The organism is Pseudomonas sp. NFACC41-3 (assembly GCF_900109505.1).
Taxonomy (GTDB): Bacteria; Pseudomonadota; Gammaproteobacteria; order Pseudomonadales; family Pseudomonadaceae; genus Aquipseudomonas; species Aquipseudomonas chlororaphis.
Window position 1 is genome coordinate 509,412 of record NZ_FOAE01000002.1, and the last position, 110,402, is coordinate 619,813.

Annotated in this window: 108 protein-coding genes and 1 pseudogene (2 of these 109 cut by a window edge); 52 read left to right on the forward strand and 57 right to left on the reverse strand. The window is 63.7% G+C overall.

Going from position 1 to position 110,402, the window contains the following annotated elements; all coding sequences use genetic code 11:
- The 3 genes in view from BMY68_RS11725 to BMY68_RS11735 are tightly spaced (at most 27 nt apart) and all read left to right on the forward strand, a layout consistent with a single transcriptional unit that may run on beyond the window.
- A protein-coding gene (locus BMY68_RS11725; RefSeq protein ID WP_009045261.1) for a TadA family conjugal transfer-associated ATPase crosses the window boundary here: on the forward strand, positions 1–615 show its final stretch. 819 nt of this gene lie to the left of the window's left edge; the window shows 615 of its 1,434 coding nt (coding positions 820–1,434); its start codon lies off the left edge, out of view; its stop codon occupies positions 613–615.
- A 2-nt stretch (positions 616–617) separates the two neighbouring features.
- Positions 618–1,604 (forward strand): type II secretion system F family protein, encoded by a 987-nt coding sequence (locus BMY68_RS11730; RefSeq protein ID WP_009045260.1) that lies wholly within the window; start codon positions 618–620, stop codon positions 1,602–1,604.
- A 27-nt stretch (positions 1,605–1,631) separates the two neighbouring features.
- Complete coding sequence (locus BMY68_RS11735) at positions 1,632–2,603, forward strand: type II secretion system F family protein (RefSeq protein WP_009045259.1); 972 nt, start codon at positions 1,632–1,634, stop codon at positions 2,601–2,603.
- A 74-nt stretch (positions 2,604–2,677) separates the two neighbouring features.
- Here BMY68_RS11735 and BMY68_RS11740 read toward each other — a convergent pair whose 3' ends face one another.
- From BMY68_RS11740 to BMY68_RS11750, 3 genes are all read right to left on the reverse strand, one after another.
- A complete protein-coding gene (locus BMY68_RS11740; protein WP_009045258.1) occupies positions 2,678–2,950 on the reverse strand; it encodes a DUF3613 domain-containing protein in 273 nt (90 codons plus the stop codon).
- A 2-nt stretch (positions 2,951–2,952) separates the two neighbouring features.
- A complete protein-coding gene (locus tag BMY68_RS11745) occupies positions 2,953–3,675 on the reverse strand; it encodes a tetratricopeptide repeat protein (protein WP_085532064.1) in 723 nt (240 codons plus the stop codon).
- 107 nt (positions 3,676–3,782) lie between these two features.
- The gene (locus BMY68_RS11750; protein ID WP_009045256.1) at positions 3,783–5,030 is read right to left on the reverse strand and encodes a type II and III secretion system protein family protein; all 1,248 of its coding nucleotides are present in this window, start codon (positions 5,028–5,030) and stop codon (positions 3,783–3,785) included.
- 514 nt (positions 5,031–5,544) lie between these two features.
- Between BMY68_RS11750 and nadA the strand changes: the two genes are divergently transcribed.
- Positions 5,545–6,603 (forward strand): quinolinate synthase NadA, encoded by a 1,059-nt coding sequence (gene nadA / locus BMY68_RS11755; protein WP_007931079.1) that lies wholly within the window; start codon positions 5,545–5,547, stop codon positions 6,601–6,603.
- 62 nt (positions 6,604–6,665) lie between these two features.
- On the opposite strand, the gene BMY68_RS11760 is transcribed toward nadA, so the two are convergent.
- From BMY68_RS11760 to arcD (BMY68_RS11815), 13 genes and pseudogenes are all read right to left on the reverse strand, one after another.
- Positions 6,666–7,154: an RDD family protein gene (locus tag BMY68_RS11760; RefSeq protein WP_009045255.1), complete on the reverse strand. Its 489-nt coding sequence runs from the start codon at positions 7,152–7,154 to the stop codon at positions 6,666–6,668.
- Between the two features lie 97 nt (positions 7,155–7,251).
- The gene (locus BMY68_RS11765; protein ID WP_007931076.1) at positions 7,252–7,464 is read right to left on the reverse strand and encodes a cold-shock protein; all 213 of its coding nucleotides are present in this window, start codon (positions 7,462–7,464) and stop codon (positions 7,252–7,254) included.
- Between the two features lie 393 nt (positions 7,465–7,857).
- Entirely contained in the window at positions 7,858–8,982 is a 1,125-nt protein-coding gene (gene gcvT, locus BMY68_RS11770; protein WP_009045254.1) for a glycine cleavage system aminomethyltransferase GcvT, read from the reverse strand.
- 39 nt (positions 8,983–9,021) lie between these two features.
- Positions 9,022–10,398, reverse strand: coding sequence for an L-serine ammonia-lyase (locus BMY68_RS11775; RefSeq protein WP_085532062.1), 1,377 nt, complete (start codon positions 10,396–10,398; stop codon positions 9,022–9,024).
- Positions 10,399–10,597: 199 nt separating this feature from the next.
- Positions 10,598–13,456 (reverse strand): aminomethyl-transferring glycine dehydrogenase, encoded by a 2,859-nt coding sequence (gcvP, locus tag BMY68_RS11780; protein WP_085532060.1) that lies wholly within the window; start codon positions 13,454–13,456, stop codon positions 10,598–10,600.
- Positions 13,457–13,465: 9 nt separating this feature from the next.
- Positions 13,466–13,849 (reverse strand): glycine cleavage system protein GcvH, encoded by a 384-nt coding sequence (gene gcvH / locus BMY68_RS11785; RefSeq protein ID WP_009045251.1) that lies wholly within the window; start codon positions 13,847–13,849, stop codon positions 13,466–13,468.
- Positions 13,850–14,282: 433 nt separating this feature from the next.
- Positions 14,283–15,791 carry a sigma-54-dependent transcriptional regulator gene (locus BMY68_RS11790; RefSeq protein ID WP_009045250.1) on the reverse strand — a complete coding sequence of 503 codons (1,509 nt, stop codon included), beginning with the start codon at positions 15,789–15,791 and terminating at the stop codon, positions 14,283–14,285.
- Positions 15,792–15,868: 77 nt separating this feature from the next.
- Positions 15,869–15,958: pseudogene (locus BMY68_RS30110) on the reverse strand (outer membrane lipoprotein carrier protein LolA); the annotation flags it as partial.
- Between the two features lie 31 nt (positions 15,959–15,989).
- Positions 15,990–16,352: a DUF5064 family protein gene (locus tag BMY68_RS11795; protein ID WP_009045249.1), complete on the reverse strand. Its 363-nt coding sequence runs from the start codon at positions 16,350–16,352 to the stop codon at positions 15,990–15,992.
- A gap of 62 nt (positions 16,353–16,414) precedes the next feature.
- Positions 16,415–17,344, reverse strand: a complete 930-nt coding sequence (gene arcC / locus BMY68_RS11800) for a carbamate kinase (protein WP_085532058.1) — start codon at positions 17,342–17,344, stop codon at positions 16,415–16,417.
- A gap of 64 nt (positions 17,345–17,408) precedes the next feature.
- A complete protein-coding gene (locus tag BMY68_RS11805) occupies positions 17,409–18,419 on the reverse strand; it encodes an ornithine carbamoyltransferase (RefSeq protein ID WP_085532056.1) in 1,011 nt (336 codons plus the stop codon).
- A gap of 68 nt (positions 18,420–18,487) precedes the next feature.
- Positions 18,488–19,744 carry an arginine deiminase gene (arcA, locus tag BMY68_RS11810; RefSeq protein ID WP_062824888.1) on the reverse strand — a complete coding sequence of 419 codons (1,257 nt, stop codon included), beginning with the start codon at positions 19,742–19,744 and terminating at the stop codon, positions 18,488–18,490.
- 36 nt (positions 19,745–19,780) lie between these two features.
- Positions 19,781–21,208 (reverse strand): arginine-ornithine antiporter, encoded by a 1,428-nt coding sequence (arcD, locus tag BMY68_RS11815; protein WP_009045245.1) that lies wholly within the window; start codon positions 21,206–21,208, stop codon positions 19,781–19,783.
- 447 nt (positions 21,209–21,655) lie between these two features.
- Between arcD (BMY68_RS11815) and arcD (BMY68_RS11820) the strand changes: the two genes are divergently transcribed.
- Both arcD (BMY68_RS11820) and BMY68_RS11825 read left to right on the forward strand, forming a co-directional pair.
- Complete coding sequence (arcD, locus tag BMY68_RS11820; RefSeq protein WP_062824890.1) at positions 21,656–23,083, forward strand: arginine-ornithine antiporter; 1,428 nt, start codon at positions 21,656–21,658, stop codon at positions 23,081–23,083.
- Positions 23,080–23,937 (forward strand): DNA-3-methyladenine glycosylase family protein, encoded by an 858-nt coding sequence (locus BMY68_RS11825; protein WP_085532054.1) that lies wholly within the window; start codon positions 23,080–23,082, stop codon positions 23,935–23,937. The genes arcD (BMY68_RS11820) and BMY68_RS11825 overlap by 4 nt, the downstream gene beginning before the upstream one ends.
- 183 nt (positions 23,938–24,120) lie before the next feature.
- Here the strand turns inward: BMY68_RS11825 and BMY68_RS11830 are convergent, their stop codons facing one another.
- The 9 genes from BMY68_RS11830 to gap all read right to left on the reverse strand — a co-directional run bounded on the left by BMY68_RS11830 (position 24,121) and on the right by gap (position 35,311).
- Positions 24,121–25,470, reverse strand: a complete 1,350-nt coding sequence (locus BMY68_RS11830) for a CoA transferase (protein WP_085532052.1) — start codon at positions 25,468–25,470, stop codon at positions 24,121–24,123.
- 189 nt (positions 25,471–25,659) lie between these two features.
- The gene (locus BMY68_RS11835) at positions 25,660–27,798 is read right to left on the reverse strand and encodes a methyl-accepting chemotaxis protein (protein WP_085532050.1); all 2,139 of its coding nucleotides are present in this window, start codon (positions 27,796–27,798) and stop codon (positions 25,660–25,662) included.
- A 218-nt stretch (positions 27,799–28,016) separates the two neighbouring features.
- A complete protein-coding gene (locus BMY68_RS11840; protein WP_007926296.1) occupies positions 28,017–28,418 on the reverse strand; it encodes a YbaN family protein in 402 nt (133 codons plus the stop codon).
- A 136-nt stretch (positions 28,419–28,554) separates the two neighbouring features.
- Positions 28,555–29,163, reverse strand: a complete 609-nt coding sequence (locus BMY68_RS11845; RefSeq protein WP_085532048.1) for a biliverdin-producing heme oxygenase — start codon at positions 29,161–29,163, stop codon at positions 28,555–28,557.
- A gap of 151 nt (positions 29,164–29,314) precedes the next feature.
- Positions 29,315–31,912 (reverse strand): TonB-dependent receptor, encoded by a 2,598-nt coding sequence (locus tag BMY68_RS11850; RefSeq protein ID WP_085532046.1) that lies wholly within the window; start codon positions 31,910–31,912, stop codon positions 29,315–29,317.
- 121 nt (positions 31,913–32,033) lie between these two features.
- Complete coding sequence (locus BMY68_RS11855) at positions 32,034–32,942, reverse strand: FecR family protein (protein WP_175534836.1); 909 nt, start codon at positions 32,940–32,942, stop codon at positions 32,034–32,036.
- A 178-nt stretch (positions 32,943–33,120) separates the two neighbouring features.
- Positions 33,121–33,639 carry an RNA polymerase sigma factor gene (locus BMY68_RS11860; RefSeq protein WP_085532042.1) on the reverse strand — a complete coding sequence of 173 codons (519 nt, stop codon included), beginning with the start codon at positions 33,637–33,639 and terminating at the stop codon, positions 33,121–33,123.
- Positions 33,640–33,712: 73 nt separating this feature from the next.
- The gene (locus BMY68_RS11865) at positions 33,713–34,177 is read right to left on the reverse strand and encodes a methylglyoxal synthase (RefSeq protein WP_009045236.1); all 465 of its coding nucleotides are present in this window, start codon (positions 34,175–34,177) and stop codon (positions 33,713–33,715) included.
- Positions 34,178–34,306: 129 nt separating this feature from the next.
- A complete protein-coding gene (gene gap / locus BMY68_RS11870; RefSeq protein ID WP_009050409.1) occupies positions 34,307–35,311 on the reverse strand; it encodes a type I glyceraldehyde-3-phosphate dehydrogenase in 1,005 nt (334 codons plus the stop codon).
- Between the two features lie 223 nt (positions 35,312–35,534).
- On the opposite strand from gap, the gene edd reads away from it, so the two are divergent.
- From edd to BMY68_RS11925, 11 genes are all read left to right on the forward strand, one after another.
- Positions 35,535–37,361 carry a phosphogluconate dehydratase gene (edd, locus tag BMY68_RS11875; RefSeq protein ID WP_009045235.1) on the forward strand — a complete coding sequence of 609 codons (1,827 nt, stop codon included), beginning with the start codon at positions 35,535–35,537 and terminating at the stop codon, positions 37,359–37,361.
- Positions 37,358–38,314 (forward strand): glucokinase, encoded by a 957-nt coding sequence (locus BMY68_RS11880; protein WP_009045234.1) that lies wholly within the window; start codon positions 37,358–37,360, stop codon positions 38,312–38,314. Before edd ends, BMY68_RS11880 begins: the two co-directional genes overlap by 4 nt.
- Before the next feature lie 219 nt (positions 38,315–38,533).
- Positions 38,534–39,265 (forward strand): response regulator, encoded by a 732-nt coding sequence (locus BMY68_RS11885; RefSeq protein ID WP_085532040.1) that lies wholly within the window; start codon positions 38,534–38,536, stop codon positions 39,263–39,265.
- Positions 39,255–40,724 carry an ATP-binding protein gene (locus tag BMY68_RS11890; protein WP_009045233.1) on the forward strand — a complete coding sequence of 490 codons (1,470 nt, stop codon included), beginning with the start codon at positions 39,255–39,257 and terminating at the stop codon, positions 40,722–40,724. Before BMY68_RS11885 ends, BMY68_RS11890 begins: the two co-directional genes overlap by 11 nt.
- A gap of 243 nt (positions 40,725–40,967) precedes the next feature.
- Positions 40,968–42,227, forward strand: coding sequence for a D-mannose isomerase (locus BMY68_RS11895; protein ID WP_085532038.1), 1,260 nt, complete (start codon positions 40,968–40,970; stop codon positions 42,225–42,227).
- A 118-nt stretch (positions 42,228–42,345) separates the two neighbouring features.
- Positions 42,346–43,653, forward strand: a complete 1,308-nt coding sequence (locus BMY68_RS11900; RefSeq protein ID WP_007926323.1) for an ABC transporter substrate-binding protein — start codon at positions 42,346–42,348, stop codon at positions 43,651–43,653.
- A 183-nt stretch (positions 43,654–43,836) separates the two neighbouring features.
- The gene (locus BMY68_RS11905) at positions 43,837–44,745 is read left to right on the forward strand and encodes a carbohydrate ABC transporter permease (RefSeq protein WP_085532036.1); all 909 of its coding nucleotides are present in this window, start codon (positions 43,837–43,839) and stop codon (positions 44,743–44,745) included.
- Positions 44,738–45,583: a carbohydrate ABC transporter permease gene (locus BMY68_RS11910; RefSeq protein ID WP_007926331.1), complete on the forward strand. Its 846-nt coding sequence runs from the start codon at positions 44,738–44,740 to the stop codon at positions 45,581–45,583. The genes BMY68_RS11905 and BMY68_RS11910 overlap by 8 nt, the downstream gene beginning before the upstream one ends.
- Before the next feature lie 3 nt (positions 45,584–45,586).
- Positions 45,587–46,747 (forward strand): ABC transporter ATP-binding protein, encoded by a 1,161-nt coding sequence (locus BMY68_RS11915; RefSeq protein WP_085532034.1) that lies wholly within the window; start codon positions 45,587–45,589, stop codon positions 46,745–46,747.
- A 121-nt stretch (positions 46,748–46,868) separates the two neighbouring features.
- The gene (locus BMY68_RS11920) at positions 46,869–48,218 is read left to right on the forward strand and encodes a carbohydrate porin (RefSeq protein WP_062824898.1); all 1,350 of its coding nucleotides are present in this window, start codon (positions 46,869–46,871) and stop codon (positions 48,216–48,218) included.
- Between the two features lie 244 nt (positions 48,219–48,462).
- Complete coding sequence (locus tag BMY68_RS11925) at positions 48,463–49,335, forward strand: D-hexose-6-phosphate mutarotase (protein WP_085532032.1); 873 nt, start codon at positions 48,463–48,465, stop codon at positions 49,333–49,335.
- 86 nt (positions 49,336–49,421) lie between these two features.
- On the opposite strand, the gene BMY68_RS11930 is transcribed toward BMY68_RS11925, so the two are convergent.
- Positions 49,422–50,282 carry a MurR/RpiR family transcriptional regulator gene (locus BMY68_RS11930; RefSeq protein WP_173613361.1) on the reverse strand — a complete coding sequence of 287 codons (861 nt, stop codon included), beginning with the start codon at positions 50,280–50,282 and terminating at the stop codon, positions 49,422–49,424.
- A gap of 209 nt (positions 50,283–50,491) precedes the next feature.
- On the opposite strand from BMY68_RS11930, the gene zwf reads away from it, so the two are divergent.
- Genes zwf through BMY68_RS11945 form a run of 3 tightly spaced genes read left to right on the forward strand, consistent with a single transcriptional unit; the run spans position 50,492 to position 53,344 of the window.
- A complete protein-coding gene (zwf, locus tag BMY68_RS11935) occupies positions 50,492–51,961 on the forward strand; it encodes a glucose-6-phosphate dehydrogenase (RefSeq protein ID WP_062824901.1) in 1,470 nt (489 codons plus the stop codon).
- Entirely contained in the window at positions 51,948–52,661 is a 714-nt protein-coding gene (gene pgl / locus BMY68_RS11940; protein WP_085532030.1) for a 6-phosphogluconolactonase, read from the forward strand. Before zwf ends, pgl begins: the two co-directional genes overlap by 14 nt.
- A gap of 17 nt (positions 52,662–52,678) precedes the next feature.
- Positions 52,679–53,344, forward strand: coding sequence for a bifunctional 4-hydroxy-2-oxoglutarate aldolase/2-dehydro-3-deoxy-phosphogluconate aldolase (locus BMY68_RS11945; protein WP_007921959.1), 666 nt, complete (start codon positions 52,679–52,681; stop codon positions 53,342–53,344).
- Between the two features lie 285 nt (positions 53,345–53,629).
- On the opposite strand, the gene BMY68_RS11950 is transcribed toward BMY68_RS11945, so the two are convergent.
- Entirely contained in the window at positions 53,630–54,817 is a 1,188-nt protein-coding gene (locus BMY68_RS11950; protein WP_085532028.1) for an aminotransferase class V-fold PLP-dependent enzyme, read from the reverse strand.
- Positions 54,818–54,829: 12 nt separating this feature from the next.
- Positions 54,830–55,066, reverse strand: a complete 237-nt coding sequence (locus BMY68_RS11955) for a DUF3820 family protein (RefSeq protein WP_007925076.1) — start codon at positions 55,064–55,066, stop codon at positions 54,830–54,832.
- A 204-nt stretch (positions 55,067–55,270) separates the two neighbouring features.
- Between BMY68_RS11955 and BMY68_RS11960 the strand changes: the two genes are divergently transcribed.
- The 4 genes from BMY68_RS11960 to BMY68_RS11975 all read left to right on the forward strand — a co-directional run bounded on the left by BMY68_RS11960 (position 55,271) and on the right by BMY68_RS11975 (position 58,950).
- Positions 55,271–55,738: a PA2169 family four-helix-bundle protein gene (locus tag BMY68_RS11960; protein WP_062824905.1), complete on the forward strand. Its 468-nt coding sequence runs from the start codon at positions 55,271–55,273 to the stop codon at positions 55,736–55,738.
- Positions 55,739–55,894: 156 nt separating this feature from the next.
- Positions 55,895–57,883: an FUSC family protein gene (locus tag BMY68_RS11965; protein WP_085532026.1), complete on the forward strand. Its 1,989-nt coding sequence runs from the start codon at positions 55,895–55,897 to the stop codon at positions 57,881–57,883.
- Positions 57,870–58,076 carry a DUF1656 domain-containing protein gene (locus tag BMY68_RS11970; RefSeq protein WP_007925079.1) on the forward strand — a complete coding sequence of 69 codons (207 nt, stop codon included), beginning with the start codon at positions 57,870–57,872 and terminating at the stop codon, positions 58,074–58,076. The genes BMY68_RS11965 and BMY68_RS11970 overlap by 14 nt, the downstream gene beginning before the upstream one ends.
- A 10-nt stretch (positions 58,077–58,086) precedes the next feature.
- Positions 58,087–58,950: an efflux RND transporter periplasmic adaptor subunit gene (locus BMY68_RS11975; RefSeq protein ID WP_085532024.1), complete on the forward strand. Its 864-nt coding sequence runs from the start codon at positions 58,087–58,089 to the stop codon at positions 58,948–58,950.
- 56 nt (positions 58,951–59,006) lie between these two features.
- Here the strand turns inward: BMY68_RS11975 and BMY68_RS11980 are convergent, their stop codons facing one another.
- Both BMY68_RS11980 and BMY68_RS11985 read right to left on the reverse strand, forming a co-directional pair.
- On the reverse strand, positions 59,007–59,477 hold the full coding sequence (locus BMY68_RS11980; RefSeq protein ID WP_007925083.1) for a MaoC family dehydratase: 471 nt from the start codon (positions 59,475–59,477) through the stop codon (positions 59,007–59,009).
- 52 nt (positions 59,478–59,529) lie between these two features.
- Positions 59,530–60,474 (reverse strand): alpha/beta hydrolase, encoded by a 945-nt coding sequence (locus BMY68_RS11985; protein ID WP_085532022.1) that lies wholly within the window; start codon positions 60,472–60,474, stop codon positions 59,530–59,532.
- Positions 60,475–60,685: 211 nt separating this feature from the next.
- On the opposite strand from BMY68_RS11985, the gene fadD2 reads away from it, so the two are divergent.
- Positions 60,686–62,374, forward strand: a complete 1,689-nt coding sequence (gene fadD2, locus BMY68_RS11990) for a long-chain-fatty-acid--CoA ligase FadD2 (protein WP_085532020.1) — start codon at positions 60,686–60,688, stop codon at positions 62,372–62,374.
- Between the two features lie 389 nt (positions 62,375–62,763).
- On the forward strand, positions 62,764–64,452 hold the full coding sequence (gene fadD1, locus BMY68_RS11995; RefSeq protein ID WP_009045218.1) for a long-chain-fatty-acid--CoA ligase FadD1: 1,689 nt from the start codon (positions 62,764–62,766) through the stop codon (positions 64,450–64,452).
- Between the two features lie 161 nt (positions 64,453–64,613).
- Here the strand turns inward: fadD1 and BMY68_RS12000 are convergent, their stop codons facing one another.
- A complete protein-coding gene (locus tag BMY68_RS12000; RefSeq protein WP_062824911.1) occupies positions 64,614–64,991 on the reverse strand; it encodes a hypothetical protein in 378 nt (125 codons plus the stop codon).
- A gap of 227 nt (positions 64,992–65,218) precedes the next feature.
- Here BMY68_RS12000 and BMY68_RS12005 point away from each other — a divergent pair, with 227 nt between their 5' ends.
- From BMY68_RS12005 to def, 3 genes are all read left to right on the forward strand, one after another.
- On the forward strand, positions 65,219–65,410 hold the full coding sequence (locus BMY68_RS12005; protein WP_009045217.1) for a CsbD family protein: 192 nt from the start codon (positions 65,219–65,221) through the stop codon (positions 65,408–65,410).
- A gap of 173 nt (positions 65,411–65,583) precedes the next feature.
- Complete coding sequence (locus tag BMY68_RS12010; protein WP_007925094.1) at positions 65,584–66,531, forward strand: YihY/virulence factor BrkB family protein; 948 nt, start codon at positions 65,584–65,586, stop codon at positions 66,529–66,531.
- Between the two features lie 2 nt (positions 66,532–66,533).
- The gene (gene def / locus BMY68_RS12015) at positions 66,534–67,073 is read left to right on the forward strand and encodes a peptide deformylase (RefSeq protein WP_009045216.1); all 540 of its coding nucleotides are present in this window, start codon (positions 66,534–66,536) and stop codon (positions 67,071–67,073) included.
- A gap of 84 nt (positions 67,074–67,157) precedes the next feature.
- Here the strand turns inward: def and BMY68_RS12020 are convergent, their stop codons facing one another.
- Together BMY68_RS12020 and gstA are read right to left on the reverse strand one after the other, a co-directional pair.
- Entirely contained in the window at positions 67,158–67,595 is a 438-nt protein-coding gene (locus BMY68_RS12020; RefSeq protein WP_085532018.1) for a GNAT family N-acetyltransferase, read from the reverse strand.
- A gap of 305 nt (positions 67,596–67,900) precedes the next feature.
- Positions 67,901–68,503: a glutathione transferase GstA gene (gene gstA, locus BMY68_RS12025; protein ID WP_085532016.1), complete on the reverse strand. Its 603-nt coding sequence runs from the start codon at positions 68,501–68,503 to the stop codon at positions 67,901–67,903.
- A gap of 95 nt (positions 68,504–68,598) precedes the next feature.
- Here gstA and BMY68_RS12030 point away from each other — a divergent pair, with 95 nt between their 5' ends.
- Entirely contained in the window at positions 68,599–69,471 is an 873-nt protein-coding gene (locus BMY68_RS12030; protein ID WP_085532014.1) for a LysR family transcriptional regulator, read from the forward strand.
- A 65-nt stretch (positions 69,472–69,536) separates the two neighbouring features.
- Here BMY68_RS12030 and BMY68_RS12035 read toward each other — a convergent pair whose 3' ends face one another.
- The 4 genes from BMY68_RS12035 to BMY68_RS12050 all read right to left on the reverse strand — a co-directional run bounded on the left by BMY68_RS12035 (position 69,537) and on the right by BMY68_RS12050 (position 72,963).
- Entirely contained in the window at positions 69,537–70,046 is a 510-nt protein-coding gene (locus BMY68_RS12035) for a hypothetical protein (RefSeq protein ID WP_085532012.1), read from the reverse strand.
- A gap of 170 nt (positions 70,047–70,216) precedes the next feature.
- A complete protein-coding gene (locus BMY68_RS12040) occupies positions 70,217–71,638 on the reverse strand; it encodes an MFS transporter (protein ID WP_085532010.1) in 1,422 nt (473 codons plus the stop codon).
- A 181-nt stretch (positions 71,639–71,819) separates the two neighbouring features.
- Complete coding sequence (locus BMY68_RS12045; protein ID WP_085532008.1) at positions 71,820–72,449, reverse strand: glutathione S-transferase family protein; 630 nt, start codon at positions 72,447–72,449, stop codon at positions 71,820–71,822.
- Positions 72,450–72,531: 82 nt separating this feature from the next.
- Positions 72,532–72,963, reverse strand: coding sequence for a PACE efflux transporter (locus BMY68_RS12050; RefSeq protein WP_009045208.1), 432 nt, complete (start codon positions 72,961–72,963; stop codon positions 72,532–72,534).
- A gap of 148 nt (positions 72,964–73,111) precedes the next feature.
- On the opposite strand from BMY68_RS12050, the gene BMY68_RS12055 reads away from it, so the two are divergent.
- Positions 73,112–74,035 (forward strand): LysR family transcriptional regulator, encoded by a 924-nt coding sequence (locus BMY68_RS12055; RefSeq protein ID WP_085532006.1) that lies wholly within the window; start codon positions 73,112–73,114, stop codon positions 74,033–74,035.
- 10 nt (positions 74,036–74,045) lie between these two features.
- Here the strand turns inward: BMY68_RS12055 and BMY68_RS12060 are convergent, their stop codons facing one another.
- A complete protein-coding gene (locus BMY68_RS12060; RefSeq protein ID WP_085532004.1) occupies positions 74,046–75,005 on the reverse strand; it encodes a LysR substrate-binding domain-containing protein in 960 nt (319 codons plus the stop codon).
- Between the two features lie 66 nt (positions 75,006–75,071).
- Here BMY68_RS12060 and BMY68_RS12065 point away from each other — a divergent pair, with 66 nt between their 5' ends.
- Positions 75,072–75,689 (forward strand): LysE family transporter, encoded by a 618-nt coding sequence (locus BMY68_RS12065; RefSeq protein ID WP_085532002.1) that lies wholly within the window; start codon positions 75,072–75,074, stop codon positions 75,687–75,689.
- A gap of 7 nt (positions 75,690–75,696) precedes the next feature.
- On the opposite strand, the gene BMY68_RS12070 is transcribed toward BMY68_RS12065, so the two are convergent.
- Entirely contained in the window at positions 75,697–76,728 is a 1,032-nt protein-coding gene (locus tag BMY68_RS12070) for an HTH-type transcriptional regulator GntR (protein ID WP_007925129.1), read from the reverse strand.
- A 215-nt stretch (positions 76,729–76,943) separates the two neighbouring features.
- On the opposite strand from BMY68_RS12070, the gene BMY68_RS12075 reads away from it, so the two are divergent.
- Positions 76,944–77,477, forward strand: coding sequence for a gluconokinase (locus tag BMY68_RS12075; protein ID WP_009045204.1), 534 nt, complete (start codon positions 76,944–76,946; stop codon positions 77,475–77,477).
- A gap of 83 nt (positions 77,478–77,560) precedes the next feature.
- Positions 77,561–78,913, forward strand: coding sequence for a GntP family permease (locus BMY68_RS12080; protein ID WP_085532000.1), 1,353 nt, complete (start codon positions 77,561–77,563; stop codon positions 78,911–78,913).
- Between the two features lie 162 nt (positions 78,914–79,075).
- Here BMY68_RS12080 and alaC read toward each other — a convergent pair whose 3' ends face one another.
- Positions 79,076–80,287 (reverse strand): alanine transaminase, encoded by a 1,212-nt coding sequence (gene alaC / locus BMY68_RS12085; RefSeq protein ID WP_085531998.1) that lies wholly within the window; start codon positions 80,285–80,287, stop codon positions 79,076–79,078.
- 256 nt (positions 80,288–80,543) lie between these two features.
- On the opposite strand from alaC, the gene BMY68_RS12090 reads away from it, so the two are divergent.
- The 3 genes from BMY68_RS12090 to BMY68_RS12100 all read left to right on the forward strand — a co-directional run bounded on the left by BMY68_RS12090 (position 80,544) and on the right by BMY68_RS12100 (position 82,578).
- Positions 80,544–81,206: a LysE family translocator gene (locus tag BMY68_RS12090; RefSeq protein ID WP_007925134.1), complete on the forward strand. Its 663-nt coding sequence runs from the start codon at positions 80,544–80,546 to the stop codon at positions 81,204–81,206.
- A 65-nt stretch (positions 81,207–81,271) separates the two neighbouring features.
- Positions 81,272–81,760, forward strand: a complete 489-nt coding sequence (locus tag BMY68_RS12095; RefSeq protein WP_085531996.1) for a GyrI-like domain-containing protein — start codon at positions 81,272–81,274, stop codon at positions 81,758–81,760.
- A 320-nt stretch (positions 81,761–82,080) separates the two neighbouring features.
- The gene (locus BMY68_RS12100; protein WP_009045201.1) at positions 82,081–82,578 is read left to right on the forward strand and encodes a GNAT family N-acetyltransferase; all 498 of its coding nucleotides are present in this window, start codon (positions 82,081–82,083) and stop codon (positions 82,576–82,578) included.
- A 79-nt stretch (positions 82,579–82,657) separates the two neighbouring features.
- Here BMY68_RS12100 and BMY68_RS12105 read toward each other — a convergent pair whose 3' ends face one another.
- Positions 82,658–83,263: a pyridoxamine 5'-phosphate oxidase family protein gene (locus BMY68_RS12105; protein WP_037004957.1), complete on the reverse strand. Its 606-nt coding sequence runs from the start codon at positions 83,261–83,263 to the stop codon at positions 82,658–82,660.
- A 20-nt stretch (positions 83,264–83,283) separates the two neighbouring features.
- On the reverse strand, positions 83,284–83,769 hold the full coding sequence (locus BMY68_RS12110; protein WP_175534832.1) for a GNAT family N-acetyltransferase: 486 nt from the start codon (positions 83,767–83,769) through the stop codon (positions 83,284–83,286).
- Positions 83,770–83,963: 194 nt separating this feature from the next.
- Between BMY68_RS12110 and BMY68_RS12115 the strand changes: the two genes are divergently transcribed.
- The 4 genes from BMY68_RS12115 (at position 83,964) to BMY68_RS12130 (ending at position 86,607) form a co-directional block, all read left to right on the forward strand.
- Positions 83,964–84,398: a YybH family protein gene (locus BMY68_RS12115; RefSeq protein WP_085531992.1), complete on the forward strand. Its 435-nt coding sequence runs from the start codon at positions 83,964–83,966 to the stop codon at positions 84,396–84,398.
- Positions 84,399–84,465: 67 nt separating this feature from the next.
- Complete coding sequence (locus tag BMY68_RS12120) at positions 84,466–84,810, forward strand: YciI family protein (protein WP_007925146.1); 345 nt, start codon at positions 84,466–84,468, stop codon at positions 84,808–84,810.
- A gap of 55 nt (positions 84,811–84,865) precedes the next feature.
- Entirely contained in the window at positions 84,866–85,357 is a 492-nt protein-coding gene (locus BMY68_RS12125; protein WP_085531990.1) for an SRPBCC family protein, read from the forward strand.
- Positions 85,357–86,607: an RNA polymerase sigma factor gene (locus BMY68_RS12130; protein ID WP_085531988.1), complete on the forward strand. Its 1,251-nt coding sequence runs from the start codon at positions 85,357–85,359 to the stop codon at positions 86,605–86,607. Before BMY68_RS12125 ends, BMY68_RS12130 begins: the two co-directional genes overlap by 1 nt.
- 142 nt (positions 86,608–86,749) lie before the next feature.
- Here BMY68_RS12130 and BMY68_RS12135 read toward each other — a convergent pair whose 3' ends face one another.
- A complete protein-coding gene (locus BMY68_RS12135) occupies positions 86,750–87,604 on the reverse strand; it encodes a LysR family transcriptional regulator (RefSeq protein ID WP_053262327.1) in 855 nt (284 codons plus the stop codon).
- Positions 87,605–87,694: 90 nt separating this feature from the next.
- Between BMY68_RS12135 and BMY68_RS12140 the strand changes: the two genes are divergently transcribed.
- On the forward strand, positions 87,695–88,138 hold the full coding sequence (locus BMY68_RS12140; RefSeq protein ID WP_009045193.1) for a multidrug/biocide efflux PACE transporter: 444 nt from the start codon (positions 87,695–87,697) through the stop codon (positions 88,136–88,138).
- 12 nt (positions 88,139–88,150) lie between these two features.
- Here the strand turns inward: BMY68_RS12140 and BMY68_RS12145 are convergent, their stop codons facing one another.
- Complete coding sequence (locus tag BMY68_RS12145) at positions 88,151–88,798, reverse strand: TetR/AcrR family transcriptional regulator (RefSeq protein ID WP_009045192.1); 648 nt, start codon at positions 88,796–88,798, stop codon at positions 88,151–88,153.
- A 144-nt stretch (positions 88,799–88,942) separates the two neighbouring features.
- Between BMY68_RS12145 and BMY68_RS12150 the strand changes: the two genes are divergently transcribed.
- The 4 genes from BMY68_RS12150 to BMY68_RS12165 are packed head-to-tail and all read left to right on the forward strand — an operon-like array spanning position 88,943 to position 92,448.
- A complete protein-coding gene (locus BMY68_RS12150; protein WP_007925154.1) occupies positions 88,943–89,551 on the forward strand; it encodes a paraquat-inducible protein A in 609 nt (202 codons plus the stop codon).
- On the forward strand, positions 89,551–90,165 hold the full coding sequence (locus tag BMY68_RS12155) for a paraquat-inducible protein A (protein ID WP_009045191.1): 615 nt from the start codon (positions 89,551–89,553) through the stop codon (positions 90,163–90,165). Before BMY68_RS12150 ends, BMY68_RS12155 begins: the two co-directional genes overlap by 1 nt.
- Positions 90,158–91,846: a PqiB family protein gene (locus BMY68_RS12160; RefSeq protein ID WP_085531986.1), complete on the forward strand. Its 1,689-nt coding sequence runs from the start codon at positions 90,158–90,160 to the stop codon at positions 91,844–91,846. The genes BMY68_RS12155 and BMY68_RS12160 overlap by 8 nt, the downstream gene beginning before the upstream one ends.
- A complete protein-coding gene (locus BMY68_RS12165; RefSeq protein WP_085531984.1) occupies positions 91,843–92,448 on the forward strand; it encodes a PqiC family protein in 606 nt (201 codons plus the stop codon). The genes BMY68_RS12160 and BMY68_RS12165 overlap by 4 nt, the downstream gene beginning before the upstream one ends.
- 207 nt (positions 92,449–92,655) lie before the next feature.
- On the opposite strand, the gene BMY68_RS12170 is transcribed toward BMY68_RS12165, so the two are convergent.
- The gene (locus tag BMY68_RS12170; protein WP_085531982.1) at positions 92,656–94,272 is read right to left on the reverse strand and encodes an inorganic phosphate transporter; all 1,617 of its coding nucleotides are present in this window, start codon (positions 94,270–94,272) and stop codon (positions 92,656–92,658) included.
- Between the two features lie 285 nt (positions 94,273–94,557).
- Entirely contained in the window at positions 94,558–95,580 is a 1,023-nt protein-coding gene (locus BMY68_RS12175) for a transporter (RefSeq protein WP_085531980.1), read from the reverse strand.
- 274 nt (positions 95,581–95,854) lie between these two features.
- Here BMY68_RS12175 and BMY68_RS12180 point away from each other — a divergent pair, with 274 nt between their 5' ends.
- Entirely contained in the window at positions 95,855–97,480 is a 1,626-nt protein-coding gene (locus BMY68_RS12180; RefSeq protein WP_009045185.1) for a methyl-accepting chemotaxis protein, read from the forward strand.
- Between the two features lie 63 nt (positions 97,481–97,543).
- Here the strand turns inward: BMY68_RS12180 and BMY68_RS12185 are convergent, their stop codons facing one another.
- Positions 97,544–97,861, reverse strand: a complete 318-nt coding sequence (locus BMY68_RS12185; RefSeq protein WP_007925169.1) for a PepSY domain-containing protein — start codon at positions 97,859–97,861, stop codon at positions 97,544–97,546.
- Positions 97,862–98,013: 152 nt separating this feature from the next.
- Here BMY68_RS12185 and BMY68_RS12190 point away from each other — a divergent pair, with 152 nt between their 5' ends.
- Complete coding sequence (locus BMY68_RS12190; RefSeq protein ID WP_085531978.1) at positions 98,014–98,901, forward strand: sterol desaturase family protein; 888 nt, start codon at positions 98,014–98,016, stop codon at positions 98,899–98,901.
- 1 nt (position 98,902) lies between these two features.
- Here BMY68_RS12190 and BMY68_RS12195 read toward each other — a convergent pair whose 3' ends face one another.
- Complete coding sequence (locus tag BMY68_RS12195; protein ID WP_085531976.1) at positions 98,903–99,583, reverse strand: helix-turn-helix domain-containing protein; 681 nt, start codon at positions 99,581–99,583, stop codon at positions 98,903–98,905.
- Positions 99,584–99,593: 10 nt separating this feature from the next.
- The gene (locus tag BMY68_RS12200) at positions 99,594–100,718 is read right to left on the reverse strand and encodes a glycerophosphodiester phosphodiesterase (protein WP_085531974.1); all 1,125 of its coding nucleotides are present in this window, start codon (positions 100,716–100,718) and stop codon (positions 99,594–99,596) included.
- Between the two features lie 250 nt (positions 100,719–100,968).
- Between BMY68_RS12200 and BMY68_RS12205 the strand changes: the two genes are divergently transcribed.
- Positions 100,969–101,301: a DUF2025 family protein gene (locus BMY68_RS12205; protein ID WP_009045181.1), complete on the forward strand. Its 333-nt coding sequence runs from the start codon at positions 100,969–100,971 to the stop codon at positions 101,299–101,301.
- A 35-nt stretch (positions 101,302–101,336) separates the two neighbouring features.
- Here BMY68_RS12205 and BMY68_RS12210 read toward each other — a convergent pair whose 3' ends face one another.
- Both BMY68_RS12210 and BMY68_RS12215 read right to left on the reverse strand, forming a co-directional pair.
- Positions 101,337–101,660, reverse strand: a complete 324-nt coding sequence (locus BMY68_RS12210) for an antibiotic biosynthesis monooxygenase family protein (protein WP_062824934.1) — start codon at positions 101,658–101,660, stop codon at positions 101,337–101,339.
- Complete coding sequence (locus tag BMY68_RS12215; protein WP_085531973.1) at positions 101,657–102,376, reverse strand: CTP synthase C-terminal region-related (seleno)protein; 720 nt, start codon at positions 102,374–102,376, stop codon at positions 101,657–101,659. The genes BMY68_RS12210 and BMY68_RS12215 overlap by 4 nt, the downstream gene beginning before the upstream one ends.
- A gap of 25 nt (positions 102,377–102,401) precedes the next feature.
- Between BMY68_RS12215 and BMY68_RS12220 the strand changes: the two genes are divergently transcribed.
- Complete coding sequence (locus BMY68_RS12220) at positions 102,402–103,352, forward strand: LysR family transcriptional regulator (protein ID WP_175534833.1); 951 nt, start codon at positions 102,402–102,404, stop codon at positions 103,350–103,352.
- 1 nt (position 103,353) lies between these two features.
- Here BMY68_RS12220 and BMY68_RS12225 read toward each other — a convergent pair whose 3' ends face one another.
- The 4 genes from BMY68_RS12225 to BMY68_RS12240 form a co-directional block, all read right to left on the reverse strand.
- Complete coding sequence (locus BMY68_RS12225) at positions 103,354–103,893, reverse strand: DUF1003 domain-containing protein (protein WP_009045177.1); 540 nt, start codon at positions 103,891–103,893, stop codon at positions 103,354–103,356.
- 91 nt (positions 103,894–103,984) lie between these two features.
- Complete coding sequence (locus tag BMY68_RS12230; RefSeq protein ID WP_085531971.1) at positions 103,985–105,304, reverse strand: methyl-accepting chemotaxis protein; 1,320 nt, start codon at positions 105,302–105,304, stop codon at positions 103,985–103,987.
- Between the two features lie 343 nt (positions 105,305–105,647).
- Entirely contained in the window at positions 105,648–106,724 is a 1,077-nt protein-coding gene (locus BMY68_RS12235; RefSeq protein ID WP_085531969.1) for a diguanylate cyclase, read from the reverse strand.
- 227 nt (positions 106,725–106,951) lie between these two features.
- Positions 106,952–107,560 carry a TetR/AcrR family transcriptional regulator gene (locus BMY68_RS12240; RefSeq protein WP_009045174.1) on the reverse strand — a complete coding sequence of 203 codons (609 nt, stop codon included), beginning with the start codon at positions 107,558–107,560 and terminating at the stop codon, positions 106,952–106,954.
- A 202-nt stretch (positions 107,561–107,762) separates the two neighbouring features.
- On the opposite strand from BMY68_RS12240, the gene BMY68_RS12245 reads away from it, so the two are divergent.
- Together BMY68_RS12245 and BMY68_RS12250 are read left to right on the forward strand one after the other, a co-directional pair.
- Positions 107,763–108,821, forward strand: coding sequence for an MBL fold metallo-hydrolase (locus BMY68_RS12245; protein WP_085531967.1), 1,059 nt, complete (start codon positions 107,763–107,765; stop codon positions 108,819–108,821).
- A 103-nt stretch (positions 108,822–108,924) separates the two neighbouring features.
- Positions 108,925–109,482 carry an AAA family ATPase gene (locus BMY68_RS12250; RefSeq protein WP_085531965.1) on the forward strand — a complete coding sequence of 186 codons (558 nt, stop codon included), beginning with the start codon at positions 108,925–108,927 and terminating at the stop codon, positions 109,480–109,482.
- On the opposite strand, the gene BMY68_RS12255 is transcribed toward BMY68_RS12250, so the two are convergent.
- Positions 109,464–109,781 carry a helix-turn-helix transcriptional regulator gene (locus BMY68_RS12255; protein ID WP_009045171.1) on the reverse strand — a complete coding sequence of 106 codons (318 nt, stop codon included), beginning with the start codon at positions 109,779–109,781 and terminating at the stop codon, positions 109,464–109,466. The genes BMY68_RS12250 and BMY68_RS12255 overlap by 19 nt on opposite strands.
- A 128-nt stretch (positions 109,782–109,909) precedes the next feature.
- Positions 109,910–110,402 carry the 3' portion of an AraC family transcriptional regulator gene (locus tag BMY68_RS12260; RefSeq protein WP_085531963.1) on the reverse strand. The gene runs 278 nt beyond the window's last position, so 493 of the gene's 771 nt are visible here — the last part of the coding sequence; the start codon falls outside the window, past its right edge; it ends in the stop codon at positions 109,910–109,912.

The window sequence follows — 110,402 nt, forward strand, 5'->3', positions numbered from 1 at the left end:
CCGCACAACGAGCGGATCGTGACCATCGAAGACTCGGCCGAGCTGCAACTGCAGCAGCCCCATGTGGTACGCCTGGAAACCCGTCCGTCGAACATCGAGGGCCGTGGCGAGGTGGGCCAGCGGGAGCTGGTGCGCAACAGCCTGCGTATGCGCCCGGACCGCATCGTCATCGGTGAGGTGCGTGGCGCCGAGGCGCTGGACATGTTGACGGCGATGAATACCGGCCACGACGGCTCGCTGACCACCATCCACGCCAACACCGCCCGCGATGCCCTGGGACGGATCGAGAACATGGTGTCGATGACCGGGGCGACCTTTCCGATCAAGGCCTTGCGTCAGCAGATCGCTTCGGCCATCGGTGTGGTCATCCAGCTGGAGCGGCAGGAGGACGGCACGCGGCGGCTGGTCAGCGTGCAGGAAATCAACGGCATGGAAGGGGAAATCATCACCATGACCGAGATCTTCTCTTTCGTGCGCAGTGGTCTGGGCGAGAAAGGCGAGGTCCTGGGCGAATTCCGCCCCACCGGCATGGTTCCGGCGTTTCGCGATGTGCTGGCCAAACGGGGCATCGAGCTGCCGCTCAGCCTGTTCCGGCCAGACTGGATGGAGGGCTAGTCATGCATCAGATCCCCAGCGAGTTCATCCTGGCGTTTCTCGGCATGGTATTCACCGCCATATTCCTGCTCAGCCAGAGCGTGGCGGTGCCGGTGTTCGGCGAGGCCGGCAAGGTGCGCAAGCGTATCCGCAGTCGCCTCGACCTGCTGGAACGGGCCAGTAACCTGGAGAACATGCAGTCGGTACTGCGCCAGAAATACCTGCGTCGCCTGTCCCCGCTGGAGGCGCGCCTGGAGCAGTTGCCGTCGATGGAGGCCCTGGCGCAGATGATCGAGCAGGCTGGGCATGAGTACCGCGCCTATCGGGTGCTGATGCTCAGCCTGGTCCTGATGATGGTGGCAGGCATGGGGACGTGGCTGTTCACGCAGTTGTGGTGGGCGGCGCTCCCGGCTGCTGCTATGGCCTTCTGGCTACCGGTGTTGAAAATCTCCCGGGACCGCAACAAACGCTTTGCCCTGTTCGAGGAGCAGTTGCCGGATGCCCTGGATGCCATGTGCCGGGCGCTGCGTGCCGGACATCCGTTCAACGAAACCCTGCAGTTGGTGGCCGAGGAGCACAAAGGGCCGGTTGCCCACGAATTCGGCCTGACCTTTGCCGACATCAACTACGGCAACGATGTGCGTCGGGCCATGCTTGGCCTGCTGGAACGCATGCCGAGCATGACCGTGATGATGCTGGTGACCACTGTGCTGATCCATCGCGAGACGGGCGGCAACCTGACCGAGGTACTGGATCGTTTGAGCAGCCTGATTCGCGGCCGCTTCCGCTTTCAGCGCAAGGTCAAGACGCTCTCGGCCGAAGGGCGCATGTCGGGCTGGATCCTGGTGGCGATGCCTTTTGTACTGGCGGCGGGGATTGTGCTTTCGAGCCCGACCTATCTGCCTCTGCTCATCAATGAGCCTCTGGGACAGAAGATGGTGCTTGGCGCGTTTGTGGCAATGCTGGTGGGAATCTTCTGGATACGCAAGATCATCCGGATCCAGGTGTGAGCACAATCACTCGTAGGGGGTGAGGTCATGGAGTATCTGCTGAGTCTGATCAAAAGTGTGGTCGGTAGCGAGCAACTGGCGCGCCTGCTGTTCGCCGGGGCCATCGGCCTGAGCGTGGTGCTGGCCGTGGCGACCCTGGTATTGCTGGTGCAGGGGCTGCAGGACCCGGTGCACCGCCGTCTTCTGCTGATCAAGCGCGGTCATGGTGGCGATGGTCACCGGCAGCAGGGCGCGCCGAGCAACCTGCAATTGATGCTGGAGCAGGTCGGCCAGCGTTTTGCCTCCGGTGAACGGGAGCAGGCCTCGGCGACCCGGACCTTGCTGATCCACGCGGGCTTTCGCTCCCCGGCCGCTGTCCAGATGTACTGGGCGGTGCGCCTGCTGACACCGTTGGCATTGGTGGCGCTGGCAGTCCTGGCGCTGCCGCTGATACCGAAGGTATCGCTGCTTCTGGGGATGGGGCTGGTGATCCTGGCGTTGGGGGTAGGCTGGCTGGTACCGGCCATCTATGTCGACAGCCGCAGGAACGCGCGGATGACCCGTTTGCTCGTCGCCTTTCCGGATGCGCTGGACTTGATGGTGGTCTGCGTGGAGTCAGGCCTTGCCTTGCCCCAGGCGATCGAGCGGGTATCGGAGGAGATAGCGGTCAGCCAGCCTGAGCTGGCCATGGAGCTGGCACTGGTCAACTCCGAGGTCCGGGCCGGGATTCCCAGTACCGAAGCGCTCAAGCATCTGGCCGAGCGTACCGGGCTGGAGGACATTCGCGGGTTGGTGAGTCTGCTGGCGCAGAGCATTCGCTTCGGGACCAGTGTGGGGACGACCCTGCGTGTCTATGCCGAGGAGTTTCGTGACCGGCGCACCCAGCAGGCCGAAGAGAAAGCCGCGAAAATCGGCACCAAGCTGGTGTTTCCGCTGATCTTCTGCCTGTGGCCAAGCTTCTTTCTGGTAGCCATAGGGCCGGCGATCATCGGCGTCTTCAAAGTATTCGGGAAGTTATGAAAGAGGGGAGGGGCAAGGGCCATCGGCATGGATGGCATTGCCCCCTCTGAACTGAACGCCATCGCGACTTGCTGTCACTTCGAACCACCTGACCCACCCGAACCCACGTACTCCTTGTAGTACTCGGGGATCGGGTGTTTGTAGTTGTCCAGCCAACGCTGCAGGGCCAGTTCCCGTTCGCTGGGCGAGGCGTTCTGTGGGATGGGCGACTTGACCTGGTTACGACTCTGCAGCAGCAGCCAGGTTTCGGTCGACTGCTGTGACCGGGAGGCCGGGCCGGGTTCGATAGCCTGGGTCACCAGCGGAAGAAGCAAGAGTCCCAGGCAGCTAAGCGTTTGGTATTTCATCACTACCTCTGCGTTATTGGTTGATTGACACTCGATGGCGACGAATCCGTAGCAGTGACTGCCTGATCCTTAGCTGACTTCTTCGTCGCGTTCCTGAGTTTTTCGGCCCGCTCCTTGGCACTGGTGACTTGTTCGGGTTTCAGGCCGGCACGATTGACCAGGTCCGAGGCCTGTTTCCAGTTGCCTTGATAAATCAGCAAGGTCACCAGGTTGAGGGTTGCCAGCTGGTTGTCCTGTTTCAGCTCCATGGCCGTGAGGAACTCAAAGCGGGCCTGGTTGGTATTCCCCTGGTTGAGGTAGACCACCCCCAGATCGTTGCGGATTTTCTCGTCGGTCGGAGACAGGCGTGCCGCTCGCGTCAGATGTTCCAGGGCCAGCTTGTTATCGTTGCGTGACGCTGCCAGTTGGCCCAGGCCATGCTCGCCTTCGGCGGCCAAGCAGGTGCTGAGCAGGCTGCGGTACAGCGGCTCGGCCTCGCTTTGACCGAGCTGGCGATAGATCTTGGCCTTGCGCATGCGAACCTGTGCCAGGTCATCCGGCAGGCGTTGCAGATTGGCCAGACCGGCATGCAGCTTGCCTTCGCCGATCATGTCGTCGGCCAGGCTCAGCGACAGTTCCTGATCCGAATCCAGCTTGCTGCAGGCCTGCTTCGACCAGCTACCGCCGCCATTCGTGGCGCAGCCGCTGAGCATGAGCAGCCCTAACGCCGCAATGACTACTTTCATTTTTCCCTCCTGGAACAATCCGATTGTCGAGGAATGGCTAACACCGGACTTGCCGAGTCCGGTGTCATTGAGCCTGAGTGTGGCGAGCAACGAACCAGGTCCCTGGTTCATTGCGAAAGCCCGCTGGCGGCCTGGTCAAAATTGCCGTTTTCCAGGAAGTACAGACGGAACCAGTTCGGGTCGTAGTTGCGCAGTGGCTCGCCAGGCAGTACTGGCAGCTTGGCATTGACCGCCAGCGGTTGCACCAGATGCGGAGTGACGATCATCAGCAGTTCTTTCTCTTCGCGCCTGATCGAAGAATCACGGAAAAATGCCCCCAGGATCGGGATCTCTCCCAGGCCGGGGAACTTGCTCACGGCCGTGCTATTGGTGGTGCTGATCAGGCCGCTGATCACGAAACTCTCGCCGTCGGCCAGGGAGATGCTGGTGTCGGTGCGACGCACAACCAGGGCTGGCACCGAGATATCGTTGACGGTAATCCCGTTGGTGAAGTCCAACTCGCTGACTTCCGGGGCGACCTTCAAGGCGATGCGGTTATTTCCGACGATTGTGGGGGTCAGGGTCAGGCGAATACCGAATTCCTTGTACTGGATGGTAATACTGTCGCTGCCGCTGCTGGGGACCGGGATCGGCACTTCACCACCGGCCAGGAAGCTTGCGCTCTGTCCGCTCAGTGCCACCAGGCTCGGACGCGCCAGGGTATAGGCAAACCCACTGCCTTCCAGGGCGTTGATCAGCCCAAGGACGTTACCGCCGCCAATGCCGATATTAAACATGCCGTTGTTGAGCGGTATGTTCGGTCTGAGGCCACCGATATTGCCGGGCGTCACCGTCGTCCCCAACGGGGCGGTGCCCGGGGAGCTGAACAGGAAGTTACCGCTCTTGCCGAAGATCGAGGTGCCGGCCTCTTTCAGCTTGGTGCGGCTGACTTCGACAAAGCGGATATCGGTTTGCACCTGGCTGGGCAGAGACGGATCTTCGGAGGGGGGCAATAGCGAACTCACCATTGAATGCGGGCCTTTGCCCTGGACGAACACCATGCTCTGGCGAGGTTCCTTGTCGCATGCCGTCCAGACCATCAGGCTGGTTGCACCGGGCGCGATGCCGGTCAGCAGGTATGAATCTCGCCCATTGAGATACACATCGGCAATTTTCGGGTCGCCCACGGCCAGTCGGGTAATGGCGACGGGGGAGTGCATTATCGTCTGCTGACCCTCTCCCACTTCCACCGTCGACGGCAGTGGCTGCAATCCAGCGCAGTTATTTGACGCCGCCATGGCCATTCCTGTGGGAAGACCAGCGACAATCAATGTCCACGCCACTCTCCTGAGCACCTGTACACAATCACTGTTCATGCACTGCATCCTTGTTTGGGCTGGGGGAAACCGCCAGGGCCGGTCAGCAGGGATCATTTCTCCGTCATCTGAACCAGAGCCCACCAAGTGTTGCTGCAACCAACCAGCAGTTAGCTGTTTCTGTAACTGACGTTAGCGCAGAAAGGTAAAATTGCTATGAAGTGTAAAAAAACGCTTGGTCGATCGAGGGGATTCACCGCCAGGCCGAGACTCGCCTGCATGCAATGCGCATAAATGGTGCAAGTGCGCGTTGCGCGTCACTGAACCGTTTGCGCTGTTGAGGCTGCAATTGGCAGGCTTTCATGACCTTGACCGATGCCTGCTCCATGCCGGGGCGAGCCGTGTGACACAGGTCAGAATCATCTTTTACATCAAGGGGATATTCTGTAGCCTTGCGCAGTTTCAACGCTGCACCTACCTGATGAATACTCACTCTCCCGGCGGTACCCTCAATGGGTCCGGAGCCGGGTGTATACTCGACTTTCGCGCATAAGCGCCCGCAGGTCTTGCGATCATGACGCACATTTCCGAACGCCTTCTGGTTCAGGCCCACCTTGACGCCAAACAGCCCAAGCCGCTGACGGCCGCCGAGGAAGCCCATTACCGTGCCGCGATTGCTGCCGAGCTCAAGGCTCAGGACGCCGTGCTGGTGGCTCACTTCTACTGTGATCCGGTGATTCAGGCCCTGGCCGAAGAGACCGGCGGCTGTGTGTCCGACTCCCTGGAAATGGCCCGTTTCGGCAACGCTCACCCGGCCAAGACCGTGGTGGTTGCCGGTGTCAGGTTCATGGGCGAGACGGCGAAGATCCTCAACCCCGAAAAGCGGGTGCTGATGCCTACCCTGGAAGCCACCTGCTCCCTCGACCTGGGGTGCCCGGTGGAAGAGTTCTCGGCGTTCTGCGACCAGCATCCGGAACGCACCGTGGTGGTCTATGCCAACACGTCGGCGGCGGTCAAAGCCCGCGCCGACTGGGTGGTGACCTCCAGTTGCGCCCTGGAAATCGTCGAAAGCCTGATGGATAACGGCGAAACCATCATCTGGGGGCCGGACAAGCATCTGGGCACCTACATCCAGCGCCAGACCGGTGCCGATATGCTGCTGTGGGACGGTGCCTGCATCGTCCACGAAGAGTTCAAGTCCAAGCAGTTGGAGGATATGAAGGCGCTGTATCCCGATGCGGCCATTCTGGTGCACCCTGAGTCGCCGACGTCGGTGATCGAGCTGGCCGATGCGGTGGGTTCCACCAGCCAGCTGATTGCCGCCGCGCAACGCTTGCCGAACAAGACGCTGATCGTGGCGACCGACCGCGGCATCTTCTACAAGATGCAGCAGCTGTGCCCGGACAAGGTGTTCATCGAGGCGCCAACGGCCGGCAACGGCGCGGCTTGCCGCAGCTGCGCCCACTGCCCGTGGATGGCCATGAACACTCTGGAGCGCACCTTGCAGAGCCTGCGTGAGGGCAGCAACGAGATATTCGTCGACCCGGCGTTGATTCCCCAGGCCATTCGTCCGCTCAAGCGCATGCTGGATTTCACTCAGGCGGCGCGGATGAAGCTGGCGGGCAATGCCTGATCGCCTTCGATAAGCGCACAGAAAAACGCCCCGAGATTCGGGGCGTTTTTCTGTGCGGCGGATTATTTTTTCTGCTTGGGAATGCGCACGATCTGGCTGGAAGAGTAGATGTCGTGCCAACTGCGCTTCTGCTTGTCTACCAGGATCCAGATGAAACCCAGCCCGGCGCACAGCCAGGAAGCGATCGAGACCATGAAGCGCAGGAGGGCCTGCCACAGGCTGATGCGGCTGCCGTCGGCGTTCTGCACGCGAATGCCCCAGACCTGCATGCCCAGGGTCTGGCCGGAATGGGTCCAGAACTTGGCGAAGAAGGCGAACAGCACGAACAGCAGGACGGTGGAGTAGAGGGGATCGCCGTCCAGGGCGCCGGATTCGGTCAGGGTGCGCATCCGGGTTTCACCGAGGATCTGCAGCTGGATGAACTTGTAGATACCGCCCGTGACGATCAGCAGTGCGGTGCACAGCAGGAAATCGTAGAACATCGCTGCCAGACGACGGCCCAGGCCAGCGGCGGGGAAATCGCCCTGGGGGGTTAGCAGGTGCTTTGGCATCACAGGCCTCTCGATCGAAGAAAGAAGCCATTTTACGGAATTGCGCGTACAAAAAAGCCCCTGATGTCAGCATCAGGGGCTTTTTCGTTACAGACGATCAGCCTTCGGCTTGAACTTCGTCAGCCTGCATGCCTTTTTGGCCCTGCACAGCGATGAAGGTCACTTTCTGGCCTTCTTTCAGGCTCTTGAAGCCGTTGCCCTGAATAGCGCGGAAATGCACGAACAGATCCGGACCGCTTTCTGGAGTGATAAAACCAAAACCTTTCTCGTCGTTAAACCACTTGACGGTACCGCTCTGACGTTGGGACATTTCTTATTTCCTTTGACGCTAAAAAATTAATGACAGTCTCTTTCTCATGAAGGAGTACTGGGCTGGGTTGCAGGAAAGTAAGAGACGTCGAACGGGTTGTAGCAAACTTGTTAGCTACTGCCCAGGTCACGATTCCAAGCGACCCATGCAAACACAGTGGGGAAACTCTACGCCAACTATGGGAGAAAAAACAAGCCCTGCGAAACCCCGGTTTTCCTCAGCTTGGTGGCTGTTTGCCGGAACTAGGCATCTGGGCTTATTCGATAGGGTCGTTCAATTGTTTTCAACTGTTATAAGGCAAGTTCAATATCGAAAATATGCACTATTTTATGGCGGTTGCGTTACAGATTAGTGCACTTTTAACGCAACCGCGTTACTTATAGAAACAGTTGATCAACCGCGATAGTAGCGTTGTGCAACGAATGGCATTTTGCTTACAAGCATTGGCACCTTTTTCCCACGAACAATTGCCCAAACTGGCGTATCGAGTGCGACATAAGCGCTATCGATGTAACCCATGGCCAACGGACCACCCAGGGTCGGGCCAAAACCGCCGCTGCAGACACTACCGATCACCTCGCCCGCTTCGTTGACGATCTCCGCACCTTCGCGCACCGGTGTGCGTTCCTGGGGCAGCAGGCCGACGCGTTTGCGGCTCACGCCATTGAGCTGTTGGGCGAATACCTGTTCCGCGCCAGGGAAGCCGCCAGCCCGCGCGCCATCGGCGCGCCGTGGCTTGGAGATGGCCCACAGCAGGCTGGCTTCGATCGGCGTGGTCTGGCTGTTCATGTCATGGCCATACAGGCACAGGCCGGCTTCCAGGCGCAGCGAATCCCGGGCACCGAGGCCGATGGCGGCCACTTCCGGTTCGGCCAGCAGGGCACGGGCCAGGGTTTCGGCGTCGGCCGCCGGTACCGAGATTTCGAAACCGTCTTCGCCGGTGTAGCCCGAACGGCTGACAAAGCAGTCCACGCCCAGCAGCTTCACGCGGGTGAACTGCATGAAGGTCATCTTCGCCACTTCCGGCGCCAGGCGCGCCAGCACGGTGACGGCCGCCGGGCCTTGCAGGGCGAGCAGGGCGCGCTCCTCGAACAGCGGCTCGATGCTGCACAAATGGCCGATGTGCTGGCGCAGATGGGCCAGGTCCTGGTCCTTGCAGGCGGCGTTGACCACCAGGAACAGTTCGTCGTTGCCCAGGTTGGCGACCATCAGGTCGTCGAGGATGCCGCCGTTTTCATTGGTGAACATGGCGTAGCGCTGCATGCCCACGGGCAGGTCGATGATGTCCACCGGCACCAGGGTTTCCAGGGCCTGGGCGGCATTGGCGCCGGTCAGGCGGATCTGGCCCATGTGCGAGACGTCGAACAGGCCGGCCTGCTCGCGGGTGTGCTGGTGTTCTTTCATCACGCCCAGCGGGTATTGCACGGGCATGTCGTAACCGGCGAACGGCACCATGCGCGCGCCGAGTTCGAGGTGCAGCGAATGCAGCGGGGTCTTCAACAGTGTTTCGGTGGACATGTTCAGCTCCTGGGTAAACGTGAGACGTATGTGCCTGCATCAGCACTCGATGATGTTGACGGCCAAACCGCCGCGGGCGGTTTCCTTGTATTTGCTTTTCATGTCGGCGCCGGTCTGGCGCATGGTGCGGATCACCTTGTCGAGGGAGACGAAATGTTGCCCGTCGCCACGCAAGGCCATGCGCACGGCGTTGATCGCCTTGACCGAACCCATGGCGTTGCGCTCGATGCAGGGCACCTGCACCAGGCCGCCGATCGGGTCGCAGGTCAGGCCGAGGTTATGTTCCATGCCGATCTCGGCGGCGTTTTCCACTTGTTGCACCGTACCGCCGAGCACTTCGCACAAAGCCCCGGCCGCCATCGAGCAGGCCACGCCGACCTCGCCCTGGCAGCCGACTTCGGCGCCGGAGATGGAGGCGTTTTCCTTGTAGAGAATGCCGATGGCGGCGGCGGTCAGCAGGAAACGCACCACCCCGTCTTCATTGGCGCCGGGGATGAAGCGCATGTAGTAGTGCAGCACCGCCGGGATGATGCCGGCGGCGCCATTGGTGGGGGCGGTGACGACGCGCCCGCCGTTGGCGTTTTCTTCGTTGACCGCCAGGGCGTACAGGTTGACCCAGTCCAGTACCGACAAGGCGTCGCGCAGGGCCGCCTCGGGGTGCTTGCACAGCTGGCGGTGGAGGGCGGCGGCGCGGCGCTTGACCTTCAGGCCACCCGGCAGGATCCCTTCGTTGCGGCAGCCGGCATCCACGCAGTCCTGCATCACTTGCCAGATCTTCAGCAGGCCGGCACGGGTTTCCGCTTCCGGTCGCCAGGCACTTTCGTTGGTCAGCATCACCTGGCTGATCGACAGGCCATAGGTGGTGCAATGGCCGAGCAAGTCCTTGGCGCTCTTGAAGGGGAAGGTCAGCTTGGTGGTGTCTTCGACGATGCGGTCGGCACCGGCGGCGTCCTCGTCGACCACGAAGCCGCCGCCCACCGAGTAGTACTCGCGGCTGCGGATCTGCAATCCGGCGGCATCGAAGGCGCGGAAGATCATGCCGTTGGGGTGGTAGGCCAGGGGCTTGCGGATCATGGCCAGGTGTTCTTTCTCGTTGAACGCGATGAGGTGTTCGCCGAGCAGGTTCAAGCGTCCGCTGCTGCGTATTTCCTGCAGGCGAGCGGCGATGTTTTCGGTATTCACGGTATCCGGGTGTTCACCTTCCAGGCCCAGGAGTACGGCCTTGTCGCTGCCGTGGCCCTTGCCGGTGGCGCCGAGCGAGCCGTACAGCTCGACCTTGACGCAGGTGGTGGCGTCCAGCAGTCCGTCGCGCCGCAGGCCTTCGACGAAGCGCGCGGCCGCGCGCATCGGGCCAACGGTGTGGGAGCTGGAGGGGCCGATGCCAATCTTGAACAGGTCGAACACGCTCAAGGACATGTTGGTTCTCCGGTTTCTTATTGTGTTGATCGGCACGCATTTTTTGTAGGAGCGAGCTTGCTCGCGATGAACCTGAGGGCACCGGGTTGTTCCGGTGCTCCGCGTTATCGTTCACGAGCATCGCGAGCAAGCTCGCTCCTACAGGTATACGCAGTATCTGTAGGAGCGAGGCTTGCCCGCGATGGACGGCGATGCCGTCTTAGGCGTCCTGATAACTTTCGATCGACGGGCAGGCGCACACCAGGTTGCGGTCGCCGAACACGTTGTCGACGCGGCCGACCGGAGGCCAGTACTTGCCTTCGATCAGCGAGGCCACCGGGTACACCGCCTGTTCACGGCTGTAGGGGTGCGACCACTCGCCAACGATTTCCGCTGCGGTGTGCGGGGCGTTTTTCAGCGGGTTGTCGTCCTTGTCCAGGCTGCCGTTTTCCACCGCGCGGATTTCTTCGCGGATGCGGATCATGGCGTCGCAGAAGCGGTCCAGTTCTTCCTTGGATTCGCTTTCGGTCGGCTCGATCATCAGGGTGCCAGCCACCGGGAACGACATGGTCGGGGCGTGGAAGCCGAAGTCGATCAGGCGCTTGGCAACGTCGTCGACGCTGATGCCGCTGCTGTCCTTGAGCGGACGCAGGTCAAGGATGCACTCGTGGGCCACCAGGCCGTTGCTGCCGGTGTAGAGCACTGGATAGTGCTCTTCCAGGCGACGGGAGATGTAGTTGGCATTGAGGATCGCCAGCTGCGAGGCACGCTTGAGGCCTTCGCCGCCCATCATGCGGATGTACATCCAGGTGATCGGCAGAATGCTCGCGCTGCCGAACGGCGCGGCGCAGACCGCGCCTTCCTTGCGTTCCATGGCCGCGTGGCCAGGCAGGAACGGCGCCAGGTGCGACTTGACGCCGATCGGGCCGACGCCCGGGCCGCCACCGCCGTGGGGAATGCAGAAGGTCTTGTGCAGGTTCAGGTGCGACACGTCGCCGCCGAACTTGCCCGGGGCGCAGAGGCCGACCATGGCGTTCATGTTGGCGCCGTCGATGTACACCTGGCCGCCGTTGTCATGGATGATGCCGCAGATTTCGCGGATGCCTTCCTCGAACACGCCATGGGTCGACGGGTAGGTGATCATCAGCGCGGCGAGGTGCTCGCGGTGCTCGATGGCCTTGGCCCGCAGGTCTTCGATATCGACGTTGCCACGGGCGTCGCAGGCGGTGACCACCACGCGCATGCCGGCCATGTTGGCGGTGGCCGGGTTGGTGCCGTGGGCGGACGAAGGGATCAGGCAGATGTCGCGACGGTCGTCGCCACGGCTCTGGTGATAGGCACGAATGGCCAAGAGGCCTGCGTATTCGCCCTGGGAGCCGGCGTTCGGCTGCAGGGACACCGCGTCGTAGCCGGTGGCGGCGCAGAGCATGGCTTCCAGTTCGGACGTCAGTTGCTGGTAGCCGGCGCTTTGCTCGGCCGGGGCGAACGGGTGCAGGGCACCGAATTCGGCCCAGGTGATCGGGATCATTTCGCTGGCGGCGTTGAGCTTCATGGTGCACGAACCCAGCGGGATCATGGTGCGGTCCAGGGCCAGATCCTTGTCCGCCAGCTTGCGCAGGTAGCGCATCAGCTCGGTTTCCGAGTGATAGCGGTTGAACACCGGGTGGCTGAGGATCGCCGACTGACGCACCAGCGCCGCCGGGATACGGCTCTGTACCGTACTGGCCAGCGCGGCGAAGTCCGGCAGCGCCTGGCCGTCGGCCAGCAGGCTCCACAGGGCTTGTACATCGGCCTGGCCGGTGGTTTCGTCCAGCGACAGACCCAGGCGCTCGGCGTCGATCACCCGCAGGTTGATGCGCTGGGCGCGGGCCTTGTCGTGCAGCGCCGCGGTGCGTGCGCCGGTGTGCAGGGTCAGGGTGTCGAAGAAGTTTTCCTGCTCGACCTTGATCCCCAGCTTGCTCAGGCCCTGGGCCAGGATCGCGGTCAGCTGGTGGATGCGCCGGGCAATCCGGCTCAGGCCTTGGGGGCCGTGGTACACGGCGTACATGCTGGCGATATTGGCCAGCAGCACCTGGGCGGTGCAGATGTTGCTGGTGGCTTTCTCGCGACGGATATGTTGCTCGCGGGTCTGCATGGCCAGGCGCAGCGCCGGCTTGCCGAAACGGTCCACGGACACCCCGACCAGACGGCCCGGCATGTCGCGCTTGAACGCGTCCTTGGTGGAGAAGTAGGCCGCATGCGGGCCACCGAAGCCCAGCGGCACACCGAAGCGCTGGGCGCTGCCGATGGCCACGTCGGCGCCGAATTCACCCGGCGGGGTCAGCACGGTCAGCGCCAGCAGGTCGGCGGCGACCGCCACCAGGGCGTTGGCGGCGTGGAAGCGCTCGGTCAGCTCGCGGTAGTCGAACAGGTCGCCGTTGCTCGCCGGGTATTGCAGCAGGGCGCCGAAGAACGGGCTGACGTCGGTCAGCTTGCGCTCGTCGCCGACCACCACGTCGATGCCCAGCGGCTCGGCACGGGTGCGCAGTACGTCAAGGGTCTGCGGGTGGCAGTGGCTGGAGGCGAAGAAGGCGTGGCTGCCCTTGTTCTTGCTCAGGCGCTTGCAGAAGGTCATGGCTTCGGCGGCGGCGGTGGCTTCGTCGAGCAGGGAGGCGTTGGCGATCGGCAGGCCGGTGAGGTCGCTGATCAGGGTCTGGAAGTTCAGCAGCGCTTCCAGGCGGCCCTGGGAGATTTCCGGCTGGTACGGGGTGTAGGCGGTGTACCAGGCCGGGTTTTCCAGGAGGTTGCGCAGGATCGGCGACGGCGTGTGGCAGTTGTAGTAGCCCTGGCCGATGTAGGTCTTGAACAGCTGGTTCTTGGCGGCGATGGCCTTGATCGAGGCCAGTGCGTCGGCTTCGCTCTGTCCGGCGGGCAGGTCGAGGACGCTGGTGCCCTTGATGCTGTCGGGGATCACGCTGGCGCTCAGGGCTTCCAGGGAGTCGAAGCCCAGGCTGTTGAGCATGGCTTGCTCGTCGCCTTGGCGCGGGCCGATGTGGCGCGCGATGAATTCGTTGGCGGTGCTCAGGTTGACTTGAGTCATGGCGGTTCCTCAGGCGTCGGCGTTGGCTTTGATCAGGCGGTCGTAGGCGTCCTGATCCAGCAGTTGGCCGACAGCGGCGGCGTTCGCGGGAATGAAGCGGAAGAACCAGCCTTCGCCCAGCGGGTCTTCGTTGACCAGCTCGGGGCTGGTTTCCAGGGCCGGGTTGGTTTCCACCACTTCCCCGTCCAGGGGCATGTACACGCCGCTGGCGGCTTTTACCGATTCCACGGTGGCGGCTTCGGCGCCCTTGTCGTAGGCCTGCAGTTCCGGCAATTGCACGAACACCACATCGCCCAGGGCGTTTTGCGCGAAAGCCGTGATGCCGACGGTAACGCTGCCATCGGCTTCGGTACGCAGCCATTCGTGATCTTCAGTAAAACGCAACTCGCTCATGGAAACTCCTCAAGGGGCCAGATTCGTCTGGTGGACGCGATTGAATGCTCGTGCAGGGCCGAGCGGAATGGATAAGCCCTTAGCAAAAATGCGGCCAATGTTTTTTAGTTGTTATTAATCAATGAGTTATATGTTCTTGGTGGTGGTCGGAAGCTAACGGCTGTAGCGAAAACGCTACAGCTGGAGGGCCAGGAAAAAGCCTATGGGGATCAAAGCCTTGCGTAGCGCCGATTACAACTGGTTGTAGCGATATCGTTCCGCTGTAGCGCTTTCAGTACAGGTGGAGGTCGCTTTCAGATGCGGCTACGCCACCTGTAGCCACTGCCGCGGGCTGCGATAAGGCCGAAGGCCTCGGCGATCTTGAGATCTTGCGCTCCCTGCGGGAGCGATCGCAGCCTGCGGCAGCGGCTACAACATCAAGAGCCGCGGCGGCTCAGGGCTTGTTGGGGATGCCGTATTTGCGCAGGCGATGGGCGATGGCGGTGTGGGAGGTCTGCAGGCGGCTGGCCAGTTGGCGGGTCGAGGGGTAGTTGACGTACAGGCCTTCGAGCAGCGCCTTCTCGAACTCCTCGACGGCCTGTTCCAGGCTTTCGACTTCGGTGTCGTTCTGGCGCGCCACCGAGGTGCCGGCGATATCCAGGTCGCCGATGTCCACCAGGCTGCTTTCGCAGATCGCCGCCGCGCGGAAGATCACGTTCTGCAACTGGCGCACGTTGCCGGGCCAGCGGTTGCCCAGCAGCGCCGGATAGGTGCCGGGCGCCAGGCGGCAGACCGGGCGCTGGATCTGCGCGCAGGCTTGCTGCATGAAGTAGCGTGCCAGCAACAGGATGTCCTGGCCGCGCTCGCGCAGGGGCGGCACTTCCACATTCAGCACGTTGAGGCGATAGAACAGGTCTTCGCGAAAGCTGCCCTCGGCGACCATCTTTTCCAGGTCGCGATGGGTGGCGCTGAGGATCCGCACATTGACCTTGACCTCACGGTCGCCGCCCACCCGGCGAAAGCTGCCGTCGTTGAGAAAGCGCAGCAGCTTGGCCTGCAAGTAGGGCGACATTTCGCCGATCTCGTCGAGAAACACCGTGCCCTGGTTGGCCAGCTCCATCAGCCCCGGCTTGCCGCCGCGCTGGGCGCCGGTGAAGGCGCCGGGGGCGTAGCCGAACAGCTCGCTTTCGGCGAGGTTCTCCGGCAGGGCGGCGCAGTTCAGCGCCAGAAACGGCGCGCCGTGCCGCGCACTGATGGCGTGACAGGCCCGCGCCACCAGCTCCTTGCCGGTACCGGTTTCGCCCTGGATCAGCAGCGGCGCATCCAGCGCGGCGACGCGCTGGGCGCGGGCCTTGAGGGTGCGGATGGCCGGGGAGTCGCCGAGCAGGGCATCGAAGCCTTCGGCATGGTCGTGGTGCAGGGCCGACAGGCGTTCGCCGATGCGATTGGGCTGATACAGGGTCAGTAGCGCGCCGGCGTCGGTGATCGGCGTGGCATCCAGCAGCAGGGTCTGGCCATTGAGGGTGATTTCCCGCAGGGGCAGGCGAAAGCCCTGTTCCAGCAGGGTTTCCAGCAGCGCCGGGTCGTCGAACAGCTCGGCCACGCTTTCCCCGGCCGGCTCGCGGCCATAGAGGGCAATCAGCGCCGGGTTGGCCAGCAGCACCTTGCCGGCGCTGTCCAGGGCCAGCACCGGGTCGGTCATCGCCGCCAGCAGGGCGTCGAGCTGCAGGTGGCGGCGCTGGCCGGGCAGGATGTCGACCACCGTCACCGCCTGCACGCCGCGCACGCTGAACAGCGCATCGCGCAGCTCTTCCAGCACTTGCGGGCTGAGGGTCGGGGCGTCGATGTAGACATTGGGCGGCACCATCTCCACCGCATCCAGGTTGAGGTTGCGCCCACCGAGCAGGGCCAGGACTTCCTGGGTGATACCGACGCGGTCGATAAAGCTGACGTGGATGCGCATGGGGCGGTCAAGGATTCTGGAAAACGGAGGGTGGCAAGTATGCCTTGGCGGACAGGGTTTGGCGAAATGCGCCGTGGCACGCATGACCTTGTAGGAGCGAGCTTGCTCGCGATGAGCCTGAGAGCGCCGCAGAGTGTCAGACACACTGCATTACCGTTGACGACCATCGCGAGCAAGCTCGCTCCTACAGGAAGAGCATCACTCTAGATGTTCGGGTTTGACTGGATCCCCGGATTTCATATTCAGCTGCACCCGCACATCCTCAAACATCGCGTCGTAATATTTATGCAGCGAGCCGATGCCGCTCAGTGCCTTGGGAATCCCATACTTCTCGGCGATTTTCGTCACGTTGCTGGCGAAGTTGTAGGCCTGATCCTTGGGCAGAAAGAACGGTTCATCGAGCTCTTTGCCCTGAATCGTTCCATGCATCTTGAACTGCATCCCTTTGCCTTCCTTGGGGTCCTGCGCGACTTCATAGTCGATACAGATGTTGTAGCTGACATCGTCCTTGGTCAGTGCGTGTCGCTCGATGTGTAAATGACCGGGTTCGAACTGGGCCATGGCTCTCTCCTTTCAAGGCATGGGGAGCGGTGCAGGCCAGCGGCCCGCACCCTGAGTTGCTCTTATCGGTAAGTGATGCCCGGCTGGGCGGTGCTGATGCGCGTACCGGCCTTGCCCTGGACGATCGCTTCGATGTCCGAGAGTGAACCGATCACCGCGACTTTTCCAGTATGGTGGGCGAACTCGCAGGCCGCCTGGACCTTCGGTCCCATGGAGCCGGCGGCGAAGCCGAGTTTTTCCATTTCGTCCGGGTGCGCCTGGGCAATGGCTTTCTGCGACGGCTTGCCCCAGTCGATAAAGGCCGCGTTGACGTCGGTGGCGATCACCAGCAGATCGGCTTCCAGCTGTTCGGCCAGCAGCGCCGAGCACAAGTCCTTGTCGATCACCGCCTCGATGCCCCGGAGCTTGCCGTCCTCGCCGTACAGGGTGGGGATGCCGCCACCACCGGCGCAGATCACGATGCTGCTCTTTTCCAGCAGCCATTTGATCGGGCGGATTTCAAAGATGCGCTTGGGTTTCGGGCTGGCCACCACGCGGCGGTATTTGTCGCCATCGGGGGCGATGGCCCAGCCTTTTTCCTTGGCCAGTTTTTCTGCTTCGTCCTTGCTGTAGACCGGGCCGATGGGCTTGCTCGGGTTCTGGAACGCCGGGTCCTTGGCGTCGACCTCGACCTGGGTCAGCAGGGTGGCGAAGGGCACTTCGAAATCCAGCAGGTTGCCCAGTTCCTGTTCGATGATGTAGCCGATCATGCCTTCGGTTTCGGCGCCGAGCACATCCAGCGGGTAAGGCGACACCGAGGTGTAGGCCGCCGCCTGCAGCGACAGCAGGCCGACCTGCGGACCATTGCCGTGGGCGATCACCAGCTGGTTGCCGGGATGGATCTTGGCGATCTGTTCGGTGGCGATGCGGATATTGGCGCGTTGATTGTCCGCGGTCATGGGTTCGCCCCGGCGGAGCAGGGCGTTGCCGCCCAGTGCGACGACGATACGCATAATGCATTCCTTCCAGAATTCGGTGATCCCGTGGGAGCAAGTCGCGCCCCCACGGACGTCGGTGTTACAGGTCGGCCAGGGTCGAGACCAGGATCGCCTTGATGGTGTGCATGCGGTTTTCCGCTTGCTCGAAGGCGATGCAGGCCGGCGACTCGAACACGTCGTCGGTCACTTCGATGCCGTTGGCCAGGTGCGGATACTGCTCGGCGATCTGCTTGCCGATCTTGGTATCGCTGTTGTGGAACGCCGGCAGGCAGTGCATGAACTTGGTCCGTGGGTTGCCGGTGGCCTTCATCAGCTCGGCGTTGACCTGGTACGGCAGCAGGTGCTGGATACGTTCGGCCCAGGCTTCCACCGGCTCGCCCATCGATACCCAGACGTCGGTGTGAATGAAGTCGACGCCCTTGACCGCGGCTTTCGGGTCTTCGGTCAGGGTGATGCGGGCACCGCTTTCTTGCGCGTACTGCTTGCAGCGGCTGACCAGGTCGTCATGGGGCCACAGGGCCTTTGGCGCGCAGATGCGCACGTCCATGCCGAGCTTGGCGCCCACCAGCAGCAGGGAGTTGCCCATGTTGTTGCGGGCATCGCCCAGGTAGGCGTAGCTGATGTCGTGGATCGGCTTGTCGGCGTGCTCACGCATGGTCAGCACGTCGGCGATCATCTGGGTCGGGTGGTATTCGTCGGTCAGGCCGTTGAACACCGGCACGCCGGCGAACTTCGCCAGTTCCTCGACGATTTCCTGCTTGAAGCCGCGGTACTCGATGGCGTCGTACATGCGCCCGAGCACGCGGGCGGTGTCCTTCATGCTTTCCTTGTGGCCGATCTGCGACGAGTTCGGGTCGATGTAGGTGACGTTGGCGCCCTGGTCATAGGCGGCGACCTCGAAGGCGCAGCGGGTACGGGTCGAGGTTTTCTCGAAGATCAGGGCGATGTTGTTGCCCTTGAGGTGCTGCTGCTCGGTGCCGGTGTATTTGGCGCGCTTGAGGTCGCGGGACAGGTCGAGCAGGTAGCGCAGCTCGCGCTCGGTGTGGTGTTCGAGGCTGAGCAGGTTACGGTTGTGGATGTTGAACGCCATGATGATTCTCCAGGGATTCTGTAATCGGCCCGGCCAGCACCGCAGAGGTGCGGCCGGGGGAAAGTCGTTTAGTAATCGATCGGGTCGCGCACGATCGGGCAGGTCATGCAGTGGCCGCCGCCACGGCCGCGGCCGAGTTCGCCGGCGCTGATGGTGATCACTTCCACGCCGGCCTTGCGCAGCAGGGTGTTGGTGTAGGTGTTGCGGTCATAGCCGATGACCACGCCCGGCTCCAGGGCCACCACGTTATTGCCGTCGTCCCACTGTTCGCGTTCGGCGGCGAAGCTGTTGCCGCCGGTTTCCACCACGCGCAGTTGCTTGAGGTTCAGGGACTCGGCCACCACCTCGAGGAACGATTTGTTCTCCCGTCGCACGTCCATGCCATAGGGCTTGCTGGTGTCGGGGCGGATGACGAACGGCACGATTTCCTTGACCACTTCCGGGAATACCGTGACCAGGTCGCGGTCGCAGAAGCTGAATACGGTGTCCAGGTGCATCGCCGCGCGGGATTTCGGCAGGCCGGCGACCACGACTTTTTCCACCGCGCCCTTGGCGAACAGGGATTGCGCAAGCTGGCCGATGGCCTGGCGCGAGGTCCGCTCGCCCATACCGATCAACACCACGCCATTGCCGATCGGCATGACGTCACCGCCCTCGAGGGTGGCCTGGCCGTGATCCTTGTCCGGGTCGCCGTACCAGACTTCGAAATCGGCGTTGGCGAACTCGGGGTGGAATTTGTAGATGGCGCTGGCCAGCAGGGTTTCCTGGCGCCGGGCCGGCCAGTACATCGGGTTGAGCGTCACGCCGCCGTAGATCCAGCAGGTGGTGTCGCGGGTGAACTGGGTGTTGGGCAGCGGCGGCAGCAGGAAGCTGGAGTGGCCCAGGTAATCGCGGTACATCTTGATCACGCTGGCGCCTTCGCTTTCCGGCAGGTCCTCGCCGGCCACGCCGCCGATCAGGAACTCGGCCAGCTTGCGTGGCTCCAGGCTTTCGAGCCAGCTGCGCACTTCGTTGGTCAGGCCGACGCCGACGGTGTCGGGGGTGATCTTGCGATCCAGAATCCACTTCAGGGCTTCGGGGTTCTGCACCGTATCGGTCAGCAGGTTGTGCATCTCCAGGACTTCGATCCCACGCTCGCGCATTTTGGTAACGAAGTCGAAATGGTCGCGCTTGGCCTGGTTGACCCAGATCACATCATCGAACAGCAGTTCATCGCAGTTGTTCGGGGTCAGCCGCTGATGGGCCAGGCCTGGGGAGCAAACCATGACTTTGCGCAGTTTGCCGGCTTCGGAATGGACGCCGTACTTAACTTTTTCCGTGGTCATTACCGTGATCCTCCAGAGGTAGAAACAATCGTGCGGTTACAGGGTCAGGAAGCCGTCGTAGAGCCCGTAGGCGGCCAACAGGGCGCCTATGACCACTGCGGCGAAAATCAGCTTCTCGACGTTGGTGAAAATCGGTTTGCCCAACTCCCGCTTGGCCTTGGCGAACAGGATCGCGCCGGGGGCGTAGAGCAGGGCGGAGAGCAGCAGGTACTTGACCCCGCCGGCGTACAGCAGCCAGATCGCGTAGAGCAGGGCGATGGAGCCGATCAGCAGGTCTTTCTTGCGTTCGGCCAGGGCCGCTTCGTAGGTTTCGCCACGCACCGCCAGCAGCACGGCATAGGCCGCCGACCACAGGTAGGGCACCAGGATCATCGAGGTGGCGAGGTAGATCAGCGACAGGTAGGTACTGGCCGAGAACAGGGTTATGACCAGGAAGATCTGCACCATGGCGTTGGTCAGCCACAGGGCATTGACCGGTACGTGGTTGGCGTTCTCGCGGCGCAAAAACTCCGGCATGGTGTGGTCCTTGGCCGCGGCGAACATGATCTCCGCGCACAGCAGCACCCACGACAGCAGTGCCCCCAGCAGCGAGATGATCAGGCCGACGCTGATCAGCACCGCGCCCCAGTGGCCGACCACATGCTCGAGCACCGCCGCCATCGACGGGTTCTGCAGTTTCGCCAGCTCCGGCTGGGTCATGATGCCCAGCGACAGCACGTTCACCAGCACCAGGAACAGCAGCACGGTGATGAAGCCGATCACGGTGGCCTTGCCCACGTCCGAGCGTTTTTCCGCGCGGGCGGAGAAGATGCTCGCGCCTTCGATGCCGATGAATACCCACACGGTGACCAGCATCATGTTGCGCACCTGGTTCATCACGCTGCCCAGGTCAGGGTTCTTCACGCCCCAGATGTCCGCGGTGAAGATGTCCAGCTTGAAGGCGAACAGGGCGATCAGCACGAACAGCAGCAGCGGCACCACCTTGGCGACCGTGGTCACCAGGTTGATGAAGGCCGCTTCCTTGATCCCGCGCAGCACCAGGAAATGCACGGCCCACAGCAGCAGCGAGGCGCCGATCACCGCGGCCGGAGTATTCCCCTCCCCAAATAGCGGGAAGAAGTAGCCCAGGGTGCTGAACAAGAGTACGAAGTACCCCACGTTGCCCAGCCAGGCGCTGATCCAGTAGCCCCAGGCCGAAGAAAAGCCCATGTAGTCGCCGAAACCGGCCTTGGCATAGGCGTAGACACCACCGTCCAGATCAGGCTTGCGGTTGGCCAGGGTCTGGAACACGAAAGCCAGTGTCAACATACCGACAGCGGTAATAGCCCAGCCAATAAGAACAGCGCCTACATCGGCACTTGCCGCCATGTTTTGTGGCAAGGAAAAGATCCCGCCGCCAATCATCGAGCCGACTACCAAGGCGACTAACGCACCAAGCCGTAGTTTTCCGGGAGTGTCAGACATTGCGTGACTCCATTGCAGGAGAAGAGAGACGTCAGAGTAAATCTGCGAGAAATCCGAACAGCTGATTTAGATCAGGTCATTGCTACATTCCATTGTGAATGAACGACTTAAGCTGTCTTTGCGGAAACCGGTGGGAAGCCTGAAAGCGCCATTCCATAAGGCCTCGGGTTCCAGATGAAAGGTCTTCTCATTGGCGCCAGATTGAAACTAGTCCGCTTTCCAGAATGCGCAACTCATTAAAAAGTTATAAGGCTGACCGGCGCGCTGATGGCATTTGGGTTTTATCCATAATAAAAACCCAACTATTCAATATGTTCTGATCCTCGTCATGTCGATGGCTCCACAAAAGATCAATAATTGACTCTTTTAGTCCGTTTCCAATCTGTGGAAGTTAACTAATTTCATATAGGTTGTTGTCGGACAATTGGACCGGACGCAGAGGTAGGCATGCCACAAACCACACAAAAACTGCGACTCGGCGCCCTGATCGCCCTGGTGGTGGGGTCGATGATTGGCGGCGGGATCTTTTCCTTGCCGCAGAACATGGCGGCCCGGGCCGACGCCGGGGCGATCCTTATCGGTTGGGCGATCACCGCCGTGGGCATGCTGACCCTGGCCTTCGTGTTCCAGACCCTGGCCAACCGCAAGCCTGAACTCGACTCCGGGGTGTACGCCTACGCCAAGGCCGGGTTTGGCGACTACATGGGCTTTTCTTCGGCCTGGGGCTACTGGATCAGTGCCTGGCTGGGCAACGTCGGCTACTTCGTACTGCTGTTCAGCACCCTGGGTTATTTCTTCCCGGTGTTTGGCCAGGGCAACACCCCGGTGGCCATCGCCTGCGCCTCGGTCCTGCTGTGGGCGGTGCATTTCCTGGTGCTGCGCGGGATCAAGGAAGCGGCGTTCATCAACCTGCTGACCACCGTGGCCAAGATCGTGCCGCTGGTGATGTTCATCGTGATTGCCGCGGTGGCGTTCAAGGCGGACATCTTCACCCGCGACATTTGGGGCCGTGCCAACCCGAACTTCGGCGGGGTGATGGACCAGGTGCGCAACATGATGCTGGTCACGGTCTTCGTGTTCATCGGCATCGAAGGCGCCAGCGTCTATTCGGCCCGGGCCGAGAAGCGTGCGGACGTCGGCCGGGCCACGGTGATCGGCTTTATCGGCGTGCTGGCCCTGCTGGTGCTGGTCAACGTGCTGTCCCTGGGGATCATGAGCCAGCCGGAACTGGCGACCTTGCAGAACCCGTCGCTGGCGGCGGTGCTGGAACACATCGTCGGTCCCTGGGGCGCCTTGCTGATCAGCATCGGCCTGGCGGTTTCCCTGCTCGGTGCCTTGCTGTCGTGGGCGCTGCTGTGTGCCGAGATCCTGTTCGCCACGGCCCGCGACCGGACCATGCCGGCCTTCCTGAAAAAGGAAAACGCCAACCATGTGCCGGTCAACGCCCTGTGGCTGACCAACAGCATGATCCAGGTGTTCCTGCTGATCACCCTGTTCTCCGCGGGGACCTACACCAGCCTGATCTACCTCGCCTCGTCGATGATCCTGGTGCCTTACCTGTGGTCGGCGGCCTATGCGGTGTTGCTCAGCGGCCGCGGCGAAACCTACGAGCAGGCCTCGGCCGAGCGCATGAAAGACCTGTGCATCGGTGGCGTGGCCCTGTGTTACGCGGTCTGGCTGTTGTACGCCGGCGGGGTCAAGTACCTGCTGCTGTCGGCCCTGCTGTATGCCCCCGGGGTGATCCTGTTCGCCAAGGCCAAGCGCGAGCAGGGCGAGCCGTTGTTCACCGGCATCGAGAAGGGCATTTTCGCTTGCGTGGTCGCCGGGGCCACCCTGGCCGCCTATGGCCTGTACAGCGGAGTACTGTCGCTGTGAGGCTGGTTTACCAGCCGCCCTATGACTGGCCGGCGATGCTGGCCTTTCTCCGGGTGCGGGCCATCGAGGGGCTGGAGACCGTCAGTGGCGACCGCTACTCGCGCAGCATCAGCCTCGATGGCGTACACGGCTGGTTCAGTGTGAGCCCGGGCGACAGCGATGCGCTGGCGCTGACCCTGCACTTTCCCGACCCGCAGGCCCACGCGCGGATCGTTGCGCGCATCCGCCGCCTGCTGGACCTGGACACCGATCTGGCGCCGATCCACCGGCAACTGTCCGCCGACCCGTTGATGGCCCGTTTGATCGCCTCGCGGCCGGGGCTGCGCGTACCCGGTGCCTGGGACGGTTTCGAGCTGGCGGTGCGCGCGGTGCTGGGGCAGCAGATCACGGTGGTGGCGGCCATCCGCCTGGCGGGCAAGCTGGTGGCGCAGTATGGCCAGCCATTGAGCTGCGAGGAGGCGCCAGCGGGGTTGAGCCATGTGTTCCCCGAACCGGGGCGGATGGCGGGCGCCGATCTGGCGAGCCTGGGCATGCCGCGCAGTCGGGGCCGAACCCTGTCCGGCGTGGCGCAGGCGCTGCTCGACGATCCGCAGCTGTTTGCCCCCAAGGCCAGCCTCGAACACAGCCTGTCGGCCTTGCGGGCGCTGTGGGGTGTCGGCGACTGGACCGCGCATTACGTGGCCCTGCGCCAGTTCCGCGAAGCGGACGCCTTTCCCGCGGCGGACGTGGGCCTGCTCAACGCCCTGGCGGCGCTCGAAGGCGGACCGGTCAGCGCCAGCCAGTTGCTGGCCCGCGCCGAGGCCTGGCGGCCATGGCGCGGCTACGCGGCGCAGCACCTGTGGACGGCGTTGTAGCCCCCTGATTCCCGTTTCTGTAGCCGCTGCCGAGCCTGCGAGGCTGCGATCGAGGACGCAGTCCTCGCCAACCCTGCGCACGCGATATGAATGACGTAACGCGCGGCCTGATTGACGTCCGCTTTGCGGCCGATCGCAGCCTCGCGTTGCTCGGCAGCGGCTACAGGGTTACGCGTTACGGGCTTACCATCTCGGGCGATGGGCGCCCAGGTCGCTGGCGGGGTGCGTCCATTGCAGGGGTGTGCCGCTGATCTGCAAGGGCACTTGCAGGCGATGGGCCGGGCCCCAGGGTGTCTGCTCTACCAGCAGGCCCTGATCGTCCTGGTCTTCGCCGCGCAAGGCGGGCTCGGCGCTGCCATTGGAGTGCTCGATCAACAGCTTGGCGGTCCGCGCCAGTGACAGTCGTGCGCTGCCGGCGGCCCCGGTTTGCAGTCGTTCGGTCAGGGCGCGGATCGCGGCGGCGGCCATCAGGTAGCCGGTGGCATGGTCCAGGGCCTGCACCGGCAGCGGTACGGGGTTATCGGCCTGCTGCCAGCGCTGGCCGGCCTCGGCAATGCCGCTGCTCATCTGCACCAGGCTGTCGAAGCCACGGCGGTTCTGCCAGGGGCCGCTCCAGCCATAGGCGTTCAGGCACACATCGATCAGCCCCGGGGCGAGGCGCTGGCGCTCGGTGGCCCCGTAGCCGAGGCGTTCCAGGGCATCGGCGCGGTAGCCGTGCAGCAGCAGATCGGCTTCCCCCAACAGGCCTTCGAAGACCTGGCGATCGGCGGCATCGTGCAGGTTCAGCCGGGCGCAGCGTTTGCCCAGGGTGACTTCCGGGACCACGCCGGGTTCATTCCAGTCCGGCGGGTCGATGCGCAGTACCTCGGCGCCCAGCCCGGCGAGAAAACGGCTGGCGATGGGCCCGGCCAGCACCCGGGTCAGGTCCAGCACCTTGATCCCGGCCAGGGGCCGGGCCAGCGATCCGCGCCAGGGCTGGGCGGCGCTGGCGTTGCGGGTCTGGTAATGCACCAGGGGCTCGGCATTCACGGCCTGCCCCTGGGGGTGGGCTTGCCACTCGGCCCAGCTGCGCATTTCGGCGGCGCAGCCACCTGCCTCGACCACCGCCTGCTCCAGGTCGCTCTTGTTCCACTGCGCGACCTTGGCGGCCATGGCCGGACGATCCGCGACCCGGCCGAGCACCTGTTCGGCCGCCCGCCGATGATGCGGCGCGTTGGTGTGCAGGCGAATCCAGCCGTCCTGGGTGGCGTAGTCGCCGGCGACCGGGTCCCACAGCGGCGGCACGCTCCAGCCGAGCGGACGCAGGGAGGTGGCGAACCAGAAGGAGGCGAGGCGCCGGTCGACGCTCAGGGTGGGCAGGCGCCCGGTCTGGCTGAGCAGCAGCTCGGCCGCCGCCTGGCCGGCCGCGGCGATGCTGGCGCTGGCCAGTTCGGTCACGGCGAAGGCCGAGGGCAGGGCGCCGCTCGAGGTCATGGCAATCGGGGTACGAGGCAAGCCTAGCGCGGCTTGAACAGACGACAGCACATCGGTCATTGCAGGCCCTCCGCAAGAGAGGGGGCAGCATAGATCAAAAGTGTGAAGCGCCGCAGTCCCGTAACGGCGCAAGAACTACCTGTAGGAGCGAGCTTGCTCGCGATGCTCGTCAACGATGACGCGTAATTACTGGCTCAACGCGGCGCTCTCTGGTGCATCGCGAGCACGCTCGCTCCTACAGGGGCAAGGTCAAACGCGGAACTGGTCCATCAGCTTCATCTGCTGGGTGGTCAGGGCGTTGAGCTGGCTGCTGACCTGGGCCGATTCGGTGGCCTGTTCGGTGAGGGATTCGGTCACGCTGCGGATCGCCGAGACGTTGCGGTTGACCTCTTCGGCCACTGCGCTCTGCTGTTCGGCGGCACTGGCGATCTGCAGGTTCATGTCGCTGATCACCGTGACCGCGTCGCTGATCTTGCCCAGGGCCTGCACCGCTTGCTGGATCTGCCCGGCGTTGCTCTGGGCCTGGGCCTGGCTCGAATGCATGGTCGCCACCACGCCCCGGGTGCCGCTCTGGATGCGCTCGATCACCAGGCGGATCTCTTCCACCGAGTCCTGGGTGCGCTTGGCCAGGTTGCGCACCTCGTCGGCGACCACGGCAAAGCCGCGGCCGCTTTCCCCGGCGCGCGCCGCTTCGATGGCGGCGTTGAGGGCCAGCAGGTTGGTCTGCTCGGCAATGCTGCGGATCACTTCCAGCACCGAGCCGATCTGCTCGCTGTTGACCGCCAGGGCCTCGACCTCGACCACCGCCTTGCTGACCTCCTCGGCCAGGGTGCTGATGTCGCGGGTGCTGCGCTCGATGATGGTCATGCCATCCCTGGCCGACTGGTCGGCGCCACGGGCGGCGTTGGCGGCGTTCGAGGCACTGTTGGCGACGTCGTGGGCGGTGGCGCTCATTTCGTTGGAGGCGGTGGCCACCTGGTCGATTTCGCGGAACTGCACCTGCATGCCTTCGCTGGTCTGGCGGGCGATCTCCGAGGACTGGTCGGCGGTGCCGCGGGCGTCGGTGATGCTCTGCTTGATCTGCGCGATGGTCGGTTGCAGCTTGTCGAGGAAGCGGTTGAACCAGCCCACCAGCTCGCCCAGTTCGTCTTGCTTGCCGTACTTCAGGCGCTGGGTCAGGTCGCCGTCGCCGCTGGCGATTTCCTTGAGCATCTGCGCCACGCTGTTGATCGGCCGGGTCACGCCGGAGGCGGTCAGCCAGATCAGCAGCAGCCCGATCACGCCGGCGACCGCCGCCACCAGCAGCGACACCAGGGTGCCCTGGGCCTGGGCGTCGTCGAGCACGCCCTGGAGTTTCACGGTGTCGGCCAGCAGCACCTGCTCCGGCAGGTCGATCACCACGCCCCAGGGGCGGGCGTCGGCGATCGGGCTGACCGGATACACGGCGCGGATCAGGTCGCCCTGCTTGAGGATTTTCGGGGTATTGCCGGCCAGCAGTTGCAGGACATCCCTGCCTTCGGCGCCGAGGGTGTCGGCGATGCCTTTGCCGACCTTGGCCGCATCGTTGCTGTAGGCGGCGAGGATGCCGCTGCCGGCGACGATCAGCATGTGCCCGGCGCCGTCGAACAATCCGCGCTGGGAGTCGGCGGCCGCGGCCTGCAGGGCATCCAGGGCGATGTCCACGCCGACCACGCCTATGACTTTGCCGTCGACAATCAGCGGCAGGGAAATGGTGGTCATCAGCATCAGCTTGCCGCCCACGGTGTCGGCGTACGGGTCGAGCAGACAGGTGCGCTTGCTGTCGCGCGGGCAGGTGTACCAGCTGTTATAGGGGGTGCCGCTGACGCTCAGGGTGGTCTTGTTCATGTCCTCTTCGACCATCACCGTGTTCAGCCCGGTGCCGCCGGCACGGCTCCAGTAACTGGCGAAGCGCCCGGCTTCGTTGGAGGCGTGGGCAGCGTCGTTGGCGAACTCGCTGTCCTTGCCGTCGAGGGCGTTGGGTTCATAGGCGAGCCAGATGCCCAGCACCTTGGTGTTGCGTTCGAAGGCGGTTTTCAGGCTGTGGTTGAGCTCTTCACGCAGCGCCGCGGCGTCCAGCGAACGCTTGCCGGCCATGGCCCGCAGGTCGTTGATCTGGTCGGCCAGGGTGGTGATCACCAGCAGGCTCTCGCCAAAGGTTTTCTGTACCCGCACCGCCTGCTCCGCAGCCCGGGCCTGCAGCAGGTTCTGCACGCTGTCAGTGAGCATTCGCGAGCTGGAGCTGCTGACCAACTGATCGTTCTGGTTGGTCTGGTAGATGTTCATCCCGACGATCAGGCCCACGACGCCGAGCAGGCAGAGTCCGGACAACAGCACGATTTTCAGGCGAATGGACAGAGAGTCGAACATGGGGCGATCTCGCGAATGGATAGGGGTGAGCGGTGAGTCGGATGACTCCGGTCGCCAAGTCCATTCAGCGCCATGCCCGGAACATCGGCTTGGGCGGCATTTGTCTGAGAAAAAGCCGACGAGCGGTCATGTGTTTGACATAAACGAGGAGGAGGGAGATTTCGCTGGAGGGCATGTCGCGAGCAGCCGAACGTCGACCGGCTGCTCTTGCCGAGGGATCAAGAGGCCTGGGCCAGAGCCTCCGGGCGCGACCAGATCCACAGGTTGCCCAGGCCCATGCCGGCCAGCGCCAGGTACAGGGTCCAGTGATGGTTGAGCAGGCTCAGCATCAGGCCGGCGCACAGCAACATGCTGACGGTGGCGCTGACCTTGGCCCGGCGGCTGACGATCCGGCCGTTGCGCCAGTTGCTCAGGATGGGGCCGAACAGGCGATGGTTTTCCATCCAGGCGCTCAGGCGTGGCGAGCTCTTGGTCGCGGCCCAGGCGGCGAGGAGCACGAACTCGGTGGTCGGCAGGCCGGGGACGACGATGGCGATCAGGCCGATGGCCAGGCTGATGTAAGCCAGGCAGCCGAAGAACAGGCGGGAGGCCTTGGACGGGGATCGGGTTGTGCCGGTCATGGGTTCGATGATGAGGTGACGAGCATGGGGCTCAATCCACAAGGGGTGGGAATAACGGCTGACGCCAGCGGGTTCGTTCCTGCAGCGGGCGTGAGTCTACGCCTTCAATACAGGAACGAGGGGGCCGGCGAAAAAATCAGGCCAGTTCAGGCGCCGTGTCGTAGGCCTTTTCCAGCAGCACGGTAAAGCGGTTGAAGGCATCCAGCGCGCCTTTTTCCGCCGCGGCTTCTTCTTCGGCGCTGAATGCCAGGCCGTCGAGGATGCGGGTGAAGGTTTTCCAGCCTTCGGCGCGACCGCCGGCCGGCTCGCCCAGGTGCCGGGCACCGAAGGTTTCGCCGAGGCCCAGGCCGACCGCGCGCTTGATCAGGAACGCCGCGCCGAGCTTGGAGCCCTCGGAGACGAACAGCCAGCCCAGGGCTTCGGCCTTGCTCGGGTTCTGCACCGCGCCCGCCACCGGGGCCGGGACTTCGGTGTCCAGGTCCGCCAGGTCGGCCTTGGCCGCTTCGGCGCGGCAACGCTGCGCCAGGTCCGGGACGATGGCGATCAGCGCCGGGTCGTTGTACAGGGCGACCAGTTCGGACTGGAACAGGTACTGGGCGACGACGAAACGGGCGAAGCTGCTGGCGCTTTCGAACGGCGCGTGGGCCTTGACCAGGGCGTCGAGCCTGGCATGGGGTTCGTGGGTGATCTGGTTCAGGCGCTGGGAGCGCAGGCTCGGGCGCTGTGGGGAATCCTGGGTGGTCATGACGATGTCCTTGGTCAATGGAAATGAGAGCTGCTTAAAAATAAGAGCGGCTTGAAATGAGAAGCACTTGCTAACTAGACGAACAAGAAGACGCGGCACAGTAAAAAATCCTCACTGCGCCCCATCGAAAAGCGCAGTGAGGCAGACCAGATCAGATGTCCCAGATCAGGTTGACCGCGAAGTTGCGACCCGGCTGGGTCAGGCGGTCGAGGTTGGCCGGGCTCAGCACGGCGGCTTCGCCGACGCTGTCGTAGCCGCGCACGTCATCCCACAGCCAGTACTTCTTGTCGGCCAGGTTGTAGATGCCGGCGCTGACGGTGACGTCGTCGCTGACCTTGTAGAAGCCGGTCAGGTCGAGCACGCCGTAGCCCGGGGTCTTGAACTGGCTGCTGGTGCCGTCCGGGGTCTTGAAGCTGCTGCTGTCGACGCGGTCTTTCTTCTTCACCAGGGTCCAGCTGAGCAGGGCGCCGTAGTTATCCTGGTCGTAGCCCAGGCCGAACACGCCGGTCAGCGGGTTGACCGCGTTCAAGGGTTCGCCGGTGTCGTTGTTGCGACCGTAGGCATAGGCCACCGAACCCTGGGTGTACAGGCCCTGCGGCGCGCCCAGGGCGTCGAGGTTGAGCCGGCCCTTGACTTCCACGCCCTTGATGGTGGCGTGCTTGATGTTGTTGCTCTGGAACGTCAGTTCGTCGTAGCCCGGGGTCACCGCGTCTTCGTTGATGAAGTCGCGGTACTTGTTATAGAACACCGCCACGTCGAAATTGCCGGACTCGAAGTTGCCGCGCAGGCCGGTTTCGTAGCTCTGGCTTTTCTCCGGCTTGAGGTTCGAGTTCGGCGCCACGCGGTAACCGGTGGTGGTGTTCTCGAAGCGGCCGTACAGCGCCTTGGCGGTCGGGGTACGGAAACCTTCGGCGTACTGGCCGTACCAGGTGTACTGGTCGCTCAGGGCGTAGGTCAGGCCGAACTTGGGCGATACCCGGTGCCAGGTCTTGTTCTGGTCGCTCACCTCACCATTGCCATCGGCGGCCACGGTGTTGAGGAACTCCTGGGTGATGTGCGGCTTGAGCTGGGTGTAGTCGTAGCGCAGGCCCGGCAGGAAGGTCCACTGGTTCCAGCTGATCTGGTCCTGGGCGAACAGGCTGTAGGTGTTGATGGTCGGGTCCGGGAAGTCGCTGGACTTCTTCAGCACGTCGGACGGGCTGATGGCGCCGACCGCCGTGCAACCGCGACCGACCGCCAGGCAGGTGCCGCTGCCACTGCGCGAGCCGGTGACCTTTTCCTGCTTGATTGTGGTGCCGTAGGTCAGCAGGTGCTCGGTTTCACCGATGGCGAAGGCCTTGTCGGCCTGGGCGTCGAAGACCCACTGCTTCTCCTGGTAGAGGGTTTCGCGGCTGCGCATGACGTTGCGGCTGAATGGGAAGTAGTTTTCCAGGGTGCTCTGGTCGGTCTTGGCGATCTGGTAGTTCAGGCTCCACTTCACGTGGTCGGCCAGCAGGCTGTCGAGGGCGAAGTGGTTGTCCAGGCCGAAGCGTTCACGGGTGATGGTGTCGTTACCGGTACGCGAGCGGTACATGCCCAGCGGCTGGCCGGCGTTGAACGGGCCGCCCACGGCGCTTTTCTGGTTGGTGTCGCGGTCGTCCTTGTACTTCTCGTAGGTCAGGCCCAGGCGCGCGTCGTCGGCATAGTTCCAGCCGGCCTTGGCCAGCACGTTGCTGGTGCGCACGTCCTCCGGGTTGGCGGCGGTGCGCGCCAGGCCGGTGCCGTTGTGGCTGCCGTAGGAGTCGGTTTCGTGGCCGTCGCGCTGGCTGAAGTGCAGCAGGCCGTCGAACTGACCACTGCGTCCAGCCACGGTGGCGGATTTCAGCCAGCTGTCGTCGGCCGAGCTGTAGCCGGTCTTCAGGCGGGCGCCGACGTCCTGGCCTGGCTTGATGATGTCGTCCGGGTCGAGGGTGAAGTAGCTGACCGCGCCGCCGATGGCGTTGCTGCCGTACAGCACCGAGGCCGGGCCACGGAGGATCTCCACGCGCTTGATGATTTCCGGGTCGACGTAATTGCGCTGGGTCTTGGCATAGGGGCCGTTGAAGAAGCCGTTGGGAATCTCCACGCCGTCGACCTGGGTCAGGATGCGGTCACCGTCGATGCCGCGGATGTTGTAGCCGCTGATGCCGCCACCGCGCTGGCCGGCGCCGCCGACCGAAACGCCCGGCTCGTAGCGCACCAGGTCCTTGATGGTGTTGACGTTGTTGCGGTCCAGGTCCTGGCGGTCATGCACGGTCACGGTGCTGGGCACGCTGCTGACCTCCTGTTCCTGGCGCGTGGCGCTGATGGTCACCTGTTGCAGGTTCAGGGCACCGCCGCTGGCGCGTTTTTCCAGGACGATGTTGTTGGCGCCCAGCTTGCGGTAGCTCAGGTTGGTGCCCATCAGCAGGCGGTCCAGGGCTTTTTCCGGTGGCAGCGAACCGCGCACGCCCGGGGATGCGATGCCTTCGCCCAGTTCCGCCGGCAGGCCGACCTGCCAGCCGGTGACGGCGGTAAAGGCGTTCAGCGCCGACACCAGCGGTTGCTGGTCGATGGCGAAGCTGTAGTCGCCCATGTTGCGCGCTGGCGGGGCCTTGGCCCCGGCGGTGGCGGCCATGACTGGCGCGGCCCCGGCCAGCAGGAGGGCGACGGTCAGCAGGGACAGCGTGCAGTTCTGCAGGCGGGCCTGGCGGGAGGATGAAGAGGACCGGCTGTTGAGGCGAGAGGACATCGATAGCGCTCCGTGTCGCACGAATCTTTATAGGTGCTGATTCGCATGATTAATGCGAATCAATTGCATTGGCTATAACGAGACGAACGACCGACAGCGATCGCGTAAAAATAAATGCGCTTTAGTTGAGGATGACTAGCGCCGGGAATTCCTGCAGCCGCGCCGAGGTGATGTGGGCCAGGGAACGCACCACGTCCAGCGGCTGGTCGAGGCGGTAATTGCCGGTGACCGCGACATCGGCCAGGCGCTCGTTGTTGTTGACGATCCAGCCCGGGTAATACCGACGCAATTCGGCCAGCACCTGGTTCAGCGGGCAGTTCTCGAACACCAGCCGGCCCTGGACCCAGGCCAGGTCCTTGTCGAGGTCGAGCTTGGCCGGGCGATCGAAACCGTTGGGGCCGATGCGGATGCTTTCGCCGGCCGACAGGCGCACCCGGGCATCGTCGTGGGTGGCGCGCAGGTCGACATCGCCGCGCTGCACCCGCACCTGGGCCACGCCGTCCAGGTAACGCACGGCGAAGGCGGTGTCGCGCACGCTGGCGCGTACCGGGCCGGCATCGAGTTCCAGTGGCTGGCCGCGGCTGGCGGGGATCTCGAAGAAGGCTTCGCCCTGGTACAGGCGGGCCACGCGCTGGCGCTCGTCGATGCTGCTGGAGAAGGCCGAATTGGTGTTGAGCAGGACTTTCGAGCCGTCCTCCAGTTGCAGGCGCTGGCGCTCGCCGACCACGGTCAGGTGGTCGGCCTGCAGGCGCAGGGGCAGGTTGCTGAAACTGAACAAACCGAGGATCAGCACCGCCGCGGTCGCCAGGGGCCGCCAGTGCGGACGCAGGCGCGACAGCACACTGAGCTTGGGTTTTTGCGTGTCCAGGTTTTGCGCGCAGCGCACCACCTGCGGGCCGTTCCAGATCGCCTGGGCCTTGTCGAAGGCTGCGCTGTGCAGGGGCGAGGCGTTCAACCAGTCATGGAATTGCCGGGTCTGTTCGGGGCTCGGGTTCTCCAGCAGGATCAGCCAGTCCAGGGCCTGGTCCATGGCTTGATCCGCGGCGCAGGGGGTGGATGTTTCCTCGTCCTGGGCGGTCGGCTGGATGCGGTGGATGTCCGTCACGGGTGTTCCTCGGCTGTGTCTGTGCACGGCTGTTTTTTAGATGGAGAGCGCAGGGCGGTCAAGGGTAGCAAAGGGCCGCGGCTGACGCCCGTCCGGCTGGGCCTCAATGACCGTTCAAGCGCTCGGCGACGCCAATGCAGATGGCCATGATCAGCTTCAGTTCCTTTTGCACGGTGCTCTGGGAGACCTCGAGTTTCTCGGCGATTTCCAGGTAGCTGTGGCCGTGCAGGCGGCTGAGGATGAAGATCCGCTGTTGGCGCGGGCTGAGTTGGGCAAGGCTCATGTTCAGGCGTTCCAGCAACTGTTCGGCATGGGCGGCATCCTCGGCGCTGCTCAGGGGCGCGGCCACGCTTTCGACCACTTCCACCGGCACGTCTTCGAGCAGGGTGCGGGCCTGGATGCGTCGCGCGCGCAGGTGGTCGAGCGCCAGGTTGCGGGCGGTCTGGAAGACGAAGGGTTCGAGGTGCTCGATGGCCCGTTCGCTCAGGGCCCGGGTCACCCGCAGGTAGGTTTCCTGCAGCAGGTCCTCGGCGGTGCTGTGGTTGTTGACCATCCGCTCCAGCGTGCGCAGCAGCGAAACGCGCTGGGTGAGAAAGACGTGATTGAAGCGGGATTGGCTCACAACAGGACCTGGCTGATTTTTTCAGCAGATGATAATGCTTATCATCTACGTCGAAGGTCAAGCCCTGAGTGAATCATCGACGCCCGGAGAGGTAGGCCGGGTAGTCCGGAATCCGGTAGCTGTGCGCCTGCTCCATCAACGGGCTGCTGAGCAGGTAGTCGGCGCTGCATTCGTTGCAGGCCACGGGAATGTTCCAGACCGCCGCGACCCGTAGCAGGGCCTTGATGTCCGGATCGTGGGGCTGGGGTTCGAAGGGGTCCCAGAAGAACACCAGCATATCCACCCGCTGCTCGGCGATCCGCGCGCCGAGTTGCTGGTCGCCGCCCAGGGGGCCGCTGATCATGCTTTCCACCGGCAGGCCGAGGCGCTGGTGCAGCAACTGGCCGGTGGTGCCGGTGGCCAGCAGGTCGTGCTCGGCGAGCCGGTCTTTCTGCCGCTCGGCCCAGTCGAGGAGGAAACTCTTGCAATGGTCGTGGGCCACCAGGGCGATGCGCTTGCGCGCCGCCATGCCGGCCTGGGTGAAGCTGATACCGATCATCGGTGGTGGCTCCGGGAGGGAGAGAGTCTGCAGGAGCTGCCGAGGCTGCGATCTTTGCGCGCTTGAACCTCGAATGTGAAGATCAAAAGATCGCAGCCTGCGGCAGCTCCCGCGCCGCAGGCCGTGGGTTTACTCGGCGCTGCACAGGGCCAGGCAGTTATCCAGCATGCGGTTGGAGAAGCCCCACTCGTTGTCGTACCAGGCCAGGACCTTGAGCAGCTTGCCGCCGCTGACCTTGGTGTGATTGGCGTCGAAGATCGACGACAGCGGGTTGTGGTTGAAGTCGCTGGAGACCAGCGGCAGGCTGTTGTAGCCGAGGATCTTCGAGTGCTGGCTGGCGCTCTTGAGCAGGGCGTTGACCTCCTCGGCGGTGGTGTTGCGCTTGAGCTGCACGGTCAGGTCCACCAGCGATACGTTGATCACCGGGACGCGCACCGCCATGCCGGTCAGCTTGCCCGCCAGTTCCGGCAGCACCAGGCCCACGGCTTCGGCCGCGCCGGTCTTGCTCGGGATCATGTTCTGGGTGGCCGAACGGGCGCGGTACGGATCGCTGTGGTAGACGTCGGTCAGGTTCTGGTCGTTGGTGTAGGCGTGGATGGTGGTCATCAGCCCGCTTTCGATGCCCAGCTCGCGGTTCAGCACCTGGGCCACCGGCGCCAGGCAGTTGGTGGTGCACGAAGCGTTGGAAATGATCTGGTGCGACTGGCGCAGAATGTCGTGGTTCACGCCATACACCACGGTGGCGTCGGCGCCTTTGGCCGGGGCGGAAATAATCACTTTGCGGGCACCGGCGCTGAGATGGGCGGCGGCCTTGGCACGGTCGGTGAACAGACCGGTGCATTCGAATACCACGTCGATCTTCTCGGCGGCCCAGGGCAGTTCGGCCGGATTGCGGATGGCGCTGACGGCGATCCGGTCGCCGTTGACGGTCAGGCTTTCCTGATCGTGCTGTACGTCGGCATCGAAGGTGCCGTGGACGGTGTCGTATTTGAGCAGGTGGGCATTGATCGAACTATCACCCAGATCGTTGATGGCGACGATCTGCAGATCCTGACGATAGCCTTGGGTATAAAGTGCGCGCAGGACGTTGCGGCCGATACGGCCAAAACCATTGATTGCGATTCGTAGAGTCATTAGAAAAGCGCCTGCCGTAGTTTTGTTGTTGGAATTACAAGATTATTCGCAAAAAAATAGAAAACAAGCCTTTTTGGTGGCAATATTTTGTTTTATCTACAACGAGTGACCTGAATCAACTGGTCCAAATGGTCAAGAAACCCTCTGCCATCCCCTGTGCCGCGGGCGTTTTGACCAGCATAGACAAACAGGTCGCCACATCCGTTAGCCTGGAGTTCTACACATGCATCCCCGCGTTCTTGAGGTCACCGAACGGCTTGTCGCCCGCAGTCGCGCCACTCGCGAGGCTTACCTCGCCCTGATCCGCGGCGCCGCCAGCGATGGCCCGCAACGGGGCAAGCTGCAGTGTGCGAACTTCGCCCACGGCGTTGCCGGCTGCGGCTCGGAAGACAAGCACAGCCTGCGCATGATGAATGCCGCCAACGTGGCAATTGTTTCGTCATATAACGACATGCTCTCGGCGCACCAGCCGTACGAGCACTTTCCCGAACAGATCAAGAAGGCCCTGCGCGAGATGGGCTCGGTCGGCCAGTTCGCCGGCGGCACCCCCGCCATGTGCGATGGTGTGACCCAGGGCGAGGCCGGCATGGAACTGAGCCTGCCGAGCCGCGAGGTGATCGCGCTGTCCACCGCGGTGGCCTTGTCCCACAACATGTTCGACGCCGCGCTGATGCTCGGCATCTGCGACAAGATCGTCCCGGGCCTGATGATGGGCGCGTTGCGCTTCGGCCACCTGCCGACCATCTTCGTCCCGGGCGGGCCGATGCCGTCGGGCATTTCCAACAAGGAAAAGGCCGACGTGCGCCAGCGTTACGCCGAAGGCAAGGCGACCCGCGAAGAGCTGCTGGAATCGGAGATGAAGTCCTACCACAGCCCGGGCACCTGCACCTTCTACGGCACCGCCAACACCAACCAGTTGCTGATGGAGGTCATGGGCCTGCACTTGCCGGGCGCGTCCTTCGTCAACCCCTACACGCCACTGCGCGACGCCCTGACTCATGAGGCGGCGCAGCAGGTCACCCGCCTGACCAAGCAGAGCGGCAACTTCACGCCGATCGGCGAGATCGTCGACGAGCGTTCGCTGGTCAACTCCATCGTTGCCCTGCACGCCACAGGAGGTTCGACCAACCACACCCTGCACATGCCGGCGATTGCCCAGGCCGCGGGCATCCAGCTGACCTGGCAGGACATGGCCGACCTCTCCGAGGTGGTGCCGACCCTGTCCCACGTCTATCCGAACGGCAAGGCCGACATCAACCACTTCCAGGCCGCGGGCGGCATGGCGTTCCTGATCCGCGAACTGCTGGAAGCCGGCCTGCTCCACGAGGACGTCAACACCGTGGCCGGCCGTGGCCTGAGCCGTTACACCCAGGAACCCTTCCTGGACAACGGCAAGCTGGTGTGGCGCGACGGCCCGATCGAAAGCCTCGACGAAAACATCCTGCGCCCGGTGGCCCGCGCGTTCTCGCCGGAAGGCGGCCTGCGGGTGATGGAAGGCAACCTCGGTCGCGGGGTGATGAAAGTTTCCGCCGTGGCGTTGCAGCACCAGATCGTCGAAGCGCCGGCGGTGGTGTTCCAGGACCAGCAGGACCTGGCCGATGCGTTCAAGGCCGGCGAGCTGGAAAAAGACTTCGTGGCGGTGATGCGCTTCCAGGGCCCGCGTTCCAACGGCATGCCGGAACTGCACAAGATGACGCCGTTCCTCGGCGTGTTGCAGGACCGCGGCTTCAAGGTCGCGCTGGTCACCGACGGGCGCATGTCCGGGGCCTCGGGCAAGATCCCGGCGGCGATCCACGTCAGCCCGGAAGCCCAGGTCGGCGGCGCGCTGGCGCGAGTACGCGACGGCGACATCATTCGCGTGGATGGCGTAAAGGGCACGCTGGAGCTTAAGGTAGACGCCGATGAATTCGCCGCCCGCGAGCCGGCCAAGGGCCTGCTGGGCAACAACGTCGGCAGCGGCCGCGAATTGTTCGGTTTCATGCGCATGGCCTTCAGCTCGGCGGAGCAGGGCGCCAGCGCCTTTACCTCTGCCCTGGAGAACCTTAAGTGAAGTTAGCGCTGGTCGGTGACATTGGTGGAACCAATGCGCGTTTTGCGTTGTGGAAAGACCAGCGCCTGGAGTCGATCCAGGTGCTGGCGACGGCGGACCACGCCAGCCCGGAAGAAGCCATCGGCGTCTACCTGGGCGGCCTCGGCCTGGCGCCGGGTGCGATCGGCGCGGTGTGCCTGTCGGTGGCCGGCCCGGTCGGCGGCGACGAATTTCGTTTTACCAACAACCATTGGCGCCTGAGCCGCAAGGCCTTCTGCCAGACCTTGCAGGTCGACGAACTGCTGCTGGTCAATGACTTCTCGGCCATGGCCCTGGGCATGACCCGCCTGCAACCCGGCGAGTTCCGGGTGGTTTGTGAAGGCACCGCCGAGCCGCTGCGCCCGGCGGTGGTGATCGGGCCGGGCACCGGCCTGGGCGTCGGCACCCTGCTGGATCTGGGTGAAGGCCGCTGGGCCGCCTTGCCGGGCGAGGGCGGGCATGTCGACCTGCCGTTGAGCAGCCCGCGGGAAACCCAGTTGTGGCAGCACATCTACAGTGAGATCGGCCACGTCAGCGCCGAGACCGCGCTCAGCGGCGGCGGCTTGCCCCGGGTGTACCGGGCGATCTGCGCGGTGGACGGGCACGAGCCGCTGCTCGACACCCCGGAAGCCATCACCGCCGCGGGCCTGGCCGGCGACCCCATCGCCCTGGAAGTGCTCGAGCAGTTCTGCTGCTGGCTGGGCCGGGTGGCGGGCAACAACGTGCTGACCACGGGTGGGCGCGGTGGCGTGTACATCGTCGGCGGGGTGATCCCGCGGTTCGCCGACTTTTTCGTCGAAAGCGGTTTTGCCCGTTGTTTTGCCGACAAGGGCTGCATGAGCGATTACTTCAAGGGCATCCCGGTGTGGCTGGTGACGGCGCCGTATTCGGGCCTGACCGGTGCCGGGGTGGCGCTGGAGCAGGCGTTCGCCTGATCCAGTTCTACCTCTGTAGCCGCTGCCGAGCCTGCGAGGCTGCGATAAGGCCGAAGGCCTTCAGCGACCTTTAAAACCCCGCGCCCGCTTCGTCGGAATGCCGCCCAGGTCGATCGCAGCCTCGCGGGCTCGGCAGCGGCTACAGAGCCTTGGTATCTACGTTTCGTTGATCTGTAAGGCATAATCCGGCCCCATTCATAACAACAAAGGACGGCCCGCGTGAGTTCAGTCAGTAAGTCGATCTTGTTGGTTGATGACGATCAGGAAATACGCGAGCTGCTGGAGACCTACCTCAGTCGCGCCGGCTTCCAGGTCCGCAGCACGCCCGACGGCGCCGGTTTTCGCCAGGCGCTGAACGAAGCGCCGAGCGACCTGGTGATTCTCGACGTGATGCTGCCGGACGAAGACGGCTTCAGCCTGTGCCGCTGGATTCGCCAGCATCCGCGGGTCGGCCAGGTGCCGATCATCATGCTCACCGCCAGCTCCGACGAAGCCGACCGGGTGATCGGCCTGGAGCTGGGGGCTGACGATTACCTGGGCAAGCCCTTCAGCCCTCGCGAGTTGCAGGCGCGGATCAAGGCCCTGTTGCGCCGTGCGCAGTTCGGCCAGGAGCGCGCCGGCGGCGAGGTGCTGTGCTTCGACGAGTGGCGCCTGGACATGGTCAGCCACCGGCTGTTCCACAACGACGGCGAGGAAGTGATCCTCTCCGGCGCCGACTTCGCCCTGCTCAAGCTGTTCCTCGACCACCCCCAGGAAATCCTCGACCGCGACACCATCGGCAATGCCACCCGCGGCCGTGAGCTGATGCCCCTGGACCGCATCGTCGACATGGCGGTCAGCCGCCTGCGCCAGCGCCTGCGCGATACCGAGAAGCCGCCACGGCTGATCCGCACCGTGCGCGGCAGCGGTTACCAATTGGCAGCCAATGTGGTTGCCGGCAATGCTCACTGAGTGGCCGCGCAAGCTGCTAGCGCGAGTGCCGGTACCGCGTTCGCTGCTGGGCCGGATGTTGCTGCTGACGCTGCTGGCGGTGTTGTTCGCGCAAACCTTGTCCAGCGTGATCTGGGTTTCCCAACTGCGCGCCACCCAGCTCGAAGGCCTGGTCACCAGCGCCCGCAGCCTGGCCCACTCGATGACCGCCAGCGTCAGCTACTTTCGCTCGCTGCCGGTGGCGTATCGGCCGCTGGTGCTCGACCAGTTGCGCAGCATGGGCGGCACCCGTTTTGTCGTGACCCTCAACGACAAGCCGCTGGGCATGGAGGTGCTACCGATCACGCCGCGCAAGCAGGCGGTGCTCAAGGCGGTGGACGAAGTGCTGCGCCAGTCCCTGGGCAACGATGCCTACATTTCGGTGACCTTCGTCAGCCCCGAGGACCTGCGGATTTTCAACGGCGGCCTGAAACTCGATGAGTTGCCGCGTTCCTGGGCCCACTACGCCCTGACCCTGGAGCCGGTGAACCCGCCGGTGCTGGTCACGCAGATCCAGATGGCGCCGGGGGAGTGGCTGTACATCGCCTCGCTGTTGCCCGAGCCCTACACCAGCCTCGAAGAACAGGGGCTGCCGGCGCAGCAGGTGTGGTTCATCGTGCTCACCAGCGGTTTCCTGCTGCTGTTCATCGGCCTGCTGGTGCATTGGCAGAGTCGGCCGCTCAAGCGCCTGGCGCGGGCCGCGCGGGACATGTCCCTGGGCGCCGATGTGCAGCCGGTGGCCGAAGGCGGCGGCAGCGAAGTGGTGGAAGTCGGCCGGGCCTTCAATGCCATGCGCGAGCGCATCAGCCGATACCTGACCGAACGCAGCCAGCTGTTCAGTGCGATTTCCCACGACCTGCGCACGCCCATCACCCGGCTGCGGCTGCGGGTCGAACTGCTGGAGGACGAGCAGTTGCAAACCAAGTTCGGCCGCGACCTGGATGAGCTGGAGTTGCTGGTCAAGGGCGCGCTGCAATGCGTCAAGGACACCGATATCCACGAGAACATCGAGCCGGTGGACCTCAACCAGGTGCTCGACTGCCTGGTGGAGCCTTACCTGGCGCCCAACGGCAACGGCCGCGTGACCCAGCAGGGGCGGGCGCTGGCGCCTTATCCGGGCAAGCCCCTGGCGCTCAAGCGCTGCATGGGCAACCTGATCGACAACGCGCTGAAGTACGGGCAGAACGCCCACCTGCACATCGACGACGATGCCAATGCGTTCATCCTGCATGTCGACGACGAAGGCCCGGGCGTGCCGGAGCAGCGCCTGGAGCAGGTGTTCGAGCCGCATTTTCGCCTGTCCGGCCAGCAGCAGGGCTACGGCCTGGGCCTGGGCATCGCGCGCAACATCGCCCACAGCCATGGCGGCGAGGTCAGTCTGCAGAACCTGCGCGAAGGCGGTTTGCGCGTGACCCTGTACCTGCCACGCTCCATGGATTGATGCCCTTGTAGCCGCTGGCAAAGCCTGCGCCCGGCCGCGTCGCGGTCGTAAAACGTTAGTCGCGCTAGGCTGTATGACCGAGGCGCCGGTTTTGCGCGCCCTGCGGTCTCGAGCGCAGCCTGCGGCAGCGGCTACAGGGACTTTTGTCACGGCTTGGTGACATATCCTGTGACCTTCGTTACCTGCCCACGCGAACCCGTTGTTTAGACTCAAGGCCCTGATAAGAACAACAACAGGTTCGCCATGAACACTATTCCACTGACGTTCAGCAGTTGGCTGAACGCTCCTGCCCATCATCAATGGCTGGCCGCCGAAGGCCAGCGCCTGCTGGGGTTCGCCCGCGCGGCACGGCTGCCCGAAGGCTTCGGCGACCTGGACGAGCGCGGGCGCCTGCCGAGCGATGCCCGGGCCGGCACCATGAACACCGCGCGCATGACCCACAGTTTCGCCATGGCCCATATCCAGGGCATTCCCGGTTATGCCGCGCTGGTGGACCACGGCATCGCCGCGCTCAACGGTGCGCTGCGCGATGGCGAGTACGGCGGCTGGTTCGCCAGCCCCGGACAGGGCGACGGCAACAGTGGCAAGGCCGCCTACCTGCATGCCTTCGTCGCCCTGGCGGCGAGTTCCGCGGTGGTGGCCGCACGCCCCGGCGCCGAAGCCTTGCTGGCGGAGGCGATCGGGGTCATCGAAACGCATTTCTGGAGCGAGGAGGAGGGCGCGATGCGCGAGTCCTTCAACCGCGACTGGAGCGGCGAGGAGGCCTATCGCGGCGCCAACAGCAACATGCACGCCACCGAGGCGTTCCTCGCCCTGGCCGATGTCACCCAGGACCCGCGCTGGCTCAACCGTGCCCTGCACATTGTCGAGCGGGTCATCCATGAGCATGCCGCCGCCGGCGATTACCGGGTCATCGAGCATTTCGACCGGCAGTGGCAGCCGCTGCCGGATTACAACCAGGAACATCCGGCCGACGGTTTCCGCCCCTATGGCACCACCCCCGGGCACGCCTTCGAGTGGGCCCGCCTGCTGCTGCACCTGGAAGCCGCGCGCTGCCAGGCCGGCATGCTCAGCCCCGGCTGGCTGCTGCTGGATGCCCAGAAACTCTTCGAAAACGCCTGCCGTGACGCCTGGGACGTCGATGGCGCGCCGGGCATCGTCTACACCCTGGACTGGCAGCAGCGCCCCGTGGTGCGCCAGCGCCTGCACTGGACCCACGCCGAAGCCAGCGCGGCGGCCAGCGCCTTGCTGCAGCGCACCGGGGAAGCGCGGTACGAAACCTGGTATCGGCGCTTCTGGGAGTTCACTGCCGAGCATTTCATCGACCCGCTGCACGGCAGCTGGCACCACGAGCTGGACAGCAACAACAGGCCCAGCGCCGAGATCTGGGCCGGCAAGCCGGACCTGTATCACGCCTGGCAGGCAGTGCTGATTCCGCGCCTGCCCCTGGCACCGAGCATGGCATCGGCCTTGGCCGAAGTGTCTAGACTGCAGGTTGTGTAACCATGTAGTGACATTCGCGCATCCCTTCGTTACCTGCGCGGGTGGGGCCCCTGTTTAGAATCCTATGCAGCGCAAGCACCAGACTTGCATGCATAACAACAAGAAAGGTACACCTCAGATGAATGCGATTTCTCGTCTAGCTGCTGTCATTTCCGTTGCCTCGTTGTTTCCCCTCAGTGCATTCCCTCTCGTTTCCGTTGCCGCCGATGCCAAAGGTTCCGTGGAAGTCGTCCATTGGTGGACTTCCGGCGGTGAAAAAGCGGCGGTCGATGTGCTCAAGGCCCAGGTCGAAAAAGACGGTTTCACCTGGAAAGACGGCGCAGTCGCCGGCGGTGGCGGTGCCACGGCCATGACCGTGCTGAAAAGCCGCGCCGTTTCCGGCAACCCGCCGGGCGTTGCCCAGATCAAGGGCCCGGACATCCAGGAGTGGGGCAGCACCGGCCTGCTCAGCACCGACGCGCTGAAAGACGTGGCCAAGTCGGAAAACTGGGACGGCCTGCTTTCCAAGAAAGTCTCCGACACCGTGAAGTACGAAGGTGACTATGTCGCCGTGCCGGTGAACATCCACCGCGTCAACTGGCTGTGGATCAACCCGGAAGTCTTCAAGAAGGCCGGGATCGACAAGGCCCCGACCACCCTCGAAGAATTCTATGCCGCCGGCGACAAGCTCAAGGCCGCCGGCTTCATTGCCCTGGCCCATGGCGGCCAGCCATGGCAGGACAGCACCGTGTTCGAAGACGTGGTGCTCTCGGTCATGGGCGCCGATGGCTACAAGAAAGCCTTGGTCGACCTGGACCAGAAAACCCTCGCCGGCCCGGAGATGACCAAGGCCTTCACCGAGCTGAAGAAAGTCACCGGCTACATGGACCCGAACCGCGCCGGGCGTGACTGGAACATCGCTGCCGCCGACGTCATCAATGGCAAGGCCGGCATGCAGATGATGGGCGACTGGGCCAAGAGCGAGTGGACCGCGGCGAAGAAAGTCGCTGGCAAGGACTACCAGTGCGTGGCCTTCCCGGGCACTGACAAAGCCTTCACCTACAACATCGACTCCCTGGCGGTGTTCAAGCTCAAGGCCGATCGCAAAGGCGATATCGCCGCGCAGCAGGACCTGGCCAAGGTCGCCCTGGGCAAGGACTTCCAGAAGGTCTTCAGCATCAACAAGGGTTCGATCCCGGTGCGCACCGACATGCTTAACGACATGGCCGCGCAAGGTTTCGACTCCTGCGCCCAGGCGGCGGCCAAGGACTTCCTGGCCGACGACAAGACTGGCGGCCTGCAACCGAGCATGGCGCACAACATGGCCACCTCCCTGGCCGTGCAGGGCGCGATCTTCGATGTGGTGACCAACTTCATGAACGACAAGGACGCGGACCCGGCCAAGGCCAGTGCGCAGCTGGCGTCGGCGGTCAAGGCTGCTCAGTAACGCCGAATGCCGCAGGCCTGCCTGCGGCGATTTATCTGACGGCTCTTTCCCCTGTAGGAGCAAGCTTGCTCGCGATGACTGCATGACATTCGACAGAGGTGTCGGCAGTCGGATCGCTATCGCGAGCAAGCTCGCTCCTACAGGGGGCGTGTCGGACCTCACTTCTTCAATTGGATTATCCCGATGAGCTCTGTGGCGGTTTTCAGCAAAGCCTCACCGTTCGACGCGCTGCAGCGCTGGCTCCCCAAGTTGGTCCTGGCGCCAAGCATGCTGATCGTCCTGATCGGTTTTTACGGTTACATCATCTGGACGTTCATTCTGTCCTTCACCAATTCCAGCTTCATGCCGAGCTACAAGTGGGTCGGCCTGCAGCAATACATGCGCCTGATGGACAACGACCGCTGGTGGGTGGCGAGCAAGAACCTGGCGCTGTTCGGCGGCATGTTCATCGGCATCAGCCTGGTGCTCGGCGTGTTCCTGGCGGTGCTGCTGGACCAGCGCATCCGCAAGGAAGGCTTTATCCGCACCGTCTACCTGTACCCGATGGCGCTGTCGATGATCGTCACCGGTACCGCCTGGAAGTGGCTGCTCAACCCTGGCCTGGGCCTGGACAAGATGCTGCGTGACTGGGGCTGGGAAGGCTTTCGCCTGGACTGGCTGGTGGATCAGGATCGCGTGGTGTACTGCCTGGTGATCGCTGCCGTGTGGCAGGCCTCGGGGTTTGTCATGGCGATGTTCCTCGCTGGCTTGCGCGGCGTCGACCAGTCGATCATCCGCGCCGCCCAGGTCGATGGCGCGAGCCTGCCGACCATCTACCTGAAGATCGTCCTGCCGAGCCTGCGCCCGGTGTTCTTCAGCGCCTTCATGATCCTCGCGCACATCGCGATCAAGAGCTTCGACCTGGTGGCGGCGATGACCGCCGGCGGCCCAGGCTACTCGTCCGACCTGCCAGCGATGTTCATGTATTCCTTCACCTTCAGCCGTGGCCAGATGGGCATAGGTTCGGCCAGCGCCATGCTGATGCTGGGCGCGGTGCTGACCATCCTGGTGCCGTACCTGTACTCCGAACTGCGAGGCAAACGCCATGACTAACCAGCTCGGAAAACCTGCGCTGAACTTCAGCCGCATCGCCATCTACGCCACCCTGCTGCTGGCCGCGGCGGTGTACCTGGTGCCGCTGGTGGTGATGCTGCTCACCAGCTTCAAGACCCCGGAAGACATCCGCACCGGCAACCTGCTGAGCTGGCCGGCCGTGATCGACGGCATCGGCTGGATCAAGGCCTGGGACACCGTGGGTGGCTACTTCTGGAACTCGGTGAAGATCACCGTGCCGGCGGTGATCATCTCGACCTTCGTCGGTGCCATGAACGGCTACGTGCTGTCGATGTGGCGCTTCCGCGGTTCGCAGCTGTTCTTCGGCCTGCTGCTGTTCGGTTGCTTCCTGCCGTTCCAGACCGTGCTGCTGCCGGCGTCCTTCACCCTCGGCAAGTTCGGCCTGGCCAACACCACCAGCGGCCTGGTGCTGGTGCACGTGGTCTACGGGCTGGCGTTCACCACGTTGTTCTTCCGCAACTACTACGTGAGCATCCCGGACGCCCTGGTCAAGGCCGCGCGCCTGGACGGCGCGGGCTTCTTCACCATCTTCGGCAAGATCCTGCTGCCGATGTCGGTGCCGATCGTCATGGTCTGCCTGATCTGGCAGTTCACCCAGATCTGGAACGATTTCCTGTTCGGCGTGGTGTTCGCCAGCGGCGATGCGCAACCGATCACCGTGGCCTTGAACAACCTGGTCAACACCAGCACCGGGACCAAGGAATACAACGTTGATATGGCGGCGGCGATGATCGCCGGGCTGCCGACACTGCTGGTCTACATATTCGCTGGCAAGTATTTCCTGCGTGGGCTGACGTCCGGCGCGGTCAAGGGGTAAAAGATGGCAACTCTCGAATTACGCAACGTCAACAAGACTTACGGCAGCGGCTTGCCGGACACCCTGAAGAACATCGAACTGAAGATCGATGACGGTGAGTTCCTGATTCTCGTGGGGCCCTCGGGCTGCGGTAAGTCCACCCTGATGAACTGCATCGCCGGCCTGGAAAACATCAGCGGCGGGGCGATCCTGGTGGACGACGCCGACATCAGCGGCATGAGCCCGAAAGACCGCGACATCGCCATGGTGTTCCAGTCCTACGCGCTGTACCCGACCATGAGCGTGCGCGACAACATCGCCTTCGGCCTGAAGATCCGCAAGATGCCGGCCGCCGAGATCGACGAGGAAGTGGCGCGGGTGGCCAAGCTGCTGCAGATCGAACACCTGCTCAGCCGCAAGCCCGGCCAGCTGTCCGGCGGCCAGCAACAGCGCGTGGCCATGGGCCGGGCCCTGGCGCGGCGGCCGAAGATCTACCTGTTCGACGAACCGCTGTCCAACCTCGACGCCAAGCTGCGGGTCGAGATGCGCACCGAAATGAAGCTGATGCACCAACGCCTGAAAACCACCACGGTCTACGTCACCCACGACCAGATCGAAGCCATGACCCTGGGCGACAAGGTGGCGGTGATGAAGGACGGCATCATCCAGCAGTTCGGTACCCCGAAACAGATCTACAACGACCCGGCCAACCTGTTCGTGGCCAGCTTCATCGGCTCGCCGCCGATGAACTTCATCCCCCTGCGCCTGCAGCGCAAGGACGGCCGCCTGCTGGCCCTGCTGGACAGCGGCCAGGCCCGTTGCGAGCTGCCGTTGGGCATGCAGGACGCCGGCCTGGAAGACCGTGAAGTGATACTCGGCATCCGCCCGGAGCAGATCGGCCTGGCGAACGGCGAGGGCAACGGCCTGCCGACCTTGCGCGCCGAGGTCCAGGTCACCGAGCCGACCGGTCCCGACACCCTGGTGTTCGTCAACCTCAACGGCACCAAGGTCTGCTGCCGCCTGGCGCCGGATGTGGCGCCGCAGGTCGGTGAAACCCTGACCCTGCAATTCGATCCGGCCAAGGTTCTGCTGTTCGATGCCAAGAGTGGCGAGCGCCTGGGTGTTGCGGCCCCTGCGCAGGCTGAAGCCCACACCAGCAACGTGGCGCAGTTCAAGGGGCGTTGAGGCCAGCGTTATTGGAGCAAGGACGTACCGAATGCGCGGCGGATGGCCTGTCATCCGTCGCATCAGGTGTAAACCGCGTTAGAGAAAAACAGTTAATAACAATAAAGACGAGGATGTAGGGATGAAAAAGAAGAGCACCAATGCACGCTTGATCTGCCAGTTGTCAGCGATTGCGGCAATGACCCTGGCCGGTAGCGCGCACGCTGACGAAGCGTTCAGCGCCGATTCGAAATGGATGACCGGCGACTGGGGTGGCGAGCGGACCAAGCTGCTCGAGAAAGGGATCGACATCAAGGCCGATTACGTTGGCGAAATGGGCGCCAACCTGCACGGCGGCTACAACGACGACAAGACCGGACGCTACAGCGACCAGTTCGGCCTGGGCGTAGCCCTGGACCTGGAAAAACTCTGGGGCTGGGACAACACCCAGGCGAAGATCCAGCTGACCAACCGTAACGGCCAGAACATCTCCAACGACCGTATCGGCGACCCGCGTGCCGGCACCCTGAGCTCCTCCCAGGAAGTCTACGGCCGTGGCCACATGGTGCGTCTGACCCAACTGTGGATCCAGCACCAGTTCCTCGACGGCAAGCTCGACGTCAAGGCCGGTTACTTCGGCGAAGGCGAAGACTTCAACACCTTCCCCTGCGACTTCCAGAACCTGGCGTTCTGCGGCTCCCAGGTGGGTAACTGGGCAACCAACATCTGGTACAACTGGCCGGTCAGCCAGGCGGCACTGCGGGTGAAGTACCACATCACCCCTGAGCTGTACGCGCAGATCGGTGCATACAACCAGAACCCGTCGCAATTGGAACACGGCAACGGCTTCAAGCTCAGCGGCAGCGGTACCAAGGGCACCGTGCTGCCGGTCGAGCTGGTCTGGTCGCCGAAGGTCAACAACCTGCCGGGCGAATACCGCGTCGGTTACTACAAGAGCACGGCCGATGCCAGCGACGTGCGCGAGGACGTCAATGGCCAGGACGCCGCGGTCACCCGCGACAGCTATCGTGTGCACAGCAGCAAGCACGGCTACTGGTTCGTCGGGCAGCAGCAGCTCACCACCCACAACGGCGATGCGACCCGCGGTCTGAATATCGCGGCCAACGCCACGTTCCACGACAAGGACACCAACTTCATCGACAACTACCAGTCGCTGATGTTCGTGTACAAGGGCCCGTTCGACGCACGTCCGAAGGATGACGTCGGCATCGGTTTCGCCCGTATCCATGTCAACGACGACGTGAAGAAAAACGCCCAGTTGCTCAATGACACCAACGGCGTCAGCAACTACGACGATCCGCTGTTCTCGCCGATCCGCGAGACTGAGTACAACTACGAAATCAACTACGGCTTCCATGTCACCAACTGGCTGACCGTGCGTCCCAACCTGCAGTACATCACCCATCCAGGCGGTGTGGATGAAGTCGACAACGCCCTGGTGGCCGGTCTGAAAATTCAGTCGGTGTTCTAACGCTGTTGCGATAAGCTCCTCCTCTATGTGCGCATTTTTGCGGATGGCCTTGGCTATCCGCTTTTTTTTGGGGACGAACCCGTTCCCTGTAGCCGCTGCCGCAGGCTGCGATAAGGCCGCAGGCCTTCAGCGATCTTGAGGACGCTACGGCCGTTCCGGCCGATCGCAGCCTGCGGCAGCGGCTACAGGAGCTTGCGCAGCATGATGACTATCAGGACAGCAATGATCTTCAGGACCGTGGCCCATGCATGAGCATCCGCTACAACGCTTTTTCAAATCCTTGCGCGAGCGCCCGACCTTCGCCTGGGAGCGCTATCAGATGCGCGATGTGCTGGTGATCGACCATCCGCTGTGCCAGGCGGTGTTCAGTCGCCAGGGCGCGCAGCTCCTGCACTTCCAGCCGACCGGGCAGAAGCCCTGGCTGTGGTGCGCGGCGAAGTGGCCGCAGGTCGGGGCGATCCGTGGCGGGGTGCCGGTGTGCTGGCCCTGGTACGGCCGTCACCCGAGCGAAAACGCCTGGCCATCCCATGGATGGGCCCGGCTGATCGACTGGAAGCTGCTCGACAGTCGCAGCGATGACGAGGGCGTGTACCTGCACTGGCAGTTGCAGCTGTGCGACTGGCAGGTCGACCTGCACGCGCACCTGGGCGAAAGCCTGGACCTGCGCCTGAGTACCGAGCACCAGGACAGCCTGCCGTGCCAGCTGAGCCAGGCTTTGCACGCCTACTGGCGTATTGGCGACGTCGGTGAGGTAGCGCTGTCTGGACTCGACGGCGCCGAGGGTTACGACCAGTTGAGCCGCCAGGCATGCCGGCAACAAGGCGAGCTGCGGGTCGATGGCGGCTGCCAGCGGGTGTTCCAGCACGAGGGCGAATTGCAGCTCAAGGACCATGCCTGGCAGCGCGAATTGCGCATCGACACCGGCGACAGGGCCGACACCGTGGTCTGGCATCCGGGCAGCCGGCCGCTGCTGGGGGTGAGCTGGAACGAGGTGTCCGGGTTCGTCTGCGTCGAGGCCGCGGCGGGCGGTACCGACAGCCTGTGCCTGGCGCCGGGGGAGCGGGCGCATCTGAGCCTGCAGGCGCGGGCGGGGGCTGAGGTCGGCGTTCGGGCTTGAGGGTCTCATCGCGAGCAAGCTCGCTCCTACAGGTCAATGGGGTCTTGTAGGAGCGAGCTTGCTCGCGATAGGGCCGGTAACGGCCCTCAGTTGTACTCGTCGCCCACCGGATAGCGGCTGGCGTTGAGGCTTTCCTTGATCTTGCGCAGGTGCGGCTGGAAGTCCACGCCGCGGCGCAGGGTCATGCCGGTGGCGAGGACGTCGAGCACGGTGAGCTGGATGATCCGCGAGGTCATCGGCATGTAGATGTCGGTGTCTTCCGGCAGCGGGATGTTCAGGCTCAGGGTGCTGGCCTTGGCCAGTGGCGAGTCGGCGGCGGTCAGGCCGAGCACCGAGGCGCCGTTTTCCCGGGCGATGCGCGCCACTTCCACCAGCTCGCGGGTGCGCCCGGTGTAGGAGATGATCACGAACAGCTCGCCGGTGTGGGCCACCGAGGCGATCATCCGCTGCATCAGCACATCGGCATGGGCGGTCACCGCCAGGTTGAAGCGGAAGAACTTGTGCTGGGCATCGAGGGCCACCGGGGCCGAGGCGCCGAGGCCGAAGAAGTGGATCTGCCGGGCCTGGATCAGCAGGTCGACGGCGCGGCTGATCAGGTTCGGGTCCAGGGCCTGGCAGGCGCTGTCCAGGGAGGCGATGGCGCTGCCGAAGATTTTCTGGGTGTAGGCTTCGGGGTTGTCGTCGGCTTCCACCGCGCGGCTGACGTAGGCCGCGCCGCTGGCCAGGCTCTGGGCCAGTTGCAGCTTGAGTTCGGGGTAGCCGCTGACGCCGAACGAGCGGCAGAAACGGTTGACCGTCGGCTCGCTGACCGAAGCGGCCTGGGCGAGGGCAGCAATACTGAAGCGGGTCGCCTGCTGTGGGTTGAGCAGGATGACTTCGGCGACTTTACGTTCCGCCTTGTTCAATTCTTCAAGGCGATTCTGGATCTGTTCCAGAAGATTTCGCACGCGGTCCATTAGGGTTTTCCTGGTTCGGCAATGCAAAGGAAGCCGGTCTTAACCGGTCTTTGGCGGTGGCCTATCCTACTGATGGCTCCGACGGACCACCACTTCGAATCTGTATTTTGCTAAAATGTTGTGGTTATTACTACATTTTCCCTTGAGTGATGCCTTGAAAAAAGGTATTTGTAGCTTAACTTGATAAAAGAACAAACATCATGCCTTCGATAACGGTTGAACCGTGCACCTTTGCCTTGTTCGGCGCGCTGGGCGATCTGGCGCTTCGCAAATTGTTTCCTGCCCTGTACCAACTCGATGGCGCCGGCCTGCTGCATGACGACACGCGGATTCTGGCCCTGGCCCGCGAGCCGGGCAGCGAACAGCAGCACCTGTCATTCATTGAAGCGCAATTGCGCAAGTATGTAGGTGCCAAGGAGATCGACGCGGCGGTGCTGGAGCGCTTCCTGGCGCGCCTGACCTACCTGCACGTGGACTTCCTCAAGGCCGAGGATTACCTGGCTCTGGCCGAGCTGGCCGGGCGCGAGCAACGCCTGATCGCCTATTTCGCCACGCCGGCGGCGGTGTACGGGGCGATCTGCGAGAACCTGTCGAAGGCCGGCCTGGCCGAAAACACCCGCGTGGTGCTGGAAAAGCCCATCGGTTCGGACCTGGAATCGTCGCGCAAGGTCAACGACGCGGTGGCGCAGTTCTTCCCGGAGAACCGCATCTATCGCATCGACCACTACCTGGGCAAGGAGACGGTGCAGAACCTGATCGCCCTGCGTTTCGCCAACAGCCTGTTCGAGACCCAGTGGAACCAGAACTACATCTCCCACGTGGAAATCACCGTGGCCGAGAAGGTCGGCATCGAAGGCCGCTGGGGCTACTTCGACAAGGCCGGCCAGCTGCGGGACATGATCCAGAACCACCTGCTGCAACTGCTCTGCCTGATCGCCATGGACCCGCCTGCCGACCTCTCGGCCGACAGCATCCGTGACGAGAAGGTCAAGGTGCTCAAGGCCCTGGCGCCGATCAGCCCGGAAGGCCTGACCACCCAGGTGGTGCGTGGCCAGTACATCGCCGGGCACAGCGAAGGCAAGGCCGTGCCGGGGTATCTGGAGGAAGAGAATTCCAACACCCAGAGCGACACCGAAACCTTCGTCGCCCTGCGGGCCGACATCCGCAACTGGCGTTGGGCCGGGGTGCCGTTCTACCTGCGTACCGGCAAGCGCATGCCGCAGAAGCTGTCGCAGATCGTCATTCACTTCAAGGAGCCGTCGCACTACATCTTCGCCCCCGAGCAGCGCCTGCAGATCAGCAACAAGCTGATCATCCGCCTGCAGCCGGACGAAGGTATCTCCCTGCGGGTGATGACCAAGGAACAAGGCCTGGACAAGGGCATGCAACTGCGCAGCGGCCCGTTGCAGCTGAATTTTTCCGATACCTATCGCAGTGCGCGGATTCCCGATGCCTACGAGCGGTTGTTGCTGGAAGTGATGCGCGGCAACCAGAACCTGTTTGTCCGCAAAGATGAAATCGAAGCCGCGTGGAAATGGTGTGACCAGCTGATCGCCGGGTGGAAGAAATCCGGCGATGCGCCCAAGCCGTATGCGGCCGGGTCGTGGGGGCCGATGAGCTCCATCGCACTGATCACGCGGGACGGGAGGTCATGGTATGGCGATATCTAAATTGAAACTGCCTGCGGGCGTGTACGCCCACGAGTTCCACAGCCCGGCGCTGCTGGCCGAAGGCCTGGCGCTGAAGGTGGCCGGGCAACTGAGCCAGGCGATCCAGGTGCGCGGCGAAGCCACGCTGGTGGTGTCCGGTGGGCGCAGCCCGGTGGCGTTTTTCCAGCACCTGGCCAAGCAGCACCTGGACTGGTCCAAGGTGTTGATCACCCTGGCGGACGAGCGCTGGGTCCCGGTCGAACATGCCGACAGCAACGCCGGCCTGCTCAAGCGCTACCTGTTGCAAGGGCCGGCGGCCAAGGCGAAGTTCCTCAGCCTGTACAACGCCGCGGCGAACCTCGAACAGGCCGCGGAGCAGGCCGATCGTCTGCTGGCCGAGTTGTCGGCCATCGACGTGCTGATCCTGGGCATGGGCGACGACGGTCACACCGCCTCGCTGTTCCCCAACAGCCCGAACCTGACCGAAGCCCTGCGGGCCGACGGCCAGCGACGCTGCTGGCCGATGCTGGCGCCGAGCGTGCCGCATCAGCGCCTGAGCATGAGTCGCGCCTTGCTGGCCTCGGCCACCTACAGCGTGCTGTCGATTTCCGGTCAATCCAAATTGACCACCCTGAGTGCCGCACTGGCCGGTGACGATGTCGCCGCGATGCCGATTCGTGCCTTCCTGCAACCTCCGTTAGAGATTTACTGGTGCCCATGAGCCAAGGATCAGCCGCTATGACAATCCCACAACCGACCGTTTCCATGGCGGACAAAGTTGCCCTGATCGACAGCCTCTGCGCCAAGGCGCGGATTCTGCCGGTGATCACCATCGCCCGTGAACAGGACGTGCTGCCCCTGGCCGACGCCCTGGCCGCCGGTGGCCTGACCGCGCTGGAAGTGACCCTGCGCTCGCAGTTCGGCCTCAAGGCCATCCAGATCCTGCGCGAGCAGCGTCCGGAGCTGGTGACCGGCGCCGGTACCGTGCTCGATCGCCAGATGCTGGCCGCCGCTGAAGCCGCCGGTTCGCAGTTCATCGTCACCCCAGGCATTACCCGCGACCTGCTGGAAGCCAGCGTCGCCAGCCCGATCCCGCTGTTGCCGGGGATCAGCAATGCCTCCGGGATCATGGAGGGTTACAGCCTGGGCTATCGCCGCTTCAAGCTGTTCCCGGCGGAAGTCAGCGGCGGCGTGGCTGCGATCAAGGCCCTGGGCGGTCCGTTCGGCGAGGTGAAGTTCTGCCCGACCGGCGGTGTCGGCCCGGCCAATATCAAGAGCTACATGGCGTTGAAGAACGTGATGTGCGTCGGCGGCAGCTGGATGCTCGATCCCGAGTGGATCAAGAACGGCGACTGGGCGCGGATCCAGGAGTGCACGGCCGAGGCCCTGGCGCTGCTGGACTGACAGGTTTCCTGCTTTTTTCAAAGATTCGTTGGTGTGTTCTACGGCTTTACGGTGCGCTTGGTCGGTGCACCGTTTTTTTTTGCCTGGAGAAAAGCTGCCTGGCGACGCCGGGTCTTCTGTAGGAGCGCAGCTTGCTCTCGATGACGCCGGGGCGGGCAACGCGATGGGATGCCCGTTACTGCCTGTAGCCGCTGCCGCAGGCTGCGATCGGCCGAAAGGCCGTAGCGTCATCTGGATCGCAGAAGGTCCTTCGGACCTGTCGCAGCCTGCGGCAGCGGCTACAGGTTACTGGGCCGCCAGTTCAGTCAATGCCTCGACCAGCATCTGGATATCCGCGCTCGGCGTGGTAAAGCCCGGTGTCACCCGGATACAGGGCCCGCAACGCGAACCGCTGCGCGCCACGGTGAACAGGTTGTATTCCTGGAGCAGCCGCTCGGCCATCGCCTGCTGGTCCGGCTGGCGGGTGAAGCGAAACGAGGTGATGCCGCAATACAGCCGTGGATCGTCCGGGGTCATGACTTCAATGCCGGGCAGGTCGCGCACCTGGCTCACCCACAGGTCGCGCAGGTAATTCAGGCGTGCGCCCTTTAGGGCCGAGCCGCCCATGCCGCGGTGCTCCTCGAACACCCGGGGCAAGGTCAGCCAGGCCGGAATATTCGGCGTGCCATAAGGCGCCCGTGAGCGGATATCGTCCAGGGCATAACGTTGCTCGCCCATGTCCGGATCGATATCGGCCAGGCGTTGCGGGTCGATATAGACAAAACCCAGGCTCAGCGGCGCGCCAATCCACTTCTGCAGGTTATAGCCGGCGAACGCCACGCCCAGTTCACTGAGCTCGAAATCGACCTGAGCCAGGGCGTGGGCGCCGTCGAGAATGACGTCGATTCCCCGTTCGCGGGCATCCAGGGCAATGGCCTGGACCGGCAGCACCAACCCAGTGCGGTGGGTGACGTGGGTCAGGGCCATCAGTTTCAGTCGCGGGTAGCGCTCGAAGGCCTCGCGATAACTGGCCCGCAGGCTGTCGAAGCTTGCCGGATGAGCATGCTCGATCTCGATGACCTCGACCCCGCGATGGCGCGCCAGCCAGCGCATGGCCCCCTTGACGCTGTCGTATTCCAGGTCGCTGAGCAGCACCTGATCGCCCGGCTGGAGACGGTTGTAGTTGCGAATCAGCGATTGCAGCGCCTCCGAAGCGCTGCGGGTGAGGGCGATGGCCTGGCTGTCGACGCCGACCAATTCGGCCAATTGCTGTCGAATCTGCCCATTGCCGATCTGTTCGAAATGCTGGCGCACATGCACCGAGTTGCTGCGGTTCACGAAGTCGATCTGGCGCTGGTATTCCTCGACCACGGCGCGGCTCATGCGCCCGAAATAGCCGTTTTCCAGGTTGATCGGCCCGGGTTCGAGGTCATACCGCCGGGCAATGGCCCGCCAATAGTCTTCGTCGCGAGCGAGTTGGGCATTGCTTGGCATGGCGGGCTCTGTTCAATGACGGGGTTTGGGTTTGCCGTGTTTGGCGCGCAGCGGGTCCAGTAGATCGGAGAGGCCGTTGTGATCGATTTCCTGCATCAAGGCCAGCAGGCCGCCCAGCTCGCCGTGGGGAAAACCTTCGCGGGCGAACCAGTTCAGGTAGGGGCCAGGCAGGTCGGCGAGGATGCGGCCCTTGTACTTGCCGTAGGGCATTTCGCGAGTGACCAGAAGTTCAAGTTTTTCGGGATTCATGGCGGCTGTCTGTTGAGGTGACGAACACCTTGGAAAATACAGGCATTCTGCATGCAGGCCAAATGACAGATCATGCAAATAACGCGGATACAGAAAGCGGTGTAAAACTTAAGTAATTGAAAAATAACAGTAAATTTTAATTCCAAGACTGGCATGCAGGGTGCAACACCTATGACAACTCCCTCAACCTGGAAGGAATGAAAAATGACTGACATCAACAAAGAAGCGATTTCGATCCTCAACGACCTGATCGAAACCAGTAAGGATGGTCAGGAGGGGTTCAAGACCTGCGCAGAAGACATCAAGCAGCCTGAGCTCAAAGCGCTGTTCGTCAAGCGCTCCGCCGACTGCGCCACCGCCGCGGCCGAATTGCAGGCCAGCGTGCGTTCGTTGGGCGGCGATCCGGAAACCTCCACCAGCGTCAGTGGCGACCTGCACCGCCGTTGGGTCGACCTCAAGTCCCTGCTGACCGGCAAGGACGAAGAAGCGGTGCTCAACGAAGCCGAGCGCGGTGAAGACCACGCCCTGAAGGCCTACAAGGATGCGCTGGAGAAAATCAGCAAACACAACCTGGTCGGCATTCGTGACCTGGTGGAGCGTCAGTACCATGGTGTACAGCGCAACCACGATCAGGTCAAAGCCCTGCGTAACCAGGCCCGCGCCCGTTCATAACGGGTAAAACCTGTCAAAAACGCCAGCCTGTCTGGCGTTTTTTTATGGCTTGAAATTAATACTGGACGACTGATAGTTAGCTAGCTAATAATTTGCGGGCATCATCTCTCGCTCCCGTGCATCTATCGTTGTTTTGTCCTTTCCAGGGTTCTTTTCGTGCGTATCACTTTGCAGGCGTTGTTCGCCCCCAATCTTGCGGCCGTGCAGTTCGCGATCAAGACCGTGCTCGGCGCCGGGCTGGCGTTGTGGCTGGCCATGCGCTGGGGCCTGCAGCAGCCTTCCTGGGCCCTGATGACAGCGATCATCGTCGCCCAGCCGCTGTCCGGGATGGTCCTGCAAAAGGGCATGGCGCGGCTGGTGGGGACTTTGGTGGGAACCTGCATGTCGGTGCTGTTCATGGGGCTGTTCGCCCAGACACCGTGGTTGTTCCTGCTGGCCCTGGCGCTGTGGCTGGGGCTGTGCACCGCCAGTTCGACCCTGCTGCGCAGCGCCTGGTCCTATTCCTTCGTACTGGCCGGCTACACCGTGGCGATCATCGCCTTGCCGGCGATCTCCCATCCGTTGTCGATCTTCGACCAGGCCGTGGCGCGCTGCACGGAAATTTCCCTGGGCATCATTTGCGCCACCGCCAGCAGTGCCTTGCTCTGGCCGATGCGGGTCGAGCGGCAGTTGACCGCCCAGGCACGCAGCGCCTGGCAAAGCGGGATGCAGGCGGCGCGGGCGACCCTGGCCGGCGATGCCCAGGCGCGCAAGGGCCTGCTGGAAATCCTCGGGCGCATCGTCGCCGTGGACTCCCAGCGCGAACATGCCTGGTTCGAAGGTCCATCGGGGCGGCAGCGGGCGCGGGCGATCAGCGGCCTGAGCCAGAAGCTGCTGATGCTGCTGCGGATCTCTCGTTCGGTACGCCGGCAATGGAAGCAATTGGACCAGGCCGAGGCGCAGCAGCTGGCGCCGTGGATGGAGCAAGTGCAGCACGCCCTGGCGGCCATGGACAAACCGACCTTGCAGGCGTTGCGACCGCAGTTGCTGGACGCTTCCCATGACTCGGCGATCAGCTCGGCGCAAAGCTATTGCCTGGCCCGTTTCACCCTGTTGCTGGATACCGCCCTGGCCGCCGGCGCGGCGCTGCGGGCGGTGGAGGAGGGCAAGGCGCCGGTGGAGCAGCCGGCGACCTTGAGCCCCCATCGCGATCTGTCGCTGGCGCTGCTGTTTGGCGCGCGCAGCGCCCTGGCTTTCCTCACCGTGGCCTGCTTCTGGCTGGCCACGGCCTGGCCGGCGGCCTCGGGGGCGATGCTGCTGACCTGCGTGGTGTGCGGCCTGTTCGCCAGTCGCGAAAACGGCGCGCAGATCGGCATGAGTTTCATGCGTGGCATCTTCCTGGCGATTCCGGCGGCCTTCATGGTCGGGCAGATCCTGCTGCCGCAGTGGAGCAGTTTCGCCCTGCTGGCGATGGCCATGGGCGTGCCGTTGTTTTTCGGCGCGCTGGGCATGGCCAAACCGCAGATCGGTGCCACGGCGACCTCGTTCTGCCTGCACTTCGTGGTGCTGATTTCACCGCAGAACCCGATGACGTTCGACGTGGCGAATTTCTTCAACAGCGCCCAGGCGATGGTGCTCGGCGTAGGCGCCGCGGTGTTGGCGTTTCACCTGCTGATCCTGCGCGACCCGGCCTGGCACGGGCGGCGCCTGCTGGCGGCGACCCTGCAGGACCTGGTGCGCTTGACCCGGCGCAATCTGCGTGGCGCGGAAAGCTGGTTCGGCGGGCGCATGGCCGATCGCCTGCTGCAATTGGCGCGGCATTACCCGGAATTGCCGGAGCAGGCGCGCAGCCGCTGGGACGATGGCCTGCTGGGCCTGGATATCGGCGATGAACTGATGCATCTGCGGTTGAGCCTGGCGGTGGCCCAGGTGTCCGCGGATGCTTCGCAGCGACGTTATTTCGAGCATCTGGAACAGGTGCTGGAACAAGGGCCGGCCGCCGGTCGCGGCGATGCGCTGGCCGATGCCAGCACGGCCTTGCTCGAGGCCCTGGGCAGCCAACCGCCGAGCGACGCGTTGAAGCTGGCCCAGGGCGCGGTGGTGCAGTTGCAGAAGAGCTGGCGCACCTGGTGCCGGCAGCAGGAGGAAAACCATGGGGCTGCGTGAGTGGTCGCTGGGCGGAGTGTTGCTCAGCCCGTTTCTGATTTATGTGGTGCTGGCGCTGGTGCTGACCGGGGTGTTGCGCATGCTGTTGCGCGCAACGCCACTGGGGCGCTGGATCTGGCACGAAGCACTGTTCGATGTGGCCTTGTACGTCTGTGTCCTGACGTTGGTCACTGTCGTACTCGGACCTTTATAAGGAGTTGTTCATGCGTGCCTCCGTGCGTATCGCTTTTACTTTGTGCCTGGTGGCTGCGGCGCTGTTTGCCGGCTTTCATCTGTGGCAGTACTACATGATCACGCCCTGGACCCGGGATGCGCGGATTCGCGCCGACGTGGTGATAGTCGCCCCCGATGTGTCGGGCTGGGTGCGTGAACTCAAGGCCTATGACAACCAGGCGGTGAAGGCCGGCGACCTGTTGCTGAGCATCGACCGCGACCGCTTCGAGGCGGCGCTGGAAAAGGCCCAGGCGGTGGTGCAGACCCGCCAGCAGCAACTCAGCCTGAAAGAGCACGAAGCCAGCCGCCGGGCCAGCTTAGGCCCGCAGGCGATCAGCGCCGAGCTGCGGGAGAACGCGCAGATCAATGCCGGGGTGGCCCGTGGCGAGCTGCGCCAGGCCCAGGCCGACGCCAAGGTCGCCGAACTCAACCTGGCGCGCAGCCAGGTTCGCGCGCCGCGCAGCGGGCACATCACCAACCTGCGCCTGGCCGAAGGCAACTATGTGAACGCCGGGCAATCGGTGATGGCCCTGATCGACGATTCGACTTTCTACGTGCAGGCCTATTTCGAGGAAACCAAACTGCCGCGGATCAAGGTCGGCGACCCGGTCAAGGTGTGGCTGATGAGCGCTGGAGAAGCCTTGCAGGGGCATGTGGAAAGCATCAGCCGCGGCATCACCGACCGCAACACCACGCCGGACGGGCAACTGCTGGCGGAGGTGGAGCCGACCTTCAACTGGGTGCGCCTGGCGCAGCGGATTCCGGTGCGCATCAGGCTCGACAAGGTGCCCGAAGGCGTCAACCTGAGCGCCGGGATGACGGCGAGCGTGCAGGTAGAGGAGGGGAGTCGCTAATCCCGTCTGTCGCCGCTGCCGAGCCTGCGAGGCTGCGCCAGCGGCTACAGGGCGGCTCAGCCGATATTGATGGCCGGCAAGGTCGGCAGGGTGACGGTCTGCTGTTTGCGCGGGGCGAGGATTTCGGCTTCGCCGTCCACCACCAGCTCATCGCGCTGGTTGAACACGCGGGTGGCGATACGCACGCGGAACTTTGGCAGTTTTTCGAGGATTTCCAGGCGCACGGTCAGGGTGTCGCCGATCTTCACCGGCTTCTGGAAGCTCATCTGCTGGCCGATATAGATGGTGCCCGGCCCAGGCAGTTCGCAGGCCACCGCGGCGCTGATCAGCGCACCGCTGAACATGCCGTGGGCGATACGCTCCTTGAACATGCTGGCGGCGGCGAATTCGGCGTCCAGGTGCACCGGGTTGTGGTCGCCGGACATGGCGGCGAACAGCTGGATGTCACGCTCTTCCACATGCTTGCTGTAGCTGGCGGTCTGGCCGACTTCGAGGGCTTCGTACGGGGTGTTGGTAACCTGGGTCATCTCTCTCAAGTCCTGTGCTGAGCGTTGATTGGTATATCGATTGGAAACAGGGTCATTCAGTCTTCGGCGGTCGGCGATGCCGCAGGGCCTGGTCGAGCCAGGCCAGTACATCGGCAGTCACTTCGTCGCGGTTGCTTTCATTGAACAATTCGTGCCGCGCCTGCGGGTAGATCGTGAGCTGCAGGCACTGGCTGCCGGCCTCGCGCAGAGCACCGGCCAGATCCTTGAGACGTATGCCATTGCTCACCGGATCACATTCTCCGCCGATCACCAGCAATGGCAGGCCCGGATCGATCTGGGCCAGGTTGGAGGCCTTGCTGATTTGCTGCAGGCCGCCCAGCAGGTCGATCCACAGCTGGTTGCTGCAGCGAAAGCCGCAGAGCGGATCGTGGGCGTATTTGTCGACTTCGTCGGGGTCGCGGCTGAGCCAGTCGAAGGCGGTGCGGTTGGGTTTGAAGGTTTTGTTGAACGAGCCGAAGGACAGCCATTCAATCAACGCGCTGCGTCCCAGGGGCCCCTGGCGCCAGCGTTCGAAGCGGGCGATCTGGCGGGCCGCGCGGTACAGCGCCACCGGCTGGAAATTCGAGCCGCTGAGGATCGCCCCGTCGAGGCTGGCGCTGTGGTGCAGCAGGTAGGCTTGGGCGATGTAGCTGCCCATGCTGTGGCCCAGCAGCACGATCGGGATTCCCGGGTGCTGCTGGCCAATGTGCTGGTTGAGGCTGGCCAGGTCGCCAACCACCTTGCACCAGCCGTCATCGTCGGCGAAGTGCCCGAGTACCCCGTGCTCGGCGGTCTTGCCGTGGCCGCGCAGGTCCAGCGCATAGACCCCGTAGCCTTCATTGCACAGTGCCTGTGCCAGCCTGGCGTAGCGCCCGCTGTGTTCGGCCATGCCGTGGACCAGCAGGATCACGGCCTTGAGCGGGGCCGCCGGGAGCCACTGGTTGACGTAGAGCTGGCTGTGGTCGCTCGCGGTCAGCCAGAAAGAGTGGTGGATCATGGCGATTCCTTTGCACGGGGTCGTTGCATTGTATAGCTCATCGTCGCGGCCCCGTCCGATCCGCGCGCGCCATGGCGGCAAGATTCACGTTATCAATGACGCACCCGGCCTTATTTGCCCTATCCCTCATAGCTGCTAACGTCCGCAGAGCCCCGCCTTTCGTAGCGTGAGAGAAGCGGCCCGGACAACTCAGGTAACGAGGACAAGAACAATGCAGCCTGATTTCTGGAATGACAAACGCCCGGCCGGAGTGCCCACCGATATCGATCTGGGGGCCTACAAGTCGGTGATCGAGGTGTTCGAGCGTTCCTGCAAGAAATTCGCCGACCGCCCGGCCTTCAGCAACATGGGCGTGACCATGACCTACGCCGAGCTGGAGCGCTACAGCGCGGCCTTTGCCGGTTATCTGCAGAGCAGCACCGACCTGGTGCCGGGCGATCGTATCGCGGTGCAGATGCCCAATGTCCTGCATTACCCGATCGCGGTGTTCGGCGCCTTGCGCGCCGGGCTGATCGTGGTCAACACCAACCCGCTGTACACCACCCGGGAAATGCGCCACCAGTTCAAGGATTCCGGAGCGCGAGCCCTGGTGTACATGAACCTGTTCGGGCAGAAGGTCGAGGAGGTGCTGCCCGATACCGATATCCAGTTCCTGATCGAGGCGAAGATGGGCGACCTGATGCCGTCCGCCAAGGGCTGGCTGGTCAATACCCTGGTCGACAAGGTCAAGAAGATGGTGCCGGCCTATCGCTTGCCCCAGGCCGTTTCCTTCAAGAGCGCGCTGCGCCTGGGCCGTGGCCAGCCGATCAAGCCTTTGAACGCCCGCCTGGACGACGTCGCCGTGCTGCAATACACCGGCGGCACCACCGGGCTGGCCAAGGGTGCGATGCTGACCCACGGCAACCTGGTGGCCAACATGCAGCAGGTCCGTGCCTGCCTCGAGCAACGGGGCCCGGATGGTCATCCGCTGCTGCACGAAGGCCAGGAGGTGATGATCGCGCCGTTGCCGCTGTACCACATCTATGCCTTCACCGCGAACTGCATGTGCATGATGGTCACCGGCAACCACAACGTGCTGATCACCAACCCGCGGGACATCGGCGGTTTCATCAAGGAGCTGAAGCAGTGGCGCTTCTCGGCGCTGCTGGGGCTGAACACGCTGTTCACCGCGCTGATGGATCATCCCGAGTTCAAGACCCTCGACTTCTCCAATCTCAAGTTCACCAACTCCGGGGGCACGGCGCTGGTCAAGGCCACCGCCGAGCGTTGGGCGCAGGTGACGGGCTGTCGCATTACCGAAGGCTACGGCCTGACCGAAACCTCGCCCGTGGCCTGCACCAACCCTTACGGCGACCAGTCGCGCCTGGGCTCGGTGGGCTTGCCGGTGCCGGGCACGACCCTCAAGGTCATCGACGATGAGGGCGTCGAGCAGCCGCTGGGCGAGCGCGGCGAACTGTGCATCAAGGGGCCGCAGATCATGAAAGGCTACTGGCAGAAGCCGGAGGCCACCGAGGAGGTGCTGGATGCCGAGGGCTGGTTCAAGTCCGGCGATATCGCGGTGATCGATCCGGATGGCTTCGTGCGTATCGTCGATCGCAAGAAGGACATGATCATCGTCTCGGGTTTCAACGTGTACCCCAATGAAATCGAGGACGTGGTAATGGCCCACCCGAAAGTCGCCAACTGCGCGGTGATCGGCGTGCCGGACGAGCGTTCGGGGGAGGCGGTGAAGCTGTTCGTGGTGGCCCGCGAGTCAGGGGTCAGCCTCGAAGAGCTGAAGGCCTACTGCAAGGAAAACTTCACTGGCTACAAGGTGCCGAAACACATCGTGTTGCGTGAGTCGTTGCCGATGACTCCGGTAGGCAAGATCCTGCGCCGGGAGTTGCGCGACATCGCCTGATGTTTCACCGCATGTAACAGTCCCGCGCTATAGCGCGGCTATCGCGAGCAAGCTCGCCCCTACAGGGAACCGTACATTTCCTGTAGGGGCGAGCTTGCTCGCGATGCTTTTGAAGGGGCGAAAAGCCCATTCCAGAGCCTTGCGCGGCTGGATAGAATTTTTACTCTAAAAGTGACTATTAAATATTCTTGAGTCACAAAAGTGACTGTTTAGGCCGATTTTGGCTCTAGGCGGCCTTTGGCAAAGCTGCTACTCTCGGCGCGCTTTGTGACTTCTCGGCCTATGTAGACAGCCAGACTCACCAACAATAGACATCAATAAAAAACACACACAAATAATAATCGCATCAAATGCGCTGACGAATTCGCGTTGCTGAGGAGTGGGCTTCCATGATCCAAGACTTTTGGAAGGATAAGTACCCAGCTGGGATTGCTGCCGATATCAATCCAGACGAGTATCCGAATATTCAGGCGGTGTTGAAGCAGTCCTGCCAACGTTTTGCCAACAAACCGGCCTTTAGCAACCTCGGCAAGACACTCACCTACGGTGAGCTGTACGAACTGTCCGGTGCTTTTGCCGCGTACCTGCAACAGCATACCGATTTGCAACCCGGCGATCGAATCGCCGTGCAACTGCCCAACGTCCTGCAGTACCCGGTCGCGGTATTCGGCGCCATCCGCGCCGGCCTGATCGTGGTCAACACCAACCCGCTGTACACCGCGCGGGAAATGGAACACCAGTTCAACGACTCCGGCGCCAAGGCCCTGGTCTGCCTGGCCAACATGGCGCACCTGGCCGAAGCCGTGGTGCCCAAGACCGGCGTCAAGCATGTGATCGTCACTGAAGTGGCGGACCTGCTGCCACCGCTCAAGCGCCTGTTGATCAACAGCGTCATCAAGTACGTGAAGAAGATGGTGCCGGCCTATCACCTGCCCAAGGCCGTCAAGTTCAACGACGTGCTGAGCCAGGGCCACGGCCAGCCGGTCAAGGACGCCAACCCGGCCAGCAGCGATGTCGCCGTGCTGCAATACACCGGCGGCACCACCGGCGTGGCCAAGGGCGCGATGCTGACCCATCGCAACCTGGTGTCGAACATGCTGCAGTGCAAGGCGCTGATGGGCTCCAACCTCAATGAGGGTTGCGAGATCCTGATCACCCCGCTGCCGCTGTACCACATCTATGCCTTCACCTTTCATTGCATGGCGATGATGCTGATCGGCAACCACAACATCCTGATCAGCAACCCGCGCGACCTGCCGGCGATGGTCAAGGAACTGTCGAAGTGGAAGTTCAGCGGTTTTGTCGGCCTCAACACCCTGTTCGTTGCCCTGTGCAACAACGAAGCCTTCCGCAAGCTGGATTTCTCGGCGCTGAAAGTCACCCTGTCCGGCGGCATGGCGCTGCAACTGGCGGCGGCCGAGCGTTGGAAAGACGTGACCGGCTGCCCGATCTGCGAAGGTTACGGCATGACCGAAACCAGCCCGGTGGCCACCGTCAACCCGATCCAGAACATCCAGATCGGCACCATCGGCATCCCGGTGCCGTCGACCCTGTGCCGGATCATCGACGACGCTGGCACCGAGCTGCCCCTGGGCGAAATCGGCGAGCTGTGCGTCAAGGGCCCGCAGGTCATGAAGGGCTACTGGCAGCGCCAGGACGCCACCGATGAGGTGATGAGCGACGGCTGGCTGAAGACCGGTGATATCGCGCTGATCCAGCCTGATGGCTACATCCGCATTGTCGATCGCAAGAAAGACATGATCCTGGTCTCCGGTTTCAACGTTTATCCGAACGAGCTGGAAGACGTGCTGGCGGGCCTGCCGGGCGTGTTGCAGTGCGCGGCGATCGGCGTGCCGGACGAGAAGTCGGGCGAGTCGATCAAGATCTTCATCGTCGCCAAGCCGGGCGTGACCCTGACCAAGGAGCAAGTGATGGAGCACATGCGCGCCAACGTCACCGGCTACAAGGTGCCCAAGGCCGTCGAGTTCCGCGATGCGCTGCCGACCACCAATGTCGGCAAGATCCTGCGTCGCGAATTGCGCGACGAAGAGCTGAAGAAGCTGGGCGTGAAGAAGTAACACGCCAGGCAAACAAAAAGCCCCGCATCCGCGGGGCTTTTTATTGGGCGTTTGTGTAGCCGCTGCCGAAGGCTGCGATCGACCTCGCAGAGGGCGCTGTTCTTGCCGGCGCAGGAGGTCCTGCGGACCTTGCGCAGCCTGCGGCAGCGGCTACAGGTGGATCACTGCTGGAACTGCGCGAAGTTCACGCCGGTGCCGGCGGGGCGTACGTCCTTGAGGAACGAGTCCTTGTCGGCGCTCAGTTCCAGGCTCAGGGCCGCCTTGCGCTTGCCGGCGTTGCGTACCACCAGGCCTTCGAGTTTTTCCCGCAGGAACAGGGTCGGCACTTTCAGGTGCAGCAACTGGTCGGTGCCCGGGGTGTACAGCAGCAGGTGGACCCATTCGTACTGCCCGATGGCCAGGCGGCCGACCGGCAGATCGAACCACCAGATATTGCGGCTGCGGCTCAGTTCCGCGAAGTGGCAGTTGTTGACGCCCAGCACCGCACCGCCCAGTTCCTGGTTCCGGCGGGCGATGGCCAGCTTTTTATCGAGTTTCATAACATTCCTACGGATTGGATCTTCAGCGCAGTGCCTGAATACGTTGCGCATTCTCGTGGGTTGGTCGCCAAACATAAAGCGCAACCTGCGCGCGGCGGGCAAATAAGGCGATGAAAGGCCCCGCTGAAAATAATTGAAACTCCGCGCAACGGCCTTGGGTCAACCTCAGGGCAGGACCCCCAAACCCTCGATTGTTCTACGGATCTATGGATCTACGGAGAAACACCATGGGCAGCACAGCAGACAAGGCAAAAGGCCTGGCCAATGAGGCCGTTGGCAATATCAAGCAAGGTGTCGGCAAAGCGACTGATAACGATCGGTTGGAAACCGAAGGCAAGATTCAGGAAAAGAAAGGTGAAGCGCAGCAAACCCTCGGCAAGGCCAAGGATGCGTTGAAAAAGACCATCGACAAGGCCTGATTCACTGGCTTGCACTGCGACACGACGGCCATCCGCGGATGGCCGTTTTTACATCGGCCATGGCACCCAAACAGGACGAAACGGTTCAAAATCGCCAAACTAGGCTAGTTTGTTGTACAAAACGGCCCCTGAGTCGCCACCGACCCTGAATTCTTGCGGCGAAAGGAGACGCTATGTTCTTGCCGAATTTGAAAGGCCTGCCCCTGCATCGTGTGCTGGTGCGCACGGTCACTGAATTCATCGACGATGAAATGTCGACCTACGCCTCGGCACTGGCCTATCAGATGCTGTTTTCGTTGTTCCCCTTCATTCTGTTCCTGATTGCCTTGATCGGTTTCCTGCACCTGCCGGACTTTTTCTCCTGGTTGCGCCTGCAATCGGAACTGGTGTTGCCGCCCCAGGCGCTGGAGCAGGTCAACCCGGTGATCGACCAGTTGCAGCAATCCAAGGGCGGCCTGCTGTCGGTGGGTATCGTGATTGCCCTGTATACCGCCTCGGCCGGCGTGCGGCTGATGATGAGCGCGATGAACGCCGCTTATGACGTGGTGGAAAAACGCCCGTTGTGGAAACGTTTTCCGCTGTCGATTTTCTACACCATCGGCATCGCCGGCATGCTCCTGGCGGCCGCGGCCTTGATGGTGCTCGGGCCGCAGGTGATGGGCTGGATCGCCGCGCAGGTCGGCCTGGAAGACTTCATTGTCACGGTCTGGACCATCCTGCGCTGGCCGGTGATCGTGATCCTGATGATGGTCGCCGTGGCGCTGATCTATTACGTGATGCCCGACGTGAAGCAGGAGTTCCGTTTCATCACCCCGGGCTCGGTGCTGGCGGTGGTGGTGTGGATCATCGCCTCGTTGGGCTTCGCCTTCTACGTGAAGACCTTTGCCAACTACAACGCCATGTATGGCAGTATCGGAGCGATCATCGTCCTGCTGCTGTACTTCTATATTTCCTCGGCGGTGCTGTTGCTGGGGGCCGAGATGAATGCGGCGATCGAGCACATGTCGTCCGACGGCAAGAACCCTGGAGAAAGGGTGCCCGGCGAGCACGACGAACCCAAACAACACGTATCGGGACTGGGCCGGGACCACTCGCTCAAGCCGACCACTGACGAAGTCTGATCATGATCCGTGAAATCCTCAAAATGGGCGACGAGCGCCTGCTGCGCATCGCGCCACCGGTGCCGCCCGAGATGTTCGACAGCCCCGAGCTGTGGCAACTGATCGACGACATGTTCCAGACCATGGAAAGCGTCGGCGGGGTCGGCCTGGCCGCGCCGCAGATCGGCGTCGACCTGCAACTGGTGATCTTCGGTTTCGAGCACAGCGAGCGTTACCCGCAAGCCGAGGCCGTGCCGCAGACCATCCTGATCAATCCGCTGATCACGCCCTTGAGCCCGGTGCTGGAAGAAGGCTGGGAAGGCTGCCTGTCGGTGCCGGGGCTGCGCGGCGCGGTCGAGCGTTATCAGCATATTCGCTACGAAGGCGTCGATCCCAGGGGCGAACCGATCGTGCGCCTGGCCTCGGGTTTCCACGCACGGGTGGTGCAGCACGAATGCGATCACCTGATCGGCCGCCTGTACCCGTCGCGGATCCGCGACTTCAGCAAATTCGGTTTTACCGAGGTGATGTTCCCCGACCTCGATCCCCACGCCGACGATTGAAACAGACAGCCTGAAACGTCGGTTTCATGGACCTGCCGGAGGTCGGTTTGCCGTTGAGGCGGGCCCGCGCTCCAGGGCCCGCGATCACACCCTGTCGCGGGTCGAGCTGACCAAAGGATCGATGCCCATGGCGATCAGGCTCTTGCTCCTGCGATAACGCTCCAGGCGATCCGCCAGGGCCTGGGGCAGGGCAGGGGCCGTGGTAAAGCCCATGCGTTCGTACAGGGCTTGCAGGTCCGGATGACAGAACAGCCACAGCGGCCCCGGCAGCTGCGCGCGTGCCCGTTCGACCAGCATTGCGGCAATGCCCTGGCCGCGATGGGCCGGGTCGACGAACAGCCCGGTCAGCCAGTGGCCCTGGGCGACGGGCGTGAGGTTCAGCCCGGCAATGATCGCTCCCCGTTTCGCCACCCAGGATTGCCCTTCGCCGGCCGCGCGCATCGGCGAATTGTGGGCGCGATAGAACTTGTTCAGCAGCGGTCGCAGGGTGTCGGCAAGCAGCAGGTATTGGGTGTCGGGCATGGGTTTTCGCAGGGTGGGCCGGGGTGGTGATTATAAAAGTACGAAGTGCGCGGGATAGGTGTATACCAGATGAACGATCCCCTACGAGTGGAGTGTGCATCATGTCCAAAGGTATGAATGCCAAAAAGACGGCGAAGAAAAAACCCAGCCGGACCGCCGATGAAAAGCGCGCGGACAAGAAAGCCAAGAAGACCGAGCACAATATTTTCGGCCATTGATCCCCTACGAAGCCCGCCCTGCGGGCTTCCTTGTTTTTGCTTCTCAGTAAATAACCGGCAGAGCTGCTGCGGCATCTGCCTCGAGCCTTATGCCGCTTCGGCCGCCAGTGCCGCTTGCACCGCTTCGCGCTGGGCGATTCGCGCCTGGAAACCTGCCAGCGCCGGCCATTGTTCCAGGTCGATGGCGAAGCCGGCGGTCCAGCGCAGCACGGTGAACAGGTAGGCGTCGGCGACACCGAAGGATTCGCCCAGCAGGTAGGTTTGTTGTTGCAGCGTGCGGTCCAGCAGCGCCAGGCGCTTGAACAGTTTCTGCCGGATCAGCGCCTGGGTCGCTTCGGGAAACTCGGGGTTGAACAGCCAGCCGAGGCCGCCATGGATCTCGCTGGAGACGAAGTTGAGCATCTCCTGCAACCTCACCCGTTGCCAGCTGCCATTGGCCGGCGCCAGGCCCGCCTGCGGCTTGAGGTCGGCGAGGTATTGCAGGATCGCCGGGCCTTCGGTCAGCACCTGGCCGTCCTCCAGTTCCAGCGCCGCCACATAACCCTTGGGGTTGATCGCCAGAAAGTCGCCGCCGTCGGCCGTGGTTTTATTGCGGTTGTCGACCCGGACCAGGGTGAACGGCAGGGCCAGTTCGCGCAGCACGATATGCGGGGCCAGCGAGCAGGCGTGGGGCGAGAAATACAGGTTCATCGAGGGCTCTCCAGAGGGGGAGATCAGTGTCATAGTCCGCGCTGCTCTCAGTAAAATTAATCTTTCAGAAAACTCCCATAAGGACAGCTACTGCCATGATGAACCTGATGCACTGGCGCATGCTGGTGGCCGTGGCGGATACCGGCAACATCACCCGCGCCGCCGAGCGGGTCGGCATGACCCAGTCCGGCGCCAGCCAGGCCCTGGCGCTGCTCGAAGACAACCTGGGCGTGCAGCTGTTCACCCGGGAGAACCGTCAGACCCTGCCCACCGCCGTCGGCGAACAGGTGGTGGAGCAGGCGCGGCTGATGCTCGCGGCGTTGCAGAACATCCGCGACACCGCGGACACCTGCCGGGACATTCAGCGCGGCACCATTCGCCTGGCGAGTTTCCCCATGGTGCTGGCGACTTTCCTGCCGCCCTTGCTGCGGCGCTTCAAGCAGCTGTATCCGGGCATCCAGGTGGTGGCGCTGGAGGTCAGCGACGACGAGGTCGAGGCCTTGCTCGAGGCGCGCTTGATCGATGTCGGGGTGCTGCTCAATCCTGCGCCCGAGCGCAGCGTCGGCCTGCTGGGGCGCGATGCCTGGGTGGCGGTGCTGCCGGCGGGGCATGCCCTGGCGCGCCGCGCTCAGGAGCAGGGGGTGACCTTGCAGGAACTGGTGAGCCAACCCTTCGTGCTGGCTACCGGCGGCTGTTCGGTGAATGCCCGCAGCCTGGCGGCGGATGCCGGCCTGGAGCTGGCGGACGTGCGGGTCGAGGTGCGGGAGTGGAGCAGCGCCTTCACCCTGGTTCGCGAACAAGTGGGGGTGACCCTGGTGCCGCAGATGACCTTGCCGGAGCAACGCCAGGGCCTGTCCGTGCTGCCGTTGAGCGTGCCGATCCAGCGCACCTTCGCCCTGGTGCTGGCCGAGGGCAGCGAGCCGTCGCCGGCGCTGCGGGCCTTGCTCGACATGCTGGCCCAGGGCTGAGCGCAGCCGCTCAAGCCGCCCCATGAAACAGGATTCCCGTGGGGAACCCTGTTTCGACTGGCCGATTAAAGCGCCGCGAGGAACTTGTCGGCGACTTGTTTCTCGACGCCGTTGGCGTCCTTCTCGACTTGCGCCAGCTTCAGCTTGTCCTGGACCCGCTGGGCAATTTCCTGAGCCACCGCCTGCTGTTTCTCCGGTGGCAGGTTTTTCAGGTCTTCCTCGGTAATGCCCATCTCTTCGAGGATGCGGTCGCGCATGCGCTGCTCGGGGGACTTGCTCATGTAGTCCTTGAACTCATCCAGGGCCGGGCTCTGGGTGGCGCTGTTGGCCTGCGCGGTGCTGGCGGTCGGCGGGGTGGCCTGGAGCAGCACGCGGGTCTTGGCGAAGGCCGCCGCGACATTGTCGTTGACCGTGTTGCCGGCCTGCTGCACGGCCTGGGGCGCTTGCAGGGTCGCGGTGTTCTGCACGTTCTGCATCAAACCGCTGTACAGCGCGCTGGTGGCCGCGGTGCTCGGGTCCATGTCGGACCGTTGGCTGGGCTGGATCGCCGAGGTTTTCTGGGCACTGACCAACATGATTGGGTACCTGTGTGTGAAGGGCTATCGAAGGCTGCGCAGCAATTTGCATGCCGCCACCCTGCAGCGCCCCGGGACGGGGCTCTTTGCCAGGGCTTTGCGCCGATTGCCCGGCAAGGCTGGCGGCGCGCGGCGGACAAGCCTTGCCGCTTGCGGCCAGCGGCGACCGGTCAACGCTGGGCGATATTCTCCAGGGCCAGGTTGCGGGTACGCGGGCCAAAACGGCCGATGGTGAACATCACGATCAGCATGCTGCCGACAATGAATGCCAGGACCCCGGGCGTGCCGAAGTGATCGAGGAAAAAGCCGATCAGCAGGCTGCTGAACACCGTCGACAGGCGGCTGAACGAGTAGCAGAAACCCACCGCCCGGGCGCGGATATTGGTGGGGAACAGCTCGCTTTGATAGGAGTGGTAACTGAAGCTCAGCCAGGCGTTGCAGAAGGTGATCATCACCCCGCAGACGATCAGCCCCAGGGCCGTGCTCTGCCAGGCGAACAGGGTGCCGAAGGTCATGGCGCCGAGGGCCGAGCCGACGATCTGCCACTTGTTCTCGAAGCGGTTGGCGAACTTGACGAACAGCAGCGGCCCCAGCGGATAGGCGAGGGTGATGATAAAGGCGTACATCAGGCTGTGGGTGACGCTCACGCCCTGGCCCGAGAGCAGTGCCGGCAGCCAGTTGCCGAAACCGAAGAAACCGATGGCCTGGAACACATGGAACACGATCAGCATCAGCGCCCGGCGCCGATAGGGCGGTTGCCAGATATCGGCGAAACGCCCCGAGCCCTGGACACCGAGGGCCTCGGGTTGCGGGGTGTCCAGCGGCTTGCCGTGGTCCTTGGCGCAGCGCGCCTCGATGCCATCCATGATCCGTTCGGCCTCGGCGAAGCGTCCATGTTGGGCCAGCCAGCGCGGCGACTCGGGCAGGCGTGAACGCAACCACCAAATAAACAGCGCGAACACCGCGCTGGCCAACACCACCCAGCGCCAGCCGGCGATGCCGAACGGGTCTTGCGGCACCAGCCACCAGGACATCAGCGCCACCGCCGGCACCGAGAGAAACTGCACGAAAAAGGCAAAGGCGAAGGCCGAGCTGCGCATGTGCTTGGGCACCAGCTCGGAGAGGTAGGCGTCGATGGTCACCAGTTCGATGCCCAGGCCGATGCCCACCAGGAAACGCATGCCGATGATCCCCAGGGCCGAGGTCTGTATGCCCATCAGCACCGTGGCCACGGTGTACCAGATCAGAGCGAAGGTGAAGATCGCCCGGCGCCCGAAGCGGTCGGCGATCGGGCTCAGCAGGCTGGCGCCGAGGAACAGGCCGAGAAAGGTCGCCGAGGCGAAGGCCGCCTGGTCGGAAAAACCGAATACGCCCTGGCTGCCGGTGGCGAAGATCCCGTCGCGGATCAGGCCGGGGCTGATATAGGCGGTCTGGAACAGGTCATACAGCTCGAAGAAACCGCCAATCGACAGCAGCGCCACCAGGCGCCAGACGGTGGCGACGGCGGGCAGGCGATCGATGCGGGCGGAGATATCGGCGGCGCGGACCGGGTCGAGGCCGTCGGTAGCGACAGTAGGGGCGAGGGACGACATGGGCGGGATTCCAGGTTTCGGTGAAGAGGAATCTTAGCTGGCTAACGGAAATCAATGATTGTGAATGCGGGGTCGGAAGCCGGGCTGTGCGCTGATTTATTGTCGTATTTCGTTACATCTTGGCGGTTTGTGCCGCAGCATCAACCAAGGCGGCATCCAGCTCCTACAGAAGAAAGACGATTCAGGGAATGCCATTGCGTCCATGCAGCAGGAAGGCCGGGCGTTCGCTGAGCCGTGCGTAATAGGCGGCGACGGCGGGGAAGTCGGGGCGCTCCATGGGCGTCATCATCCAGCGATGCACCGACAGCCCGAGGACGATATCGGCCAGGCTGAACTGCTCGCCGAGCACATAGTCGCCGCTGCTCGCCAGTTGCTGTTCGAGCAGGGCCATCTTGGCGTTCCAGCCGCGCAGGCCGGCGGCGATCCGCTGCGGGTCCTGGAAGTCCGGGTTCTGCCGGACCAGGGCGACGAAGGCGTAGCTCCACGCCGGATTGAGCTCCGTGGCCTGCCAGTCCATCCACTGCTCCACCAACGCCCGGGCCCGGGGTTCGCCGGGCAGCAGCCGTTGCCCGGCGACCTTGCCGGTCAGGTACCGGCAAATACTGTTGGACTCCCAGAGCGCGCCGGCGTCATCGACCAGCACCGGCACCTGGGCGTTGGGGTTGAGCCGGAGAAACTCCGGTGTGTGGGTCGACTGGAAGCCGCTGCCCCAATCCTCGCGTTCGTAGGGCAGGCCCAGTTCCTCGCAGGTCCACAGCACTTTTCGGACGTTGATCGACGAGGCTTTACCGAGAATTCTCAGGGTTCCCATGCAAGCTTTCCTTGGCGGGTGGAGGGCCCTGGAAATCTAACAGCGGCGTCGCTCTTGGGCGATACTGATTTGCACTCTGGCCTCAGACCGGGTCCGGCAGCGCCGACGCCGGCAGGCCAAAGACTCGGTCGAACAGCCAGTTGAAGACGAAGGTGTAGCAGGGGATGAACAGGATCAGCGCCAGGTCGAGCAGGAAGGCCTGCACCAGGCTGATGTGCATCCACCAGGCGATCAACGGAATCAGGAACAGGATCAGCGTCAGCTGGAAACCCACGGCATGGGCGATCCGCCGCTTGACCGTGCGGGTCCGTGAGACCTGGCGGCTTTCCCAACGCTCGAACAGGCTGGTGTAGATGAAGTTCCAGGTCACCGCGATGCTGGTGATCACCACCGCCAGCGGGCCGGTGCTGCTCGGCGAGGTGCCGGACAGCAAGGCCAGGCCTAGGGCCGAGAAGGTCATGCCGAACACCTCGAACAGTGACACGTAAACCAGTTTGCGCTTGATGCCTTGCATGTTTTTTCCTCCGCGTTCGTTGGCCCGGGCCGCTCCTTTTGCAGGAAGGGCTGGCGAATGCGGCGCAAGATAGCTTCAATATGCCTGACAGAAAAAGTCAGTAGCTTTCAGGTTTTCTGATAGATCGACATCCTAGACAGGCGTCTGCATGAATTTCTCCAGCGACAGCATCCAGTTGTTTCTCGCCGTGCTCGAGCGCGGTTCGTTTTCCGCGGCGGCCCGGGCCCTGGGCAAGGTGCCGTCGGCGGTGAGCATGGGTATCGCCAACCTTGAGGCGGAGCTGGGCTACCCCCTGTTCGACCGCAGCCATCGCGAGCCGGTGCCCACCGCCATGGCCAATGCCCTGGCGCCCCACGCGCGGCTCATCGCCGAGCAGCTCAAGCACTTGCAGGTGCATGCGGTGGAGTTGTCCCTGGGGTTGGAAAGCCGGCTGTCCATCGGCGTGGTCGAGGACATCGACAAGTCCCGGGTGCTGGCGGCGATCAAGCTGATCGCCGAGCGTCATCCGTTGCTCGACATCGAGGTACTGAGCGCGCCCCAGGACGATCTGTTGCAACTGCTGCACAGTGGTCGGGTCGCGGTCGGCGTGGCCTTCGCCGGGCTCAGCCTGAACGTGCTGGAGTATTTCCAGTACGTCGGCAGCGAGCGGATGATCGCTTGCATTTCCGCGCGCCATCCGTTACCCGAGGCGCCGGACGCCACCCTCTATCTGGAAGAGCTGGTCAACGTGCGTCAGGTGGTGGTTGCCAGCCGCGATTTGCCGATCCGCGACACCCGGCCGCTGATCGCCGAGTCCTACTGGCGCACCGACAGCCTGGCCATGGCCCTGGACATGGTCGAGTCCGGCATTGGCTGGGGCAATTTCCCTCAGTCGGTGATCGCGCCCTTGCTCCAGGCCGGAAGGCTCAAGCGCCTGACCTTCAAGAACATCGACAACGGCCTGCTGCTGCCGGTGCACGCGGTATGGCTGAAGAGCCAGCCCCTGCAAAAGGCCGCCCAGGCTTTTGTGCAGTTGCTGGGTGGGCAGGATCCGGCGCTGGCTTCGGAGGTTGCCGCAGAGGTGAGGCCGTAAGCCTGTCCGCTTATGGGGCTGGGCGGGTGGCGTCGTGCTGCTCGCTGCCCAGCGCCTGGTGACGTAGCCAGTCGAGCAAGCGGGCGACGGGCGAGTCCGGGTCGACGGCCTCGGGCGACAACAGGTAGTAGGCGCTGCCGTCGGCGATAAAACCGAAAGGCGCGACCAGCAGGCCCGACTCCAGGTCGTCGCGCACCAGTTGCCAGGGCGCGATGGCCAGCCCCAGCCCAGCCACCGCCGCTTGCAGGCTGAAGTAGAAATGCTCGAAGACCTGCTCCGGGCCCGGCGCCTGTTGCACTCCCTTGAGGGTCAACCATTGCTCCCAGGCCGCTGCCCGGGTCGCGCTGTGCAGGCGTGGCGCCGTATCCGATAGTCGCGCTCTGCCGCTTGCGTCGCGGGTCCAGCCGACGGCCTGGTCCGGGCGACACACCGGGCCGATGGCTTCATCGAACAGCCACTGCGCGTGGGTGTGCGGCGGCCAGGGAAAGTCGTTGCGGCGGATCGCCAGGTCGATGCCTTGAGCAAAGGCGAAGGGCCCGCCGCCGGCCACCAGTTGCAGGGGGATATCCGGATGAGCGGCAAAGAAGGCCGGGATCCGTGGAATCAGCCAGCGCATCAGCAGGGTCGGTTCGCAGGACAGCACCAGGGCCGCAGCCTTGTCGGGCGTTCGCAGTTTGCGGGCGGCGGCGTCGATCAGGTCGAAGGCATGCTCCACGCTGTGCAGCAATTCGCGGCCAGCTTCGGTGAGAAAGACCCGATGGCTGCGACGCTCGAACAGCCGCGTGCCGAGGTCTTCTTCCAGGGTGCGGACGGCACGGCTGATGGCGCCGTGGGTCAGGTGCAGGGCTTCGCCGGCGCGGGTGAAGCTTTCCAGGCGAGCGGCGGCCTCGAAGCAGCGCAGGGCGCTCAGGGGCGGCAGGCGGCGATGAGTTGTCTGTGAGTTTTTATCACCGGGAATGTCAGTTTTCATCGTTCGCTCTGTGGCGGTTCGTGCCCATAAAGTATGGGCCGGATTCTATAGCGAAGGCGCTTGAAAATGACTGAACTGTTAGTAGTAATCACCATTACCATCCTGGCGGTGCTCAGCCCGGGGCCGGATTTCGCCATGGTCACGCGTAACAGCCTGGTGCTGTCGCGTCGGCATGGGGTGTTCACGGCGCTGGGGATCGGGCTCGGGGTGATGCTGCATATCAGCTACACGCTGTTGGGTGTCGGCCTGCTGGTCAAGGAATCGCTGCTGCTGTTCAGCGTGCTGAAAATCGCCGGGGCGCTGTACCTGGTTTATCTCGGTATCGGCATGCTGCGCAGCCGCGCGGTCGAGGAAGAGGTAACGGTCGATGCGCCGCGGGTCTCGGCGTGGGCGGCGTTGCGTACGGGTTTTTTGACCAATGCGCTGAACTCCAAGACCATGATTTTCGTGGTCAGCCTGTTCATGCAGGTGATGCAGCCAGGTACCGCGCCGGGTGTGCAGATCGGCTATGGCGCGATCATTGTCCTGGCCCATGTGCTGTGGTTCGTGGCGGTGGCGCTGTTCTTTTCGGCGCCGGGCATCCGGGCCCGGCTCATGGCTTACAAACGGCGTATCGACCAGCTGTTCGGCGTTCTGCTGGTGGGCTTCGGCGTGTTGCTCAGCGCCCTGAGCCTGCGTTCCTGAATGCGGCTCAGGTGCTCTCGCGCACCATCAGCTCGAAGCCCATGTCCACCACCGGCTTGGCCACGCTGTTGCCGGCCATCAGGGTCAGCAGCTGTTCCGCGGCGCGGCGGCCGATGGCTTCGCGTGGAGTGCTGATGCTGCTCAGGCGCGGCACCATGTGCGCCGAGGCGGGCAGGTCGTTGAAGCCCATCACCGCCACTTGCTCGGGGATCCTGATGCCGCAGCGCATGGCTTCCAGCAGGGCGCCGTGGGCCAGGTCGTCGTTGCCGAAGAAGATCGCGTCGACGTCCGGGTGGCTGTGCATCAGTTGCAGGAAGAGTTCGCCGCCCAGGCCCACCGACGAGGGGCGCGGGGTGAGGACTTCCAGTTTCGGGTCGTAGAGGCCGGCTTTCTCCAGGCCGCGACGGAAACCTTCGCCGCGCATCAGGGTGCGCTGATCGAGCTGGGCGCCGATATAGGCCAGGCGCTTGCGCCCGCGGGAGATCAGGTGCTCGGCGGCGGTTTCCCCGGCGTTGTGCTGGGAGAAGCCCACGCAGTTCAGGCCGGCCTCGGGGTTGAGGTCCATCATGTAGACGCAGGGGACGTTGCTGGCTTCGACCATCCGTCGGGCGCTTTCGGTCCGGTCGAAGCCGGTCAGCAGCAAACCGCGGGGCTGGTAGGCCATGTAGTTGCGCAGCAGGTTTTCTTCTTCGTCGGGGGAATAGTGGAAGTTGCCGATCAGCACTTCGAAGCCCTTGGGCCGCAGAACCTGATGAATAGCTTCCAGGGTATCGATGAACAGCAGGTTGGACAGCGACGGCACCAGCACCACCACCGAATGGCTCTGGGCCGAGGCCAAGGCGCGGGCGGCGGGGTTGACCACATAGTTGAGTTCGCGGGCGGCCTTCTGCACCTTTTCCACCAGTTCGGTGGCCACCGTGTCGATGCCGCGCAGCGCTCGCGAGGCGGTGATCGGGCTGACGCCGGCCAGGCGCGCGACTTCGTTGAGGGTAGGGCGCCCCGTGGTGCGGGTATTTTTATCGTTCTTGGAGGAGGTCATCAGACGGCTTGCCAAACAAAATTCAAGTCACTAAGGTAGCGCTGTCTCGAAACAGCTGCAATGCGTGAGCGCGGTCGGCCTGACCCGCACTCTTTGGTTTCGCGGCCTATATACGCGGCAACCCACAAAAATGACAAGAAGGCGTCGGCAGAAACTATTTTTGCACTAGAGTTTCGAAGAGCGAAGGTAGCGCTGTCTGCGCGCTGAGGTGTTTCATGAGTCAACCCATCACCGCCCTGGTCATCATGGGCGTTGCCGGCTGCGGCAAGTCCAGCGTCAGTGAAGCGCTGTGCCAGCGCAGCGGCGCCACGGCCATTGAAGGCGATACGTTCCACCCTGCCGCCAATATCGCCAAGATGAGTGCCGGTATTCCCCTGAACGACGACGACCGTGCCGGCTGGCTCGACAGCCTGTGCGACGAGTTGCGTCGCGCCCTGGCCGCCGGACAACGTCCGGTGCTGACCTGCTCGGCGCTCAAGCGCAAGTACCGCGACCGCCTGCGCAGCGCCACGCCCGGCCTGGGCTTCGTTTTCCTGCAATTGACACCACAGGTGGCCGCCGATCGCGTGGCCCACCGTCCGGGGCATTTCATGCCTTCGACCCTGATCGACAGTCAGTTCGCGACCCTCGAATCTCCCGTGGGCGAACCCCTGACCCTGGCATTGGACGCCACCATCCACAGCGTTGACCGGCTGGCCGAACAGGCCCATGGCTGGTGGCTGGAGCACGGGCTGGACTCACCCCGATAAGCTTCGGTTCACCTAGATAGCGCTATCCCACTCGGCTCACGTTTTTAACGCTTGAATAAAAACAACAAACCGGAGGCAACCCCATGTTTGGCATGTCCCAAGAGACCTATCTGCTGGTAGACGCAGTGGTCACCATTATCGGGCTGATCGTGCTGATCACTCGATTCAAGCTGCATCCCTTCATCGCCCTGACCATCGCCGCGGGTTTCCTCGGCCTGACGTCGGGCATGCCGGTGGACAAGATCATCAAGGCGTTCCAGGACGGCTTCGGTGGGGTACTCGGTTTCGTCGGGATCATCCTCGCGCTGGGCACCATGCTCGGCAAAATGATGGCCGAATCCGGCGGCGCGGATCAGATCGCCCAGACCCTGATCCGCTCGTTCGGCAAGGAGCGGGTGCAGTGGGCGATGATGTTCGCCGCCTTCCTGGTGGGCATCCCGCTGTTCTTCGAGATCGGCTTCGTGCTGCTGATCCCGCTGGTGTTTATCGTCGCCCGGCGCACCGGCGTGTCGATCATCAAGATCGGTATCCCGCTGCTGGCCGGCCTGTCCGCGGTGCACGGCCTGGTGCCGCCGCATCCGGGCCCGCTGCTGGCCATCGGCGTATTCGGCGCCGACATCGGCAAGACCATTCTCTACGGCCTGATCGTAGCCCTGCCGACCGCGATCATCGCCGGTCCGATCTACGGCACCTTCATCGCCAAGCACATCCCGGGTCATCCGAACCAGGAACTGGTGGACCAGCTGGCGCGCGAAAACACCTCGGCCAACCTGCCGAGCTTCAGCGTGACCCTGCTGACCGTGCTGCTGCCGGTGTTCCTGATGCTGCTCAAGACCTTCGCCGACGTGGCCTTCCCGGACGGGCATTTCTTCCGTATCTGGATGGACATGATCGGTCACCCGATCAGCGCGCTGCTGCTGGCCTTGCTGCTGTCGCTCTACACCTTCGGTTCGCGCCAGGGCATCGGCTCCAAGCAGATCCTCAAGCTGCTCGACACCAGTCTGGCGCCGACCGCGGCAATCATCCTGATCATCGGTGCCGGCGGTGGCTTCAAGCAGATGCTGGTGACCAGCGGCGTGGGTGACGTAATCGGCCACATGGCGGTCAACGCGCAGATCTCGCCGATCCTGTTGGCGTGGCTGGTGGCGGCGGTGATCCGGATCGCCACCGGTTCGGCTACCGTGGCGACCATCACCGGTGCGGGCATCGTGGTACCGGTGGTCGGCATGATCCCTGGGGTCAACCGCGAGCTGCTGGTGCTGGCCACCGGCGCCGGTTCGCTGATCCTGTCCCATGTCAACGACGCCGGTTTCTGGCTGGTGAAGCAGTACTTCAACATGACCGTGGCGGAAACCTTCAAGACCTGGACCGCGATGGAAACCATCCTCTCGGTGGTGGGCCTGATCTTCATCCTGCTGCTGTCGCTGGTGGTGTGACCCGAACCCTGTAGCCGCTGCCGAAGGCTGCGATAAGGCTCGAAGAGCCTTCAGCGATTGCAAGATCGCGCAGCCTGCGGCAGCGGCTACAGGGGCGGCAGACAGGCACAAAAAAACCGCAGCGATGCGGTTTTTTTGTGCCTGCTTGTTTGTCGGCGTATATCAGCCTTTCTGCACCAGGCCATCGGCGCGGAACATGCCGCGGATGCCGCGCACGGCCTGGCGGATGCGGTCCTGGTTTTCGATCAGGGCGAAGCGCACATGGTCGTCGCCGTACTCACCGAAACCGACGCCCGGCGAGACGCAGACCTTGGCCTCGGCCAGCAGCTTCTTGGCGAACTCCAACGAGCCCAGGTGCGCGTAGGCTTCGGGAATCTTCGCCCAGACGTACATCGAGGCCTTGGGGTTCTCGACCATCCAGCCCAGATCGTGCAGGCCCTTGACCAGCACATTGCGGCGCTGGCGGTACTGCTCGGCGATGTCTTTCACGCACTGTTGGTCGCCTTCCAGCGCGGCGATGGCCGCCACCTGCAGCGGGGTGAAAGTGCCGTAGTCGTGGTAGCTCTTGATCCGCGCCAGGGCACTGACCAGCTCCGGGTTGCCGACCATGAAACCGATGCGCCAGCCGGCCATGTTGTAGCTCTTGGACAGGGTGAAAAACTCCACCGCGATGTCCTTGGCGCCCGGCACCTGCATGATCGACGGGGCTTTCCAGCCGTCGTAGACGATGTCGGCGTAGGCCAGGTCGTGGATCACCAGCACGTCGTACTGCTTGGCCAGGGCGATCACCCGTTCGAAGAAGTCCAGCTCGACGCACTGCGCGGTAGGGTTGGACGGGAAGCCGAGGATCATCATCTTCGGTTTCGGGATCGAGCCACGGATGGCCCGCTCCAGCTCGTCGAAGAAGTCCACGCCCGGCACCAGCGGCACCGAACGCACCTGGGCGCCGGCGATCACCGCGCCGTAAATGTGAATCGGGTAGCTCGGGTTGGGCACTAGCACGGTGTCGCCCTGGTCCAGGGTGGCGAGCATCAGGTGCGCCAGGCCTTCCTTGGAACCGATGGTGACGATGGCTTCGCTTTCCGGGTCGATATCGACCTCGTAGCGATCCTTGTACCAGCGCGAAATAGCCCGGCGCAGACGCGGAATACCCTTGGAGGTGGAGTAGCCGTGGGTGTCTTCGCGCTGGGCGACGGTGACCAGTTTCTCGACGATGTGCGGCGGAGTCGCACCGTCGGGGTTACCCATGCTCAAGTCGATGATGTCTTCGCCGCGCCGACGCGCAGCCATCTTCAGCTCGGCAGTGATATTGAATACGTAGGGGGGGAGTCGATCTATGCGCGCAAAGCGGCGCGGCGAACCTTGTTCGGCCATTGTTGCCTCGGAGTACGTGAGCGCCCGGAACCGTCCGAGCGACGTCGGCCACTGCGGTGGCCTGGGGGCAGACGATAAGGGCTGTGGCGCCAGGCTGTCCAGAGGGGCGCGGCAACTATTTTTTTGCCGGCAGCGGCGTTGCCTGGACAGGGATTTGCATCATGCAGGCTGGATTCGCAGCCCGCGCATTGTGTTTGCCGGGCCCTCCCGCGTTAAATACCCCCCACTCGAACAACCGCATCGAACAGGATGAATGATGGAGTTTACCAGCGGCTTTCTGCTGAGCCTTTCGCTGTGCCTGGACATAGGCGTGGCCAATATCGCGATGATTACCCTGGCCATGCAGCGTGGTTATTTCCAGGGTTTCTGCCTGGGCCTGGGCACCTGTGTCGGTGACCTGGTCTACGCCGTGCTGGCGCTGGCCGGCATGACCGTGCTGCTGCAGTACGAAGCGGTGCGTTGGGTGCTGTGGATCGGCGGGTCGGCGCTGCTGGTGTACTTCGCGGCGAAGATGATCTATTCGGCGATCCACCACAGCGCGGTGCTGGCCGAGGCCGGGGAGGTGGACAACGGTTCGCCGCGCAAGGAGTTTTTCCGCGGCATCTTCCTGGCCATGTCGTCCCCCAGCGCGATCCTCTGGTTCGCCGCGGTGGGCGGTACCCTGATTGCCCGTTCCGGCGGCGGTGACCTGCTCAGTTCCGGGCTGTTCCTCAGCGGTTTCTTCTGCGCCGGGCTGGCCTGGGTCGTGGGCCTGTGCTTTGCCGCGACCCAGGGCGGCAAGCTGTTGGGCGACAAGTTGTTGCGCTACTCCTACCTGGCATCTGCGGCGATCTTCTGCTATTTCGCGGTCTACGTGATCCTTTCCGGTTACCAGGAATTCATCGTCGGCGCGGCGGTCGCGGAGCTTCCCGCACTCTGACCCAGCGATTCGGGTTTGGCCTCTATACTCCCTGCCGAACCCATTTTTCAGGCAGGAGTCGCATCATGGATGAGCAAAAACAGGTCAGCGGGCCGGTGCCGCGTTTCGAGAAGGGGCGCTTTCTGCTGATCGCCGGTCTGGGCGGGCGTTTCACTCCCGAGACGACGCAGGGCATTCCTGAACTCTGGGAACGCTTCATTCCCCATATCGGCAAGGTTCCCGGCCAGGTCGGGGAGGAGACCTACGGCCTCTGCTGCAACCCCGACGGCAAGGGCGGGTTCGAATACATCGCCGGGGTCGAAATCAGCAAACTCGACGATTTGCCCGAGCTGTACCGCTGGGTCGAGGTGCCGCCGCAGCACTACGCGGTGTTCGAGCACCAGGGGCCGCTTGCGAGCCTGCCGCAGACCTTCCAGTACATCTGGAAAACCTGGCTGCCGCAGTCCGGGCGCGAAGCCGCCGATGCGCCGGAGTTCGAGCGCTACAGCGCCGACTTCAACCCCGACACCGGCCAGGGCGTGCTGGAAATCTGGCTGCCGCTCAAGGAACAGTGAGCCGCGCCGCGAGCACCGGCCGGGCCCGCGGTGGGCCCGGTCATTTGCCTTTGTTCGGCCGGCGGGCGCGCCACAGGTCGATGGACAGGGTGACAAAACCGAACGCACTGATACCGAACAGCACCAGCAAACCGATCTGAACATTGCTCATGGCGACTTCCGTACTCGACCAGGATGGGATTGATTGAGCCCTGATAAATAACCCGGTCGGTGCGCGGATGACAGCGACTCTACGCAGGTTTTACGGGCTTGCCGTCATTCGATATGCAAGCCTTATTACTTTATGATCGGCGGCATTTTCCATAGCCGATCTGTTCCCCATGACCTTATCCAGCCTGTTGATCCGTCAGGTCGCCGCCGCTGACCTGGACCGCTGCTTCGCCATCGAAACCCTGGCCTACGAAGGCGACGAAGCCGCCACCCGGGAAAAGATCGCCACCCGCATCGCCACCTGGCCCGAGGGCTTCATCGTCGCCGAAGTGGAGGGCGTGGTGGCCGGCTTCATCAATTCCGGAGCGGCCTTCGAGGTCGAGATGGCCGACGAGGCCTTCAAGGAACTGATCGGCCACGACCCGGCCGGGCCCCATGTGGTGATCATGTCGGTGGTGGTGCATCCGGACTATCAGGGCCAGGGTGTTTCCCGGCGTCTGCTGGAGGCCTTTATCGAGCGCATGCGCGGCCTGGGCAAGGCCAGCATCAACCTGATGTGCAAGGAGCGGCATGTGCCCTTGTACGAGCGCTTCGGCTTCGTCTACCTCAAGGCTTCGGCGTCGGACCATGGCGGCATGGCCTGGCACGAGATGGTGCTGGAGTTGTGAGGTCGTAACGCCACGGCGCAGGAGCGAGGCTTGCCCGCGAAAAGGGCGCCGCGGTCTGGCCGATGTACCGCGTCAGCCTTCAATACAGGCTGTTGCGCACCCGTTCCGGCATTTCCCGGTCGTAGCGGTCGGCGTCGAACTGGCCGTCGCAGAGGCGCTTGAGGATGGCGCCGGCCGAGGGCAGGGCCGAGCGTTCCAGGTAGTGCTCGGGGTTCCACAGGTCGGAGCGCACGATGGCCTTGGAGCAGTGGAAGTAGGCCGCCTCGACGTCCACCAGGATCACCGTGCGCGCCGGCTTGCCATTCACCGCGAAGCTGTCCAGCAGCGCCGGCTCGGCCGAGATCCGCGCCCGGCCATTGACCCGCAGGGTCTCGCCGATGCCCGGAATGATGAACAGCAGCGCCACCCGCGGGTCGCTGACGATATTGCGCAGGCTGTCGATGCGGTTGTTGCCCGGGCGGTCGGGCAGGGCCAGGGTGCGCTCGTCGATGATCCGCACGAAACCCGGGGTATCGCCGCGGGGCGAGCCGTCCATGCCGCCTGGGCCGACGGTGCTCAGGATCACCAGCGGCGAGGCGCGCACCATGGCCTGGTAGTCCGGGTTGAGGAAGGGGATTTCCTTGCGCACGGCGCGCTCAATGGGCTGGCCGTAGATTGCTTCCAGTTGCTCGAGGGTGGTCAGCATCATGCTTCTCCTGGGTAACGTCAGAACATCAGGGCCAGACGGCGTTCATAGCCGATGCGGCCCCTGTAGGCCTCGCCGCTGTCGACCCAGCCTTGCTTCAGGTAGAGGCTGAAGGCCGCTGCATTGTCCGTGTCCACCGACAGCATCAGCCCCTTGATCTCTGGCCACGCCTGGCGCGCGGCGACGGGCAGGGCTTGCAGGCAGGCCCGGCCGTAGCCCTGGCCCTGGACCCGCAGATCGACCTGCAAGGCATGCAGGGTGGCGGTGTCGGGGTCGGCCCAATGGGGCAGGAACGGTGGGCGCTTGAGCAGCAGGAAGGCCACCGGGACCTCGTCGGCCAGCAGGGCGAAGCCCTTGATCCCGGGCTCCGGCGCCTTGAGCAGGGTATGCAGCGCGGTGTAGATATCGCCGGAATAATTCTTCTGCCGCGGGTGCACTTCGAGCGCGTCGAGCTGCTGCAATTGCCTGGCGTCGAGCTGTTCGTAGGGCACGAGTCGGGTGGTCACTGGGCTGTCCATATCCGGGCACTGAGGGGGCTGGGTAAGTGGCGATTCTAGCGATTTTGCCCAGGGTTCCGGTTTTTTTTCCTGGCCCTGTCGATTGAGCGGGCGGCCAGACGACTAAGGGTGTCTTCACGATTTAACGGTCGCCTGCGGCGGCCACCTTGAGCCCGTATCACTCAATCGCAAGGAGAATCGCCATGAACGCCCAAACCACCGAAAGCGAAATCCGCAGCCTGATCGACGCCTGGCGCCAGGCCGTGATGGCCAAGGACATCGAGCGCATCGTCAGCTATTACGCCGACGACATCACCGCGTTCGACGCCGTGGCCGCGTTGCAATTCAAGGGCAAGCAAGCCTACCGCGCGCACTGGAAAGCCTGCATGGAGTTCTGCCCCGGCCCGGGCATCTTCGACTTCGAACAACTGCACATAGTCGGCGCCAGCGACAGCGCCTTCGCCCACTGGCTGGCCCACTGCGGCGGCACCGACGACAAGGGCGAGAGCAAGGCCTGCTGGATGCGCGTGACCGCCGGTTACCAGCGCCTGGGCGGCCAGTGGAAAGTGGTCCACGAACACTGGTCGGCGCCGTTCGACATGCAGAGCGGCACCGCCTTGTTCGACCTGCAACCCTGATCGTCGGGTTTTTCGCCAAAGCCTGAAACTGCAGCCATAGTTGATCAGCCCGATCGAGGAGAGCCCCATGAAATACCTATGCCTGGTCTACAGCGACGAACAGCTGTTGCACAGCCTGCCGGAGAGCCCGAAGGACGCCGAGTGCATGGCGTACGCCGAGTCGGTGCAGGGCAGCGGCCGGATGCTCGCCGCCGAGGCCCTGGAGTCGGTGCAGACCGCGACCACGGTGCGCATGCGCGGCGGCCGGCTGTCGATCACCGACGGCCCGTTCGCCGAAACCAAGGAACAGTTGGCCGGGTTCTACCTGATCGATGCCAAGGACCTCAACGAAGCCATCCAGGTCGCCGGCAACATCCCGGCGGCCCGGGTCGGCAGTGTCGAGGTGCGCCCGGTGCGTGAGTTGAATCCCTGATCGCCACCCTGGAAAAACGAGCCCTGGAAAAACAAGCATAAGCAGGAGTTTCGCAATGACCGAGCACAGCGTGGGCCGTGCGCCCGCCCAATATGAGTTGTCCATCAGCCGCCTGATCGATGCGCCGCCCGGCAAGCTGTTCCGTGCCTGGACCGAACCGCAGTTGCTGGTGCAATGGTGGGGACCCCACGGCATGACCACCCCCGAGTGTGAAATGGACTTGTGGGTCGGCGGCCAGTTTCGCACCCTGATGCGCGCCCCGGACGGCAACGAATACCCGACCATGGGCGTGTTCCTGGAGATCGTCGCGCCGCGGCGGCTGGTGTTCACCGATGCCTTCCTGCCGGGCTGGATTCCTTCGGGCAAGGCCTTCATGAGCGCCGAGGTGACCTTCGACGACCTGGACGGCAAGACCCTCTACACCGCCCGCGCCATGCACTGGAGCGAAGAGGATCGCCAGGCCCATGAAGCCATGGGTTTTCACGAGGGCTGGGGGCAGAGCCTGGATCGCCTGGAAAGCCTGGTGACCCAAGGCATGCCGGACTGATGCCGGCGGTGGCGCAAGACAGCGTCAAGGCGCTGGTGGAGACGGTCTACCGCAACGAGTCGCGGCGGATCCTGGCGACCCTGATTCGCCTGCTGGGGGATTTCGACCTCGCCGAAGAAGCCTTGCACGAGGCGTTCTTCGTCGCGGTCGAGCGCTGGCAGCGCGACGGCGTACCGGACAACCCGCGGGCCTGGCTGGTGTCGGCCGGGCGTTTCAAGGCCATCGACGGCTTGCGTCGGCGGGCGCGTTTCGCCGCGTCCCAGGCGGCGCTGGTCAGCCAGCTCGAAGAGCTGGAGCAGGCAGACTGGAGCGAGGAAGACCTGGAAGACGACCGCCTGCGCCTGATCTTCACCTGCTGTCACCCGGCGTTGGCGGCGGATGCCCAGGTGCCGCTGACGTTGCGGGAGATCTGCGACCTGACCACCGAGGAAATCGCCCGGGCCTTTCTCTCGGCGCCGGCCACCATCGCCCAGCGCATCGTGCGCGCCAAGGCCAAGATCCGCGATGCGCACATCCCTTATCAGGTGCCGTCCCTGAGTGAACTGCCCGAGCGCCTGGACAGTGTGTTGCGGGTGATTTACCTGGTATTCAACGAAGGCTATTCGGCGTCGATGGGCGCCGAGTTGACCCGCGAAGACCTGACCCATGAGGCGATCCGCCTCGGCCGTCTGTTGCTGGAACTGCTGCCGGAACCCGAAGTGATGGGCCTGCTGGCCTTGATGCTGTTGCATGAGTCGCGGCGCCTGGCGCGAACCTCGGCCACCGGGGAGCTGGTGCTGCTGGACGAACAGGACCGCTCGCTGTGGGACCGCGAACTGATCGCCGAAGGCTGCGCCCTGGTGGAGCACGCCCTGGGCACCCGCCGTTTCGGCCCGTACTGCCTGCAAGCGGCGATCGCCGCGGTGCATGCCGAGGCGGCGACCGCCGGGGAAACCGACTGGCAGCAGATCGTCGGTCTGTATGACGTGCTGTTGCGCGCCATGCCCTCGCCGGTGATCGAACTGAACCGCGCGGTCGCCATCGCCCAGCGGGACGGGCCGCTGGCCGGCCTGGAGCGGGTCGAGGCGATCCTGGCCCGGGGCGAGTTGCAGGATTACCACCTGGCCCATTCGGCGCGGGCCGAGTTCTGCCGGCAATTGGGCCGGATTGAACCGGCACGGGAAGCCTATCTGCGCGCCCTGGAACTGACCCGACAGGAACCGGAGCGGCGTTTTATCGAGAACAAGCTCGAAGCCCTGAAAACCCTCTGAACTCTTGCCGATCCGAAGACTGCGGTCGGCCGAGCGGTCGTGGTCTATTGACGATCGCTGAAGGCCTGCGGCCTTATCGCTGCCGCAGGCTGCGATCGGGCGCGGAGCGGCCGCCAGCGGGGCGAGCCTCTGCAAAAAACGTTTATTCCAGCATCCGCCCCAGCAACCAGCTGCCCGCCGGACCTGGCGGGTGCAGGCGCGACCACAGGGCATCGACCGCCACGTTGCGCGGCCAGCCACGGGCATCGAGTTCCACCAGGCTGTCGGCGCCGAAACGCTCCACCAGCCAGCGCGGCAGGGGCGCCCAGCCAAAGCCGCCCTGGGCCATTTCCAGCAGCATCAGATAGCTCGGCGCCGACCACACCCGGCCCCGGGCCCGGCTGTCGTAGGGGTTGACGATGGTCGCCAGGCGCAGCTCGCGGTGCTGTTGCAGGCGCGCCTGATCGATATTTTTCAGTGCCGCCAAGGGGTGGTTGCGCGACACGAACAGGGCGATTTCGGTGCGCTCGTCCACCGTCGAATGGTCGAGGTCCGCCGGGTATTCGGGCTGCATCTCGGCGAAGGCGATCTGCGCCCGACCGCGCTGGACCAGCTCGATCAGGTCGTCGCATTCGGCGATCAGGCATTCCAGTTCCAGGTCCGGGTAGCGTTGTTCGAAGGCGCTCAGCGAGGTTTCGAAACGATCCGACTGATAGGTGTCGGACAGGGCCACCGTGAGCTTGGCTTCCACGCCCTGGGCCAGCTGGCTGGCGGCCATTTCCAGGCGGCTGGTGGCGGCCAGGATGTCTTCGGCCCGTTGCAGCATGACGTGGCCTTGCGGGGTGAGGGCGGGCTTGCGGCTGCTGCGGTCGAACAGCTGCAGGTCGAGATCGATCTCCAGGCTCGCCACCGCCGCGCTGATGGTCGACTGGCTCTTGCCGAGCTTGCGCGCGGCCGCGGAAAACGAGCCTTGGGTGGCCGCCTGGACAAAGGCCAGCAGTACTTCGTGTGAGGCCATGAACTATCGCCTTGCTCGATGGTTAATGATTATGAAGTATCGGAACCTAAGGTGATCATGGCAACCACATTCACTTGCGGGAGCCAGATCATGAGCAGCACCAAATCCTTGACCGAACGGGTTTTCCAGGCCGTGGGCTTCGAGCTGCTGGCGTTCGCGCTGTGTACGCCGCTGCTGGCCTGGATCATGGACAAACCCTTTGTCGACATGGGCGTGGCGACCATCGCCATCGGCCTGATCGCCCTGGCCTGGAACGTGGTCTTCAATGGCCTGTTCGACCGCCTGCTCAAGCGCCTGGCCCTGGCGCCCAGCGGCTGGACCCGGGTCGCCCATGCGCTGCTGTTCGAAGGTGGCCTGGTGGCGGTAAGCGTGCCGCTGATTGCCTGGTGGCTGCAGGTCAGCCTGATGCAGGCGTTGATTCTCGACATCGGCGTGCTGCTGTTCTTCCTGCCGTACACCTATGTCTATCACTGGGGTTACGACCTGGTGCGGGAACGCTTGATGCTGCGTCGTCCGCTCGATCGCGCCAGTTGAACAGCGCAGGGGTCAGCGGGCGGCGTGGTGCCGCTCGATGGCTTCGAGGTAGGCCTTCATCGCCCGGGGGACTTCCTGCAACAGCAGGATGCTCTTGAGCTGGCTATTCTCCAGGGCAACCTGGAACAGGCCGATGGGCAATCCGCGCATGGCCGTCACGTAAGCGTCGCGCTCCGCGGCGCTGGCGGTGGGCAGGCGCAGGGCGAGCATGCGGTCGTAGGTTTCCTGGATTCGCGCCTGGATGGTCGGGGCCTGGAGCTGGCAGGGCGTGAAGGTGGGGCTGATCATCTGCAGCAGGTCGGGATGGGTCTCGAGGTATTCCATGATCGGCATGATCATCCGGTCGATCACCTCCTGGCTGCTCGACTCGACCCAGGTGGCCGGGTCGATGGCCAGGAGGTTGGCGGTGATCTGTTCGAAGGCGTCGATATGGCGCTGGCCCAGGGCGTCGAGCACGCTCTGCTTGTCGCTGAAGAAGTGGTACAGCGAACCGATGGAGGTGCCGGCTTCGCGCGCGAGGCCATGCATGGTCAGGCTGGCCACTCCCTGGCTGACCAGCAGGTGGGCGCAGGCGTCGAGAATCGCCGTGACCCGTTCATGGCCACGAGTCTGTTTCGGCGAGCGCGGGTTTTTGGCCGGGAGCATTTTTGAATCGTTCATGGTCTGAGAGGCAGCAAGGGGCATACATTATGGCGCACCGGGGCGATTGCAGTCCTCAGGTAAAACTAGACACCATCCTCTACTTTTGCAGAGAATACGCGCCATGGATCAGCGCCCTCCGCTGTCCCACCTGACTTGAAGACCATGACACTCTCTCCCAACTGGATCATCTGCGAGCATTGCGATTCGTTGTACGAGTCCGTGCCGCTTGCAAAAGGCCAGACCTCCCAGTGCTCGCGCTGCGGGGCGGTGCTGGAGCGCGCCCGGCACCTGAACGTGCAGCAGCTGCTCGCCCTGTCGATCACCGCGGCGCTGCTGTTCGTGTTCGCCAATGCCTTCCCGGTGATCGGCATCAGCCTCGAAGGCCTGAGCAACGAAGCCACCCTCTGGCAGTCGGTCGAAGCCCTGGCCCAGGGCCGCATCAGCCTGATCGCCGCCGTCACTGGCCTGGCCATCATCCTTGCCCCCGGCCTGCAGATTGCCCTGCTGTGCTGGGTGCTGGGCTTTGCCAACATCGGGCGCGCGGCGCCGGGCTTCAAGGCCTGCATGCGGGCCCTGGAACACCTGCGACCGTGGAGCATGCTGGAGGTGTGCCTGCTGGGCATCCTGGTGGCCATCGTCAAGCTGGCCGGCATGCTCGACGTGCATCCGGGCCTGGGGCTGTGGTCGCTGGCGATGCTGACGGTGCTGATCATCCTGATTTCCGGCAAGGGCATCCGCCGCCTCTGGGACGACCTGGAGGGCCGCTACTGATGAGCCAGCCTCCCTATGCCCGCGACCTGGGCCTGATGCTCTGCCACACCTGCGGCCAGACCTGCCCCCGGGACGTTCACTACTGCCCGCGCTGCGAGGCCGTGGTGCATGCGCGCAAACCCAACAGCCTGAGCCGTACCTGGGCCTTTCTCGTGGCCAGCCTGATTCTCTACATCCCGGCCAACGTGCTGCCGGTGATGTATACCCAGATCTTCGGCAGCGGCAGCGAAAACACCATTCTCAGCGGCGTGCTGGAGTTCTGGCAGCACGGCTCCTGGGACATTGCCCTGCTGATCTTCATCGCCAGCGTGGTGGTGCCATGCAGCAAGTTCCTGGTCCTGGGGATGCTGCTGATCACCTGCCAGCGCCGCAGCCATTGGGCGATGCGCGAGCGCGCCAAGCTGTACCGCTTTATCGAGGTGATCGGCTACTGGTCGATGCTCGACGTGCTGGTGGTCGCCCTGGTGGCGGCGCTGGTGCAATTCCACGCCCTGAGCTCGATCGAGCCGCGCATGGGCATTCTGTTTTTTGGTTTGGTCGTGGTCCTGACGATGTTCGCGGCCATGAGTTTCGATCCCCGGCTTATCTGGGATGTAGAGGTTGAAGATGTCTGATCATCCAGGTTCCAACGCTTCAAACGCGCCAGCGAGGCCGGGTACCCCCGCGGTCAGGACGCGCCGGTTCAATATCTCGCTGGTGTGGATCGTGCCCATAGTCGCGGCCCTGGTCGGCCTGTCGATGCTGGTGCACAAGTCGCTGTCGGCCGGACCCGAGATCTCCATCAGCTTCCAGACCGCCGAAGGCCTGGAAGCCAACAAGACCCAGGTCAAATACAAGAACGTGGTGATCGGCAAGGTCACCTCCATCGCCTTGAGCAAGAACCGCAGCAAGGTGATCGCCAAGGTCGAGCTGGACCAGTCGGCGGAGTCCTTCACCGCCGCCGACTCGATGTTCTGGGTGGTGCGCCCGCGTATTGGCGCGGGCGGTGTGTCCGGGGTCGACACCCTGCTGTCGGGGGCCTTTATCGGCGCCGACGCCGGCCATGAAGAGAAGCGCAAGAAAAGCTTCGTCGGCCTGGAGACGCCGCCTGCGGTGACTTACGGGCAAAAGGGCAAGCGCTTCACCCTGCGCACCGATGACCTGGGCTCGCTGGATGTCGGTTCGCCGGTCTATTACCGGCGCATCGAGGTGGGCCAGGTGATTTCCTACAAACTGTCGGATAACGGCAAGGGCGTGGACGTGCGGATCTTCGTCAACGCGCCCAACGACCAGTTCGTCACCACCGACTCGCGTTTCTGGAACGCCAGCGGCGTGGACGTGACCCTGGGCGCCAACGGCCTGAAGGTCAACACCGAATCCATGTCGTCGATCCTCGCCGGCGGCATCGCCTTCGTCGAACCCAAGTACAGCCCCAACGCCAAGCCGGCCGAGGAAAACGCCAGCTACCAGCTGTTCGCCGACCAGGACACCGCGCTGGCGCCGCCCGATGGCGACCCGTACTACATGCGCATGCGTTTCGACCAGACCCTGCGCGGGCTGGCGCTTAATGCGCCGGTGGAGTTCCTCGGGGTGAACATCGGCCGGGTGGTGTCGATGGACCTGGATTACGACGAGCAGAAAAAGACCTTCTCCACCGTGGTCGGCGTGGTGATCTACCCGGCACGCCTGGGCAAGGTCCATCAGCAACTGGAGAAACTCAGCGGTGCCGATGAAAGTCGCGCGGGCTACCTGATCGGTGCCTTCGTCCAGCATGGCCTGCGGGCCCAGGCGCGCAGCGGCAACCTGCTGACCGGCCAGCTGTATATCTCCATGGACTTCATCCCCAACGCCAAGCCGGTGCCTTTCGATGCGACCGCGCGGCCGCTGGAAATTCCCACCGTGCCGGGCGGGCTCGACAAGTTGCAGGAGCAGTTGCAGCGAGTGGTGGAGAAGATCAGCAAATTGCCGATCGATGCCATCGCCAACAACCTCAATGGCAGCCTGACCGAGATGCAGAAGACCTTGCAGAACGTCAACGGCAAGGTATTGCCGGAGATGCGCGACACCCTGGAGCAGACCAAGAAAACCCTGACCACGGCCAACGACAGCTTCGCCGAGGACTCGCCGCAGCGCCTGCAACTGGGCCAGGCGATGGACGAAGTGCAGCGCACCGCCCGTTCGGTACGGGTGCTCACCGATTTCCTCAGTCGTCATCCCGAAGCACTGATCCGTGGGCGGCTCAAGGACAATCAGCCGGACGCCTACAAATCCTCGACCTCGTCTTCTCGTGAGCCTGAATCGGAAGTCCAGCCATGAAAAAAACTCTAGTGTTGCTGATCGCGTCCCTGGGCCTGGCGGCCTGCAGCTCGGCGCCGACCCATTACTACACCCTGATGCCGCCGGCGCCCGAGCCGGCGGCTGCTGGCGGCGCGGCGTCGGGCCTGCAATTCGAAATGGCCGGGGTGCGCATTCCGATGCAGGTCGACCAGCCACAACTCGTGGTACGCCAGGACGGCGGCACCCTGGCGATCCTGGAAACCGCGCGCTGGAGCGCGCCGCTGGTGGATGAGTTCCACGATGCCCTGGCCAGCCAGATGGAGCAGCAATTGGGCACGCGCAACCTGGAGGGTCTGCCCAAGTCCGCGGGGCAGCCGATCCTGTCGTTGCAGACCGATGTGCGCCGCTTCGAATCGGTGCCGGGGCGTTATGCGCTGATCGACGTGGTGTGGAACCTGCGCCTGCGCGGCGATGGCGTCGAGCGCCGCAGCCTGACCTGCAGCAGCCGCATCAGCCAGCCGGCCAGCGTCGAGCTGTCGAGCCTGGTCCAGGCCCACCAGCGGGCCATCGACGAGCTGGCCAAGCGCATTGCCGGCACCGCCAAACGCTGGGCGCAAAACCCTGCCACACGCTGTCCCTGACCCGGCTTTTGTAGCCGCTGCCGTAGGCTGCGATAAGGCCGCAGGCCTTCAGCGATCTTCAGTACGCAGCGGCCGTACCGGCCGATCGCAGCCTGCGGCAGCGGCTACAGGGGGCCATACACCGAAGGGCAATCCCGCCCCTGTAGGAGCGAGCTTGCTCGCGATGGCGTCAGCAGCCACACCGCCGATTCAGCCGAAGAGGCGGGCTCAGAACAATTGGGTGAACAGCCAGTACAGACTGCCGGACAGCAGGATCGCGGCGGGTAGGGTCAGCACCCAGGCCATCAGCAGGTTGCGGATGGTCTGCATCTGCAGGCCGCCGCCGTTGGCGACCATGGTCCCGGCCACACCTGAAGACAATACGTGGGTGGTGGACACCGGCAGGCCGAACATATCGGCGGCGCCGATGGTCAGCATCGCCACGGTTTCCGCCGAAGCGCCCTGGGCGTAGGTCAGGTGGGTCTTGCCGATCTTCTCGCCGACGGTGACCACGATGCGTTTCCAGCCGACCATGGTGCCCAGCCCCAGGGCGATGGCCACGGCGATCTTCACCCACAGCGGAATGAAGCGCGTGGCGTTGTCGATCTGCTGCTTGAACAGTTGCAGCTTGCCCTGGGTGTCGGCGTCGAAATCGCCGACCTGGTTCTTGTCCATCAGGCGGATGGTTTCGCTGCTCAGGTACATGTCGTTGCGCACGTTGCCCATGGCTTCGGCCGGCACCTTGGCCAGGGAGCCGTAGCCCTTCACTTCGTCACCGATATGACCGGTCAGGGCGGCCAGGGCCGGGACCAGCTGCGGCGTGGCTTCCTTGCTGCGTACATAGTCGGAAAGCACCGCGCGCGGGTCGGCCGGAGCCGGCTGTGGGGCGTTTTTCACCAGGGCTTGTTGGGTGACTTCGGCCACCGCGGCGAATTGCAGGGCCTGGTCGGCCGGCATGGTGCGATTCAGCGCGTAGGCCATGGGCAGGGTGCCGACCAGGATCAGCATGATCAGGCCCATGCCTTTCTGGCCGTCGTTGGAGCCATGGGCGAAGGACACGCCGGTACAGGTGACGATCAGCATGCCGCGAATCCACCACGGCGGCGGGGTATTGCCCTTGGGCGCCTTGTACAGCGCGCGGTTCTTCACGAACAGGCGCAGGGCCAGGAGCAGCAGGGCGGCGAAGGCGAAGCCGATCAGCGGCGAGAACAGCAGGGCGTAGCCGACCTTGGTGGCCTGGCTCCAGTCCACGCCGCTGGTGCCGTCGCGGCCGTGCATCAGGGCGTTGGCCACGCCGACGCCGATGATCGAGCCGATCAGGGTGTGGGACGAGGAGGCCGGCAGGCCCAGCCACCAGGTGCCGAGGTTCCACAGGATGGCGGCGATCAGCAAGGCGAAGATCATGGCGAAGCCGGCCGACGAACCGACCTGCAGGATCAGCTCCACCGGCAGCAGGGCGATGATGCCGAAGGCCACCGCGCCGCTGGACAGCAGCACGCCGAGGAAATTGAAGAAACCCGACCAGACCACCGCGAAATGCGGCGGCAACGAGTGGGTGTAGATCACCGTGGCCACGGCGTTGGCGGTGTCGTGGAAACCGTTGACGAACTCGAAGCCCAGGGCGATCAGCAGCGCCACGCCAAGCAGCAGGAACGGGGTCCAGGTGGTGACCGTGGTGCCCAGCTCGTGCACGTCGTGCATCAGGCTGTAGGCGGTGAACAACAGGCCCATGGCGAGGATCGCGAAGAACACCACGAGGGTGAAGGGGCTGGCTTTTTTGTCCAGCTGCGGTCTGGCTTCGAGGGCGGGGGAAGGGGAGGCGGCGGTCAGGGAAGGGGTGGCCATTGCCGGACAATCCTGTGGCAGGGAGGAGTGTCGCCCATGATCGTTGCCAAATATTACAGAGAGACTGCCTCAGGTCAGTGTTTGGGTGAATCCTTTAACCACTGGTCAAGAAGCCGCGCCCTTTTCTGTAGGAGCGAGCGGGCGGCGATCCGACTTGCCCGTGATGGCGTCTGTAGCCGCTGCCGCAGGCTGCGATCGGTCTGGGCCGGCCGTGGCGGGCCTTGAAGTCGCCGGAGGTCCTGCAGACCTTGCGCAGCCTGCGGCAGCGGCTACAGGGAATAGGGCCTACATATCCTGGCGCTTGCGAAACGCCCAGCGGCCGGCGATGACGGTGAAGGTGGCGACCAGCGCGACGAGGATCCAGAAGCCCTCCGGGTCCTCAGAGAAGGGGATGCCGCCGACGTTCATGCCGAAGAAGCCGGCGATGATGTTGATCGGCAGCGCCAGCACCGTGACCACGGTCAGGGTGAACAGGGTGCGGTTGGTCTGTTCGTTGATATTGGCGGCGATCTCTTCCTGCAGCAGCTTGATCCGCTCGCCGAGGGCGGTGAGGTCGTTGATGATCAGGGCGAACTCCTCGGTGGACTTGCGCAGCTCCTTGACGTCCTCCTTCTGCAGCCATTGCGGCGGCCGGTTGAGCAGCCGCAGCAGCGAGCCCGGCTCCAGCGCCAGCAGGCGTTGCAGGCGCACCAGCACCCGGCGCATGGCCCCCAGCTCGGCACGGTTGGTGGAGATCCGCGCGGCCAGCAACTGGTCTTCGATCTGGTCGACGTTGAGGCTGGTCTTGCGCACGATCTGGGTCAGCACTTCGCCCTGGTCGCGCAGCAGGTGCACCAGCAGTTCCAGGGGCGAGCGGAAACGTTCGCCGGCCTTGACCGAGGAGCGCAGCTTGTCCACCGAATGCAAGGGTTGCAGGCGCGCGCTGACGATCAGCCGGCTGCGCACGCAGACCCACAGGGTGGAGATGTCCGAGGAAACCATGCTGCCGAAGTTGAACACCACGTCGTTGACCACCGCGAGCAGGGCTGAGTCCACATGCTCGATGCGGGTCGAGCGAGAGCCTTCGTGCAAGGCCTCGAAGAATTCCTCGGGCAGGGCCAGGTGAGTCTGCATCCAGCGTTCGCAGGCGGCATGGGCCAGGTTCAGGTGCAGCCAGAGAAACGCCTCGCCATCGTCCGACTGTTGCAGGGCTTGCAGGGCCTTGGCCGAATCCAGTTCGCGACCCCGCTCGCCGGGGCGGAACGCAAAGCCGTAGAGCAGGCCGAACAGATCCGAATCGCGATGGGCATGGTCGATGCTGTGGTTCATGGAGGCTCGCAGGAGGGAAGGCACCTGTAGGCGGTTTTACAGGTTCACTTGAGCCCGATCATCGCAAGGCTTCATGACTGTTTTGTGACGGTTCGAAGTGCAATATTCGGCGGTTATAACCGGCTGTCGGAGGCGCTCAAGAAAGCCTCTTCCAGGCCGATCACGCCTACGACGACTGCGCGACCGGCTTGCCCCGGTTCGCCTGACAGGGATGTTCGCACGCTACCCATGCCCACCTCGGGCGTGCTCTATCCCTGTTGAGAGATCTCATTCGATGTCCTTGCAAAAATCCCTGAGAGCGCAAGTCCTGGCTTTGTTGAGCGGCAGCTTGCTGGCGGTGCTGTTGATCGCGCTGGCGTGTTTTCACTTCCTGTCCAATGGCGTGCAAGGTTATCGCGAGCTGATCGAGGGGCCGTTGCGCACCTCGCAGCTGATCGATGAAGCCAACCTGCAATTCAAGGTCCAGGTGCAGGAATGGAAAAACGTGTTGCTGCGTGGCAAGCAGAGCGCCGAGCTGAGCAAATACTGGCAGCAGTTCGAGGAACGCCAGCGCGATGTGCAGGGCATTCTTGGCCAACTGGCGGCCGAGCCCGGCATAGACGCGGCGCTCAAGGGCCGTATCGAGCGCTTGCGGGAAGAACATCGGGTGCTGGGCACGGCGTACCAGAAGGGCCGCGATGCCTTTGTCGCCGCTGGTGCCGATCCGGCCGCCGGCGATGCCGCGGTCAAGGGCGTGGACCGCGCCGCCAGCGAGCAGATGAGCGCACTGGTGAGCGAGCTGCGCAAGCAGGGCAGCGAGCGGTCGCGCGACATCAGCGCCGCCGCCCAGCGCACGGTGTGGATCGGCCTGCTGGTGATGCTGGCCTCGGGCTTGTTGATCGGCCTGCTGAGCCTGTGGCTGGTCAACCGCAGCCTGGTGGAACCGATCCGTCAGTTGATCGACTACGTGGCGCAACTCAGCCGTGGGCGGATTGCCGAACGCGTGGCCAGCAGCCGTCAGGACGAGCTGGGCAAGCTGGCGGTGGCCGCCAACACCTTGCGGGATTTCCTCGCTGAAACCTTCAGCCGCCTGCAGCGCAGCGCCACCGACCTGGACAGCTCCAGCGGCGAACTGAATGCGATTGCCACCCTGATGTCCCAGGGCACCAACGATCAGTTCAATCGCACCGACCAGGTCGCCACGGCGATGAACGAAATGTCCGCCACCGCCCAGGAAGTAGCGCGCCATGCGGCGGATGCGGCGCGCGCCGCGGATGACGCCGACCAGTCGGCCCAGCAGGGCGAGCAGGTGATGCAGGGCACCATCCACACCATCACCCTGATGCGTGGCGAAATCGCCAACACCGCCGAGGTGATCCGCCGCCTGGAGGCCGACAGCGGGCGTATCGGCAAGGTGCTGGAGGTGATCCGCGGCATCGCCGAGCAGACCAACCTGCTGGCGCTCAACGCGGCCATCGAGGCGGCCCGGGCCGGCGAGGCCGGGCGTGGCTTCGCCGTGGTCGCCGACGAGGTACGCAGCCTGGCGCAGCGCACCGCGGCGTCGATCATCGAGATCAACCAGATTATCCAGAGCGTGCAGACCGGCGCGCTGGACGCCGCCCATGCGATCGAGAGTGGCCAGGCGCGCAGCGATGCCAGCGTCGAGCAGGTGACCCAGGCCGGCGCCATGCTGGAGCGGATCACCGAGGCGGTCGAGGCGATCCGCGACATGAACCGGCAGATCGCCACGGCGGCGGAGGAGCAGACCTCGGTGGCCGAGGACATCTCGCGCAACCTGACCGAGATCACCACGATCGCCAGCACCAACCTGGATAACGTGCAGCGCACCGAGCGCGCCAGCCAGAACCTGCACGAGCTGTCGGGGCAGTTGAATGAGGTGACGGCACGTCTGAGTGCCTGATGCGCCAGGGCATGAAAAAGCCGCGTGGCCTTTCGGCCACGCGGCTTTTTTTGTCCTGAAGAATTACTTGTCTTGCTTGTTGCTCAGGACCTTGCCGGTCTTGGCATCCAGATCGACGTCCCACTCGACGCCCTTGGCGTCACGCAGTTCCACCTGGTAGACGTAGGCGCCGGCCGCGGTCTGCTCAAGCTCGGTGTCGGTGATGTTGGCGGCGGTGGTGCCAGGGTGTTCGGCCAGGGCCGCCTGGTTGAGTTTTTCCAGGTCCATGATGGTGCCGGCCTTGAGCAGGCCCGGGATCAGGTCCGGGCGCACGTCGGCCTGGGCCAGGCCAGCGGTCAGGGTCAGGGCGGTAGCGGCGAACAGGGCAGTCAACGTTTTCATAGGGTCTTTCCTTGGGGTGATTCGTTTAAGTGGGTTCAGGTTAGCCGGTACAACTTAATTCACCCTTAATTCAGCGCAAGCTTTGCGCCGTTTGTTCAATTGCCGTGGCCCTCGGGTCTTTCAAACTGTGCTCTCGAACAGGAGAGGCAGTGATGAAAGCAATGATCAAAGGCTTGTACGGTCCGGCGTTTTTCGCCGGCTTCATCGGCGCTGGCGTGTGGGTGATGGGCTCGCCGGGGCTGGCCCCGGGCTGGCTGCTGCTGGTGTTCGCCGGGGCGCTGGGGGGGGCCTTTGTCGCGGAAGGGTGGTTGCCCTATGAGGTGGACTGGAACCGCCCGCGGCAGGATCGCCTGCGTGACGTGTTGCACGCGCTGGTCAATGAAAGCCTGAACGCCCTGGGGTTGCTGCTGTTGCCGGGGCTGGTGAGTTTGCTGGCGTTCGATGGCCTGTGGCCGCGCGGCTGGTCGCTGTGGGCGCAGTTGGCGCTGGCGATGGTCGTCGCCGACTGCGGCCTGACCCTGGCGCATTACTTCAGCCATCGGCTGCCCTGGCTGTGGCGTCTGCACGCGGTGCATCACAGCGTGCAGCGTTTGTATGGCTTCAACGGCTTGATGAAGCATCCGCTGCATCAGTTGCTGGAAGCCAGCGCCGGACTATTGCCGCTGCTGTTTTTGGGAGTCCCCTTGCCGGTGGCGCAACTGCTGGCGTTTGCCATTGCCATCCAGCTGCTGTTGCAGCACTCCAATGTCGACATGCGCCCCGGCCCCCTGGGCTGGGTGTTTGCCTGGGCGCCGATGCACCGCTTTCACCACATGAAGTACGGCACCGCCGGCAATGTGAATTTCGGCCTGTTCCTGAATGTCTGGGACTGGCTGCTGGGCACGGCGTTTTATTCCTCGGCCTACCCGATCCGCCAGGGCGACCTGGGCATTGGCAGCCAGCCGGATTATCCGCAGGCGTACTGTCGACAATTGTTGGCACCCTTCAGCAGGCAAGCCGTGCATGAGGAACCGCCGGTGCCCTTGCCGTTGCGCCGTTGAGTCAGTCCAGCAGGCGCAGCTCGATGTGTTGCAGGGCTTGGCGCGCGGTGACGCCGAACAGGGTTTTCAGGGTGCGGGAGAAGTGTGCGGAATCGGCAAACCCGGCGCCATGAGCCGCCTCGGTGATGGCCTGGCCCGCCAGCACCAGGCCCATCGCCAGGCGCAGGCGCCGCCACAGCACCAGGCGCCGCACCGGCAACCCGAGCTGGCCGCTGAACAGCCGTTCGAGCTGGCTCAGGGACAGGTGCGCATGGGCCGCCAGGGCGCTGGCCGAGACCTTGCCGGTCAATTGTCGGTCGAGGACCTCCAGGGCCTTTTCGATCCGCCGGTCCTGCAAGATTCGGCGCGGGCAACGCCGCAGCGCTTCGGTCAGCGCCGGCAGCGTCAGCTCGACACCCAGCAGGCTGTCTTGCAGGGCCTGGGCGTCAATCGTCAGCGGTTCGGCGTAGAGGGTGAACAGGGGCCCGGGTGCATCGAGGATGGCATGCCGTTGCATGGCCGGGATGAACACATGCTTTGCGGTGCAGGGCTGGTCGTCGAGGCTGACGGTGACCGGTGCGGCGGGGGCAAGGATCAGTTGATGGGCGTAGTGGGCGTGGGGCGCGGTACGCCCCAGCTCGCCCTGGATCAGTCCGTAGTCACGCCCGAGCCACAGCTGGCCTGTCCACTCGGGCGTGCGCACGGCGACCGGCTCAGTAGCCGTTGGCCTCGAGCAGCTGGCTGACGCTGCCGCTGGCCGGACGCTTGACGTACTTGAGCAGGTCCGCGGCGCGGTTGGTGAAGATACCGTCGACACCGGAGTCGAGGACCTTCTTGAAGTCCACCGGCTCGTCGATGGTGTAGACGTGCACCAGCAGGCCCTGGTCGTGGGTGAACTGGTTCATCCAGGGTTGCACCAGGTCGAAGTAACTCTGGTCGCCGCCATTGGTGAGTGCCGCCGACGGGCCGGTGCCGATGGCGCCCTGGGCCTTGGCGTAGCTGACCCACTGCTCGAACTCGGCCTTGTCCTTGGGTTCCTGCTTGGCGTAGTAGGCCGCCTTGTCCTTCTCGCCGCTGTTGGCGAAGGTTACGTCGGACTTGGGCTGCATGCCGCCTTCACCGATCCACAGCAGGAGGATCTTCGGCACTTTCGGCATTTCTTTCTGCAGCAGTTCCAGGCTGCTCTTCTCGAAGGTCTGCAACACCACCTTGCCTTTGCCCTGGCCTACCGCCAGGTCGCTTTTCGCCAGCTTGGAGCCGGCCGGGCTGAGCCAGCCGCGGTCCTGGAGTTTTTCCTTGAGGTCGTGCTCGATGCCGGGGAACTGCTTGGGCTCCTTGGTCTCGATGTACAGGCCGGGTTTGTGATGCGGGTTGCTCTGGGCGATGTCGATGATTTCGTCGAGGGTCAGGATCTTCAGGCCGACGTAGCTCGCACGGGCACGGTCGGGATAGGCCTGGTTGAACCAGCTGCCGGCGTCGAGGGTTTTCAGCTCGGCCATGGTGAAGGCGTTGGCCGGGCTGTCCTTGCGCTCGGGAAACTTGCTGGCGACGTCGGTGGTGCGTTGCAGGTTGTTGTCGTGCAGGGCGAACAGCACGCCGTCCTTGCTGCGTTGCAGGTCCATTTCCAGGTAGTCGGCGCCCAGGTCGCGGGCCAGTTTGTAGGCGGCGGCGGTGGACTCCGGTGCATCGAAGGACGCGCCCCGGTGAGCGATCACCGCGGGGTGTGGAATGCCTTGGCTGACAGCCAGTGCGGTGGGGCTTGGGCTGGCGGCCTGTGCCTGGCCCAGGCCAAGCATCAGGCTCAGCATCAGGGCGCTTTTGGTGAAGGTGGCAGGCATGGTCGAGGTCCTTTCGTGGAGGGCGATTTTCAAAGGACTACCTTTTAACAATTGAATGGCCGTTGTGCTATCGCGAAACCGACATAAATCTGCAGGTGCGGCAAATTTTCCGACGCTTTTGCGGGGTGCTTTGCAGTACGCTTGCGCCCTGAAGTTTCCCCGTCAGAGGGAAGCGCGAAAAAATTTCCACTCTTGCCTGGCGTGTAAACCATCGATCACCTGTCCTTCGGGACACTCAGTGAGGTTTACCATGCGCATCACATCCGAACTCATCTGCCAGGCCGCCGACCAGCTCAAGGGTTTTGTCGGTTTCAACCGCAAGAGCGGCCAGCACATCGTGCGCTTCAGCGAAGACTCCTTCGGCATGGACGTCGCCGACGACGCCATCACCCCCGCCAGCGAATTCGTCTGGGCCAGCGCCGAGGGCCAGGTCATGGTGCTCAAGCGCGAGCTGATCCAGCTGCTGCTGGAACAGAACATCGACGACCGCATCAACATCAGCGAACCCTTGCGCGTGTACATGCGCCGCACCGACCTGCCGGAGATTTCGGCGGTGCGCAGCCTGGTGCCGGCGGCGCAATAACCAGGATGCGCGGTGGCTGGGCTGGCGATCAGGTCTCAGCGTTCGAACAGGTAGGCGCGTTCGACCTTGCACACCCGAGTGTGACAGGCCGCGTACCAGTCGCTGCGCCCGCGTTCGCGGGCGATGCGGTGTTCGGCATGCTGCTTCCAGGCGAGGATCGAGGCCTGGTCCCGCCAATAGGAGACCGTGATGCCGAAGCCGTCCTCGTTACGCGCGAACTCCAGGCCGAGAAACCCCGGTTGCTGCCGCGCCAGTTCGACCATGCGTTCGGCGGCCTGCTCGTAGGCCGGGTCCGGCTCGCGGCGCTGGGCGCTGAAGATCACCGCGTAATAGGGTGCCTCGGGGGTACGGGCGATCATGTATGACGCTCCAGGCAAGCGGCGAGCAGGGCGCTGACCAGGGGCGGCACGACGCCTTTGAGCGCTGCCCGTTCTGGCTGGAACAGGGTGGCGACAAAGAACCGCTGGTCGCGCAGTTCCACCGCCCGCAGGTCGCCGGCCGAGTCGTAGCCGCTGGGGCGCAGGTCGTGCTTGAGCAGTTGCGCCGCGAACTGCGGATTGACCCCGTAGCGACAGCGATAACCTTCACTGATCTGCTGCTCGCCGTAGGCTTCGGCGATTCGGCTGCCTGCGCACAGGTGAATGCTGTCGGTGGCTTCCACCAGGGCGCAGGTCAATGGTGTGAGCACGGCGCGCTCGGCCTCGGGATGGGTTTCGCCGTGTTCGGCATCGGCCCAGCCCAGCACATTGCGCGCGTACTCCAGCACCGCGTGCTGAAAACCGCCGCAGGTGCCGAGGAAGGGCCGCTGCTGCTCGCGGGCAAAGCGGATCGCCCGCAGGGCACCGTCCATCGAGCGGTAGGGGCTGGCGGGCACACACCAGATGCCGTCGAACTCTTGCAGTGGCGCGTCGCTGGTCAGGCTGTCGGTGGCCAGCCAGCGGTAGTGCACCTTGAGGCTGGTTTCCTCGGCGGCCATTTCCAGGGCCAGGGGAATGGCCTGGTGCGCGGTGACCTGAGGGTCGTAGTCGCCCACCAGGGCGATGTGCAGGGTCGGCGGATGTGCGATGTGCGGCATGGATTTCTCCCGGTAGGGCCAACGCTTGTCGGTTGCTGGACACCACTATAGATTGGCGCTCACGCACTCAATATTGGCGTTTATCCAAGTGATCAATGCAGCCACGCACTATCGGCTCGACTACTCCGACCTGTCGCTGATCCTCGCCCTGGTGCGTGGCGGCTCCCTGGCCCGCGCGGCGGCGTTGTTGAAGGTCGATGTGTCCACGGTGTTCCGTGCGGTGCGGCGCCTCGAGGCCGCGCTGGGCCAGCAGCTGTTCGACAAGAGCCGCGCCGGCTACCTGCCCACCGGCCTGGCCCGCACCCTGGCCGAGCAGGCCGAACGCGCGGAACAGGCACTGGACGCGGCACAGGTCGGGGTGGAGCAGGGCGGCGCGGTGGTCAGCGGCACGGTACGCCTGACCTGTACCGACTCGGTGTTGCAGGGCCTGTTGTTGCCGGCGCTGGCGCACTTCATGCCGCGTTACCCGGCACTGGCCCTGGAGCTCAGCACCTCCAATGATTTCGCCAACCTCAGCCGCCGCGATGCCGACCTGGCCCTGCGCCTGACGCGCACGCCACCCGAGCACCTGGTGGGCCGGCAGTTGCGGGCGGTGTCTTACCGGGTCTGTGCCAGCCCGGCCTACAGGCAGTCGGTCGCCTCGACGGATCTGGCCGGGCTGACCTGGATCGCCCCGGACGATTTTCTCCCGGACCACGCCACGGTGGCCTGGCGCCGGCAGGTGTTGCCCGGTGTGGTGCCGGGCTATCGCTGCAACAGCATGCTGGCGGTCAGCGAGCTGGTGAAGGCCGGGCTGGGCGTGGCGGTGTTGCCGGATTTCCTGCTTGACGACACCACTGCCCTGCAACCCCTGAGCGACCCGCTGCCGGGCTGCGACACCGCGCTCTGGTTGCTGACCCGGGCCGACTGCCGGGCGCTGCGCGCGGTGGTGACGCTGTTCGACGAATTGAGCCAGCGTCTGCGCGCGCCGCAGTGAGTCATGCCTGGGGCGGGTCCTTGTGCAGGACGTGCCGGTGCATTTCCGAAGTCAGGCCCTCGATACGTTCGGTCAGCTGTTTGGTCATCTCGGTCAGGCGGGTGTTCTGCTCCAGCAGTTCGAGCAGTTGCGCGCTGTGTTGCGCGGCTTGCGCCTGGCGTTCGCTGTTGGCGATAGCGATGGCTTCGCGGTGCTGGGCATCGGCGTCGGTCTGGGCTTTGTCGCGCGCGGCCTGGCGGGTCTGGGCCAGCAGGATCAGCGGTGCGGCATAGGCCGATTGCAGGCTGAAGGCCAGGTTGAGGAGGATGAAGGGGTAAACGTCGAAGTGCGTCACCCCGCTCAGGTTGAGCCCGACCCAGATCAGCACGATCAGGGTTTGCGCGCCGAGAAAGGTCGGGGTGCCGAAAAAGCGGGCGAAGGCTTCGGCCTTCAGGGCAAAGCGGTCGGTGCCGAAGGTCGGGGCCAGATGGGCATGGGGACGGTGGAAACGCAGGTGGTCGACAGGGGCGGCTGAGGCGGTTGCGGATGGGGTCGGGTTCATGGCGGGCTCGGGGCGATGGGACTGCCGGTCACTATAGCCCTTTGCTCGACGCCTTCCCTGGCGTCGACATCGTTGATTCAGAGGCGCCGGTTCAGAGCGTGGCACGCTCGTTGGCGAACATGCTCACCGCCTGTACCGCCTCGCTGGCACCGTCGCGAATCTGCAGGATCACCGTGCCGGCCTGATCCGCCAGGTCCACGCCCTTGGCCGCCCGGTCCCGGGTCCCGTCCATGCTTTTGATGGCCTGCTGGGTTTCTTGCTGGATCATGTCGATCATTCCCGAGATTTCCGCGGTCGAGCCGCTGGTGCGGGCGGCCAGTTGCCGGACTTCGTCGGCGACCACGGCAAACCCCCGGCCCTGTTCGCCAGCGCGCGCGGCTTCGATCGCGGCGTTGAGCGCCAGCAGGTTGGTCTGTTCGGCGATGGCGCGGATGGTGTTGACGATGGCGGTGATCTGCTCGGAGCGCTCGCCGAGCTTGGCGATCAGGGTCGAGGAGTCTTCGATGTTGACGGCGATCTGGCGCATCTCGCTGGCCGCCTGCTGGATCACCGCGGTGCCCTGTTCGGCGACTTGCCGGGTTTCCACCGAGATGTGATAGGCCTGGGTCGCGCTCTGGGCGTCCTGGGCGTGTTTCTCCACCCTCGCGGTTACGTCGGAGGCGAACTTCACCACCTTGCACAGGCGCCCGGCGGCGTCGTACACCGGGTTGTAATTGGCCTCCAGCCACAGCGATTGCCCGCGTTTGTCGACACGCTCGAACTGCCCGCTGAAGAACTCGCCCTGGTTGAGACGCTGCCAGAAGTCCTGGTAGGCGCTGCTGTTGGCCAGCTCGGGCTTGCAGAAGATCCGGTGATGCTTGCCCTTGAGTTCGGCGAGGCTGTAGCCGAGGCGATCGAGGAAGTTCTGGTTGGCCGTGATGACGCTGCCGTCCAGGTTGAACTCGATCACCGCCATGGCGCGGTCGATGGCGTGCAGCTTGCCCCTGGACTCGCTTTCCTGTTGGACCTTTTCGGTGACGTCGAGAGCGTACTTGACCACCTTGAAGACCTTGCCGTCGGCATCCCTGATCGGGTTATAGCTGGCTTCCAGCCATACCGGCTGGCCTTGGGCATTGACGCGCTCGAAGGTCCCCGATTGGAACTGGCCGTTTTTCAGGCGCGTCCAGAGCTCGCGGTATTGATTGCCGCGGGCGAATTCGGCATTGCAGAACTGCCGATGGGGGTGGCCGATGACCTGTTCCGCGCGATAGCCCATGGTCTTGAGGAAGTTGTCGTTGGCCCGCAGGACCGTGCCCTCCAGGTCGAACTCGATCACCGCCATCGAACGGTCGATGGCCTCGAGCAGGCTGGCTTGCTGGGCGATGGTGTGGTGCAAGGCGTCGATGGTTTTGTTATGGCGGTTGAATAGCATGATGGCTGGTGCTCAGTGGGAAAAACCTGGAGTCAGTCCCTGTTGTCTGCGCCTGCATGCCGAAAGCCCCCTGGGCCTCGGCCTTGTCTGCTCAATGCCAGCATTCCATGACTGACAGATACCCCTTGGAAGGGCACGCCCCTGTCCGGCGCGTACCCTTGCTCAACGTCTGAGGTGAGACGCTGGGCCTGCGAGTCAATTTAGGGAAGTTATGTTGCACGGCGGCGAATATGCCGCGCGTTTTTTTTAGGCAACCGCATGGCGGCATTATGCCGGCTTGGTGTGGAGCGATGCGGGTAAAAATTGTACAAAACTGCGGGTTTTTACATTTTTGTATAATTTTTCAGGAACTGGTGGACACCGCCAGGAGCGCGTCGTTTATCGGGGAGGCGATAGCGACTTTGTTGCGTCCGGTGTTTTTCGCGGCATACAGGGCTTTGTCGGCCTCCATGAGCCACATTGCGGCATCGCGCAGCCCCGGGTGCCAGGCGGCCAGGCCGATACTCAGGCTGACCCGGAGTGGCGGCACGCCCGGATGGCGATAGTTGCTGAAGACTTGCCGCAGTCGTTCCATCACTTCGTGGGCCTGCTGGATCGAGGTCGTCGGCAGGATCACGCAGAACTCGTCGCCGCCATAGCGCCCGGCCAGGTCGTCCTGGCGCAGGTTGTGCTTGAGGTCCCGGCTCAATTGATGCAGCACGGCATCGCCGAGGATATGGCCGTAGCTGTCGTTGATGTGTTTGAAGTGATCGATGTCGATCAAGGCAATGGTGCCGTGACAGCGTTGCTGCTGGCATTTGGTGAACTTGAGGTGCAGCAGGTCTTTCCAGGCGCCGTGGTTGAGCAGGCCGGTCAGGCTGTCGGTGCGGCTCAGCGCGCTGAGGGTGCGCTTGTGCTCGGCGAGCTTGATCGCCAGCCGGTAGCAGACCATACCCACCGCCATCGGGTAGAGGGTCAGCATCGGCAGGCAGGCGTAGATCTGCAGCTGGGTGGCATCCCCGGTGAAGGCAGGACCGAGCAGCAACCACGACAGCAGTATCCCGCTCAGTTGTGCCATGGAGCCATGGATGAACAGGCGCAGGCCACCGGCCGCGACGTTGTTCATTGCCATCATGGCCAGAATGGTCACCGTGGGCAGCGGATTGAACTGCATCGCCGCCGCCCAGAAACCACCGAAGAGCGAGTCGCACAGCAGGTTGCGGCGTTCGGCCTGGTAGGGGAAGGCCGCGCGGGTCGAGATCAGGTATGCCAGATGCGGCCAGATAAAGCCGTTGAACAGCAGGAGCAGCCAAACCCAGGTCGGTTGCGGCAGCGGGTACAAGCCGGCGAATACGCTGAGGCTGCCAATCCCCAGCCCGACGATCCTGGGCAGGTAAATACGTTTGGCAAACGACAGCCCTTTGCCTTGTTGGTTATCCATAAATTTCTGCGCGAGCCCGGGTTTGAAACACTTTGTGGTGTTTTTATTGGCCGTCACCCTTCATTGGGCAAGGCGGCGAATATTGTCATTTATTCCAACAAGAATAATCAGTGTCCTTGCAGGCCATTTAGTGGAACGAGCGTACGCAAATGCCCATTGCAGAGCACTCGGTGCAAGTCATGGCGGCCGGCAGATCCGCTGTCGGAGCCAATCGAGGGAGAAGGGAATCAGGCTTGATAGCAGGCCAGGAACATGTCCAGCGTGGATTCGACGACGCGCTGCTGTTCGTCTTCCTTGAGGGGCGGCTGATTCATGGTGATCTGTGGCCAGAAGGCAAACGCCTTGAGCATGCCGTGGAGCTGCTGGGCGGCGAAGTCCGGGTCCAGCGGCTTGAGCCGGCCGTCCGCCCGGGCCGAGCGAATCCACACCATCAGGCTTTCTTCACGCTCGCCCATGCGCGCCACCATGTACTGGGCGCGCTCGGGGGAATGCAGGGTCGCGGCAATGGCGACCCGCGCCAGGTTGAGGAAGTTGTCATCGGCCAGCAGTTGCAGCTTGGCCATCAACAAGTCCCGCAACTGTTCACGCAGGGTTAATCCGGGGTGGTAAAGAATGTCCGCCCGCGCCCTGATGCTTGCCCATAACTTATGCATGATCTCGGTGAACAACTCCTCCTTGCTGGGGAAGTGGTTGTACACCGTGCGCTTGGACACTCCGGCGGTTGCCGCGATCTTGTCCATGCTGGTGATATCGAACCCGCTGGCGTGGAATTCGGTGATTGCCGCCTGGATGATGGCTTCGCGTTTGAGGTCGGTCAGGCGCTTGGGGGCTGTCATAAGTTGGGTTCGATGGCGGTCGTTGGCAGTTATCCGGGGCAGTTTACTTAGTCCCGGGTTTGTTGCAATCTAGAAAAACTACACTGTGCAGTGTAGCTCATGGCAGAAAAAATGATGGTCGGCTGACGCTTGCGTGCATTGGCCTTTGTCGTTCCGCAGAGAATCACCGGAGCCTTGTCGGGTTCCTTGGAGTCACTGATTCATGGCCACTCTCTCTTCCCGTGCAGACAGCGTCTCACGCCCCGAAACGTCCCTGCAGGAACAAGGGGCGTTCCGTAATCACGCGCCGGTCCGGCGTGCCGGGCTGGGCAAGACGCTGGGTATTTTCTGGCGCATGTTGTTCCACAAACCGCGTAATACCCGCCCGGTCGGGGCCATCCCGGTGCAGCCATTGACCCACGAACAGCTGCTGGCGGCGCCGAACCAGAGCGTCTACCGCCTGGGGCATTCGACGGTGCTGTTGAAGCTGCACGACAAGTTCTGGATTACCGATCCGGTATTCGCCGAACGCGCATCGCCGGTGCAATGGGCCGGTCCCAAACGTTTTCACCAGCCGCCTATCAGCCTGGAGCAATTGCCAGCGATCGAAGCGGTGATCCTGTCCCATGATCACTACGATCACCTGGACCACCAGACCGTGCTCAAGCTGGCGGACAAGACCCGTCATTTCCTCACCCCCCTGGGCGTGGGCGATACCCTGGTGAAGTGGGGCGTGCCGGCCGACAAAGTCCGCCAGCTGGACTGGTGGGAAGGTACGGAAGTCGATGGTATTCGTTTTATCGCCACGCCTTCCCAGCATTTCTCCGGCCGTGGCCTGTTCGATGGCAACAGCACGCTGTGGGCCTCCTGGGTGATGATCGATGGCGACAGCCGGATCTTCTTCAGCGGTGATACCGGTTACTTCGATGGCTTCAAGCGGATTGGCGAGCGTTACGGCCCTTTCGACCTGACCCTGATGGAAACCGGCGCCTACAACGTCGAGTGGCCGGGCGTGCACATGCAGCCGGAGCAGACCCTGCAGGCGCACATCGACCTGAAGGGCCGCTGGTTATTGCCCATTCACAACGGCACGTTTGACCTGTCGATGCATGCCTGGTACGAACCGTTCGATCGCATCCTCTCGCTGGCCTGGGAACGCAGCATCGCCATTGCCACGCCGCAGATGGGCGAGGCCTTCAGCCTGGCGCACCCGCAACGGGGGCACGCCTGGTGGATGGAGGTCGACCCCGTGGCCGAGCAGGTAACGGCAAGCGATCTGTAGACCCTTCATCGGCTACTCCCCGAGCCCGGCCATCGCCAGGTTGCCGTGTCCGGGCCTGGGGAGTATCTAGAGAACTCCCCCAATACCCTCGACGGACCTGGTGATGGCTTATCGGCTTCATCTGTTTGGCGCGTCCGGTTCCGGCACCACGACCTTGGGCCAGGCGCTGGCCCAGCGTTTGGGGATCGCCCACTTCGATTCCGATAACTTCTTCTGGCGCCCCAGCGAACAGCCTTTCAGCCTGCGCCGTCCCCGGGATGAGCGCATCCAGCTGTTGCAGCAGCAGGTGGCCGGGTTGGACAGCTGGGTGCTGTCCGGCTCCTTGTGCGGTTGGGGCGACCCGATGATTGAGGCTTTCACCCATGCCATTTTCCTCCGCCTGGACCCCGAGGTCCGCTTGCAGCGTTTGCGGGTGCGCGAGTTTCAGCGTTACGGCGAGCAGATCCATGAGGGCGGCGAACGCCATCTCGCGACTCAAACCTTTCTTGCCTGGGCGGCTGGCTACGACACGGGTGGCCAAGGTACGCGCAGCCTGCGCCGGCATGAGAGCTGGATCACCGGGCTGAGCTGCCCGGTAATCCGCCTCGATGCCACTCACCGCTCGGTGCAGGCATTACAGGAAGAGGTATTGAGCGCCCTGGATCACTCGATCATGGCGTAGTCGGGCCGTTCCATCGGGTTGGGCGTCGCACCCTTGATGTTCATGCCACGCCCTGGAGCGAAACCGGGGAAGAACACCAGGCCTTCTGCTTCCAGGCGAAAGGCCAGGGCCAGTCGGGTCACGTCGAGCAATTCGCCGCCCGCCTCGAAGCGGTGAATGGCGGCTATCGAGACGCCGGATTCCTGTGACAGCTGTTCCTGGCTCCAACCCAGCATGGCGCGGGCTTGAATACAGTGTTCTGGGGTGAACTGGAAGAGGGCGATACGTTCCAGGGTGACTTTCATCGCGAGTGCGGCCATGGGATTTCTCCGGAAGCGGGTGAAGATGAGTCGATAAAGTACTGTTTATTTGTACAGTTGTTTTGCTCCCGGATCAAACTCATTTTGCCGATCGCCTCAACGTCTTCGTGACAAGTCTTGTCCCGGCGCTATGCCCCGGTTTCCAGGTAGGCGCTGGGCGGTTGCCCCGCTACCCGGCGGAACATGGTGGAAAAGGCGGCAGGGCTGTCATAGCCGAAATCGAGGGCGATTCGCGTCACCGCCTCGCCTGCGGCCAGTCGGGTCAAGGCCCTGACCACGCAGGCGCGCTGGCGCCACTGGACGAAACTCATGCCGGTCTGCTCGCGGAACAGGCGGTTGAAGGTGCGCAGGCTGATATGCAGCGGTTGCGCCCATTGCTCGGGAGACTGGTGGGCATCGGGTTGTTGCAGGAAGGCCTGGCACAGGGTGAGCAGGCGTGGCATTTCGGGCAGGGGAATGTGCAGGGGCAGGCGGGTGGTACGGCTCAGTTCATGCAGCAACAGACTGACCAGCACGCCGTCGCGTCCGTTCTCGTCGTACGCCAGCGGCAGATCCACCGCCTCCATCAGCAACTGGCGCATCAGTGGCGACACGCTGATCACCTGGCACTCATCGCCCAGG

Excerpts from the sequence above, each read along its gene's own strand:
- BMY68_RS11730 (WP_009045260.1), top strand. The coding sequence starts at position 618 with ATGCATCAGATCCCCAGCGAGTTCATCCTGGCGTTTCTCGGCATGGTA.
- BMY68_RS11735 (WP_009045259.1), top strand. The coding sequence starts at position 1,632 with ATGGAGTATCTGCTGAGTCTGATCAAAAGTGTGGTCGGTAGCGAGCAA.
- BMY68_RS11740 (WP_009045258.1), bottom strand. The coding sequence starts at position 2,950 with ATGAAATACCAAACGCTTAGCTGCCTGGGACTCTTGCTTCTTCCGCTG.
- BMY68_RS11745 (WP_085532064.1), bottom strand. The coding sequence starts at position 3,675 with ATGAAAGTAGTCATTGCGGCGTTAGGGCTGCTCATGCTCAGCGGCTGC.
- BMY68_RS11750 (WP_009045256.1), bottom strand. The coding sequence starts at position 5,030 with ATGAACAGTGATTGTGTACAGGTGCTCAGGAGAGTGGCGTGGACATTG.
- nadA (WP_007931079.1), top strand. The coding sequence starts at position 5,545 with ATGACGCACATTTCCGAACGCCTTCTGGTTCAGGCCCACCTTGACGCC.
- BMY68_RS11760 (WP_009045255.1), bottom strand. The coding sequence starts at position 7,154 with ATGCCAAAGCACCTGCTAACCCCCCAGGGCGATTTCCCCGCCGCTGGC.
- BMY68_RS11765 (WP_007931076.1), bottom strand. The coding sequence starts at position 7,464 with ATGTCCCAACGTCAGAGCGGTACCGTCAAGTGGTTTAACGACGAGAAA.
- gcvT (WP_009045254.1), bottom strand. The coding sequence starts at position 8,982 with ATGTCCACCGAAACACTGTTGAAGACCCCGCTGCATTCGCTGCACCTC.
- BMY68_RS11775 (WP_085532062.1), bottom strand. The coding sequence starts at position 10,398 with ATGTCCTTGAGCGTGTTCGACCTGTTCAAGATTGGCATCGGCCCCTCC.
- gcvP (WP_085532060.1), bottom strand. The coding sequence starts at position 13,456 with ATGACTCAAGTCAACCTGAGCACCGCCAACGAATTCATCGCGCGCCAC.
- gcvH (WP_009045251.1), bottom strand. The coding sequence starts at position 13,849 with ATGAGCGAGTTGCGTTTTACTGAAGATCACGAATGGCTGCGTACCGAA.
- BMY68_RS11790 (WP_009045250.1), bottom strand. The coding sequence starts at position 15,791 with ATGCGCATCCACGTCAGCTTTATCGACCGCGTCGGTATCACCCAGGAA.
- BMY68_RS11795 (WP_009045249.1), bottom strand. The coding sequence starts at position 16,352 with ATGGCCCAGTTCGAACCCGGTCATTTACACATCGAGCGACACGCACTG.
- arcC (WP_085532058.1), bottom strand. The coding sequence starts at position 17,344 with ATGCGTATCGTCGTCGCACTGGGCGGCAACGCCCTGCTCCGCCGGGGC.
- BMY68_RS11805 (WP_085532056.1), bottom strand. The coding sequence starts at position 18,419 with ATGGCGTTCAACATCCACAACCGTAACCTGCTCAGCCTCGAACACCAC.
- arcA (WP_062824888.1), bottom strand. The coding sequence starts at position 19,744 with ATGACCACGGAAAAAGTTAAGTACGGCGTCCATTCCGAAGCCGGCAAA.
- arcD (WP_009045245.1), bottom strand. The coding sequence starts at position 21,208 with ATGTCTGACACTCCCGGAAAACTACGGCTTGGTGCGTTAGTCGCCTTG.
- arcD (WP_062824890.1), top strand. The coding sequence starts at position 21,656 with ATGCCACAAACCACACAAAAACTGCGACTCGGCGCCCTGATCGCCCTG.
- BMY68_RS11830 (WP_085532052.1), bottom strand. The coding sequence starts at position 25,470 with ATGACCGATGTGCTGTCGTCTGTTCAAGCCGCGCTAGGCTTGCCTCGT.
- BMY68_RS11835 (WP_085532050.1), bottom strand. The coding sequence starts at position 27,798 with ATGTTCGACTCTCTGTCCATTCGCCTGAAAATCGTGCTGTTGTCCGGA.
- BMY68_RS11840 (WP_007926296.1), bottom strand. The coding sequence starts at position 28,418 with ATGACCGGCACAACCCGATCCCCGTCCAAGGCCTCCCGCCTGTTCTTC.
- BMY68_RS11845 (WP_085532048.1), bottom strand. The coding sequence starts at position 29,163 with ATGACCACCCAGGATTCCCCACAGCGCCCGAGCCTGCGCTCCCAGCGC.
- BMY68_RS11850 (WP_085532046.1), bottom strand. The coding sequence starts at position 31,912 with ATGTCCTCTCGCCTCAACAGCCGGTCCTCTTCATCCTCCCGCCAGGCC.
- BMY68_RS11855 (WP_175534836.1), bottom strand. The coding sequence starts at position 32,942 with ATGGACCAGGCCCTGGACTGGCTGATCCTGCTGGAGAACCCGAGCCCC.
- BMY68_RS11865 (WP_009045236.1), bottom strand. The coding sequence starts at position 34,177 with ATGATCGGTATCAGCTTCACCCAGGCCGGCATGGCGGCGCGCAAGCGC.
- gap (WP_009050409.1), bottom strand. The coding sequence starts at position 35,311 with ATGACTCTACGAATCGCAATCAATGGTTTTGGCCGTATCGGCCGCAAC.
- edd (WP_009045235.1), top strand. The coding sequence starts at position 35,535 with ATGCATCCCCGCGTTCTTGAGGTCACCGAACGGCTTGTCGCCCGCAGT.
- BMY68_RS11890 (WP_009045233.1), top strand. The coding sequence starts at position 39,255 with ATGCTCACTGAGTGGCCGCGCAAGCTGCTAGCGCGAGTGCCGGTACCG.
- BMY68_RS11895 (WP_085532038.1), top strand. The coding sequence starts at position 40,968 with ATGAACACTATTCCACTGACGTTCAGCAGTTGGCTGAACGCTCCTGCC.
- BMY68_RS11900 (WP_007926323.1), top strand. The coding sequence starts at position 42,346 with ATGAATGCGATTTCTCGTCTAGCTGCTGTCATTTCCGTTGCCTCGTTG.
- BMY68_RS11905 (WP_085532036.1), top strand. The coding sequence starts at position 43,837 with ATGAGCTCTGTGGCGGTTTTCAGCAAAGCCTCACCGTTCGACGCGCTG.
- BMY68_RS11910 (WP_007926331.1), top strand. The coding sequence starts at position 44,738 with ATGACTAACCAGCTCGGAAAACCTGCGCTGAACTTCAGCCGCATCGCC.
- BMY68_RS11915 (WP_085532034.1), top strand. The coding sequence starts at position 45,587 with ATGGCAACTCTCGAATTACGCAACGTCAACAAGACTTACGGCAGCGGC.
- BMY68_RS11920 (WP_062824898.1), top strand. The coding sequence starts at position 46,869 with ATGAAAAAGAAGAGCACCAATGCACGCTTGATCTGCCAGTTGTCAGCG.
- BMY68_RS11925 (WP_085532032.1), top strand. The coding sequence starts at position 48,463 with ATGCATGAGCATCCGCTACAACGCTTTTTCAAATCCTTGCGCGAGCGC.
- zwf (WP_062824901.1), top strand. The coding sequence starts at position 50,492 with ATGCCTTCGATAACGGTTGAACCGTGCACCTTTGCCTTGTTCGGCGCG.
- pgl (WP_085532030.1), top strand. The coding sequence starts at position 51,948 with ATGGCGATATCTAAATTGAAACTGCCTGCGGGCGTGTACGCCCACGAG.
- BMY68_RS11945 (WP_007921959.1), top strand. The coding sequence starts at position 52,679 with ATGACAATCCCACAACCGACCGTTTCCATGGCGGACAAAGTTGCCCTG.
- BMY68_RS11950 (WP_085532028.1), bottom strand. The coding sequence starts at position 54,817 with ATGCCAAGCAATGCCCAACTCGCTCGCGACGAAGACTATTGGCGGGCC.
- BMY68_RS11955 (WP_007925076.1), bottom strand. The coding sequence starts at position 55,066 with ATGAATCCCGAAAAACTTGAACTTCTGGTCACTCGCGAAATGCCCTAC.
- BMY68_RS11960 (WP_062824905.1), top strand. The coding sequence starts at position 55,271 with ATGACTGACATCAACAAAGAAGCGATTTCGATCCTCAACGACCTGATC.
- BMY68_RS11970 (WP_007925079.1), top strand. The coding sequence starts at position 57,870 with ATGGGGCTGCGTGAGTGGTCGCTGGGCGGAGTGTTGCTCAGCCCGTTT.
- BMY68_RS11975 (WP_085532024.1), top strand. The coding sequence starts at position 58,087 with ATGCGTGCCTCCGTGCGTATCGCTTTTACTTTGTGCCTGGTGGCTGCG.
- BMY68_RS11980 (WP_007925083.1), bottom strand. The coding sequence starts at position 59,477 with ATGACCCAGGTTACCAACACCCCGTACGAAGCCCTCGAAGTCGGCCAG.
- BMY68_RS11985 (WP_085532022.1), bottom strand. The coding sequence starts at position 60,474 with ATGATCCACCACTCTTTCTGGCTGACCGCGAGCGACCACAGCCAGCTC.
- fadD2 (WP_085532020.1), top strand. The coding sequence starts at position 60,686 with ATGCAGCCTGATTTCTGGAATGACAAACGCCCGGCCGGAGTGCCCACC.
- fadD1 (WP_009045218.1), top strand. The coding sequence starts at position 62,764 with ATGATCCAAGACTTTTGGAAGGATAAGTACCCAGCTGGGATTGCTGCC.
- BMY68_RS12000 (WP_062824911.1), bottom strand. The coding sequence starts at position 64,991 with ATGAAACTCGATAAAAAGCTGGCCATCGCCCGCCGGAACCAGGAACTG.
- BMY68_RS12005 (WP_009045217.1), top strand. The coding sequence starts at position 65,219 with ATGGGCAGCACAGCAGACAAGGCAAAAGGCCTGGCCAATGAGGCCGTT.
- BMY68_RS12010 (WP_007925094.1), top strand. The coding sequence starts at position 65,584 with ATGTTCTTGCCGAATTTGAAAGGCCTGCCCCTGCATCGTGTGCTGGTG.
- def (WP_009045216.1), top strand. The coding sequence starts at position 66,534 with ATGATCCGTGAAATCCTCAAAATGGGCGACGAGCGCCTGCTGCGCATC.
- BMY68_RS12020 (WP_085532018.1), bottom strand. The coding sequence starts at position 67,595 with ATGCCCGACACCCAATACCTGCTGCTTGCCGACACCCTGCGACCGCTG.
- gstA (WP_085532016.1), bottom strand. The coding sequence starts at position 68,503 with ATGAACCTGTATTTCTCGCCCCACGCCTGCTCGCTGGCCCCGCATATC.
- BMY68_RS12030 (WP_085532014.1), top strand. The coding sequence starts at position 68,599 with ATGATGAACCTGATGCACTGGCGCATGCTGGTGGCCGTGGCGGATACC.
- BMY68_RS12035 (WP_085532012.1), bottom strand. The coding sequence starts at position 70,046 with ATGTTGGTCAGTGCCCAGAAAACCTCGGCGATCCAGCCCAGCCAACGG.
- BMY68_RS12040 (WP_085532010.1), bottom strand. The coding sequence starts at position 71,638 with ATGTCGTCCCTCGCCCCTACTGTCGCTACCGACGGCCTCGACCCGGTC.
- BMY68_RS12045 (WP_085532008.1), bottom strand. The coding sequence starts at position 72,449 with ATGGGAACCCTGAGAATTCTCGGTAAAGCCTCGTCGATCAACGTCCGA.
- BMY68_RS12050 (WP_009045208.1), bottom strand. The coding sequence starts at position 72,963 with ATGCAAGGCATCAAGCGCAAACTGGTTTACGTGTCACTGTTCGAGGTG.
- BMY68_RS12055 (WP_085532006.1), top strand. The coding sequence starts at position 73,112 with ATGAATTTCTCCAGCGACAGCATCCAGTTGTTTCTCGCCGTGCTCGAG.
- BMY68_RS12060 (WP_085532004.1), bottom strand. The coding sequence starts at position 75,005 with ATGAAAACTGACATTCCCGGTGATAAAAACTCACAGACAACTCATCGC.
- BMY68_RS12065 (WP_085532002.1), top strand. The coding sequence starts at position 75,072 with ATGACTGAACTGTTAGTAGTAATCACCATTACCATCCTGGCGGTGCTC.
- BMY68_RS12070 (WP_007925129.1), bottom strand. The coding sequence starts at position 76,728 with ATGACCTCCTCCAAGAACGATAAAAATACCCGCACCACGGGGCGCCCT.
- BMY68_RS12075 (WP_009045204.1), top strand. The coding sequence starts at position 76,944 with ATGAGTCAACCCATCACCGCCCTGGTCATCATGGGCGTTGCCGGCTGC.
- BMY68_RS12080 (WP_085532000.1), top strand. The coding sequence starts at position 77,561 with ATGTTTGGCATGTCCCAAGAGACCTATCTGCTGGTAGACGCAGTGGTC.
- alaC (WP_085531998.1), bottom strand. The coding sequence starts at position 80,287 with ATGGCCGAACAAGGTTCGCCGCGCCGCTTTGCGCGCATAGATCGACTC.
- BMY68_RS12090 (WP_007925134.1), top strand. The coding sequence starts at position 80,544 with ATGGAGTTTACCAGCGGCTTTCTGCTGAGCCTTTCGCTGTGCCTGGAC.
- BMY68_RS12095 (WP_085531996.1), top strand. The coding sequence starts at position 81,272 with ATGGATGAGCAAAAACAGGTCAGCGGGCCGGTGCCGCGTTTCGAGAAG.
- BMY68_RS12100 (WP_009045201.1), top strand. The coding sequence starts at position 82,081 with ATGACCTTATCCAGCCTGTTGATCCGTCAGGTCGCCGCCGCTGACCTG.
- BMY68_RS12105 (WP_037004957.1), bottom strand. The coding sequence starts at position 83,263 with ATGCTGACCACCCTCGAGCAACTGGAAGCAATCTACGGCCAGCCCATT.
- BMY68_RS12115 (WP_085531992.1), top strand. The coding sequence starts at position 83,964 with ATGAACGCCCAAACCACCGAAAGCGAAATCCGCAGCCTGATCGACGCC.
- BMY68_RS12120 (WP_007925146.1), top strand. The coding sequence starts at position 84,466 with ATGAAATACCTATGCCTGGTCTACAGCGACGAACAGCTGTTGCACAGC.
- BMY68_RS12125 (WP_085531990.1), top strand. The coding sequence starts at position 84,866 with ATGACCGAGCACAGCGTGGGCCGTGCGCCCGCCCAATATGAGTTGTCC.
- BMY68_RS12130 (WP_085531988.1), top strand. The coding sequence starts at position 85,357 with ATGCCGGCGGTGGCGCAAGACAGCGTCAAGGCGCTGGTGGAGACGGTC.
- BMY68_RS12135 (WP_053262327.1), bottom strand. The coding sequence starts at position 87,604 with ATGGCCTCACACGAAGTACTGCTGGCCTTTGTCCAGGCGGCCACCCAA.
- BMY68_RS12140 (WP_009045193.1), top strand. The coding sequence starts at position 87,695 with ATGAGCAGCACCAAATCCTTGACCGAACGGGTTTTCCAGGCCGTGGGC.
- BMY68_RS12145 (WP_009045192.1), bottom strand. The coding sequence starts at position 88,798 with ATGAACGATTCAAAAATGCTCCCGGCCAAAAACCCGCGCTCGCCGAAA.
- BMY68_RS12150 (WP_007925154.1), top strand. The coding sequence starts at position 88,943 with ATGACACTCTCTCCCAACTGGATCATCTGCGAGCATTGCGATTCGTTG.
- BMY68_RS12155 (WP_009045191.1), top strand. The coding sequence starts at position 89,551 with ATGAGCCAGCCTCCCTATGCCCGCGACCTGGGCCTGATGCTCTGCCAC.
- BMY68_RS12160 (WP_085531986.1), top strand. The coding sequence starts at position 90,158 with ATGTCTGATCATCCAGGTTCCAACGCTTCAAACGCGCCAGCGAGGCCG.
- BMY68_RS12165 (WP_085531984.1), top strand. The coding sequence starts at position 91,843 with ATGAAAAAAACTCTAGTGTTGCTGATCGCGTCCCTGGGCCTGGCGGCC.
- BMY68_RS12170 (WP_085531982.1), bottom strand. The coding sequence starts at position 94,272 with ATGGCCACCCCTTCCCTGACCGCCGCCTCCCCTTCCCCCGCCCTCGAA.
- BMY68_RS12175 (WP_085531980.1), bottom strand. The coding sequence starts at position 95,580 with ATGAACCACAGCATCGACCATGCCCATCGCGATTCGGATCTGTTCGGC.
- BMY68_RS12180 (WP_009045185.1), top strand. The coding sequence starts at position 95,855 with ATGTCCTTGCAAAAATCCCTGAGAGCGCAAGTCCTGGCTTTGTTGAGC.
- BMY68_RS12185 (WP_007925169.1), bottom strand. The coding sequence starts at position 97,861 with ATGAAAACGTTGACTGCCCTGTTCGCCGCTACCGCCCTGACCCTGACC.
- BMY68_RS12190 (WP_085531978.1), top strand. The coding sequence starts at position 98,014 with ATGAAAGCAATGATCAAAGGCTTGTACGGTCCGGCGTTTTTCGCCGGC.
- BMY68_RS12200 (WP_085531974.1), bottom strand. The coding sequence starts at position 100,718 with ATGCCTGCCACCTTCACCAAAAGCGCCCTGATGCTGAGCCTGATGCTT.
- BMY68_RS12205 (WP_009045181.1), top strand. The coding sequence starts at position 100,969 with ATGCGCATCACATCCGAACTCATCTGCCAGGCCGCCGACCAGCTCAAG.
- BMY68_RS12210 (WP_062824934.1), bottom strand. The coding sequence starts at position 101,660 with ATGATCGCCCGTACCCCCGAGGCACCCTATTACGCGGTGATCTTCAGC.
- BMY68_RS12215 (WP_085531973.1), bottom strand. The coding sequence starts at position 102,376 with ATGCCGCACATCGCACATCCGCCGACCCTGCACATCGCCCTGGTGGGC.
- BMY68_RS12225 (WP_009045177.1), bottom strand. The coding sequence starts at position 103,893 with ATGAACCCGACCCCATCCGCAACCGCCTCAGCCGCCCCTGTCGACCAC.
- BMY68_RS12230 (WP_085531971.1), bottom strand. The coding sequence starts at position 105,304 with ATGCTATTCAACCGCCATAACAAAACCATCGACGCCTTGCACCACACC.
- BMY68_RS12235 (WP_085531969.1), bottom strand. The coding sequence starts at position 106,724 with ATGGATAACCAACAAGGCAAAGGGCTGTCGTTTGCCAAACGTATTTAC.
- BMY68_RS12240 (WP_009045174.1), bottom strand. The coding sequence starts at position 107,560 with ATGACAGCCCCCAAGCGCCTGACCGACCTCAAACGCGAAGCCATCATC.
- BMY68_RS12245 (WP_085531967.1), top strand. The coding sequence starts at position 107,763 with ATGGCCACTCTCTCTTCCCGTGCAGACAGCGTCTCACGCCCCGAAACG.
- BMY68_RS12250 (WP_085531965.1), top strand. The coding sequence starts at position 108,925 with ATGGCTTATCGGCTTCATCTGTTTGGCGCGTCCGGTTCCGGCACCACG.
- BMY68_RS12255 (WP_009045171.1), bottom strand. The coding sequence starts at position 109,781 with ATGGCCGCACTCGCGATGAAAGTCACCCTGGAACGTATCGCCCTCTTC.